General features: G+C 53.3%; 110 protein-coding genes and 1 pseudogene (1 of these 111 running past the window's edge). 56 read left to right on the top strand and 55 right to left on the bottom strand.

Annotated features, from left to right (window positions below; genetic code table 11):
• The 3 genes in view from rph to hemW are tightly spaced (each overlapping or abutting the next) and all read left to right on the top strand, a layout consistent with a single transcriptional unit that may run on beyond the window.
• A protein-coding gene (gene rph / locus ABJF76_RS07015; RefSeq protein WP_413818960.1) for a ribonuclease PH crosses the window boundary here: on the top strand, nt 1-220 show its final stretch. The gene continues 494 nt to the left of window position 1, outside the view; the window shows 220 of its 714 coding nt (coding positions 495-714); its start codon lies beyond the left edge, outside the window; its stop codon occupies nt 218-220.
• Entirely contained in the window at nt 217-828 is a 612-nt protein-coding gene (gene rdgB, locus ABJF76_RS07010) for an RdgB/HAM1 family non-canonical purine NTP pyrophosphatase (protein ID WP_413818961.1), read from the top strand. The genes rph and rdgB overlap by 4 nt, the downstream gene beginning before the upstream one ends.
• Nucleotides 821-1,966 carry a radical SAM family heme chaperone HemW gene (hemW, locus tag ABJF76_RS07005; RefSeq protein WP_413818962.1) on the top strand — a complete coding sequence of 382 codons (1,146 nt, stop codon included), beginning with the start codon at nt 821-823 and terminating at the stop codon, nt 1,964-1,966. Before rdgB ends, hemW begins: the two co-directional genes overlap by 8 nt.
• Here the strand turns inward: hemW and ABJF76_RS07000 are convergent.
• The 7 genes from ABJF76_RS07000 to ABJF76_RS06970 form a co-directional block, all read right to left on the bottom strand.
• Nucleotides 1,963-2,850 (bottom strand): ParB/RepB/Spo0J family partition protein, encoded by an 888-nt coding sequence (locus tag ABJF76_RS07000; protein ID WP_413818963.1) that lies wholly within the window; start codon nt 2,848-2,850, stop codon nt 1,963-1,965. The genes hemW and ABJF76_RS07000 overlap by 4 nt on opposite strands.
• Before the next feature lie 3 nt (nt 2,851-2,853).
• Nucleotides 2,854-3,663 (bottom strand): ParA family protein, encoded by an 810-nt coding sequence (locus ABJF76_RS06995; RefSeq protein ID WP_413818964.1) that lies wholly within the window; start codon nt 3,661-3,663, stop codon nt 2,854-2,856.
• Nucleotides 3,656-4,264 (bottom strand): 16S rRNA (guanine(527)-N(7))-methyltransferase RsmG, encoded by a 609-nt coding sequence (gene rsmG / locus ABJF76_RS06990; RefSeq protein ID WP_413818965.1) that lies wholly within the window; start codon nt 4,262-4,264, stop codon nt 3,656-3,658. The genes ABJF76_RS06995 and rsmG overlap by 8 nt, the downstream gene beginning before the upstream one ends.
• Complete coding sequence (mnmG, locus tag ABJF76_RS06985; protein ID WP_413818966.1) at nt 4,264-6,132, bottom strand: tRNA uridine-5-carboxymethylaminomethyl(34) synthesis enzyme MnmG; 1,869 nt, start codon at nt 6,130-6,132, stop codon at nt 4,264-4,266. Before mnmG ends, rsmG begins: the two co-directional genes overlap by 1 nt.
• 4 nt (nt 6,133-6,136) lie before the next feature.
• The gene (gene mnmE, locus ABJF76_RS06980) at nt 6,137-7,420 is read right to left on the bottom strand and encodes a tRNA uridine-5-carboxymethylaminomethyl(34) synthesis GTPase MnmE (protein WP_413818967.1); all 1,284 of its coding nucleotides are present in this window, start codon (nt 7,418-7,420) and stop codon (nt 6,137-6,139) included.
• Nucleotides 7,421-7,441: 21 nt separating this feature from the next.
• On the bottom strand, nt 7,442-8,758 hold the full coding sequence (rho, locus tag ABJF76_RS06975; RefSeq protein WP_413818968.1) for a transcription termination factor Rho: 1,317 nt from the start codon (nt 8,756-8,758) through the stop codon (nt 7,442-7,444).
• Between the two features lie 126 nt (nt 8,759-8,884).
• On the bottom strand, nt 8,885-9,334 hold the full coding sequence (locus ABJF76_RS06970) for a CopD family protein (protein WP_413818969.1): 450 nt from the start codon (nt 9,332-9,334) through the stop codon (nt 8,885-8,887).
• 396 nt (nt 9,335-9,730) lie between these two features.
• Here ABJF76_RS06970 and ABJF76_RS06965 point away from each other — a divergent pair, with 396 nt between their 5' ends.
• From ABJF76_RS06965 to dnaQ, 4 genes are read left to right on the top strand one after another with little or no spacing between them, the layout of a single operon-like run.
• Nucleotides 9,731-10,330 (top strand): Maf family protein, encoded by a 600-nt coding sequence (locus tag ABJF76_RS06965; protein ID WP_413818970.1) that lies wholly within the window; start codon nt 9,731-9,733, stop codon nt 10,328-10,330.
• A gap of 14 nt (nt 10,331-10,344) precedes the next feature.
• A complete protein-coding gene (locus ABJF76_RS06960) occupies nt 10,345-11,175 on the top strand; it encodes a shikimate dehydrogenase (protein ID WP_413818971.1) in 831 nt (276 codons plus the stop codon).
• Nucleotides 11,172-11,765, top strand: a complete 594-nt coding sequence (gene coaE, locus ABJF76_RS06955; protein ID WP_413818972.1) for a dephospho-CoA kinase — start codon at nt 11,172-11,174, stop codon at nt 11,763-11,765. Before ABJF76_RS06960 ends, coaE begins: the two co-directional genes overlap by 4 nt.
• Complete coding sequence (dnaQ, locus tag ABJF76_RS06950; RefSeq protein ID WP_413818973.1) at nt 11,758-12,444, top strand: DNA polymerase III subunit epsilon; 687 nt, start codon at nt 11,758-11,760, stop codon at nt 12,442-12,444. The genes coaE and dnaQ overlap by 8 nt, the downstream gene beginning before the upstream one ends.
• Nucleotides 12,445-12,491: 47 nt before the next feature.
• Here dnaQ and secB read toward each other — a convergent pair whose 3' ends face one another.
• Both secB and ABJF76_RS06940 read right to left on the bottom strand, forming a co-directional pair.
• Nucleotides 12,492-12,983, bottom strand: a complete 492-nt coding sequence (gene secB / locus ABJF76_RS06945) for a protein-export chaperone SecB (protein WP_413818974.1) — start codon at nt 12,981-12,983, stop codon at nt 12,492-12,494.
• Between the two features lie 58 nt (nt 12,984-13,041).
• Nucleotides 13,042-13,509, bottom strand: a complete 468-nt coding sequence (locus ABJF76_RS06940; protein WP_413818975.1) for an FxsA family protein — start codon at nt 13,507-13,509, stop codon at nt 13,042-13,044.
• Between the two features lie 114 nt (nt 13,510-13,623).
• Here ABJF76_RS06940 and ABJF76_RS06935 point away from each other — a divergent pair, with 114 nt between their 5' ends.
• Genes ABJF76_RS06935 through ABJF76_RS06925 form a run of 3 tightly spaced genes read left to right on the top strand, consistent with a single transcriptional unit; the run spans nt 13,624 to nt 15,907 of the window.
• On the top strand, nt 13,624-14,283 hold the full coding sequence (locus ABJF76_RS06935) for a Tim44/TimA family putative adaptor protein (RefSeq protein WP_413818976.1): 660 nt from the start codon (nt 13,624-13,626) through the stop codon (nt 14,281-14,283).
• Nucleotides 14,284-14,324: 41 nt separating this feature from the next.
• Nucleotides 14,325-15,314, top strand: a complete 990-nt coding sequence (locus ABJF76_RS06930) for a murein transglycosylase A (RefSeq protein ID WP_413818977.1) — start codon at nt 14,325-14,327, stop codon at nt 15,312-15,314.
• Nucleotides 15,311-15,907 carry a Smr/MutS family protein gene (locus ABJF76_RS06925; protein ID WP_413818978.1) on the top strand — a complete coding sequence of 199 codons (597 nt, stop codon included), beginning with the start codon at nt 15,311-15,313 and terminating at the stop codon, nt 15,905-15,907. Before ABJF76_RS06930 ends, ABJF76_RS06925 begins: the two co-directional genes overlap by 4 nt.
• Here ABJF76_RS06925 and ABJF76_RS06920 read toward each other — a convergent pair.
• The 3 genes from ABJF76_RS06920 to hslU are packed head-to-tail and all read right to left on the bottom strand — an operon-like array spanning nt 15,890 to nt 19,595.
• Nucleotides 15,890-17,134 carry an MFS transporter gene (locus tag ABJF76_RS06920; RefSeq protein WP_413818979.1) on the bottom strand — a complete coding sequence of 415 codons (1,245 nt, stop codon included), beginning with the start codon at nt 17,132-17,134 and terminating at the stop codon, nt 15,890-15,892. The two genes, ABJF76_RS06925 and ABJF76_RS06920, sit on opposite strands and share 18 nt — an antisense overlap.
• Nucleotides 17,134-18,234: an alpha/beta hydrolase gene (locus ABJF76_RS06915; protein ID WP_413818980.1), complete on the bottom strand. Its 1,101-nt coding sequence runs from the start codon at nt 18,232-18,234 to the stop codon at nt 17,134-17,136. Before ABJF76_RS06915 ends, ABJF76_RS06920 begins: the two co-directional genes overlap by 1 nt.
• 53 nt (nt 18,235-18,287) lie before the next feature.
• Nucleotides 18,288-19,595, bottom strand: a complete 1,308-nt coding sequence (hslU, locus tag ABJF76_RS06910) for an ATP-dependent protease ATPase subunit HslU (protein ID WP_413818981.1) — start codon at nt 19,593-19,595, stop codon at nt 18,288-18,290.
• Between the two features lie 134 nt (nt 19,596-19,729).
• Here hslU and ABJF76_RS06905 point away from each other — a divergent pair, with 134 nt between their 5' ends.
• Nucleotides 19,730-20,104, top strand: a complete 375-nt coding sequence (locus ABJF76_RS06905; protein ID WP_413818982.1) for a DM13 domain-containing protein — start codon at nt 19,730-19,732, stop codon at nt 20,102-20,104.
• A gap of 68 nt (nt 20,105-20,172) precedes the next feature.
• Here the strand turns inward: ABJF76_RS06905 and hslV are convergent, their stop codons facing one another.
• Nucleotides 20,173-20,730, bottom strand: coding sequence for an ATP-dependent protease subunit HslV (gene hslV, locus ABJF76_RS06900; protein WP_413818983.1), 558 nt, complete (start codon nt 20,728-20,730; stop codon nt 20,173-20,175).
• 92 nt (nt 20,731-20,822) lie between these two features.
• Here hslV and ABJF76_RS06895 point away from each other — a divergent pair, with 92 nt between their 5' ends.
• The gene (locus ABJF76_RS06895) at nt 20,823-21,797 is read left to right on the top strand and encodes a phosphotransferase (protein ID WP_413818984.1); all 975 of its coding nucleotides are present in this window, start codon (nt 20,823-20,825) and stop codon (nt 21,795-21,797) included.
• Nucleotides 21,798-21,848: 51 nt separating this feature from the next.
• Here the strand turns inward: ABJF76_RS06895 and trxA are convergent, their stop codons facing one another.
• The 8 genes from trxA to regB form a co-directional block, all read right to left on the bottom strand.
• Nucleotides 21,849-22,169, bottom strand: coding sequence for a thioredoxin (gene trxA, locus ABJF76_RS06890; RefSeq protein ID WP_413818985.1), 321 nt, complete (start codon nt 22,167-22,169; stop codon nt 21,849-21,851).
• A gap of 39 nt (nt 22,170-22,208) precedes the next feature.
• Nucleotides 22,209-25,526 (bottom strand): double-strand break repair helicase AddA, encoded by a 3,318-nt coding sequence (gene addA / locus ABJF76_RS06885; protein ID WP_413818986.1) that lies wholly within the window; start codon nt 25,524-25,526, stop codon nt 22,209-22,211.
• Nucleotides 25,523-28,471 (bottom strand): double-strand break repair protein AddB, encoded by a 2,949-nt coding sequence (addB, locus tag ABJF76_RS06880; protein WP_413818987.1) that lies wholly within the window; start codon nt 28,469-28,471, stop codon nt 25,523-25,525. Before addB ends, addA begins: the two co-directional genes overlap by 4 nt.
• Entirely contained in the window at nt 28,464-29,156 is a 693-nt protein-coding gene (locus tag ABJF76_RS06875) for a nucleotidyltransferase family protein (protein WP_413818988.1), read from the bottom strand. Before ABJF76_RS06875 ends, addB begins: the two co-directional genes overlap by 8 nt.
• Nucleotides 29,132-30,154, bottom strand: a complete 1,023-nt coding sequence (locus ABJF76_RS06870) for an aminoglycoside phosphotransferase family protein (protein ID WP_413818989.1) — start codon at nt 30,152-30,154, stop codon at nt 29,132-29,134. The genes ABJF76_RS06875 and ABJF76_RS06870 overlap by 25 nt, the downstream gene beginning before the upstream one ends.
• Nucleotides 30,147-30,620, bottom strand: coding sequence for a tRNA (adenosine(37)-N6)-threonylcarbamoyltransferase complex ATPase subunit type 1 TsaE (gene tsaE, locus ABJF76_RS06865; RefSeq protein ID WP_413818990.1), 474 nt, complete (start codon nt 30,618-30,620; stop codon nt 30,147-30,149). Before tsaE ends, ABJF76_RS06870 begins: the two co-directional genes overlap by 8 nt.
• Nucleotides 30,621-30,692: 72 nt before the next feature.
• Complete coding sequence (locus ABJF76_RS06860) at nt 30,693-32,207, bottom strand: PAS-domain containing protein (protein WP_413818991.1); 1,515 nt, start codon at nt 32,205-32,207, stop codon at nt 30,693-30,695.
• An 82-nt stretch (nt 32,208-32,289) separates the two neighbouring features.
• Entirely contained in the window at nt 32,290-33,687 is a 1,398-nt protein-coding gene (gene regB / locus ABJF76_RS06855) for a sensor histidine kinase RegB (protein WP_413819244.1), read from the bottom strand.
• 78 nt (nt 33,688-33,765) lie between these two features.
• Here regB and ABJF76_RS06850 point away from each other — a divergent pair, with 78 nt between their 5' ends.
• The gene (locus tag ABJF76_RS06850; protein WP_413818992.1) at nt 33,766-34,383 is read left to right on the top strand and encodes an SCO family protein; all 618 of its coding nucleotides are present in this window, start codon (nt 33,766-33,768) and stop codon (nt 34,381-34,383) included.
• An 84-nt stretch (nt 34,384-34,467) separates the two neighbouring features.
• Nucleotides 34,468-35,022, top strand: a complete 555-nt coding sequence (locus ABJF76_RS06845) for an ActR/PrrA/RegA family redox response regulator transcription factor (protein WP_413818993.1) — start codon at nt 34,468-34,470, stop codon at nt 35,020-35,022.
• Nucleotides 35,023-35,072: 50 nt separating this feature from the next.
• On the opposite strand, the gene ABJF76_RS06840 is transcribed toward ABJF76_RS06845, so the two are convergent.
• Together ABJF76_RS06840 and ABJF76_RS06835 are read right to left on the bottom strand one after the other, a co-directional pair.
• Entirely contained in the window at nt 35,073-35,561 is a 489-nt protein-coding gene (locus ABJF76_RS06840) for an N-acetyltransferase family protein (protein ID WP_413818994.1), read from the bottom strand.
• Entirely contained in the window at nt 35,558-36,154 is a 597-nt protein-coding gene (locus tag ABJF76_RS06835) for an HD domain-containing protein (protein WP_413818995.1), read from the bottom strand. Before ABJF76_RS06835 ends, ABJF76_RS06840 begins: the two co-directional genes overlap by 4 nt.
• A gap of 173 nt (nt 36,155-36,327) precedes the next feature.
• On the opposite strand from ABJF76_RS06835, the gene ahcY reads away from it, so the two are divergent.
• Nucleotides 36,328-37,716, top strand: coding sequence for an adenosylhomocysteinase (ahcY, locus tag ABJF76_RS06830; RefSeq protein ID WP_413818996.1), 1,389 nt, complete (start codon nt 36,328-36,330; stop codon nt 37,714-37,716).
• Between the two features lie 267 nt (nt 37,717-37,983).
• Here ahcY and ABJF76_RS06825 read toward each other — a convergent pair whose 3' ends face one another.
• The 4 genes from ABJF76_RS06825 to ABJF76_RS06810 all read right to left on the bottom strand — a co-directional run bounded on the left by ABJF76_RS06825 (nt 37,984) and on the right by ABJF76_RS06810 (nt 42,633).
• Nucleotides 37,984-39,096, bottom strand: a complete 1,113-nt coding sequence (locus tag ABJF76_RS06825) for a polysaccharide biosynthesis/export family protein (protein WP_413818997.1) — start codon at nt 39,094-39,096, stop codon at nt 37,984-37,986.
• A 145-nt stretch (nt 39,097-39,241) separates the two neighbouring features.
• Nucleotides 39,242-40,708 (bottom strand): heme biosynthesis protein HemY, encoded by a 1,467-nt coding sequence (locus ABJF76_RS06820; protein ID WP_413818998.1) that lies wholly within the window; start codon nt 40,706-40,708, stop codon nt 39,242-39,244.
• A 13-nt stretch (nt 40,709-40,721) separates the two neighbouring features.
• Nucleotides 40,722-41,930 (bottom strand): COG4223 family protein, encoded by a 1,209-nt coding sequence (locus tag ABJF76_RS06815; RefSeq protein WP_413818999.1) that lies wholly within the window; start codon nt 41,928-41,930, stop codon nt 40,722-40,724.
• Nucleotides 41,931-42,021: 91 nt separating this feature from the next.
• A complete protein-coding gene (locus tag ABJF76_RS06810; protein WP_413822544.1) occupies nt 42,022-42,633 on the bottom strand; it encodes a uroporphyrinogen-III synthase in 612 nt (203 codons plus the stop codon).
• A gap of 152 nt (nt 42,634-42,785) precedes the next feature.
• Between ABJF76_RS06810 and tsaD the strand changes: the two genes are divergently transcribed.
• The 5 genes from tsaD to ABJF76_RS06785 are packed head-to-tail and all read left to right on the top strand — an operon-like array spanning nt 42,786 to nt 45,964.
• Nucleotides 42,786-43,880, top strand: coding sequence for a tRNA (adenosine(37)-N6)-threonylcarbamoyltransferase complex transferase subunit TsaD (gene tsaD, locus ABJF76_RS06805; protein ID WP_413819001.1), 1,095 nt, complete (start codon nt 42,786-42,788; stop codon nt 43,878-43,880).
• Nucleotides 43,877-44,815: an NAD(P)H-dependent glycerol-3-phosphate dehydrogenase gene (locus tag ABJF76_RS06800; RefSeq protein ID WP_413819002.1), complete on the top strand. Its 939-nt coding sequence runs from the start codon at nt 43,877-43,879 to the stop codon at nt 44,813-44,815. The genes tsaD and ABJF76_RS06800 overlap by 4 nt, the downstream gene beginning before the upstream one ends.
• A 1-nt stretch (nt 44,816) precedes the next feature.
• Complete coding sequence (locus ABJF76_RS06795) at nt 44,817-45,092, top strand: YciI family protein (protein WP_413819003.1); 276 nt, start codon at nt 44,817-44,819, stop codon at nt 45,090-45,092.
• A complete protein-coding gene (locus tag ABJF76_RS06790; RefSeq protein WP_413819004.1) occupies nt 45,089-45,508 on the top strand; it encodes an EVE domain-containing protein in 420 nt (139 codons plus the stop codon). The genes ABJF76_RS06795 and ABJF76_RS06790 overlap by 4 nt, the downstream gene beginning before the upstream one ends.
• Before the next feature lie 60 nt (nt 45,509-45,568).
• The gene (locus tag ABJF76_RS06785) at nt 45,569-45,964 is read left to right on the top strand and encodes a DUF1761 domain-containing protein (RefSeq protein WP_413819005.1); all 396 of its coding nucleotides are present in this window, start codon (nt 45,569-45,571) and stop codon (nt 45,962-45,964) included.
• A gap of 230 nt (nt 45,965-46,194) precedes the next feature.
• On the opposite strand, the gene ABJF76_RS06780 is transcribed toward ABJF76_RS06785, so the two are convergent.
• Both ABJF76_RS06780 and ABJF76_RS06775 read right to left on the bottom strand, forming a co-directional pair.
• Nucleotides 46,195-46,536, bottom strand: coding sequence for a DUF2853 family protein (locus ABJF76_RS06780; RefSeq protein ID WP_413819006.1), 342 nt, complete (start codon nt 46,534-46,536; stop codon nt 46,195-46,197).
• A gap of 177 nt (nt 46,537-46,713) precedes the next feature.
• Nucleotides 46,714-47,214: a hypothetical protein gene (locus tag ABJF76_RS06775; RefSeq protein WP_413819007.1), complete on the bottom strand. Its 501-nt coding sequence runs from the start codon at nt 47,212-47,214 to the stop codon at nt 46,714-46,716.
• Between the two features lie 277 nt (nt 47,215-47,491).
• Between ABJF76_RS06775 and ABJF76_RS06770 the strand changes: the two genes are divergently transcribed.
• Complete coding sequence (locus ABJF76_RS06770) at nt 47,492-48,061, top strand: hypothetical protein (RefSeq protein WP_413819008.1); 570 nt, start codon at nt 47,492-47,494, stop codon at nt 48,059-48,061.
• A gap of 63 nt (nt 48,062-48,124) precedes the next feature.
• On the opposite strand, the gene ABJF76_RS06765 is transcribed toward ABJF76_RS06770, so the two are convergent.
• From ABJF76_RS06765 to dnaN, 6 genes are all read right to left on the bottom strand, one after another.
• The gene (locus tag ABJF76_RS06765; protein WP_413819009.1) at nt 48,125-48,841 is read right to left on the bottom strand and encodes an extensin family protein; all 717 of its coding nucleotides are present in this window, start codon (nt 48,839-48,841) and stop codon (nt 48,125-48,127) included.
• A 4-nt stretch (nt 48,842-48,845) separates the two neighbouring features.
• Complete coding sequence (locus ABJF76_RS06760) at nt 48,846-49,520, bottom strand: nitroreductase family protein (protein ID WP_413819010.1); 675 nt, start codon at nt 49,518-49,520, stop codon at nt 48,846-48,848.
• Between the two features lie 3 nt (nt 49,521-49,523).
• Nucleotides 49,524-51,941 carry a DNA topoisomerase (ATP-hydrolyzing) subunit B gene (gene gyrB / locus ABJF76_RS06755; protein ID WP_413819011.1) on the bottom strand — a complete coding sequence of 806 codons (2,418 nt, stop codon included), beginning with the start codon at nt 51,939-51,941 and terminating at the stop codon, nt 49,524-49,526.
• Between the two features lie 80 nt (nt 51,942-52,021).
• Nucleotides 52,022-52,642: a LysE family translocator gene (locus tag ABJF76_RS06750; protein WP_413819012.1), complete on the bottom strand. Its 621-nt coding sequence runs from the start codon at nt 52,640-52,642 to the stop codon at nt 52,022-52,024.
• Nucleotides 52,639-53,739, bottom strand: a complete 1,101-nt coding sequence (recF, locus tag ABJF76_RS06745) for a DNA replication/repair protein RecF (RefSeq protein WP_413819013.1) — start codon at nt 53,737-53,739, stop codon at nt 52,639-52,641. The genes ABJF76_RS06750 and recF overlap by 4 nt, the downstream gene beginning before the upstream one ends.
• Before the next feature lie 47 nt (nt 53,740-53,786).
• On the bottom strand, nt 53,787-54,905 hold the full coding sequence (gene dnaN, locus ABJF76_RS06740; RefSeq protein ID WP_413819014.1) for a DNA polymerase III subunit beta: 1,119 nt from the start codon (nt 54,903-54,905) through the stop codon (nt 53,787-53,789).
• A gap of 318 nt (nt 54,906-55,223) precedes the next feature.
• Here dnaN and ABJF76_RS06735 point away from each other — a divergent pair, with 318 nt between their 5' ends.
• Nucleotides 55,224-55,916 (top strand): 1-acyl-sn-glycerol-3-phosphate acyltransferase, encoded by a 693-nt coding sequence (locus ABJF76_RS06735; protein ID WP_413819015.1) that lies wholly within the window; start codon nt 55,224-55,226, stop codon nt 55,914-55,916.
• A gap of 51 nt (nt 55,917-55,967) precedes the next feature.
• Here the strand turns inward: ABJF76_RS06735 and dnaA are convergent, their stop codons facing one another.
• From dnaA to mutM, 4 genes are all read right to left on the bottom strand, one after another.
• The gene (gene dnaA / locus ABJF76_RS06730) at nt 55,968-57,335 is read right to left on the bottom strand and encodes a chromosomal replication initiator protein DnaA (RefSeq protein WP_413819016.1); all 1,368 of its coding nucleotides are present in this window, start codon (nt 57,333-57,335) and stop codon (nt 55,968-55,970) included.
• Between the two features lie 495 nt (nt 57,336-57,830).
• A complete protein-coding gene (gene rpsT / locus ABJF76_RS06725) occupies nt 57,831-58,094 on the bottom strand; it encodes a 30S ribosomal protein S20 (protein WP_413819017.1) in 264 nt (87 codons plus the stop codon).
• Nucleotides 58,095-58,237: 143 nt separating this feature from the next.
• A complete protein-coding gene (locus ABJF76_RS06720; RefSeq protein ID WP_413819018.1) occupies nt 58,238-59,014 on the bottom strand; it encodes an enoyl-CoA hydratase in 777 nt (258 codons plus the stop codon).
• Nucleotides 59,015-59,077: 63 nt separating this feature from the next.
• A complete protein-coding gene (gene mutM / locus ABJF76_RS06715) occupies nt 59,078-59,929 on the bottom strand; it encodes a bifunctional DNA-formamidopyrimidine glycosylase/DNA-(apurinic or apyrimidinic site) lyase (RefSeq protein WP_413819019.1) in 852 nt (283 codons plus the stop codon).
• 87 nt (nt 59,930-60,016) lie between these two features.
• On the opposite strand from mutM, the gene ubiE reads away from it, so the two are divergent.
• On the top strand, nt 60,017-60,763 hold the full coding sequence (gene ubiE, locus ABJF76_RS06710) for a bifunctional demethylmenaquinone methyltransferase/2-methoxy-6-polyprenyl-1,4-benzoquinol methylase UbiE (RefSeq protein ID WP_413819020.1): 747 nt from the start codon (nt 60,017-60,019) through the stop codon (nt 60,761-60,763).
• A 1-nt stretch (nt 60,764) separates the two neighbouring features.
• The gene (ubiB, locus tag ABJF76_RS06705; protein WP_413819021.1) at nt 60,765-62,297 is read left to right on the top strand and encodes a 2-polyprenylphenol 6-hydroxylase; all 1,533 of its coding nucleotides are present in this window, start codon (nt 60,765-60,767) and stop codon (nt 62,295-62,297) included.
• A gap of 75 nt (nt 62,298-62,372) precedes the next feature.
• Here ubiB and ABJF76_RS06700 read toward each other — a convergent pair whose 3' ends face one another.
• Nucleotides 62,373-63,548, bottom strand: a complete 1,176-nt coding sequence (locus ABJF76_RS06700; protein ID WP_413819022.1) for an acetyl-CoA C-acyltransferase family protein — start codon at nt 63,546-63,548, stop codon at nt 62,373-62,375.
• Between the two features lie 97 nt (nt 63,549-63,645).
• Between ABJF76_RS06700 and ABJF76_RS06695 the strand changes: the two genes are divergently transcribed.
• The 3 genes from ABJF76_RS06695 (at nt 63,646) to tdh (ending at nt 66,521) form a co-directional block, all read left to right on the top strand.
• Nucleotides 63,646-64,206, top strand: coding sequence for a helix-turn-helix domain-containing protein (locus ABJF76_RS06695; RefSeq protein ID WP_413819023.1), 561 nt, complete (start codon nt 63,646-63,648; stop codon nt 64,204-64,206).
• 93 nt (nt 64,207-64,299) lie between these two features.
• Complete coding sequence (locus ABJF76_RS06690) at nt 64,300-65,487, top strand: glycine C-acetyltransferase (protein WP_413819024.1); 1,188 nt, start codon at nt 64,300-64,302, stop codon at nt 65,485-65,487.
• The gene (gene tdh, locus ABJF76_RS06685; protein ID WP_413819025.1) at nt 65,484-66,521 is read left to right on the top strand and encodes an L-threonine 3-dehydrogenase; all 1,038 of its coding nucleotides are present in this window, start codon (nt 65,484-65,486) and stop codon (nt 66,519-66,521) included. The genes ABJF76_RS06690 and tdh overlap by 4 nt, the downstream gene beginning before the upstream one ends.
• On the opposite strand, the gene ABJF76_RS06680 is transcribed toward tdh, so the two are convergent.
• The 5 genes from ABJF76_RS06680 to ABJF76_RS06660 all read right to left on the bottom strand — a co-directional run bounded on the left by ABJF76_RS06680 (nt 66,518) and on the right by ABJF76_RS06660 (nt 74,075).
• Nucleotides 66,518-67,246: a metallophosphoesterase family protein gene (locus ABJF76_RS06680; RefSeq protein WP_413819026.1), complete on the bottom strand. Its 729-nt coding sequence runs from the start codon at nt 67,244-67,246 to the stop codon at nt 66,518-66,520. The genes tdh and ABJF76_RS06680 overlap by 4 nt on opposite strands.
• 432 nt (nt 67,247-67,678) lie before the next feature.
• A complete protein-coding gene (gene serA, locus ABJF76_RS06675) occupies nt 67,679-69,274 on the bottom strand; it encodes a phosphoglycerate dehydrogenase (RefSeq protein WP_413819027.1) in 1,596 nt (531 codons plus the stop codon).
• Nucleotides 69,275-69,365: 91 nt separating this feature from the next.
• On the bottom strand, nt 69,366-70,505 hold the full coding sequence (locus tag ABJF76_RS06670; protein ID WP_413819028.1) for a phosphoserine transaminase: 1,140 nt from the start codon (nt 70,503-70,505) through the stop codon (nt 69,366-69,368).
• A 509-nt stretch (nt 70,506-71,014) separates the two neighbouring features.
• The gene (locus tag ABJF76_RS06665; protein WP_413819029.1) at nt 71,015-73,399 is read right to left on the bottom strand and encodes an ATP-binding protein; all 2,385 of its coding nucleotides are present in this window, start codon (nt 73,397-73,399) and stop codon (nt 71,015-71,017) included.
• Nucleotides 73,400-73,559: 160 nt separating this feature from the next.
• A complete protein-coding gene (locus ABJF76_RS06660; RefSeq protein WP_413819030.1) occupies nt 73,560-74,075 on the bottom strand; it encodes a molybdopterin-dependent oxidoreductase in 516 nt (171 codons plus the stop codon).
• A gap of 245 nt (nt 74,076-74,320) precedes the next feature.
• On the opposite strand from ABJF76_RS06660, the gene ABJF76_RS06655 reads away from it, so the two are divergent.
• The 11 genes from ABJF76_RS06655 (at nt 74,321) to serB (ending at nt 87,658) form a co-directional block, all read left to right on the top strand.
• Complete coding sequence (locus tag ABJF76_RS06655) at nt 74,321-74,935, top strand: response regulator transcription factor (RefSeq protein WP_413819031.1); 615 nt, start codon at nt 74,321-74,323, stop codon at nt 74,933-74,935.
• A gap of 278 nt (nt 74,936-75,213) precedes the next feature.
• Nucleotides 75,214-76,473 (top strand): PP2C family protein-serine/threonine phosphatase, encoded by a 1,260-nt coding sequence (locus ABJF76_RS06650; RefSeq protein WP_413819032.1) that lies wholly within the window; start codon nt 75,214-75,216, stop codon nt 76,471-76,473.
• A complete protein-coding gene (locus tag ABJF76_RS06645) occupies nt 76,470-76,814 on the top strand; it encodes an STAS domain-containing protein (protein WP_413819033.1) in 345 nt (114 codons plus the stop codon). Before ABJF76_RS06650 ends, ABJF76_RS06645 begins: the two co-directional genes overlap by 4 nt.
• The gene (locus tag ABJF76_RS06640) at nt 76,811-77,236 is read left to right on the top strand and encodes an ATP-binding protein (protein WP_413819034.1); all 426 of its coding nucleotides are present in this window, start codon (nt 76,811-76,813) and stop codon (nt 77,234-77,236) included. The genes ABJF76_RS06645 and ABJF76_RS06640 overlap by 4 nt, the downstream gene beginning before the upstream one ends.
• Nucleotides 77,237-77,270: 34 nt before the next feature.
• Nucleotides 77,271-78,995 carry a DUF3131 domain-containing protein gene (locus ABJF76_RS06635; protein WP_413819035.1) on the top strand — a complete coding sequence of 575 codons (1,725 nt, stop codon included), beginning with the start codon at nt 77,271-77,273 and terminating at the stop codon, nt 78,993-78,995.
• Nucleotides 78,992-80,140 (top strand): acyltransferase, encoded by a 1,149-nt coding sequence (locus ABJF76_RS06630; RefSeq protein ID WP_413819036.1) that lies wholly within the window; start codon nt 78,992-78,994, stop codon nt 80,138-80,140. Before ABJF76_RS06635 ends, ABJF76_RS06630 begins: the two co-directional genes overlap by 4 nt.
• Before the next feature lie 2 nt (nt 80,141-80,142).
• Entirely contained in the window at nt 80,143-81,975 is a 1,833-nt protein-coding gene (locus ABJF76_RS06625; RefSeq protein ID WP_413819037.1) for a glycosyltransferase, read from the top strand.
• Nucleotides 81,965-83,290, top strand: coding sequence for a DUF3131 domain-containing protein (locus ABJF76_RS06620; RefSeq protein WP_413819038.1), 1,326 nt, complete (start codon nt 81,965-81,967; stop codon nt 83,288-83,290). The genes ABJF76_RS06625 and ABJF76_RS06620 overlap by 11 nt, the downstream gene beginning before the upstream one ends.
• A complete protein-coding gene (locus ABJF76_RS06615; protein ID WP_413819039.1) occupies nt 83,287-83,976 on the top strand; it encodes a peptidoglycan-binding domain-containing protein in 690 nt (229 codons plus the stop codon). The genes ABJF76_RS06620 and ABJF76_RS06615 overlap by 4 nt, the downstream gene beginning before the upstream one ends.
• Before the next feature lie 240 nt (nt 83,977-84,216).
• On the top strand, nt 84,217-86,622 hold the full coding sequence (locus ABJF76_RS06610; protein WP_413819040.1) for a calcium-binding protein: 2,406 nt from the start codon (nt 84,217-84,219) through the stop codon (nt 86,620-86,622).
• A 157-nt stretch (nt 86,623-86,779) separates the two neighbouring features.
• The gene (gene serB, locus ABJF76_RS06605; protein ID WP_413819041.1) at nt 86,780-87,658 is read left to right on the top strand and encodes a phosphoserine phosphatase SerB; all 879 of its coding nucleotides are present in this window, start codon (nt 86,780-86,782) and stop codon (nt 87,656-87,658) included.
• A 63-nt stretch (nt 87,659-87,721) separates the two neighbouring features.
• Here the strand turns inward: serB and ABJF76_RS06600 are convergent, their stop codons facing one another.
• Complete coding sequence (locus ABJF76_RS06600; protein WP_413819042.1) at nt 87,722-88,714, bottom strand: asparaginase; 993 nt, start codon at nt 88,712-88,714, stop codon at nt 87,722-87,724.
• A 175-nt stretch (nt 88,715-88,889) separates the two neighbouring features.
• Between ABJF76_RS06600 and ABJF76_RS06595 the strand changes: the two genes are divergently transcribed.
• The 3 genes from ABJF76_RS06595 to rlmN all read left to right on the top strand — a co-directional run bounded on the left by ABJF76_RS06595 (nt 88,890) and on the right by rlmN (nt 91,465).
• Nucleotides 88,890-89,420: an invasion associated locus B family protein gene (locus tag ABJF76_RS06595; protein ID WP_413819043.1), complete on the top strand. Its 531-nt coding sequence runs from the start codon at nt 88,890-88,892 to the stop codon at nt 89,418-89,420.
• Between the two features lie 133 nt (nt 89,421-89,553).
• Nucleotides 89,554-90,120, top strand: coding sequence for a carboxymuconolactone decarboxylase family protein (locus ABJF76_RS06590; protein ID WP_413819044.1), 567 nt, complete (start codon nt 89,554-89,556; stop codon nt 90,118-90,120).
• A gap of 172 nt (nt 90,121-90,292) precedes the next feature.
• Entirely contained in the window at nt 90,293-91,465 is a 1,173-nt protein-coding gene (gene rlmN, locus ABJF76_RS06585) for a 23S rRNA (adenine(2503)-C(2))-methyltransferase RlmN (RefSeq protein WP_413819045.1), read from the top strand.
• A gap of 50 nt (nt 91,466-91,515) precedes the next feature.
• Here the strand turns inward: rlmN and ABJF76_RS06580 are convergent, their stop codons facing one another.
• Nucleotides 91,516-93,165, bottom strand: a complete 1,650-nt coding sequence (locus ABJF76_RS06580) for a type I secretion protein (protein WP_413819046.1) — start codon at nt 93,163-93,165, stop codon at nt 91,516-91,518.
• Between the two features lie 299 nt (nt 93,166-93,464).
• Here ABJF76_RS06580 and ABJF76_RS06575 point away from each other — a divergent pair, with 299 nt between their 5' ends.
• Complete coding sequence (locus ABJF76_RS06575; RefSeq protein ID WP_413819047.1) at nt 93,465-93,677, top strand: hypothetical protein; 213 nt, start codon at nt 93,465-93,467, stop codon at nt 93,675-93,677.
• Nucleotides 93,678-93,738: 61 nt separating this feature from the next.
• Here the strand turns inward: ABJF76_RS06575 and ABJF76_RS06570 are convergent, their stop codons facing one another.
• Complete coding sequence (locus tag ABJF76_RS06570) at nt 93,739-94,581, bottom strand: TIGR00730 family Rossman fold protein (RefSeq protein WP_413819048.1); 843 nt, start codon at nt 94,579-94,581, stop codon at nt 93,739-93,741.
• A gap of 119 nt (nt 94,582-94,700) precedes the next feature.
• On the opposite strand from ABJF76_RS06570, the gene dapD reads away from it, so the two are divergent.
• Nucleotides 94,701-95,528: a 2,3,4,5-tetrahydropyridine-2,6-dicarboxylate N-succinyltransferase gene (gene dapD, locus ABJF76_RS06565; RefSeq protein WP_413819049.1), complete on the top strand. Its 828-nt coding sequence runs from the start codon at nt 94,701-94,703 to the stop codon at nt 95,526-95,528.
• Nucleotides 95,521-95,886, top strand: coding sequence for a hypothetical protein (locus tag ABJF76_RS06560; protein WP_413819050.1), 366 nt, complete (start codon nt 95,521-95,523; stop codon nt 95,884-95,886). The genes dapD and ABJF76_RS06560 overlap by 8 nt, the downstream gene beginning before the upstream one ends.
• An 11-nt stretch (nt 95,887-95,897) precedes the next feature.
• Here the strand turns inward: ABJF76_RS06560 and ABJF76_RS06555 are convergent, their stop codons facing one another.
• Nucleotides 95,898-96,974, bottom strand: coding sequence for a Hint domain-containing protein (locus tag ABJF76_RS06555; RefSeq protein WP_413819051.1), 1,077 nt, complete (start codon nt 96,972-96,974; stop codon nt 95,898-95,900).
• A 319-nt stretch (nt 96,975-97,293) separates the two neighbouring features.
• Here ABJF76_RS06555 and dapE point away from each other — a divergent pair, with 319 nt between their 5' ends.
• From dapE to ABJF76_RS06525, 6 genes are read left to right on the top strand one after another with little or no spacing between them, the layout of a single operon-like run.
• On the top strand, nt 97,294-98,439 hold the full coding sequence (gene dapE, locus ABJF76_RS06550; protein ID WP_413819052.1) for a succinyl-diaminopimelate desuccinylase: 1,146 nt from the start codon (nt 97,294-97,296) through the stop codon (nt 98,437-98,439).
• A complete protein-coding gene (locus tag ABJF76_RS06545; RefSeq protein ID WP_413819053.1) occupies nt 98,436-98,858 on the top strand; it encodes a GNAT family N-acetyltransferase in 423 nt (140 codons plus the stop codon). Before dapE ends, ABJF76_RS06545 begins: the two co-directional genes overlap by 4 nt.
• Nucleotides 98,855-99,424, top strand: coding sequence for a TIGR04282 family arsenosugar biosynthesis glycosyltransferase (locus ABJF76_RS06540; protein ID WP_413819054.1), 570 nt, complete (start codon nt 98,855-98,857; stop codon nt 99,422-99,424). Before ABJF76_RS06545 ends, ABJF76_RS06540 begins: the two co-directional genes overlap by 4 nt.
• A gap of 32 nt (nt 99,425-99,456) precedes the next feature.
• The gene (gene rnr, locus ABJF76_RS06535) at nt 99,457-101,709 is read left to right on the top strand and encodes a ribonuclease R (protein WP_413819055.1); all 2,253 of its coding nucleotides are present in this window, start codon (nt 99,457-99,459) and stop codon (nt 101,707-101,709) included.
• A gap of 45 nt (nt 101,710-101,754) precedes the next feature.
• The gene (locus ABJF76_RS06530; protein ID WP_413819056.1) at nt 101,755-102,474 is read left to right on the top strand and encodes a helix-turn-helix transcriptional regulator; all 720 of its coding nucleotides are present in this window, start codon (nt 101,755-101,757) and stop codon (nt 102,472-102,474) included.
• Nucleotides 102,475-102,531: 57 nt separating this feature from the next.
• Nucleotides 102,532-103,887, top strand: a complete 1,356-nt coding sequence (locus ABJF76_RS06525) for a lytic murein transglycosylase (protein WP_413819057.1) — start codon at nt 102,532-102,534, stop codon at nt 103,885-103,887.
• A 47-nt stretch (nt 103,888-103,934) separates the two neighbouring features.
• On the opposite strand, the pseudogene ABJF76_RS06520 reads toward ABJF76_RS06525, so the two are convergent.
• The 6 genes and pseudogenes from ABJF76_RS06520 to ABJF76_RS06495 form a co-directional block, all read right to left on the bottom strand.
• A pseudogene (locus ABJF76_RS06520) lies at nt 103,935-104,813 on the bottom strand (ABC transporter permease); the annotation flags it as partial.
• 12 nt (nt 104,814-104,825) lie between these two features.
• Nucleotides 104,826-106,472: an ABC transporter permease gene (locus ABJF76_RS06515; protein WP_413819058.1), complete on the bottom strand. Its 1,647-nt coding sequence runs from the start codon at nt 106,470-106,472 to the stop codon at nt 104,826-104,828.
• 5 nt (nt 106,473-106,477) lie between these two features.
• The gene (locus ABJF76_RS06510) at nt 106,478-106,765 is read right to left on the bottom strand and encodes a DUF1330 domain-containing protein (protein ID WP_413819059.1); all 288 of its coding nucleotides are present in this window, start codon (nt 106,763-106,765) and stop codon (nt 106,478-106,480) included.
• Between the two features lie 95 nt (nt 106,766-106,860).
• Nucleotides 106,861-107,970: an extracellular solute-binding protein gene (locus tag ABJF76_RS06505; RefSeq protein ID WP_413819060.1), complete on the bottom strand. Its 1,110-nt coding sequence runs from the start codon at nt 107,968-107,970 to the stop codon at nt 106,861-106,863.
• An 80-nt stretch (nt 107,971-108,050) separates the two neighbouring features.
• Nucleotides 108,051-109,151 (bottom strand): ABC transporter ATP-binding protein, encoded by a 1,101-nt coding sequence (locus ABJF76_RS06500; protein WP_413819061.1) that lies wholly within the window; start codon nt 109,149-109,151, stop codon nt 108,051-108,053.
• Between the two features lie 237 nt (nt 109,152-109,388).
• Entirely contained in the window at nt 109,389-110,774 is a 1,386-nt protein-coding gene (locus ABJF76_RS06495) for an aspartate aminotransferase family protein (protein ID WP_413819062.1), read from the bottom strand.
• On the opposite strand from ABJF76_RS06495, the gene ABJF76_RS06490 reads away from it, so the two are divergent.
• From ABJF76_RS06490 to ABJF76_RS06465, 6 genes are all read left to right on the top strand, one after another.
• The gene (locus ABJF76_RS06490) at nt 110,712-110,873 is read left to right on the top strand and encodes a hypothetical protein (protein ID WP_413819252.1); all 162 of its coding nucleotides are present in this window, start codon (nt 110,712-110,714) and stop codon (nt 110,871-110,873) included. The genes ABJF76_RS06495 and ABJF76_RS06490 overlap by 63 nt on opposite strands.
• Before the next feature lie 47 nt (nt 110,874-110,920).
• Complete coding sequence (locus ABJF76_RS06485) at nt 110,921-112,003, top strand: polyamine ABC transporter substrate-binding protein (RefSeq protein ID WP_413819063.1); 1,083 nt, start codon at nt 110,921-110,923, stop codon at nt 112,001-112,003.
• A gap of 61 nt (nt 112,004-112,064) precedes the next feature.
• Complete coding sequence (locus ABJF76_RS06480) at nt 112,065-113,378, top strand: ABC transporter ATP-binding protein (RefSeq protein WP_413819064.1); 1,314 nt, start codon at nt 112,065-112,067, stop codon at nt 113,376-113,378.
• The gene (locus tag ABJF76_RS06475) at nt 113,375-114,250 is read left to right on the top strand and encodes an ABC transporter permease subunit (protein ID WP_413819065.1); all 876 of its coding nucleotides are present in this window, start codon (nt 113,375-113,377) and stop codon (nt 114,248-114,250) included. The genes ABJF76_RS06480 and ABJF76_RS06475 overlap by 4 nt, the downstream gene beginning before the upstream one ends.
• Nucleotides 114,247-115,065, top strand: coding sequence for an ABC transporter permease (locus ABJF76_RS06470; protein WP_413819066.1), 819 nt, complete (start codon nt 114,247-114,249; stop codon nt 115,063-115,065). Before ABJF76_RS06475 ends, ABJF76_RS06470 begins: the two co-directional genes overlap by 4 nt.
• On the top strand, nt 115,062-115,343 hold a 282-nt coding region (locus ABJF76_RS06465), incomplete at its 3' end, for an FAD-binding oxidoreductase (RefSeq protein ID WP_413822543.1). The genes ABJF76_RS06470 and ABJF76_RS06465, both read left to right, overlap by 4 nt.

Raw genomic sequence — 115,343 nt, 5'->3', positions numbered from 1 at the left:
TATTTATGCGGGTCAGCCTGTTCTTGATCTCGATTACCCCGAAGACAGCGAAGCAGGCGTCGATGGCAATTTTATCATGATGGGCGATGGTCAGCTGATTGAAATTCAAATGAGCGCGGAAGGCTCTACCTTCTCCCGTGAGCAAATGAACAACCTGATGGACTTGGCCGAAAAAGGCGTTGGCGAACTTGCTGCCGCACAGTTGGCGGCCTGCGCATGACGCGGCGCTTTGACGGTAAGCGCATTTTGATCGCAACGCACAACGCCGGAAAGCTGGAAGAAATGGAGCAACTGTTCGCCCCTTTTGGTGTAGAGGTTGTTGGCGCCGCATCGCTGAACCTTCCGGAACCGGACGAAACTGAAACCACTTTTGTTGGCAATGCACGCATCAAGGCCCACGCTGCCGTGAAAGCCACCGGGCTGCCGGCATTGGCAGATGATTCAGGCGTCCAGGTTGATGGGCTTGATGGCGATCCCGGTGTCTACACCGCTGATTGGGCCGAAACACCCAATGGGCGCGATTTCATGATGGCGATGACGCGAACCCATTCGGAATTAATTAGCCGTAATGCCAACAAGCCTTGGACTGCTAGGTTTTGCTCAACCCTCGTGCTGGCTTGGCCCGATGGACATGACGAAGTGTTCGCAGGAACTGCGGAAGGCAGACTGGTCTGGCCAGTTCGCGGTGCGCTGGGGCACGGGTATGATCCAATGTTTCAACCCGACGGTCACAACCGTACGTTTGCCGAAATGTCGGCCGACGAAAAAAACGCGATTAGCCATCGTGCGGACAGCTTTGCTAAATTGATCGCAGGCTGTTTTGGCTGAGGATTGGGAAGCCGGCGGTTTTGGTCTGTATCTGCACTGGCCGTTCTGTGCTGCAAAGTGCCCCTATTGCGACTTTAACAGTCACGTCCCCAATTCCGTTGATCATGATGCTTGGCGCCATGCGTTTGTGTCCGAAATCGAACGCACCGGCCGGAATACGGAGGGGCGTGTCTTACATTCTGTTTTCTTTGGTGGCGGTACTCCTAGCTTGATGAAACCCTCAACCGTCGAGGCGATCATGGATGCGGTGCATCGCACTTGGCCAATCGCCAATGATCTGGAGGTCACATTAGAAGCAAACCCAACGTCAGTTGAGGCACAGAAATTCACTGATTTCCGTTCTGCTGGCATCAATCGCGTATCGATGGGCATTCAGGCTCTGAACGATCCAGACCTCGCCCGCCTTGGGCGGATGCATACGGCAGCCGAAGGTCTGTCTGCCTTTGAAACCGCGCGCAATACCTTTGAACGCGTAAGTTTCGACCTTATGTACGGACGACAGAACCAGTCTCTAACCGATTGGGAAAACGAGTTATCGCGTGCACTGGCGTTGGGGTTAGATCATGTTTCCCTGTACCAGCTAACGATCGAAGCTGGGACCGCTTTTGGTGATCGGTACAAGCGTGGAAAACTGGCAGGTCTGCCCAATGATGACTTGTCTGCAGACATGTATGCGTTGACGCAAGACATTTGCACAGATCACAATATGCCGCGGTATGAGGTCTCTAACCATGCAAAGGATGGCGCGCAATCGAGGCACAACCTAATTTACTGGCGATACGGCGATTACATCGGCATTGGCCCCGGAGCACATGGACGTGTCACAACAGGCGGCATACGCATGGCCACAGAGCAGTCGAAAATGCCAACAGCTTGGTTAGATGGCACAAACCGGGAAAAACAAGAAGCGCTGTCAGGTAAGGATCAAGCGGTTGAATTTCTGATGATGGGTCTTCGCGTCGCACAGGGTATCGATTTGCAACGTTTTGAAACCTTAGCAGGATATGCAATCCCACAATCACGCATTGTGGAACTGGTTGATATGGGTTTATTGCATGCCACTGAAAGCAATATTCGCGTTAGTAATCAGGGGTTTACCCTGTTAAACGGAGTGTTACGAACACTATTGTCCGACTAGTGTCCGCTAAGCTTCCGACAAAGATCGTCTAGCTGCTCCAGAGTTTTGTAATTCAGCATCAATTGACCAGATTCGCCGTCCGGTTTGTGATTTAATGATACTTTTACACCAGTTGCGGCAGATAAGTCCGCTTCAAGGGCACGTGTATCTGCGTCTTTCTCTGCCAGTTTCGAGGTTGGTTTCCGGTAAGAACCTTCATCGGATCCACTCGACGCCGCTTTCTTTGCCAACGCTTCCGTTGCACGCACAGACAATCCCCCAGAGATCACCTTTCTGGCTAACTCTTCTGGATTGTCCGCTGTAATCAAAGCACGGGCGTGACCAGCACTTAACGTTCCATCATTTACGTAGCTTTGTACTGAATCCGGCAACTGCAAAAGTCGTAACAAATTGGCAATATGGCTCCGACTTTTGCCAAGCGCTTCGGCCATCTTTTCTTGAGTATGCCCAAACCGGTCCATAAGCTGTTTATATCCGGCTGCTTCCTCAATCGGATTTAGGTCAGCGCGCTGAATATTTTCAATAATCGCAACTTCAAGAACCTCAGTATCAGTGAAGTCCCTAACGATAACTGGCAGCGAATGAAGCTGAGCTTGTTGGGCCGCGCGCCAACGACGTTCGCCAGCTACGATTTCAAACTCGTCACCGACAGGCCGTACGATCAACGGCTGCAAGACACCCTTTTCCTTGATGGACGCAACAAGGTCATCCAAAGGCGCGGATTCAAACCTTTTGCGAGGTTGGTCTGGGTTCGGCCGTATACGTTCAATCGGTATCTGTTGATCTGAAAGTCGATCAGTTGTGGTATCTGCATTGGTTTCCACTACATCTGCCATCAATGCGGACAACCCACGCCCCAATCCACGCTTTTTATCGCCTGCCATAACTTAGCCTCCCGCCTTATTGTTGTTACCCACCAGTTCCTTGGCCAGATCACGATAGGCCGCAGCGCCCTTTGATGCACTATCATAGGACAGCACAGGCATTGAAAATGACGGAGCCTCACTGACGCGAACATTGCGAGGAATGCGTGTTTTAAACACCAGATCCCCTAGATTATCACGTGCATCATTCTCGACTTGTTGTGACAGATTATTACGCGTGTCATGCATTGTTAGCACAACCCCCTCAATTCTAAGATCTTTGTTGCCTGTCAGGCGAACTTCGCGGATTGTAAGCATTAATTGCGAAAGCCCCTCTAGGGCGAAGAATTCGCTTTGAAGTGGTACCAGTACTGAGTGCGAGGCGATCATCGCGTTCACAGTCAAAAGGTTCAGCGATGGTGGACAATCAATGAGGATATAATCCAGTTCGTACTCATCCATCTGTGGCTGTCTCAACGCGTCGTGCAAGAGAAAGCTTCGTTTTTCGTTTGAAATAAGTTCAATATCCGCAGAGCTAAGGTCAACCGTCGCAGGAATCACCAATAGATCATCAATGTCAGAGGCAAGAATAACCTCTCTCAAGTTAACGTCTTCTAAGAGTAGCTCGTAGGTTGTGAATTCACGGTCTTCCATTTCGATACCCAAGCCAGTCGACGCATTCCCTTGCGGGTCTAAATCAACCACCAAAACTCTGTAGCCCAACTCAACCAAAGCAGCAGCCATGTTAATAGTGGTCGTTGTTTTACCAACTCCACCTTTTTGGTTTGCAACTGAAATAATCTTTGGGCCCTTGGGCCGACTGGGATCAGACACGCTCGATTTCCTTAATTTCCAAGATCACCGCTTCTGGGTGGGTTTTACTTGGCAAGGCATCATAGGAAAAGCGCCAGTTCCTTTGGGCCGCCAAAACTTCGTCGCGCCAGCGAGCGCCCTTCATGAATATACACGTTCCACCGGCACCAAGGTGTAATTCAGCCATTGCAAGCAATCCATCCAAATCAGCCAACGCCCTTGCAGATAAAACGTTAGCTTGAACGGGTCCAATATCTTCTATTCTGCTTGAATGCACGCGACAGGGAACATCTAATTCTCGCGCGCAAGTTCTTAGGAAAACTGCTTTTCTCTGATCACTCTCAACAAGAGATACGTTTAATTTCGCACCCTCTCCCTGAGCTAAAATCGCTACGACAATTCCCGGTAACCCACCACCACTGCCTAGGTCCAACCAGATACCTTCGGCCCACCGGTAGGTCTGCGCAGAATCCCATATATGACGGATTTCAAGGTCCTGTTCTGTGGATTTGGAAATTAAGTTAATTTTGACCGTCCACTTTCTGATCAATGCAGCGTACGCCCTTAGCTTATCGATTGTTTCACGTGAAACATCGCCTTCGTACCAAGCCGGAACTTTCATTAAGCGGACTTCTTTTCAAGATAACGGATTCGGCCCAAGACAAGCGCCAACGCCGCCGGAGTCATCCCATCGATCCGAGCAGCCTGAGAGAGATCTGCCGGGCATACTCTGTATAGTTTGGATTTTAATTCGTTTGAAAGTCCCGTAATGTCTTCGTAAACAAAGTCCTTAGGAATAGCATGGGCTTCATCTTTACGGAGCTTTTCAACATCTTGCTTTTGGCGCTGAATGTAATTTGCGTACAGAGCATCCCTTGATATCTGTTCTTGTATCTCCGGCTCAAAATCCTTCAAAACCGGCGCAAGCTTTACCACATCTGAAAAGGCAACATCAGGAAAAGACAAAAGTTGAAACGGCGTTCTTTTCGTTCCATCTTGACCGATTTTTATACCTACCGCTGCGATTTGTTTCGGCGTAAAAGTAGCGCCCTCCATCAATTCTCGACCGGATTCCAGTTTTTCGCGTTTGTCTGAAAAAATCTTTTGACGATCGCGACCTACGCAACCCAATTCGATGCCCCACCCCGTCAATCGCTGATCAGCATTGTCAGCACGCAATGAGAGACGAAACTCTGCACGGGAAGTGAACATTCGATACGGCTCGATTACACCGCGGGTTGTAAGGTCATCAATCATAACCCCGATGTAGCTTTCATCCCGTCTAAAATACACAGGTTCCTGACTCTGCGCCGCACGACCAGCATTAAGGCCTGCAACTAAACCCTGAGCAGCGGCCTCCTCATAACCGGTTGTGCCATTGATCTGTCCCGCAAGGTACAGCCCAACGACAGAACGAAGAGATAAGTCGTTGTCCAATGCGCGCGGATCAATATAGTCATACTCGATCGCGTAGCCCGGTTGGACGATTTTAGCCTCTTCCAGGCCAAAGATCGACCGGACATAGTTAACCTGAACGTCCTCCGGCAAAGACGTTGAAATACCGTTTGGATACACTGTGTTGTCGTGGAGCCCTTCTGGTTCCAAGAATATCTGATGGGAATCTTTGTCAGAAAATCTGACGATCTTATCCTCAATGGACGGACAATACCTCGGCCCAACCCCTTCGATATGACCGCCATACATCGCTGATCGATCTAGGTTCTTTCGAATAATATCATGTGTTTGAGAATTTGTATGTGTAATTCCGCAGGCCATTTGGCGTAAGGGCGGTCGTTTAGACATAAACGAGAACAGCGACGGATCACTGTCGCCGTTTTGTTGTTCTAGCTTGCTCCAAGCAATGCTATTGCTGTCAAGCCGGGGAGGCGTCCCAGTTTTTAGGCGACCCAGTGGAACGTCAAAACTATCAATTCGCTCCGCAAGCTTAGACGACGCTTTGTCACCCATACGCCCTCCAGAATAGGAGGAGTCACCGATGTGGATCATTCCGCGCAGGAATGTTCCTGTTGTTAGAATTACGGTTTTAGCCCCGATTTCTGACCCATCCGATAGCTGGACGCCACACACCACATTTTTCTTTAAAATAAAGTCCGTAACTTCGCCTTCAACGATGGATAGGTTTTCAACCTTCTGCATCTCGCTTAGCATCACATGACGGTACATTTGGCGATCTGACTGTGCTCTGGGTCCTTGAACTGCAGGCCCCTTACGCCGGTTCAAAAGTCGAAACTGGATCCCCGATGCGTCAGCGACCCGACCCATAACGCCATCCAGAGCATCGATTTCGCGAACTAGATGGCCTTTACCCAATCCTCCGATAGCTGGGTTACATGACATGACGCCTATACCGGACAATTTCATTGTCACCAGCGCAGTATTAGCACCGACCCGAGTCGCAGCATGAGCCGCTTCACAACCGGCGTGACCGCCGCCTATGACAACAACATCGAATTGTTTCACGTGAAACACTCCATCACTTACCTAAACAGAAACTCGCAAAAATCTCATCGAGCAGGTTTTCAACACCGACACGACCGACCAATACTTCAAGAGAGCGAATCGCAACACGAATTTCTTCCGCAGCGATATCATAGTGATCACTTCCAGCGTTAACGAAACCTATAGCGTCTTCTAACTTCGCCAAAGAGTTTTGCATCGCATCACGATGGCGCGCGTGTGACGCAAGGCCAGCACCTTGCGTCTTAATCTTCAATACCTCAGAAATTTCAGCGATTAGTTCGGGTACACCTTGTCCCGTCAAGCCTGATACGGCACGCACACCATCTGTCCGAGTATCTGCTTTCGGAGCAATAGCCACATCGTCCTTACATGGTAAAATCGACAAGACATCAGTGGGTTCGACCAAGAAGATGCGTAAGTCAGCCGATTTACCCCGAGCAATAGCCCGCGCGACACCTTCTGTTTCGATATCATCCGTGCTGTCACGCAAACCAGCCGTATCCAACAATGTCACTGGTAAGCCGTTCAAATCCATACGAACTTCGATAACATCCCGCGTCGTTCCAGCGCGCTCCGAAGTGATTGCTGCCTCTCTTTTTGCCAAAGCATTCAAAAGAGTAGATTTCCCAGCATTCGGAGGACCGATAATTGCGACCTCAAACCCAGTTCGAATGCGTTCGGCAGCTATAAATCCTACCAGTTCATCCGATACATCTGTCTTGATGGAGTCCAAAAGCGATAAAACTTCGGGCGTGACATCAACAGGAACGTCTTCGTCGGCGAAATCGATCGTAACTTCGATAAGCGCGGCCGCTCTAATCAATTTCGAGCGCCATACTTCAATTTTCTGACCAAATGCGCCTTGAACCATACGCAAGGCTTGTTGGCGTTGAGCCTCGGTTTCAGCTTCGATAAGATCTCCTAAGCCTTCGACTTGAGACAAATCCATACGATCATTTTCCAAGGCACGGCGTGTAAATTCACCTGGTTCCGCAACACGTCCGACACCTTGACCCAAGACACGCAGAACAGCCGAAACCACTGCGACGCTACCGTGCAGATGCAATTCAACTACATCTTCGCCTGTAAAACTATTTGGCCCGTCAAATGACAAAACCAGCGCTTGATCTAAAACACTACCGTCCAGATCGACAAGATTACGCAGCGCAAACTGCCGGTTTGGTGGCAAAGACGAACAAAGCGCAGCACCGCATGCGTGCGCTTGCGGCCCAGAAATCCGAATAACGGCAACACCAGCGCGTCCTTGCGCCGTAGCAAGGGCAAAAATCGTATCCATCCGAGGCCCTCCGCGACAGCGTTAGGTATTCATGGAATCAAAGAACTCTTCGTTGGTCTTGGTCTGTTTCAGCTTTGAAATCAGGAACTCAATAGCATCCGTTGTACCCATAGGATTGAGAATTCGACGCAAAACAAAGGTTTTTGCCAAGTCTACCTTATCAACCAGCAACTCTTCTTTTCTGGTCCCAGATTTAAGGATATCCATTGCTGGGAACACGCGTTTGTCCGCAATCTTGCGATCCAGCACAATTTCAGAGTTACCTGTGCCTTTGAATTCTTCGAAAATCACTTCGTCCATGCGGCTACCTGTGTCGATCAAAGCCGTCGCAATGATAGTCAACGAACCACCTTCTTCGATGTTACGCGCAGCGCCAAAGAAGCGTTTAGGTCGTTGTAGGGCATTTGCATCAACACCACCTGTCAGAACCTTACCTGACGAAGGCACAACAGTGTTAAACGCTCTACCAAGTCTTGTGATTGAATCCAAAAGAATAACAACATCTCGTTTATGTTCGACAAGACGTTTGGCTTTTTCGATAACCATTTCGGAAACTGCCACGTGACGCGTGGCAGGTTCATCAAAGGTCGAACTTACAACCTCACCCTTAACCGAGCGCTGCATATCAGTAACTTCTTCAGGGCGTTCGTCGATCAACAATACGATCAAATAGCACTCAGGGTGGTTCTTTTCGATGCTCGACGCGATGTTTTGCAACAGTACTGTTTTACCCGTACGCGGCGGCGCAACAATCAGGCTTCGCTGTCCCTTACCCACAGGTGACACCAAATCGATGATCCGCGCCGAACGATCCTTGGTCGCGGGATCACTAGTTTCCATCTTCAACCGCTCATCTGGGTACAAAGGAGTCAGGTTATCAAAAGCGATCTTGTGGCGTGCTTTTTCTGGCTCTTCAAAGTTAATCCGTGTGGCGCTGGTCAAAGCAAAGTAGCGTTCAGTATCATCAGGTGCTTTCATCAATCCGTCGATCGTATCACCGGTACGCAGTGAATATTTGCGGATCATGTCTGGTGACACATAAATATCGTCTGGCCCCGGCAAATAGTTTGCCTCTGGTGAACGCAAGAAACCAAAACCGTCTTGCAAAACTTCTAGAACACCATCGCCATAGATTTCCCATCCTTCATCTGCACGCTCGCGCAGAATCTGGAACATCATTTCGCCTTTACGCATCGTAGACGCGTTTTCAATCTCTAGCTCTTCCGCCATCGACAAAAGATCTTTGGGACTTTTTGCCTTAAGATCAGCAAGGGCAAGAACTTCGGTTGTTCCTTCAGAAACTTGAACAGGAAGTTCGGTGGTAACGTCAGATGTCATGGCAAAATACTCTTGGCTCGCTTGAAACAAAGCGATGCGCGTCCAGTCAGATTTAAAAGCTGTGTGCGGTCCCCGGATGGGGTGCGTTTTAGCTGATAAGCGCGACAGCCCTGCGAGTCAACGTTTTCAGAACTTCACCACAACTGACAACACGATAAGAACCATTAACAACGTAGGTACTTCGTTCATCAATCGATAATGCCGACCCGTTTTGACCGGACCTCCAGCTTCAAAAGCTTTGCGCTGACCGCCCAACCAACCGTGAAATCCAGTCATGGCTAAAATACCTAATAGTTTTGTCCAAGGCCACACAGCACTCCAGTCAACGACGCCTGGGATTAAGGCAAGGGATAGGCCAAAGATCCATGTGGCTATCATTGCAGGGGTCATGATAACCTTGAGCAACTTGTATTCCATGGTTGTGAACAAGGTATGAGTGTCGCCCGACAGTCCAACTTGTTCAGAGTGATACACATACAGCCTTGGCAGATAGAACAACGCTGCCATCCATGAGATCACTGACATGATGTGGAACGCTTTGATCCAAGGGTAAAATCCTGCGAATAAATCTGTCATTCATAGTCCCCTTTGTACCGGCCCTATCTAATAATAAATATAATATTAAGAAAAGGATGATGATGCAGTAGGGACGCTAATTTCTGTGGATTAACGAGTTGTGTTGAGGGTTATTCATGTTGTTGAGGTTTTATCATGGTCACGGTTTAATCTGACTGAAAACCATATTTTCTCTTTTAAAAACAAATAATTACCAAAAATTTCAAAAATATAAAGCTGTGGATAAATATGTATGATTTACCTTACCCACATGCCATTACTTATCCTTACCCCGTGAGTATGAAATGTCAGCAACACGGGTGAAACTGGCTTACTTGTTCACTTGTGCTGGGTCTGGATCATATGCACACAGTTCATCCAGTATGTTCAGGCCCTTTCGCTCACAAGGTTATACACATGACGATCCCGCTAATCTTGGCTTCAGGCTCTCAGATACGTGCGCAACTGCTACGCAATGCAGGCGTTGCCTTTGATGCTCAGATAGCGCGCGTTGATGAAGAATCGATTAAAGAGTCGATGATTGCAGAGGCAGCTTTGCCACGCGATATCGCAGACGCTTTGGCTGAAATGAAAGCACGCAAGGTTGCTGACAAGCATCCCGAAGCAATGGTCATTGGCTGCGATCAAGTGCTTGCCTTTGACAAGTCTATCTTGTCCAAGCCAAACAGCCTTGAAGAAGCCGCCGAACAGCTACGAATGATGCGGGGCCAACGTCATATGCTGTTGTCCGCCGCAGTGATCTATCACGAAGGTAAACCAATTTGGCGCCATATTGGTCAAGTGCGACTGCGTATGCGGGATGTGTCTGATGCGTATCTTGACGGTTATATTTCAAGAAATTGGGATGACATCCGCCACTCGGTTGGCGCATATCAGTTAGAGAACGAAGGCGTTCGCCTGTTTCGTAGTATTGAAGGCGACTACTTTCATGTTCTGGGGATGCCGCTTTTGGAACTTTTGGCGTTTTTGACGCTGCGCGGTGTGATCGAAGGGTAACCAACGGAAAGACCATGACAGGCAAAATACCACTAGCCGGAGTGATCGGCTCTCCTATCTCGCATTCGAAGTCGCCGCAGATTCATCAGCATTGGCTGAAGACCTATGGATTGCCGGGGCATTACATCCCAATGGATGTTGCTCCGCAAAACTTGAAAGCGGTGCTTAAAACATTGCCACAGGCAGGATTTGTCGGCGCGAACATCACCCTTCCGCACAAAGAGGCGGTTTTAGAGTTAGCAGACCTCGTTACTGACCGTGCCACCTTGATCGGAGCTGCAAATACGTTGATTTTTCGCAAAGACGGTAAAATCCATGCGGACAACACAGATGGCTACGGGTTTCTTGAAAATTTAAAAGCAGGCGCTCCGAATTGGCGGCCTGAGGCAGGGCCTGCAACTGTATTGGGCGCAGGGGGTTCTGCACGCGCTGTCATTACATCGCTTTTAGATGCAGGCGTGCCAGAAATTCTATTGAGCAACCGTACTCGCGTACGTGCGGAAAAATTAGCGGATGATTTTGGTCAACGTATCACCGTCATCGATTGGGTACAGGCTGGCAATATTCTCGAGGAATCTGCCTTGGTCGTGAACACAACCTCTTTGGGCATGATCGGCAAATCTGCAATGCGTATCCCGTTGGATGGTCTTAGGGCTGGTACGGTTGTGACAGATTTGGTCTATGCCCCTTTGAAAACTGATCTATTGGCCGCAGCGGATGCAGCTGGTTGCCTGACAGTCGATGGGTTGGGTATGTTATTGCACCAGGCCGTTCCTGGATTTGAGCGTTGGTTTGGTAAACGCCCCACTGTGGACAGCGCCACGCGGACAGCAGCCTTAAGATGACGTTCAAATTAGGCCTGACCGGATCAATTGGGATGGGCAAGTCGACGACCGGGCAAATGTTTGTTGATGCCGGCTGCGCCCTTTGGGACGCAGATGCAGCTGTGCACCGCCTCTATGATGCGGGTGGCGCAGCGGTTGAGCCGATGCGGACAGCCTTTCCCGATGCTATTCAGAACGATGCAGTGTCTCGGGACATTTTGCGTGCGAAAATTTCATCGCAACCAACCGCATTAAGCCTTATTGAACAAATCGTGCATCCGCTGGTCGCACAAGACCGCGCCCGGTTTGTCGTGCAGACAACGGCAGACATTGCGGTCTTCGACATCCCGCTTCTTTTCGAAACGGGGGGCGACGTGGCGATGGATGCAATCGCAGTCGTGCACGCGCCAGATGACATCCAACAAGCCCGCGTCATGGCGCGCGGCACTATGGATTTGGCCCAGTTTCTGGCGATTAAGGCAAAGCAAATACCAAATGCTGAAAAATGCGACCGTGCGGATTTCGTCATCTTAACGGACACGCTTGAACACGCTCGTGCGCAGGTCCATCATGTGATTGATCAGATCAGAAAGCGGACCAAAGATGCGTGAAATCGTTCTTGATACAGAAACCACAGGTTTCGATGCATATAACGGAGATCGCATCGTCGAAATCGGTGCGATTGAACTGATCGGACACATGCCCACGACCAATGTGTTTCACGAATACATTGATCCCGAACGTTCTATGCCGGATGAAGCGTTCCAAGTGCACGGTCTTGGCGATGATTTTCTGCGAGGCAAGCCAAAGTTCGCTGAAATCGGCCAGAAGTTCCTAGATTTTGTTGGGGATGCGAAACTTGTGATTCACAACGCGGCTTTCGACATGAAGTTCCTGAATGCTGAACTAAAGCGGATGAATCTGCGCGAACTTCCCTTTTCGCAGGCGCTTGATACGTTGGACATTGCACGGCGCAAATTCCCGGGTTCCCCTGCTTCCTTGGATGCGCTGTGCCGTCGCTTCGGTATCGACAATTCATCAAGAACGTTGCACGGCGCGTTGCTTGATAGTGAGATTTTGGCCGAAGTGTATCTGGAGCTGATTGGCGGCCGTCAGCCTGATTTTGCGCTATCAAGCACGACTGCGCAAAATACTAAATCGGGCGATACAAGCGCTTGGACTCCATCGTCGCGACCCAACGCATTGCCCAGCCGTTTGTCCGACACCGAAAAACAGGCACACGATAGTTTTGTTGCTGGTTTGGGCGAAAAAACACTGTGGTCAAACTAAAATACCCGGCGCGATCTGCACCGGGCACTTTCAAAATTTCATAGATCTTAAGCGTCAGCAGGTGCTGCTTGATTTTGGCGACGCACGATTTCATTCCGATAAAGGGAAATGAAGTCGATGTTTTCCAAATTCAGCGGCGGGAAGCCACCGTCGCGCGTGATGTCGCTTACGACACGGCGCAGGAATGGGAAAACCATCCGCGGGCATTCGATCAAAAGGAACGGATGCATCTGGTCTTCGGGTACGTTTTCGATATGGAAAATGCCGACATAGTCGATTTCCAAAACGAACAGGACGGTATCGCCCTCTTTTGCCTTCGACGTGATTTTCAGCTTGATGGCGGACTCGTACTGATTGTCACCACCGCGCTTTTTCGCATCAAGATTTACTTGAACTTGAACATCGGGCTGGATGTCAGGTGATGCACCTTTTTGAGCGACAATGTTCTCAAACGACATATCACGGATAAACTGGCCCAAAACTTTCATTTGGGGCTGTACCGGTGTCGGCGCTGGTGCTTTTTCTTCTTCGTCGGCCATCAAAATTCTCCCGAGTTCAATTGGATTTCGCATCTGGTATCAGGTTGCTGCCGTGGCCTCAATCCTTGGTCCACCCAGATGGTTTACCTTTGTCATTTGGGTTGATCTCCACCTCGGTAAAATCGCCATCAATGATGTCGGATTGGCCGTGATGTTGGGGGTGTGAAGAAAAAGTTGCGACGTTCACTTTCGACCGGGCCCATCTAAAAACAGCCAACCGAATGCCGGGCACAAGCAATGCAAATCCAACTGCGTCAGTGAAAAACCCAGGTGTTAGCAGTAAAGCACCAGAAAACAGGATCATTGCGCCATTGGCTAACGCTTCGCTTGGATCTTTCAGCTCGTTGAAAGAGGATTTGACCTGTCCAAGGGCATGCATGCCTTGTGCGCGCACAAGATGTGTCCCGATAATGGCTGTCACAACGACAATAAGCAATGTCATCCATAGCCCAAGAAGCCCGCCAATTTGGATAAACAAAGCGATTTCAATCAAGGGAACCATCACAAACGCTAAAAACAGCCACATATGCGACATCCTTTCCCAAAGCCGTGCGTGTCATGCAGTGGACTTGCCACCAATGACAACCTACATAGTGATCAGACGTGGCACTTGCCACCTGATCCGATGAACGAGGTATGAATGAACTCTCCGTTGATCCAGTTGCTTGTTTTGGCAGGCATCGCAATTTTTTTGATTTTGCGGTTGAAGAATGTTTTGGGAACTCGTGACGGTTTCGAAGAACCGCCAACGCCTAGACCAATGGCTGATCGTCCTGATCGCGCCCAGTTCGAAGTCATCGAGGGCGGACCCGACCTTGATATCACCGATCATGTCGAAGAAGACAGTGACGCTGCCAAAGCGCTTGCCAAAATGAAGCGGATTGAGCCGTCGTTTAACGTCGCTGATTTTCTTCAGGGTGCCCGCGGCGCTTACGAGATGATCGTGATGGGGTATGAAAACGGTGATTTGGCCGACATCCAGCCTTTCCTGTCCGAAGAAATCTACGACACCTTTGTAGACGGCGTCGCTGCCCGCGAAGATCAAGGGCTGACCATTGAATCCGAATTTATCGGCGTGCGCGAATTGAAGTTGGTTAACGCCACCTTCGATGATGACACCAAAGAGGCTGAGTTGAACATTCGCTTTGTCGCAGAACTGACATCAGCGGTGCGCGATCAAGGCGGTGATATCGTTGAGGGCAGCTTGAGCGAAGTGAAACGGCAAAAAGACTCTTGGTCTTTTGCCAGAACCATGGGGGCTGACGACCCGAATTGGCTTTTGGTTTCTACAGACGGTTAATTCGGCATGTCGCCGGAGCACTTTGCGTGGTTGCCTTCTCGATGAGTGGGGCAGCCGCCGATGTGCAATACAAAGTCTTGAACTACAGCGACCTTGATGGCTGGGCCAATGATGACCACGCTGCGGCTTTGGACGTCTTTCGCAGCACGTGCCAAGATATCAAAGCATCGGACTGGCAGTCTTTATGTGCGGTGGCCGGGCAAATCCCTGATGCCAAGGCGTTTTTTGAACTATTCTTTCGCCCGGTTTTGATCGACGATGGTCAGCCCGCCTTGTTTACCGGTTACTTTGAACCCGAACTTGATGGGTCAACACGTCGTACTTCGCGGTATCGCTATCCGGTTTACGCCATGCCACCCGAAGCCCGCGTTTCGCGCCCTTGGCACACTCGCCGCGAGATTCTGCAAGGTGGGGTGATGAATGACCGGGGTTTGGAAATCGCTTGGGTCGATGACCCGGTCGAACTATTTTTCCTTCAGATTCAGGGGTCGGGGCGGATCAATTTGTCGAACGGTGGCACCATCCGCGTGGGGTATTCTGGATCAAACGGGCACAACTATCGGTCTGTCGGGGCCGAACTGGTGCGACGCGGAACATATTTAGCGCATCAAGTCAGCGCGGATGTCATCAAAAACTGGGTGAGGCGAAACCCGCTTGATGGTCAGGAATTGCTTTATCACAACCCGTCTTATGTGTTCTTTCGTGAAGTCAGCGAAGTACCCGCAGATCGTGGCCCTTTGGGCGCGATGAACAGATCCATCACAACAATGCGTACTGTCGCTGTTGATCCGTCATTTGTGACGTTGGGTGCGCCTGTCTGGATTGAGAAAGACGGCAAGGAACCATTACGTCGTTTAATGGTGGCGCAAGACACGGGGTCGGCCATCAAAGGCGCGCAACGGGCGGATGTTTTTTTTGGAACAGGCGATCGCGCTGGGCGGGAAGCCGGGCGTTTGCGTGATCCGGGCCGCTTGATGGTGTTGATGCCAATCCAGCGCGCATATGCCTTATTGCCGGAAAGCGCGATATGAAACGCCGCAAGTTACGTCCGGATGAAGAAGAATTGTGGCGCAAAGTCGTATCAGGTGCAGATCGATTGCACCCGGAAAAGCCACTAGATCCGCAGGACTTGGTGGCGACGTCGCCATCACTGCAAGCCCCTCGTAAAAAGGCGACGTTTCATACGTTGCCCAAATCTGTATCTCAGCCCGCGTCCCGTCCTTCGTCGACAGCTGACATGTTGCCAGCCATCGCGGATCAAATACGTGGGCAAGCTCTTAAAATGGACAGCAAAGCCTTTGGTCAAATGACACGTGGCAAACTGCGTCCAGAAGGTAAAATCGATTTACATGGAATGACGTTGGATCGCGCCCACCCGGCCCTGACGCGCTTTGTTCTTGGCGCACAAGCGCAAGGCAAGCGCCTTATTCTTGTGGTTACTGGAAAAGGCAAACAACGCGATGATGGGGGGCCAATTCCGGTCCGTTTTGGTGTGTTGCGCCATCAGGTGCCACAGTGGCTGTCGCTGCCACCGCTATCCTCTGCTGTCTTGCAGGTCACACAAGCCCATTTGCGCCATGGCGGCGGGGGCGCGTATTATGTCTATCTACGTCGAACGCGGTAAAGCATTACGATACCGATGGATGCCGACCCAAGTACAAAGGCATGCCAGCAGGAAGTAGACGGAAACGCCGATGTATTGCGTGTTCAAATCAACACCAGTGTCAATCAAAACCCCCGTAATCCCCGGACCGATTGCAGAACCCAAAACCATGACAGCCGTGGCCATCGCCTTGATCGATCCGATATGTCGCGTGCCATAGAATTCGGCCCAAAACGCATTGGGTAGCGTTGAATTTGCCCCCGTCGTCATCGCCAGAAATACAAAACCGAAAGCGGCCTGCACAAGCGATCCTGAAAGGGCAAAAATGGTAAACGCAATCACCATCGGCAATTGATAAATAGGGATCATACGGGCCGTGCCAAATCGGTCTAGCGCAATCCCTGAGGCAACCATCGCAGCGATCGCCATCAAGGTGTACAGCGGGAACAACGTCACAAGGGAAAGGTGGCTCCACCCTTTGATGTCAGCGAAATAGACCTGATTGAAAAAGAAGGCGGTGTTAAAGGCGGAAGGTCCCAAAAGCGCCGGGATCATAAACCAGAAAAGCGGGTGCCGCAGCGCCTTTTTGCGTGTCCAGTGTTCGCCCTGCATCCCCACACTTTGGTTTTCATCAGCCATGGATTGTGGTGCGCGTTCGGTTTTCAACAGCGTTAGCAATAGTGGAATGCCCGCCAACGCGACGATGGCTGCAACCACCCAAAGCGAACGCCAATGGAACAGGCCAAGGAGGGCAACAAACACGATCGGCAACAGCGCCTCTCCCATGGCAAAGCCAAGGGATGCCATCGAAAGTGCGCGACCCCGTGTCGCCACAAACCAGCGCGCCATCGACACGACCGCAATATGGCTGCACATGCCCTGCCCCGTCAGTCGCAATGCGAAGATCACGATTGGCAAAAGTGAAAGATAGGGATTCACAGCCATGGCAAGGCAAGAGGCCGCCAACATGCCGAAAATCAGAACCCCTAAGGTGCGTGCACGAAAGATATCCGTCAGGCTGCCTGCCCAAACCATGGTGGCCGCAGATGCCATTGTTCCAAGGGCATAGATGCTGCCCCAGCCTCCGTGGCTTAGGCCGAAGTCAGCCTGAATTTCTGCCGCAAAGATTGAGATGAAAAAGGTCTGTCCGAATGACGACAGCAACGACAACAACGCCCCAGCTGTCAGCCAATTTCTGTTTTGTTTCAGAAAGGAAAATAGGTCTGCGCGTATCGAGAGTGAGATCACTATCGATCGCCTCCGGACACAACCACTGATGTGTCGCCATTGGTTTGTGTGACGATGCGCCTTTGCCAAGGCAGCAAGACAACAGACCCATTTCGCCCACGCAAAAATTCTCGATCAAGTTCGGATGACCGGCGCAGCAATTGGATCAATGCAGGTGATCCCGCAGCGACAAAATGGTTGCCAGATCTTAGGTCAGAAAATTCGCTGACATCTAAAATCGTGATCGGCAGATCCGCCACGTCTTCCGCATTTGAGATATTTCCAAGCTGCGTCTTTTGTCCCCGCAAGCGTGACGAAACGCGCAACACAGCATCTTTGCGCGACACGACAACGACAAACGGATCGGGGACGTTTTTTATGCGGCTGAACTGGTTGCGAAACACGTCGATATTGATGTCAGGCGACATAAGGATGACACCACGCACATTTTCCCCAACCCAACCGGGCTGCGCAATTTCGAGCTGGCGAAATGTCTCCATGACAAGTGCGCTGCCCATGGAATGCGCAACAACAATTAAATTGGGTCGCCCAGCTGACCGGACAGATTCCAACAATTCGGCCAGACCATCACGGGCAAACAAAGCACTGTCGCGATCGTATTCGTAACCCAAAGGATTGCCACGACTGGGCCACGCATAACTGACGTGCGCGCCAGGTAGTTCCAGGTCATGGGCCAGTTGCGCCATACGAAAGGCAGAGTCAGCAAAACTGTTGTTAAAACCATGAACAAAAACCGTCACCTCCCGGTTATTCACGGCACGATTGTCAATTTCAGATCGCAAACTGTTGGCAAAAGCGTTGGTGGTTTCAAACTGCGTCAGTTCAGCGATGGCAAAGTCACGCTTGGGGTTTGGGCTGTCGAAACCATCGGACACGCTGCCCAAATCGCGGTTCGGAGGGATCGACACAGTGGCTTGCAACAGATGCAAGTGGGTAGATCTTTCAATCCCAAATTCGCCAGCCTCATTGCGGTCGCGCGTTGTCCCAATAAAGACGGTTTTGTTTAGTCCGAAATTCAACGCGTCAGGCACAATGGGCGCCGCTGTGCGATCGCTGCATCCGGCGGCGGCCAGTACCAAAATGAACGCAAACCACCGCATGATGAAACCCCAGCTTTTGTTGCGTTCGCTTTAGCCGAGTTTATTGACGACGACTACAGAACATAACGACTAAGGTCCGTTGACCGCGATAACTCGCCCAAATGTTCTTCGACAAAGGCGGCGTTCACAAGGATATTTTCGCCGCCACGGTCCGGCGCGGTAAAGGAAAGCTCCTCAAATACCCGTTCCATCACAGTATAAAGGCGACGCGCACCAATGTTTTCGACGCTTTGGTTTACCTCGGCGGCGATCCGGGCCAGGGCGCGGATGCCATCCGGTTCAAAGCTGACGGTCACTTGTTCGGTCGCCATCAAAGCCGAATATTGCAATGTCAGCGCATTGTCGGTTTCTTCAAGAATGCGGACAAAATCGTTTTCTGTAAGGGGACGCAATTCGACCCGGATGGGTAGCCGACCTTGCAGTTCAGGTAACAGGTCGGACGGTTTGGCAATGTGGAACGCGCCTGATGCAATAAACAGAATATGGTCAGTTTTGACCGATCCATGTTTGGTGCTGACAGTGGTGCCTTCGATCAAGGGCAACAAATCACGCTGCACGCCCTCGCGACTGACGTCTCCGCCTCGTGCATCCGAACGGGCACAGACCTTGTCGATTTCGTCTAGAAACACGATTCCATTTTCTTGAACCGCTTCAAGCGCGGCCTTGTTTACCGTTTCATCATCAAGCAATTTGTCTGCTTCTTCGCCAATGAGCACATCGTAACTTTGGGATACCGTCAGCTTTTTTCGCGCTGTGCGTCCGCCCATCGCTTTGCCGAACAGATCACCAAGATTCATCATGCCCGCACTGCCCCCGGGTTGGCCGGGGATGTCCATCATTGGAAATGGGCTGGACGTGTCAGCAACGTCTAGTTCAATGACAGTGTCGTCCAGTTCGCCTGAGCGCAGCTTTTTGCGAAACATATCACGTGTGCCATCGCGCGCGTCAGTGCCAGCAATGGCTGTGATAACTCGATCTTCGGCAGCTTGTTTGGCCTTGGTGTGCACGTCTTCGCGCATGTTTTCGCGGGTCTGTGCGATGGCGGAATCCACAAGATCCCGAATGATTTGTTCAACGTCACGCCCGACATAGCCAACTTCGGTAAACTTGGTCGCTTCAACCTTTAAAAAGGGAGCACGGGCCAGTTTCGCCAACCGACGGCTGATTTCCGTTTTGCCGACACCGGTTGGTCCGATCATTAAAATGTTTTTAGGGTACACCTCATCCCGAAGATCATCCCCCAGATGCTTACGCCGCCAGCGATTGCGAAGCGCAACTGCAACGGCCCGTTTGGCGTCGGCTTGTCCGATTATGAAACGATCAAGCTCTGAAACAATTTCGCGCGGGGTAAGATCAGTCATTGGCGTCTCCTTTGCCCGACTACGTAACCACTCATCACGGAAACGCAACCAGGCTCACATCTCCGTGGGGGAGCATGTAATATGCGACGTCTTCTGCCATCTTGTCCGGGTAAGCATTTCACTTGGAGTTTCCGATGAACCGTCGTTCTTTCTTTTCTGTCGCCGCTGGTGCCGTTGCAGCAGTTTCCGCCTCTAGCGTATTCGCGGGCGGCCATGGTCGCACAGGAAAATTCAAAGGCACCAATAACCATGTAACAACGGGCACAGCCGAAATTGCAGGCAATCAGGTTAACCTGTTGGGTGACTTCACGTTTGATGGCGCACCTGACCCCAAAGTAGCGCTGGGCAAAAACGGGTACGATTCTAAAACGTTGATGGGCTTGCTCAAGTCGAACAACGGCGCATCCAGCTACGAAATTCCTGCGGGCATCGACGCAAGCGAATATAACGAAGTTTGGATCTGGTGCGAAAAGTTCAACGTATCGCTGGGCGTTGCCAAGCTGAACTAATTCCAAAACGATATCAATCTGACGGGCCGCTTTCTTTTGGCGGCCCGTTTGTGTTTGGGCCCTACGAATTAGGCTTTGATCGACTCGACCGTCAAATTTCCATTGGTGTAAACGCAAATATCAGATGCTATTGCCATAGCATCGCGGGCAACGGCTTCGGCATTGCGATCGCTGTCCATCATCCCGCGCGCTGCGGCCAACGCATAATTACCACCTGATCCAATGGCCGCGACGTTGTGTTCAGGTTCTAGAACATCGCCCGCACCAGTGATGACAAGCAAATCTTTGCCGTCGGTCACAATCAACATGGCTTCTAGCTTTTGCAGATACTTGTCGGTGCGCCAGTCCTTGGCCAGTTCGACGCTTGCCCGCGCCAATTGACCAGGTGTCGCCTCAAGTTTGGTTTCCAGCCGCTCTAGCAGGGTAAATGCATCAGCTGTTGACCCAGCAAAGCCCGCCACCACGTCAAAGCCACCGGGGCTTAAACGGCGTACTTTGCGCGCAGTGCCCTTGATAACAGTTTGCCCTAAAGACACCTGCCCATCACCTGCGATCACAACCTCGCCGTCTTTCTTCACGCCGACGATTGTGGTCCCATGCCAGCCGGGAAAATCGGATTTGGCCATGTCGCGTCTCCTCTTTTTCTAATCATCTATATGCGTCCTATTGCATGCGGCTTCAATCCGCAGGGGCAATGTGGTTGTGTGAGGGCATGAGAATGTTGGGCAAAGATCCTCGATTAAAACTGGCGTTGGCAGAGTGGGCAGAAATTGCGCCACAACTGGGGCTGGTTGGGGCCGATTTTAAATCCAAGGTCATCTGGCAGAAAGATGAACCTGAACGCAGCCATATCGTTGTGCGTCTTAAGGGTAAGCGCAAATTGATCCTGAAGCGGATTTTCAAAGCGCCGGATGATTCGGATCACCTAGGGACAGTGCAGGCGCAGCAAGGCGTCTTTGAACGGTTAGCTGAACAGCAAAAGGCGCATGCGCCAGAAGTGTTGTATTGCAATGACGATGGCACTTTGGTCATTATGGTCGAGGCATCTGGAAAAACGCTGAATGATCATCTGGCCGCAGGTCGGCCGCATGCGCAGATGTTACGCCGTAGCGGAACATGGCTGGCTGCATTTCACAAGACGATGCCAACAGAAAAACGAACCTATCAACCCAAGTACATGGTGGCGCACGTATCGCGTATGGGTGATGCGGTGCTTGAAGGGGCGTTAAACGTTCCCTTGCCAGATTTGTTCATCGCGTCGTGTGCTAAAATACCGCAAATTGCAGAAACTGTATCTGATCAACAGACGACGTCTGCTGTCAAACACGGTGATTTCAATCTACGTAATATTTTGCTGGGCCCGGATGGCGAAACTGGGCTTGATTTTAAAACTACGTCAACCGCGCCCGTTGGTTTTGACATCGCTCGTCTTCTTTTGGATTACGCCGAAATGTTTCAGTCTAAGACCGACCTGCAACCGGGAGCAGTGCTGTCTGATGCCACACGAGATTCGTTTTTTGATGGCTATGATCTGGTCGGGCGCGACGATCCGTCGGTGCGGTTTGTGCCTTTTGTTCAGCTGTTGAACGATTGGCGGTTGATCCCGACAAATCCTATGCTGCGCAGTTGGCGTCAAGTGGCGCGCATGGAAGCAATCGAAGCGTTGGCTCGAAACGCTTTTGGGTTCACATAAAAAAACGGCCCCCAAAGTTTGGAGGCCGTTAAATTTTAAGGAAGTGTGGGCTTAGATCGATTCTTCGATCCAGCTTTGCAGCGCGGCTTTTGGCTTGGCGCCGGCCATGTTTGCCACGACCTCACCACCTTTAAAGATGAACAGCGCAGGAATACCGCGTACACCCATCTGAGCAGGCGAATTGGGGTTTGTGTCCACGTCAACTTTGACGATTTTCACTTTGCCTTCCATTTCGGCAGACAGCTCTTCAAGAGCGGGGCCGATCTGTTTGCATGGGCCACACCATTCGGCCCAAAAGTCCACAACAACGGGGACATCGGAATTTTTGACTTCGGCGTCAAAGGTTGCGTCGGTAACGGCCATAGTTGCCATGTCATTTTCTCCTGACGGGATCCAGCATTGATGGGCAACCTATGTAGCCGTGTCCCTATCGTCAAGATATGGCGTGCGACCCAAGGCATTCGTCACGATTTCGTGCGGCAGAGTCATCATTTGCCCGGTGCGCGTCCACAATATGCCAAGCTTCTGCGTGTGGTCGGGAAAAATTTGCGCAACGGCATGTGCATAGGCCCCCATTTGGCGCAAAACGCCTTCTGGACAATTTTGCGGTGTACTTGGAACCGTTCGGTTGCTTTTGAAATCTATGATTTGAATAGTGTCGGGGGTTACAATCAAACGGTCGACCGTGCCGTGAATGCGATGGTGCCCCAACTGCGCCGTGACAGGAACCTCGGCCAATGTTTCTGTATCAAATATATACTCTAACTCAGGCTTATTCAGAACGGCCTGTGCCTCATCAAAGGCAGCTTTTTTCTGCTCGTCAGATAGATCACCCGGTAATGTTGCTGGCTGATCTGTCGTTTGCGTTTCAAGTACGTAATGCACCAATGTGCCAAATGCTTTGGCAGTTTCTTCGTCCAGACCATCGCCGGGCAGCGCCTTGGCCCCACCTAAATCGGAGGGCGATAAGGTCGCAATCGTTTGCGGTAAATCTGGCGCGGGCTTTTGGAAATGCGCAGGCAGCTCAGGTGGCGATGGCGCGACAATCGGTGTCTGAACCGTGTTGCTGAAATCCCATGACCCGTGATCCATACGCAGGCCGGACCCCACTGGCGTTTCGTGCTCAAAGGCACCTCCGGCACGCATAGCAGCGTCTACACGTTGATGCCAATCGTCGCCGTTTTTGTCCAATTCCCCAGAGGCACCGACGATTAACCACTTTTCCGCCCGTGTCAGAGCAACATAAAGCAGCCGCAACGATTCCTCGCGCTGGGCAGCTTTCATTTCTTCCAATCGGGCGGCCATTGTTTCGGGCTGTGCCGCGCTTGGCATTTTCCAAGCCGGGACGCCGTCGATGGTTATGAATTCATTTCTGATTTGAAAGTCACGTTTGCCACATTCAGGTAGGACCACGATGGGGGATTCCAACCCTTTTGATCCATGAACGGTCATCACACGAATTTGGTTCGAAGCACTATCGATCTGCCGCTTCACCTCAAGATCGTCGGTTTCCATCCAGGTCAAAAACCCGGTCAAGCTTGGGACAGACGCACGTTCGAACGCCAATGCTTGAGACAAAAGCGCATTGATCCCATCCTCGGCTTCGGCGCCAAGACGGGCAAGTAGACGATTACGACCTCCGTGACGTGTTAAGATCCGTTCGATCAGATCGTAAGGGCGTAAGAAATCAATATGGTCGCGTAAATCCGTCAGGATCGAGACTGTCTCAGGATAAACCGCACCTTTCGTGCGGAGCTCAGCCCACAAAAATGGATCTTTGCGATGATATGCGAGGGTGAATAAATCTTGCTCTGACCACCCAAAAAGGGGCGATCGCAATGCCGTTGCCAGTGACAGATTGTCATCCGGCGTGGCCAAAAAGGACAGCAACGCGCCTAGGTCGCGTACTGCAATTTCCGCCCCGACTTTCAGGCGGTCAGCACCGGCGATGGGCAGTTCAGCCTCTTTGCATGCGCGGATAATATCTGGAAAAATGCCGCCTCGCCGTTGCACTAGGATCAGAATATCACGGGGTTGAACAGGACGTGCCCCGTCTTTGTCAGGGATTAAAACTTTGTTGTCGATCATCTGTTTGATCTGACCTGCGATGGCTTGTGCAAGCACGCGATATTGATGGGCGGCGTTGCGTCGATCAAGCGGGTCAAACCACTCTTGTTCGGCTTCTTTTTCCGGCTTGGGAACAAGGGGCCAAAGATCAACACGCCCGGGCAGGTCGGTGTTGAAAGCGATATGTTCGCCTTTGTCGAACCCGGCTGAGGCAGCGCCGCCAAACACAGAATCCACCAAACTTAAGATCGCAGGTGACGAACGGAAAGAATAATCCAGCGTCATTGATCGCAGGTTTTTATCGGTTTGCGCCAATTTAGAGCCGAATTCGTGCTGCATCCGGTCAAATTCTCTGGGGTCAGCACCTTGGAAAGAATAAATCGACTGCTTTTTGTCACCCACGACAAAAATCGTGCGCGTTACATCTGCGCGCGCCCCGTCTCCACTGGAAAATTCTTCGGCCAGTCGGCGGATCACGTCCCATTGCGTTGGACTGGTGTCTTGCGCTTCATCCACCAGAATATGATCGATGCCACCGTCTAAACGATAAAGCACCCATGCGGCGACACGATCATCGCTTAGCAATTGGCGGGCCTTTTGAATGAGGTCGTCAAAATCAAGCCATCCCCGGCGTTGTTTGGCTGTCGCGTAACTTTGCGCAAAACGACGCGCAAATTGGTGCAGCACGACGGTTCGTTCTGCTGCCTCAAGTGCAAGTCGGGCCTGCCGCGCATTTTCAACGCGATCTACCAACGCTTCTAGGTCTGGTATAAGATGTGCAGCTTGCGCTTGCGTGCCCTTGGTCGGAAACTTTTTCTTGCGTGTGCCCGCTTTCGTCAGAAACGCGCCTTCGGCGATTGTCAGGCTTTGTGTATCCAGAGCGATCATTGTCTTTAGCGTTTTACCAACCGCACTGTCGGTGACCCCTTGGGATTCAAGAATTGGGATCAATGCCTGCAGCATGTCCCAATCGCCGGGGGAGAAGGCATCTTGCGCAATCTTTTCCCGTGTTAAGCCAGCAGGCTGTTGAAAGAGCGCCAAAGCGGCATCAAGCGTGAGGTCTGAAAACTGTTCTGCGCTGCCGACAATAGCTTTGGTGAGTTTCAAAAAATCATCACCGGAATACTGCCGGGCCAGAGCGGCCAATATTGGCGCATCTGCCCCATCGGCCATCTTATCGACCAATTCGGCACGAAGAAGATCAGCGGCGCGATCTTCGATTTCGGTAAACTGTGGGCTAACGCCAGCCTCAAGTGGGAAGCGTCGCAAGAGAGATGCGCAAAACGAGTGGATCGTCTGAATTTTCAACCCACCGGGGGTTTCGATCGCACGGGCAAACAAAGTTCGTGCGCGCAGTAAATCCTTATCAGTTGGTGTGCGTTCTAACCCCAAATCAGCCAACGCTGCACGCAAGTCATCATCGCCCAACATCGCCCAAGCGCCAAGGCGTTGGAACAAGCGGTTCTGCATTTCTGACGCGGCGGCTTTTGTATAGGTCAGGCAAAGGATGTGCTGTGGCTCGACCTCTTCCAGCAGCAACCTTGCAACGCGATCAGTCAGAACCCGGGTTTTCCCGGACCCTGCATTTGCGGACAACCAAGTCGAAGCCATAGGCTCGGCCGCGCTGTGCTGACGACGGGTTGCATCGTTCATTTGCGTCATTCCAGCACCTCGGGTACGGCGGTGGCTGTCACATCCCATTCGCCAAATCTAGCAAGTTGATCATAATCCCGCGCATCTGTGTCCTTTTCCATTGCGCGGCGCGAGGTATAGCCTTTGTCACCTTCAAGATACGCAGACAAAAGACTAACAAGCTCAGCTAGAATTTTGATCGCAGGTTCATCTTGGATGGGGGCATCCACGGTGGCAGGATTCGATCCTAACCCAATGAATTGAGCTGCGTTCACTGTGCGGACGCCTAGTTTTTCAAAGGCACCTTCTTCGACCATTGCGGCCTCGATCAACAGTTGTTTGTCAAAATGCTTTTGTTTGTCTTTGGCAGGTGGCGCACCGGTTTTGTAATCATAAATGATTGCGTTGCCGACTTCATCCACGTCTATGCGGTCGGCACGCCCTTCAAGCGTTGTCGCTATGGACGGCAAAGTGAGCCGCCCAACGGCGTCGTCCTCAAACAGTGTCGGCGTCGCAATGGATTGGCGAAGCGCTTCGGTTTCCACAATCCATGCAGCAGCCCGTTCAAAACGCGCCAACCACAAGGCACGGGCGGCCGGCCAAGGTACGTCGCCATCTAAAACGCGGGTGGCGTGATCCATCAATTCACCCACATTCAGCAGGTTCGGATCGTCAAGCGTGGCCTTAACAAACCGTTCCATGACGTCATGGGACAAGATCCCGCGCAGTAATGCATCAGGTGTTTGCACCAAAGGTCTTAGGGCGCGCAATCGCAGACAGTGCTTTGCGTAAATTGCATAAGGATCCCTTATTAGGGTCTGTATTTCAGTCACAGTAAAGCGCCGCGGCCGGGCTGAAACAGGCGGGCATGGTGCGGGACGATGGGCTTTGGCCACGTCAGAAGTCGCTTCAAGCTGTTTGGCGCGATTCAGCCACAAATTCCCTCTGTTTTGCATATCTTGCCAGACGTCTGGCGCGTCCTGCGCTGAAAGCCCCAACAGCAAGTTCTTTAAGCGGTTGATCCAGCGCGACGGTACTGTCTCTGCGTCCTCAGATCGGATGGAGCGTGTTAACCATACTTCAGGCGCGGCGAAGGCTTGCTGGAAATCATGCGCCGACAATCCGATCCTCCGTTCGGGCAGCAGCAACCCGGCATCAAACCGCATTTTGCGGTTTAACCACGGATCAGGTTTGGGCGCTTCGGGCCACGTACCGTCGTTCAATCCAGCAAGAATAACAAGGTCCGCACCCTGCACACGGGCTTCGAGTGTACCCCAAATCATGATGTTGGGGTGTGGGGCGTCGCGGTCGCGGACTTCACCTTGGCTAAGAACCGCTCCGACCAATGCGGCATAATCTGATGCGCTCATTTCAGCGCCATAATGCGCCTCGTCTGCCAATGCAGCCATTGTCCGGTGTGCGACTTGCCCCGCCTTTTTCTGCCACAGCTCTCCGCCATCGTTGCCAGTTGGGCCATTCCCGATTGCTTCCGCCAAAGCGACGTGCCGAGTTACCCAATCCGTCAAAGTCAAAGGCCCAGACACGGTTTGCCCACAGATAAGATCAGCGACCCAAGTCGCCCATTCTACCATTTCTTCGGCGTTGTTCTTGTCGGCATGTGCGGCGCAATCCAACAGGCCTGCACGCTCAGGATAAGGCAGGCCTTGACGGCGTATCCTCAATTCCAGCTTTTGCGTTTTCAGTTGGTGGAAATTGCGGTCCTGTCCGGAATGCGTCAGCGGATGTTTTAATAGCGTTAGCAAAGCCTCTGCATCTAAAGGCCGCTCAAATAAACTGGCAACATGACGTAGAAACCGACCAGGCGGCGATAGGTGCAAAGGCGTGCCTGCGCTATCATCAGGTAGAATATTCCAGCGATCCAACGCTGCGGTGACTTGACGGGTCAGCATACGATCAGGCGTGATTAAAGCGGCGCGTTGACCTGTTTCGGCAGCCTCTCGTAGTCGCATAGCGATTGCCAATGCCTCAGCGCGGGGCGTGTCCGCTTCGACCAAAGTGAGCGGTGCACATGCGGTGTCGAGATCGGTTAAGTTCGGCCCTTCGCTGCGCCATGCATCGGTCACAGGGGCCGGGCGCAATGCCAGTGACACAAGCCTGTTGCGGGCAGCGGATGGGGCCGCATTATCTGACCATTCGGCTATCGTGGACGGATGTAGGCCAAGCGCGTCAGCAAGCTTCAAAAAACGGAACTGCGGGTGGTCTTCACCTGCTTTATCTTGTGCCATCACATCCCAAACATGCGGCATATCAAAGTCGAAACCGGGCAGGATCACCGCCCCCTGCGGCAATGAAGCTACCGCTTGCATCAACAATTGCGTGGTCCCGCGAGAACCAGTTGAACCGACAATGATCATTGGGTCTTGAATCGGATTTTCGGTCCAATGCGCGGCCAGCCGCAACACCGTATCACGCTGTCGTTTTTCGGGATCAGGTGCATTGGCAGAGGCGCTGATATAGGTTTGTGCGATGGCGATGAATTGCTGCGCTCTGGCCCAGTGCCCGGATTGGTCGGACACATCCAATTTGGCGATGTCGTCGGCGTCTACCCCTTCGCCCTGCATTTCGTCCATCAACCCGGCCAAGCTGTCCGCCAGATCAAACCCAGCGGTGTCTGGGGCAAGGTCCGGCTGTTGTTCAATCAACTTGTTGATCAAGGCCACAAGTTGCAAACGCCGCCTTAATGGTGTCGCTGGGTCTGGCAAAGGCCCGTCAGGCAGCAAATCGTCAAGCTGTGAAATCATGCGGATACGTGGCAATAACCGGGGCGGTCCTGCATCAAACAGTTCGCGCAAACGGCGGGCCATACGCTTGGTGTTCACAAAAAGAGTGACGCGTGCCCAAGCTTCAGGAGAAGAGCCATTTAACCGCTGCTCCAGCCCTCGAATGACGGCGGCGGGGAAATCGACGCCCATGGCGCAGCCGAATACCCGGGGTTCTTGTGAAGGGTCAAACATTGTGTTGCGCAAGCATCATTTCGGCCTCGGCTATGCCTGCGGGGTGCCCAACATCGCACCAATGCCCGGGGTAAGGCAGCCCAAAAAGGCTGTTTTTCTTGGCCATCATGTTCCAAACGACGTTAAGAGAGAACGCCGCATCTGGGACTTTTTCCAACAATTCAGTCTTCAAAATTTGCGCCCCTCCATAGACCATGTCGCCACCGCGGTGCAGCCGACCAGCGTTGTCGATATGGAAATCCCCAGCGCCGTCCCGGCCATGCACTTGCGCCAGCGGAATGCATGTTAGTAGGGCGTCCATACGCGTAGGATCCCACGCGTCCATCAGCAACTGCAAAGGGTTTGGCCCAGCCCAAACAGCATCTGAATTCAATGTGGCCACGGGCGACGGTCCAAGAATAGGCAGCGCATTCCGCAGACCTCCGCCCGTTTCTAAAATGTCGGGCAGTTCACGCAAGGTCTGCACTTCGGACCCGGCTAGGTGGTCTTCCAGCATGTCCGGCAGGTAGTGCAGGTTTGCGACGATTGGTTCCGCTTTAACTTCCTGGCCAAGCATTATGGCGTGGTCAATCAGGGCACGTCCGGCCACTTGGATCAGTGGTTTGGGTTGGTGCGCAGTTAGGTGCTGCATCCGCGTGCCAAAGCCGGCAGCAAAGATCATTAAGGCAGGGGGATTGTGGCGCATTGGTCTTTGAGCTTTTGCAAAAGGGCAGGGGTGGGGTTTGGCAAGTCCGCATCGATCAGCGGTTTGATATCAGCCAGTGCTGGATGGGACAGGTTGGTTTGGATGTGGTCCCAAACGCGCGGAATTAGATCAACGTAGTGTGGCTTTCCATAAGCAAGTGAAAGGCGGGCAAAGACGCCCAAAATGCGTAAATTGCGTTGCGCCCCAAGCAGGGCATAGGCGCGGGTGAAACTGTTAGCGTCCATATCCGTCGCAGCCAGATAGCGTTCAATCATCATGGTTTCGATTGGTGCCGCCACATCGCGCCGCGCGTCCTGTGCAATGGACACTAAATCATAAGCTGGATGGCCCAGCATTGCGTCCTGATAATCCAAAAGCCCAACGCGGGCGGGGCCGTTGCGATCGGGTAGCCACAAAAGGTTCTCTGCATGGTAATCGCGCTGGATTAGCACTTGAGGTTCTGCATCCAACAAAGAGAGGGCCGCGCTAAATTCAGTCGCGAATTGATTTTTTGCCGCTTTATCCACGTCTCCGGCCACGCCGAATTGATACCAGTCATAGGCAAGGGCGGCGCGTTCGGTCATGACGTTCGCATCATAGCAAGGCAGGTCGGGCGCGGATGCGCGGTGCAGGTGCACCAAAACATCAACCGAGGCTTGGTAAAGCGGTTCTTCCAACGCCGGATTTTCGACCATCACCCGTGCAAAAAGATCATCGCCAAGGTCTTCAATTAACAAAAAACCGTTAACCTCATCCTGTGCGAAAACTTGCGGGGCGGATAGGCCAGCGCCGCGTAGATAGGTCGTGATCGCCACGAATGGTCGGACATCTTCGCCTTTTTGTGGCGGGGCATCCATCAGGATTGCCGTATCACCCGGCCCACGTTGCAGGCGTTCGTAACGCCTGTTTGATGCATCACCTGCAACCAGTTTACGTGGCAAGTTGGCCCAATCAGAACGCTCAAGAAACGCATCGATCAAAGCAGAACGATCAGGCATGTTGGACCCCTTTGGATAGTCGGTTTTCCCATTTTTTGTCGGACCAAGACAGGTGCGCGCGGCGCCCATTACCGTCTTGTGCAATGTCGATGTTCAGCGCGTCATCTGGCAACAACGGCCCAAGGCGGTCCGGCCATTCGATAAGGCATATCGCATTGTCAAAGGCCTCAGTCAGGCCAAGTTCATCGATTTCTGTGTCGGTTGTGATGCGATAAAGATCAGCGTGCCATACATCACCAGATTGCGTGTCGTAGGTTTGAACCAGAGTGAAGGTAGGCGAAGGCACGTCTTCGGGTACGCTCAGCAATGATTGGATCAAAGCGCGCGCGAAATGTGTTTTTCCAGCGCCGACGGTGCCGTTTAACAATACAACATCGCCGGGTTGCAAATTCTGCCCTAATGCAATGGCACAGCGGGCGGTCGTATCAGCATCAGGCCAATCGAGGATCAGGGGGTTCGCGTTCATGACGCCAAACTATCGGCATCCCCCGTCGCTGCAAGTGGAATGACTTGTGCATGCCTTCCAAAATTCAATCCGTTACGAGTGGATGCGTGCCCGCGCTGCCGGGATGTTCTCGACAAACCTAATCACTGTTGCGCCCGAGGCGATGGGTGCCAAGCGCACGACATAGGGGCCTTGGCTGAGGTGTTTTATGTCAGCTTCCCAAGGGGCGCGTTCGCCCACTTTCATGACGAAATCCCGCATATCGGCCCAAGCAGGGTCTGGGGCGGTTTGGTTTTGCCATTCCTTTAGAGAATCCACAATTGTCACATCAGCAAAGCTGCAATCGGGGTCCATTTTCCACATCATCCGATAGGCAGAATTGCAAAATGTCAGAACGCCAGCCGAAGAAAAAACCGCCAACGCATCTTCAAATGTGTCCATCAATGATTGGCCCAACTCAAGTTCGGCCCTGAAATTGCGGGTCAGCGAAATTTCTGCTGTGATATCTTCGATTAAAAAGGCGACTGCGCCATCGGGGTGTGGGCGCCCACTTACGCGATGGGTGTGGCCCGTATCAAGGTTCCAGGTCTCTTGGTAACTGGCTTGGGTCGCAGCGGCGATCATGTCGGAAATCTCTTGCCGCCAAGAACCGTAATTCTTTGGTTCGGGCATCACGCGATTATCGCGAAGGCGGTCAAAGAATGACAAAAGACTAGGTCGACCGCTCAGGAATTCGATGGGCAGAGACGTTAAATCAACCATTGCTGGGTTGAACAATGCAAGCTGACCGTTGCGGTCAAAAATTGCCAAACCGATAGACAGATGAGCGAAAGTTTTGGCAAGCGTCTGGACGAAATTGCGCTGGGCAACTTCGGCATGAATGACAGCGTTTATGTCAATGGCGTGATAGATCACGTTGCTGCCCGCATGGGTCGCCGTGACGTTGTACCATTCGGTGGTGGCATTGTGCTCGACTTTGATTGGCACGCGAACGGTACGTTTGTCGCGTAGATCGTTGGGCTCAAAGCAGAACAAGGGCTGATCGACGGCGATGTGTTTTGGCCGCGCGATATCTGCCAATGCGGCATACGCGGTATTGTGCCATTTTACGTGACCATCTGCATCCGCAAGCCAGATTGGGTAAGGCGCGTCGATCGCTGCAAGGCGCAAGGTGTCTAGTTCAGCTTCAAGCGATTTGATTTCGTGAACCGCGCTGGCATCAGTTAGAAAATCGTCCTCGATGACAACGCGAGTCATCTCTTGTTCTCGGTCCAAATGCAGGATCGCTGGGTCGTCAAACGCAGCGGCTTGCAGGGTCAAAGACTTCATCTCGCGCAGGGCATCCGGGTCAGGCAGGCCAGGAAATCGCGACGTCAATGCCGCGCGCAAAGCATGCCAATCTGTTTCAGCTTTTTCCCGGCTTAGGACTGTGCGGGCCTGTTCGGAGGCGTGTTCTAGATCCAGATCACAGAATAGGAAATGCAAGCCTTGTGGGCTAGGTTGCGCCATCTTCTGCGTAGGTACAGATGACGCATTAAGAAAGACAAGACCTGCCACAACTGCAGTTCCGGCACTCAAGAAAATTACGATGATTTCGACAAAAGGCACACTGTCACCTCTCTGACGCGAGGCTTTACCTATGCTTCATCAAAGTTAACAGTTGGTTAAGTTACTTGGAAGTAACGGTCTTTCAAACTGTGAGTTTTTCATTTTTTCCCCGTTTGACCGAATTTTCACCGTTCAAAGCATCAACTTTGCCTCGCGGCCAAGTGACTTTGACGATTGCGCCAGTGTGAAGACCTTCTTGTTGTTGTTCCCCGTAAGGGTCTGCGCCATTGGCAAAAGTCAATTCGGCACCGGAACGTTCAAGCAGTGTTTTCGCGATGAAAAGACCTAAGCCCATGCCATTGTATTCAGGTCGTTGTGCCCGGTCAGTGTTTGTTTTTCGATGACCTACAAATGGATCACCAATGCGGCCCAAAACTTGCGGAGGAAAACCGCGACCGTCGTCTATAATGCGCAATGTTATGTGATCGTCAGTCCAATGTGCTTCGACCCAAACAGTAGAACGTGCGAAATCCACGGCGTTCTGAACAAGGTTGCGCAGGCCGTGAATGATCTCGGGTTTGCGCAAAATGGCGGGCTGATCCATTTCTTCTCCGGCGTCAGGATCATGGGTGTACAGCACTGATTTACCGCGATTTGCATGTGGCTCGGCGGCTTCTTGTACCACGGTCATAAGCGGAGCCTGACGCATATGCAGATCGTCTTTGCCTGTACGACCCATGTCACGCAAAATATCCCGACAACGATCGGCTTGTTGGCTGATCAATGCGGCGTCTTCTTGAAGATCGGGCTGATCGGTAAGTTCTCCTATCAATTCACTACTGGCCAATTTGATTGTTGCCAGCGGTGTGCCCAATTCGTGCGCTGCGGCAGCGACAACACCACCCAAGTCGGTTAGCTTTTGTTCGCGAGACAGGGCAAGTTGCGTGGCAGATAAGGCATCTGACATGGAATGGATTTCTGACGTTACACGACGTGAGTAGAGACTGATAAAGCAAATCGCGATGACCATTGCGATCCAGTTTCCAAACACAAACAGCGCAGGAATGCTAAGCACGTCACCATCTTTCGCGCGCAAAGGCATGTGAATTTCAGACAGAACTGTCACGATGACAATAGCAGTTGCGCCAACCAATATGGTCGATCGCGTGGTCAAGACAGCGGCTGAAATGGTCACGGGCCCGAGCATTAGCATCGCAAACGGGTTGTTCAATCCGCCCGTCAGCGCTAGCAAAAACCCAAGTTGTAAAAGGTCGAACAAAACCATCAACAAGTTCTCGGATTCGGTAAGGCGCTTGTTTTCAGGGAAAACAAAGATCGCGATCAGGTTTCCGATGGCCGAAATACCGACGGCCAGATAGCAAAGGCCCAGTTCAATCTGCAAACCAAGCAGGTGTTGTGCTACAGTCAGCGCGATCAATTGACCGACAATAGCGACCCAGCGCAAAACGATCATCGTGCGCAATCGAATCCAATTGGAACGTTGCTGTCCATCAAGCAGGCCAAATTCGGGTTGCGCCATCATGTCACTTCTTCGTTGGTTGCACTGCGGTATAAGATTGGTAGCTAGAACATTATAGTCAAAGCACTAAGGACAATCATGACCCGTATCATTGCACCCGTTGCCGCCCTTGTCGCTGCCCTTTTTATCGGTGGCCTGCTGTGGGTTACGCAAGGCGGAGAAGACTCTGCCTTTGCACAATGTTCCGCCACCAAGATTGCAGGAGAAGGTGGCCAGATCGGCGGACCCTTTGAACTGCTCAACGCCGATGGGCAAACGGTTACCGATGCAGACGTCATCACTGAACCGACCTTGGTTTATTTTGGGTATACATTCTGCCCGGATGTTTGTCCCTTGGATACGGCACGCAATGCCGAAGCTGTTGATGTCTTGGCGCAACGCGGTATGTCCGTGACGCCGGTGTTTATAAGCGTTGATCCCGGGCGCGACACACCGGATGTCGTTGGGGATTTTGCCTTTAACCTACATGAAAAGATGATTGGCCTTACAGGGTCACCTGAACAGGTCGATGCAGCGTCCAAGGCGTATCGAACTTATTACAACGTGCACGACACGTCCGATGAATTCTATCTGGTGGATCATTCGACCTTTACGTACCTGATGTTACCCGAAGTCGGTTTTGTTGAATTTTTCCGCCGTGATGTGACCGCAGATGCGATGGCTGAACGGGTTGGATGCTTTGTTGAAAATGCGTGAAAAGACGGAAAAATTTGACCCGACCCCTGACGCGCGCCATATTCAGTTCTAACCGCAAAAAAGATACGGGAACTGGAGTACGTGATGGCAGACGCCGCACAATACGAACTGGGCGAAGATAAGACTCTTTTACTGGTTGATGATGATGAACCGTTTTTGCGCCGTCTTGCCAAAGCGATGGAAAAACGTGGTTTTGAGATCGAGACAGCTGATAGCGTCGCAGGCGGAAAAGCGATCGCAACGGCGCGCCCGCCTGCCTATGCGGTGATCGATCTTAGGCTTGAGGATGGCAATGGCCTAGATGTGGTCGAGGTGTTGCGCGAAAAACGTCCCGACGCGCGGGTGGTTGTGCTGACCGGGTATGGCGCGATTGCCACTGCCGTTGCAGCGGTCAAGATCGGCGCGACAGATTATCTATCCAAACCTGCGGATGCGAACGACATCACCAATGCGCTGTTGGCGTCCGGTGATGATTTGCCGCCACCGCCTGAAAACCCGATGAGCGCGGATCGCGTCCGCTGGGAACACATTCAACGTGTCTATGAACTGTGCGATCGTAATGTGTCTGAAACGGCGCGACGGTTGAACATGCACCGCCGGACCTTGCAACGGATTTTAGCGAAACGTTCGCCGCGTTGATGGCATTGATCGAAAAAGCTACGGCGCAAAACGGGTGCGCCGTAGCTGTGTTATAAGTCGAACCGCTTTAGCACCTTGTCCACAATTTGACCGTTGGACATTTCATATCCTTCGATCCGTCCGTAATCCTGAAAACCGCGGGATTGATAATAGATAAGACCACCTTCGTTATCGGCGCGGATGTTGGCGTTGATCCATTTGTAACCGATGGCTTTTGCCGCATTGCGGGTTGCGTTGAACAGCTTTGACCCGATGCCCAATCCGGTTTGACCGACTTGCACAAACGTGGCGATGTCGGCTGCTTCAGCGGGAAGGTAATCGGTGCCGGGGGCGACCCATTGAAACCCGACCACGTCTTCGCCTGCATTAACAGCCACATGCCAGGCGGCTTGGCCGTCATTTGATGCCATCCAATCGGACAAGTCAGTGCCCGTAACCGGTTTTGCAATGGCCGTGGTTCCGCCCTCAGCAATAATTTCGTTAAGTAAACGCGCCATCGAGGACGCATCCAGCGCAATAGCCGGGCGTACATTGATCATGTGCATTGCTCCAACAAAGTGACGTGACGCGCTGTGAAAGCATGACGCGTTTCTATTGGCGGGCGCAGTACGATCTGCAAATCGCCGATCAACGCAGTGTCAGGTTTGCCAAAAAGCTTGTCAGCCTCGGCCACTGTAAAACCCGCGATTTGCGTGGCTTCCATCCATGCGCTGATCTTGTCGGCCTTCTTGATTTGTTTTTTGATTGCGACCGGCACCTTGGCAGGCAGTCCAAAGCGGATGTGAATTGCGGCCTCTAACCGTTCATCGAGCGCACCATAACCGGGACCGACAGCTGCTTTCACGGGCGAAATCATATCGCCGATCACATATTCCGGCGCGTCATGCAAAAGTGCGGCAAGGCGCCATTTGGTCGGTGCTTTTGGCGCAACACGTCCGAACAAGGTTTCCACCAACAGTGAATGTTCCGCAACGGAATAGGCATAGTCACCCACCGTTTGCCCATTCCAGCGCGCGACAAAAGCAAGGCCGTGGGCAATATCCTCGATTTCGATGTCCATGGGCGTGGGATCAAGCAGATCCAGTCGACGGCCAGACAGCATACGCTGCCATGCACGGATTTGTTTTGCCATTGATCACGCTCGCGTTGTTATCACGCTTTATTTTTTCACGGCACAAGCTGTGAGGAAAGAGGTAATGCGCGGCCATTCGTGTTGGTGGACCTGCGGATAGTCTTGCCGCATTGTCTCGACCCATTTTGGCTGATATGCGCTGCCGCAACTCCAATCATTCGAAAGATGGAATCATGGCAAACGACTATATCGTTAAAGACATCGCGCTGGCTGCCTTTGGCCGCAAGGAACTGGACATCGCCGAAACAGAAATGCCTGGTCTGATGGCGTGCCGCGAAGAATACGGCACAACCAAACCATTGTCCGGCGCACGCATCGTTGGGTCGCTGCACATGACCATTCAAACGGCTGTTTTGATCGAAACGTTGGTCGAACTGGGCGCAGATGTGCGCTGGGCGTCGTGTAACATTTTCTCGACGCAAGACCATGCTGCTGCGGTAATCGCGGAAGGCGGGACGCCTGTTTTCGCGATCAAAGGTCAATCGTTGGAAGAACATTGGGATTATCTGGATAAATCATTCCAGTTTGCCGATGGCCCCAACATGATTTTGGATGATGGCGGTGACGCGACGCTGTACATTTTGCTGGGTGCACGCGCCGAAGCTGGCGAAGACATCATTCCTGTTCCAAGCTCGGAAGAGGAAGAGGCGATTAAAAAGCAGATCGCCAAGCGTATGGCGGAAACACCTGGCTGGTTCACCAAAGTGCGTGACCAGATCAAGGGCGTGTCCGAAGAAACAACGACAGGCGTGCACCGTCTTTATGAACTGGTGCGCGATGGGCAACTGCCTTTCCCTGCGATCAACGTGAACGATTCCGTTACCAAGTCGAAGTTCGACAACAAGTATGGTTGTAAGGAATCTCTGGTCGACGGTATTCGCCGCGCGACGGATACGATGATGGCCGGTAAAGTTGCGGTCGTTATGGGTTACGGCGATGTCGGCAAAGGGTCTGCCGCTTCACTTAGCGGTGCAGGTGCGCGTGTGAAGGTGACAGAAGTTGATCCTATCTGCGCGCTTCAGGCGGCGATGGACGGGTTCGAAGTTGTGTTGCTTGAGGACGTCGTTGGATCGGCTGACATCTTCATTACAACAACTGGCAACAAAGACGTCATTCGCATCGAGCACATGCGCGAGATGAAAGACATGGCGATTGTTGGCAACATCGGCCACTTCGACAATGAAATTCAGGTTGCGTCGCTGAAGAACCACAAGTGGACCAGCATCAAGGAACAGGTAGACATGATTGAGATGCCCAACGGGCACCGCTTGATCTTGCTGTCCGAAGGGCGTTTGTTGAACCTTGGCAATGCCACAGGCCACCCATCATTTGTGATGTCAGCCAGCTTCACGAACCAAGTGCTGGCCCAGATTGAGCTGTGGGAGAACACAGGCACTTATAAGAACGACGTTTACATCTTACCTAAGCATTTGGATGAAAAAGTCGCGCGCCTGCATCTGGATCGTATCGGTGTAAAACTGACCAAACTAGACAGCGACCAAGCGGCTTATATTGGTGTTACACCTGAAGGTCCGTTCAAACCCGAACACTATCGTTATTAAAATAGGGTGGCGGGGTACAACCCCGCCTTACCAGTGGAAAAACAAGGCCCCGAGCGTGAATCGCCGGGGCCTTTTTTCTAGAGGGTGTCGCGCTTCAACGGAAGGTTCTGAAGCGAAATTGCTGACGTGCCTGTTTTAAAAACATCCGTTTGACGAACTACATTCGATCGACCTGGCTGAAGTTGCCTCCGCCCATAAGGTGTCTGCCAAGTTAACGAATAACACACGAAACAATCCTGGTTCCTCGTGTTAGATTAAATTGTTAGATCAATTTCCGGAAACCGCATTCCCAACGCCAACCACAGATCCGATCAACCCAAATACGGTACGTATCGAGTTAATTGGGCTTTCAGTGGCCATAACAAGGTCCTGTGGATTAATTTGGAACTTACGCGCAGCAAAGATATCTTCGGCCGAGGTCAGGTCGATGCTAAATACGACCTGTGTTTTTACAGGTCCGGTGCCATCGCTGCGTAAGTCCTTGCGAGAGTAATCGCGTAGGATCAGGATGCCTTTTGGATTGGCGCGCGTGTCGCTAATGCCACCCAACAGCGCAAGTGCTTCGATTGCTGTGATATGTTCCTGATCGAATGGCACGATGGTTTCAGAACCGGTTGCGCCAAGAGCAACAAAATAACGGCTGTCTTCTTCGACACTGACCTGATCCCCACCGCGCAGAACAACATTTGCAGACGCACGCTGTAGTAAAGTGTCGGCCCGAATTTCGTAGTTTGATCCAGAGCGGGAAATACGGACCAATGGATTTGCGAGGTCAGGCGATATACCACCGGCTTGCGAAATCAGGCTGAGAACTGAAAAGTCGCGGCTTGGCAACGGATAGGTTCCGGGCGATGCAAAGCCGCGGACGGCGTTTACAGAATTGTCCGCCCCGGCGGTGTGCGACAATTGCACCTGTGCGTCAGGAACAACAATTTCCAGGCGTTCTTCGATGAGTGCGCGCGCCCGATCAGGTGTTCGGCCACCGATGGCTACTTCGTTTATGTAAGGTACAAAGATTGTACCATTCGGCGAAACACGCAATCCGTTCATCTGAACACTTTTCTCGGATTCAGACGTCAAAAGTGATGATGGTTGGTTGTCCCAGATGACCAGATCAATCAGATCGCCGGGTCGAATGACGTTTGATTTTGGCCCGCTTGTTCCACTGAACCAATGGTAATGACCGGCCCAACCGGTTGCAGGCCACTGGCTTACCTGAGCGATGCTGCCCGCTGTGACAGGCACGACTGAGAATGCCGCGTTTTCATCATCTTGATTTCGGACTACTTCGTTTTCAATTGCGGCACCACGCGGCAAAGAGCAGGCGCTGACTGTGAACAAGACCACGAAAGTGGCGAGCAATTTCAAAAATTTTTGCACGTTATGCCTCTGGGGCCGCTTAAGCAGCATTAGTTTTGCAACAGTATTACTGGGAAAAACACCTATAGGTCAAAAAAATCGTGTGAACACGGCAATTCATCGCCGAAAGCGTTGCCGAATCACAATAGAAGGTGCCCGGAGCCTTCTATTTGCTGGGGCTGTCTAGGGTTTCTGCCTCGATGACATCAGCAGTAGGTTCTTCGACAACCACCACAACATCTTCTGGCTCATCGTTTGGTTTAGCCCCCAAAAGCGGCAGCATTTCGGTGCCGCCCGGCATAGCTAGATCAGCGCTAGGAGGGCGTTTCCAAGACAACGTGTCAAAAGATGCGCAGTTCGTGCAGGTCGGTGTCCATTCAGCCTGGATGTTTTGACAATTGTCACATACCCATTGCGGTCCACGCGGCGCGGACAAGGCACGCGCCAGCCAGCCTTGCACCACGGCGTCGCTGGCACCTTGCCCTCGTTCGATGGCAGCCATCAGCGCGGCTGACCGTGTTGTCGGGTCCGTCTCGAACAAGTCCCCGAGTGCACGTCGCGCGGCGGGAAAATCCTCTGCTGCGATATTCAGTTCGGACATCAACATACGCGACTCTGGATCGTTTGGCTGCGTGCGCGTCAGTTGGGCAAAGCGTTTTAGGCGCTCTGCGGGCGTTTCAGCCGGTTCGATCGCAGCATAGGCGGCTGCAAGATCAGGATGCGGCTGAACTTGCCATGCTTTTTTCAGGACCCGCACTGCGTATTTCTTTTGTCCTTGGTCGATATAACTATGTGCGGCCATGACAGCCGCAGGGATCAAATCGGGCGACTGTTTGTTTGCAGCGATTGCAGTTTCGCGTGCTTCAATGGTTTGATCCGCTTCAAAGATTTTTTTGGCCTCACTCAATGCAAGAACCGCATCGCGGCGTTTGTGCAGATCACGCGGCATGTGGCCATGCTTCAACTTGGCTGACAGAGTTTGGCGTGCACCAGACCAGTCTTCATTGTCGGCTTGCAGTTGCAGCAAAACGTCTTGGGTGTCTTCGTGCTTGGGCTTTAGAGCAAAGGCCTTTTGCGCCAATTGCAAAGCCGTGTCTGTGTCACCGTCCGCCAGCTTCTGCTTTAGAATACCGCGTACCCCGACAAAGCGCGTGGCGTCGTTTTGAACCAGCTTGCGGTATGTTTCTTCTGCTTTTTTGTGGTCCCCGGCCAATTCAGCCGCTTGGGCTGTCAACAAGTTGGTCAACTCGGGGCGGTTTAGATATTTGTCGGCTTTTTCAGCTTTGGCCAAAGCAAGACGGCCTTCGCCTGACGCCAGCGCCATCATGCCTTCGGCTAACGCATCAAACCCTTTGGAAGCTTTGTTCCGGGCGAAATAGCGTGATATCGCCGTTTCGTCGCCGTTGAGGAATTTCCAGAAGGCGACCAGCAGACCCAACACCTTGAGGCCGATCCAAATGGCCAGCACAAGCAGGATCAGAGCGATCACCGACAGAAGGGGATCAAGTGTTCTTTCGACACCTCCGACGATGATACGAATACCACCCTCTGCTTCGAGCAGCCAGCCAGCGCCAAGTGCGAGTGCGGCAACAGCCACAACAAAAATGATGATTTTAACCAATGACCAGATCATTAAATAGGCCCCTTCAGAGTGCCGACAGGCGGTCAGCCAGTGCATTTGCCGCAGATACGGCGTCATAGCGCGATTGCGCCTGTTCTAACCACGTCGCCAAAGCGTCGCGTGCGGGTTCGGGCAGTTGGTCCACCTCAGCCAAAGCGTCCCCAAGATGACCGGCGCGCATGGCGGCCTCCATCCGTGACAATACGGCATCAGGGTCCGAACCTTCGCGCGGTTCAACGGACCGGGTGCCAAGTTGGCGTTGCAGAAACCCGCTTAACCCACTGCTTTCTTCGCTGTTGTTGCGTGCAGCAGCAAGGCCATTTCGCGCAGCATCAGGGAATGACTCTTGCAGGGTGGCAAGAGGAATCACACCCTCATCCGCCGCAGATTTCAACGCATCGGGAACGTCACTTTCGCTGACCTGTTCAAGATCACCAAGAGCGGCCGCAAAGGGCGAACCCGTATCAACGGCGGACATGATGCGCGAAAGAGCGGCACGTTGTAAGGTCGCATTTGCTTCGGCTTGGGTATCGCTGCGGATTAGGCGCGCGTCGGCAAGCAGTTTGTCAATTTCTGCTTGTTGACTGTCAGCGGTAACGCGCAAATCAGCCAAAGCTGCGTTCAAAGCATCCTCGGGGACGTTAACGTCGACCACCTGCGGGCGCTCGGCCAAAGCGTCGACTTGGGCTTTTAGTGTTGCTGTTCGTTCGGACAGATCACCAATTTCCGTGGCGAGCGGGTCAAGATCAGCACTTTTTGCGACGGTTGTTTCCAGCGCTGCAAGGCGATCGGTGACATCGGCCAAACCTTCGGCAATGGCCGGGTCAATTTGCGGTGTTGGTATGGGCGGGCTTTCAGAAAGAAAATCGCTGCGTGCTGCTATGAAACCCAGCGCGGCGGTAAGAATGCCCGCAAAAATCAACGGCAAAACCGAAGCTTGTTTGGGTTCCGGTTGGATCGGCGCTGCAACGACAATGTCGGCGTCCTCAGGCGCGAGCGATTCGTCAGAGACTTCCAAAACTTCAACCACGTCGGCTTCGACTTCCGCCAACGTTTCTGAAGGTTCTTCATTCACGGCTGTTTCGCTGACCGACACGTCGATTGCTTCACCTTCAGGCTCTGGAACAAGCGTTTCGTTGACATCAACGGCCACTACTTCAACTGCGTCTGGCTCCGCGGAGACCGGGGTTGAAACATCCTTGGTCGCTTTCTTTGGACTTTTGCGTTTTGCCAAGGCCTTCTCTCCCTTCCGATTCTGCAACGTGTATCACGCCGTCGCATAGTTTACTCTGGCCCCCGCGTACCCTCAACCCACTGCGGTGCAATCAGGTCTTCTTGGTTAGTTCGTTTAGCGCGGTGCTCATTGCTTGCGCATCTGGTCGCGCTGCGACGGCAAGACTTGCAAGTTGTGCTGTTCCAAGTGCGTTTGCCACAGCGCGGCTTATGGCCACAACGTGGACTGATGCGGTCTGTGGTGCAACTGCGACAAACTGCGCCGCTGTTCGCGGCGAGAAAAGGGGAACGATTATCCGCTTTTCCCGTCGAAGGGTGTTTATGGCCATTTCGGTCAGATCACAAAGACGCTGATCATAAAGAACGACTCGTTTCACGTTCAGCCCTGCTTGCGTCAATTGCCCGGCGACTTCGCCGCGCGCGTGCTGACCAGATAAGTGAAACAATCGCTGCATGGGGCGTTTATCCTTCAACGCCTCAAGCAGGCTTTTCGCATCTGTTCCCGCCTGTTCCGGCGACCAACCGCGCGATTTTGCAGCTGCTGTCGTGGCTGGCCCAACGCAATAGGCGCGGCGGCCTTGTCCGTTTGGTGCGGCTAAAACGCCATTTGCAGAGGTAAAAATCGCCGCATCTTCAAGCGCCATTCGAACAGTGACATCGAGATTTACGATTTCGATTAAAGGACTGAAAACTGGGGTGCACACATCGCGCAAATTCGCAGGCAAGTTCGCGAAAAAAAACTCTGACGCCAGTCGGGGTCGCGTTAGGATCAGGGAGATGGGTTCGGAGGATGCATTGTTTGCCACAGTGCAAAGTGTTACCTCGCGCAGGACTGACGTGCAACGGATCTTGCCTCATGACTTCTGTCAAAACTCTACTGGGATTAGAAAGTAGCTGCGACGATACCGCCGCTGCCGTCGTGCGCGGTGTACCGGGGGATATGAAAGTGCTGTCCTCCGTTGTGTTTGGCCAGTCTGACCTGCACGCAGATTTTGGTGGCGTCGTGCCAGAAATTGCGGCCCGCGCCCACGCTGAGCGGTTAGATGTTAGCGTAGCGGCAGCTTTGGAACAGGCCGGTGTTACTCTTAGTGACATGGATGCAATCGCTGTGACGTGTGGGCCGGGGCTGATTGGCGGCGTGGTGTCCGGCGTTATGATGGCCAAGGGGTTGTCGGCAGCGACGGGCTTACCGATGTATGGCGTCAACCATTTGGCCGGGCACGCACTGACGCCGCGCTTGTCGGATGGCGTGACCTTTCCTTATTTGATGCTTTTGGTATCCGGCGGGCACTGTCAGTTTTTGATCGCTCACAGTGCAGATCGCTTTGAACGGTTGGGTGGTACGATTGACGACGCACCGGGCGAGGCGTTCGACAAAGTCGCTCGGTTGTTGGCTTTGGGCCAACCCGGTGGTCCGGCGATTGAAGCGGCAGCCAAGAACGGTGACCCAAGGCGCTTTGCCTTTCCGCGCCCGCTTTCGAACAAACCGGGATGTGATCTGAGCTTTTCTGGCTTGAAGACTGCGGTGTTGCGGGTGCGCGATGATTTGGTGACAACGCATGGCGGTTTGCTTACGCAGGATCAGATGGATTTGGCGGCATCATTCCAAGCAGCGGTTAGCGATAGTTTATCGGGAAAAGCAGCGCGCGCATTGGACATCTATTTGGCGCTGTCGCCGGCGGTCCCTTCGTTTTGCGTGGCAGGTGGTGTGGCTGCAAATATGACCATTCGATCTGGGTTAGAAACTGTTTCAGCGCAGGCCGGAACACAATTTTTAGCGCCTCCCTTGGCTTTATGTACTGACAATGCGGCTATGATCGCAGCAGCTGGGATTGAACAGATGGCATTGCGTGCGCCGGATGGCATGGACCTGTCGGCACGACCTCGGATGCCTTTGGACACCAACAGTGCTGCAATGTTGGGGTCAGGCAAAAAAGGTGCAAAAGCATGAGCATTGCAGTGATCGGAGCAGGGGCTTTTGGCACGGCGCTTGCTGTGACATTGGCCCGTGAAACGTCCGTGACGTTATGGGCGCGCAATGTCGGCGGGATGGCCGTGAAGCGGGAAAATGTGGCGCGCCTTCCAGGTGTTACATTTCCGGATAACTTGATCGTGTCCGACCAGTTAGAGACCGCTTTAAAGGCGGACATCGTGTTGATCGCCGTGCCCATGCAGGCGCTTTCAAACTTTGCGGCCTCGGTTGATCTGAGCAGAAAAACTGTGGTTGCTTGCTGCAAAGGGATCGATTTGAGCACAATCCGCGGCCCCTCGGCTGTTTTAAACAAGGCAAACCGCGTGGCGGTGCTGACGGGGCCAAGTTTTGCGGCCGATATTGCGCGTGGATTGCCGACGGCGCTGACGCTTGCTTGTTCGAATGATGACACTGGACGCATGGTGCAATCTCGGGTGTCGACGCCCACTTTGCGGCTTTATCGCAGCACAGATGTGGTCGGCGCAGAATTGGGTGGAGCGTTGAAGAACGTCATTGCGATAGGCTGCGGCGCGGTGATCGGCGCAGGTTTGGGTGACAGTGCACGGGCGGCTGTGATGACGCGCGGTTTTGCGGAAATGCAGAAAGTTGCGGCGGCGTTTGGTGCCGAGGCCGAGACGTTGATGGGCCTGAGCGGACTTGGGGATTTGACGCTTACATGTACAAGCGATCAATCGCGTAACTATCGACTGGGCCTTGCCCTTGGGGCTGGAACAGAATTTGATGCAAGGATCACCGTTGAAGGGGCTGCGACAGCGCGTGCTTTGCGCCATGTTGCCGCCGCGCATAAGCTGGAATTGCCCCTTTGCGCCACAGTCGCGGATCTGGTGGACGGGCAGTTAGACATGAAGGGCGCAATGGAACAATTGCTGGCGCGCCCCCTTAAGGAGGAATGAGATGACGTTTGCATTGATGGCTTGGGACAAAGACGGCGCATTGGACGTTCGCATGGAAAACCGGCCCGATCACTTGGCCTATCTAGAAAGCACTGGCGTGGTACAAAAAGCCGGGCCATTTTTGGATGCAAAAGGGCAACCTTGCGGGTCGCTGATTGTACTGGATGTGCCGGACATGGCTGCTGCGCAGGCATGGGCTGACAATGACCCATATGCAAAGGCTGGGCTGTTTCGCGATGTGCAGATCACCGCATGGAAACAGGTCATGGGTGCGTGAAATACTGGTTGTTTAAATCTGAACCCTCGACATGGGGCTGGGATGACCAAGTCGCAAAGGGCGATGCGGGCGAAGAATGGGACGGCGTGCGCAACTATCAAGCACGCAATTTCATGCGAGAGATGGCCATAGGCGATCGCGGTTTTTTCTACCACTCGCAGTCCGAAAAGGCTGTGGTTGGCATCGTCGAAGTCATAGCCGAAGCTCACCCAGACAGCACGACAGATGACGAACGTTGGGATTGCGTGGATATCAAAGCAATTGGCCCGGTTGAAACCCCCGTCACATTAGAGATGGTGAAAGCAGACGAACGGTTGGCCGACATGGCGCTAATCCGAAATTCGCGTTTGTCGGTGCAGCCCGTGACAGCGGAAGAATGGCAGGTTGTTTGCGCGTTGGCAGGTGTCACTTTATGAATTTCTGGGTGCTTTGTCGTACCTCTGGTAGATTTGCATAAAAGTGTAACGGAGGAACGCATGGGATTTTTGTCAGTTATTGTCGCAGGGATTGCCGGATTCATATTTGGGGCAGTTTGGTACACAGCAATGTCAAAGCCCTGGATTGCGGCATCGGGTGTAACCCTTGATGACGGTGGTAAGCCTGCAAACCGGTCCAATCCAGTTCCATATATTATTAGTTTGGTTGGTGCCATTGTTGTCGCGGGCATGATGCGTCATGTCTTTGTGCTAAGCGGAATTGACGCAGTCGGAAGCGGTATTGTGGCCGGCTTTGGCATCGGCTTGTTCTTGATATGCCCGTGGATTGCGACGTTTTACGCATTCGGCGGTCGGCCATTTCGGTTGACCTTGATCGACGGCGGTTATGCGACGGGTGGATGTACCATCATCGCTGCTGTTTTGACGCTGCTGTAAAATGGAAAAAGGGTTCTAACCCGTATTGATCAGAACCCTTTTACCCCCGGCACGCACTCCCAAGAGCCACCGCACGTGTGCAAAAATATCGGGTCTGACCATTCTGGTCTGACACCTTAGGTTTAGGCCGAATAGGCGAAAATTGCAATTTGATTGTCTGTTGCATTGGACTCAAAACAGAAACACCCGCTTAACCAGCGGGTGTTTCAAGATCGCAATAAGGTGGTGCCTTAACCGTAGACGGATTCTTTGCCAAAGTGCTTGGTCAGCATATAATAGACCACAGCACGGTATTTGTTGCGCTCGGATTTGCCATAGACTTCGATAACTTTGTTAATGGCTTCCATCAGCTCGGGGCCATCACTGAGGCCAAGCTTTTTCATCAAGAAGTTGTTCTTGACGGTTTCAAGTTCGGATTTTTGACTGCCTGCAACAGTCGAAGCGTCGGCGTTATAGATTGAGGGACCGCAGCCGATCGTCACTTTGGTCAGCAAAGCCATGTCTGGTGCCATGCCGCATTTGTTTTTCAGATCGTCCGCATATTGCGCGATAAGTTCGTCGCGTTTACCCATTTTAGGTCTCCCACCTGTTGAATTTCAGCCAAACCTCGGCCTGTAGCGCGAGGTTAAGCCAGTAACAGGGCTAAAACCAAGGATATTTTGCACATCCTTTTCCCCTTAACGGTTAATGCTTCCGAGAAAGGGAGAGTAGCGCGATCAAAGGACGCGCTGCTTTTGACAAAATCCGCGTTATGGAAAGCCTGTACCGAACAAAAAGATCGTTCCGGGTTCAGTCGTGGAGACCATGACTTTAACCCATTCTGTGGAAAAGGCTTGCGCCCAGAGATTGGGTTGCGCATGCACAAAATTATGCATTGTTGTCAGGGCAAGCCAGATGCCGGCAACCTGAGAAAACATATGCGCTTTGGACGACGCAACAAGCATCATGCGAACCAGAAAGAATGCGATGCAAAATGCAAATATTCCATCGGTCGCCATGACCAAATGAGGGTTATCAACAGGGTTGCCCAACCCGCGACTTTGAAACATCGCAAATCTGGAAAGCGGCACGGCGACAAATCCGATCAGGCCGGCCCCAAGTACCGAAAGTGCCCGACCAAGGTCTAGCGTCCAACGTGGAACTGCGCCGCGTGTCCATAGGCCTCTGTGCATGCGTAACTTGTCCATCCGCGAATAGTTTTGATCCAAACGGACCAGTCTTTCGACAAAAATTTCATCTTGCCAGGTCATAATGCTCTGCCCTTTTTAACTACAATAACAGCTACAGTTTTGTGCTGAAGCGAGGCAGAATAAGGGCAGGGATGTGGAATTGTTACGAATTTGACGACAATTGGTATCAAAACTTCTGAATAATTTTTCTATTTGAGATTTGAAGCGTTCCGCAGGAATCTTTTGTCGGGCATTTCACGTATTGTAAAAGACATTGAATTTTACCAGTTGTGACTGAATTTCGCCGGATTTTTCTTGTGACATTCAGGTACAAGAGCACAAAGAAAAGAGGCCCAACATGTCCCAGGACGTTTTTGCAGCACGGTTGGCACGCCTAAACAGCGCGCATGACCAGTTAAAAGAAGAACAGGTTATTGCCGCGCAAGCTGAACGGGGTTTCTTTCCGGAATGGGTGCACAACCTTGGCTATCCCGGTTCGATGTTGTTGGCTGGTGTGCTTGGCTTCTTGACCGTTTTGATGTCGCGCTACGTGGTGTTCCACTTAAATGGTGTGCCGGGCGCGGATGCGGATGCTGACCTGACTATGCTGATCGACGGGGCCCTCGCCGCAGCTATCGCATTTGTATTGCGAACCGCACTAAAAATGACATCCAAAGAACATTTGGCCTGCAAAGCAGCGGGTATTTGGATAGGATTAACAGGTATGCATAACCTTGTGCACGCCTACCCCACAATTTGGGAAAACGCCTTTTCCCCCGAATGGGTTGAGTACACCACTGAATTGACAGAACCCAAGTCGTTCTATGTTGCGGGTATGAGCTTTGTTATCGGTGACTCATCGGGCAATAACGAAGACGTGGATGATCTGGCAGGTCAGCCTCAAGAGATCAAAATTAACCGGCCTTGAAATGTGCAGTTGAGACTTGTGCGGGTTGCTTTGCGTATTCCACTTTTCCTAAATTAGGTATCTTTAACGACAAAGGCCCCACCCGGTGTGCTGCAAGTGAAAGTGGTCTGCATGCAGGCTGTTGTAGTCGGGGCCAAGTGTGACGCGAAACCATTTACAGGCACTGTTGCGCAATTCGCGAAAGAATGGCGCACGGGCGTCTCCTGAAAGCCAACCACTGAGCAGGGTCAGCTTACGCCCATCCGAAAGAGTGACGCCTGATACATCGATGGAGTCCGCTGTGGCATGTGTGCTCATGCGTCCGGTGCTGCCGTTCGTGGAACGGATTTGACGGCAGCTGTAGCTAGAACTGTGTTGGATTTGCGAGATGGATTGACCGAAGTGTTGTTTGGCCGCTGGTTCAATCCCATGTTCAAACCACATGGCCAAACGTAATGCGGTTTGACACCGGGTTTCCACGGGGCGCAGGCTGGCACTCCCAATTCTATTCAACGACACCCGGTCTGCAATGCCACATTGGGGCGATGTGATCAGATCGTTAAGGCTGTCGAAACGTGCGCCCGTGGCGAGGGCTGTGTAACAACTTGGGCCGTCGGCCAGCGCGCGTTGCAGTTTGAATTGCGTGACGGGTGTGATGGGGTCTGTGACGTTGAGTGATTTCGTCGGGTTCCATTCTGCGGGCAACGGAGAGTTGGGGGCAAAGGCCAACAGCACCGCCCCAATACCAGCCATCAAGATCAATGTCAGCAGTGAATAGGCGATGGATGCGATCAGTCGCACTGTTCTAGCGTACCGTCAAAATGCCATCGAGGGGTTTTTTGATCTTGGCCATTTCCGGGACCGTTGCGTCAGAGGACGGGTGGCCGACAGCGATAATCATCGTCGCTTTTTCATTGTCGGGCCGTTCTAAAAGTTCGCGCAGAAATCCCATCGGATTGGGCGTATGCGTTAGGGTTGCCAAGCCGGAAACATGCAGCGCCGTAATCAACATGCCTGTCGCAATTCCAACGCTTTCGGGTACGTAGTAATGTTTGACGCGACCGCCGTCACTGTCCAACCCATAGCGTTGGGCAAAGACGACGATCAACCAAGGCGCGTCTTCAAGGTGCGGTTTGTCAGCGTCAGTGCCAATAGGGGCAAGCGCATCAAGCCATTCTTGACTAGCGCCACCAGCATAGAATTTGCGTTCTTCTTCCTCGGCGGCGGCGCGGATTTGCTTTTTCACACCTGGGTCACGCACGGCCACAAAATGCCATGGCTGTTGATTGGCACCCGAAGGCGCCGTGCCAGCCGCGGCAACGCAGGCATCAATGACCGATTGGGGCACGGGTTTTGTATCGAATTCGCGGATGGTGCGCCGCGTGGCCATATCCGCGTAATAGTTTTGAGCCCGACTTAACATCTCTTCGTCGGTCACATGGGCGCGCATTTGCAAGGGTGTGTGTGTCGGTCCAGCCATGGCTTAGAAATCCAGGTTCTCAACGCTTAATGCGTTTTGTTGGATGAATTCGCGGCGCGGTTCGACCACATCGCCCATCAGCTTGGTGAACAGATCGTCGGCCTCGGCCATGTCTTCGACACGGACTTGCAGCAGGGTGCGCGCATCTGGGTCTAGGGTGGTTTCCCACAGCTGGTCGGGGTTCATTTCACCCAAACCTTTGTAACGTTGCAGCGACAGACCCTTTTCGCCTTCGGCCAAAACGGCATCCAGCAAGTCCATCGGCCCCATGATATTCACGCTTTTGTCTTTGCGTTGCAGCGTCGCAGGCGTGCCATAGACGTCTTGCAGGGATTGCGTGAACGTGCCGGTTTTGCGCGCCTCGCCTGAGCGTAGCATGCGCCCATCAAGTGTGCGAACTTCTTCGACGCCGCGCAAGATGCGGGCCAGCCGCACGCCTTTGTCCTGCGTGATCCGGCCTGCCCAACCACGTTCCCATTCCAGCGCGATCAAGTTCAGGCGTTCTGCGACCTTGTCGGCCACGCCTTGCAAATCGCCATCAACCGCGCCGGGTACAAAAGCACCTGCAATCGCGGCTTGTTCCAGAATGTGTCGCGGATAATGCGTGGGAAAGGCTTGCAATACGCGACGCATTTGCCGGGCTTCATCGACCACACGCACCAGGTCTTGGCCCGCGATTTCTTCGCCATTGCCTTGACGCAGCATGGCGCCTTCGATGCCTTGTTGGATCAGGTAATCCTGCATCTCGGCCTCGTCCTTGAGGTACACCTCGGATTTGCCACGTGCCACTTTGTACAGCGGCGGTTGCGCGATATAGAGATATCCGCCTTCGATCAGTTCGGGCATCTGGCGATAAAAGAAGGTCAACAAAAGCGTGCGGATGTGCGCGCCGTCGACGTCCGCATCGGTCATGATGACGATCTTGTGGTAGCGCAGTTTTTTGATGTTGAATTCGTCACGGCCAATCCCGGTACCTAGCGCCATGACCATGTTGCCGATTTCCTGACTGCCCAGCATCCGGTCAAACCGCGCACGTTCCACGTTCAGAATTTTACCCTTTAAGGGCAGGATCGCTTGGGTTTTACGGTCGCGTCCTGTTTGGGCAGAACCGCCAGCGCTGTCGCCCTCCACCAGAAAAATTTCGGTGTTGGCGGGGTTCTTGTCAGAACAGTCTTTCAGCTTTGAGGACAGGAAATTCATGTCCATCGGGTTCTTGCGCCGCGTCAAATCACGCGCCTTGCGGGCAGCTTCACGGGCCATTGCGGCCTCGATGATCTTGCCAACGATGATCTTAGCCTCGTTCGGGTTTTCCTCGAACCATTCGGACAGCTTTTCGTTCACCAACCCTTCGACGGCGGGGCGCACTTCGGAACTAACCAACTTGTCCTTGGTCTGAGACGAGAATTTCGGATCAGGTACTTTGACAGACAGCACGCAGGTCAGCCCCTCGCGGGCATCGTCGCCCGTAAAGCTGACTTTCTCGCGTTTGGCGATGCCAGTGGCTTGGGCGTAGTTGTTGATGGTCCGCGTCAGCGCACCCCGGAAACCGGCCATGTGCGTGCCGCCATCGCGCTGCGGGATGTTGTTGGTAAAGGGCAGGACGTTTTCGTGGTAACTGTCATTCCACCACATCGCGACTTCGACGCCGATGTCGTCTTTTTCACCATTGATAAAGATCGGCTCGGGCATGACCGACGCCTTAGAGCGATCAAGGTATTTGACAAATTCCCGCACACCGCCGTCGTAAAACAGTTCAGAGCGCAGATGTTCGACGGGCCGTTCATCGACCAGAATGATACGCACGCCCGAGTTCAGAAACGCCAATTCGCGCAGACGCTTTTCTAAGATTTCGAAAGAGTATTCGAGATTGGAAAACGTGTCGGTCGACGCCAGAAAGCGAACCTCGGTTCCGGTTCTGTCGCCACATTCGCCAACAACCTTTAGATGTTCAACGGTGTCACCGTGCGAAAATTTGGCGACATGTTCTTTGCCGTCTCGCCAGATACGCAGATCAAGTTCGACAGACAGGGCGTTTACAACCGACACACCCACGCCGTGCAGACCGCCAGATACTTTATATGAATTGCTGTCAAACTTACCGCCCGCGTGCAGTTGGGTCATGATGACTTCGGCGGCAGATACGCCTTCTTCTTCGTGGATGCCGACCGGAATACCGCGACCGTTGTCGCTGACGGATACGCTGGAATCTGCGTGAATTGTGACGGTCACTGCGTCCGCATGACCCGCTAACGCTTCGTCGATGCCGTTGTCGACGACTTCATAAACCATGTGGTGCAGACCACTGCCATCGTCGGTGTCGCCGATGTACATGCCGGGCCGCTTGCGCACGGCTTCCAACCCCTTGAGAACCTTGATAGAATCCGCGCCGTATTCTTCGGGGGTTTGCTCGTTATCTGCCATGTTTTGGGCCCTTGTTTGATTGCCCTAAATATAAGGTTTTTTGCAGGCAATGTCACGCCGCTGGCACAAGATTTTGCGTTTCAGGTCAGAGGGATGACAAGGCCCACGCCAATTAGCAAAATGCCCGCTGTGATGTTCATGCGGCGCAGGGCGGCGGGACGTTGCAAAAGGCGTCGCGCGCGGTCGATGGATAGCGCCATCGCAAGGTTGCCAAATAGGGGGATGACCATCGACAGGCTGACGATGATGGCGATGTCGAGTGTCGTCAAAACAGTTAAATCAAAAAATCCCGGCAGCATCCCAGCATAGAATAGGATCGCCTTGGGGTTCCCAAGTATCACAACTAAACCCGCGACAAACCCGGCCCACATGCCGGGCCGGGTCAGGCGCCCATCGGTATTGATTTGTGCATCCGCGCCGCGGATCACCAGCACACCCATTACAATGAACATCAACGCGGCGGCCCATTTAAGCGCCTCAAGGAAACCGCCATAAACAGACAGCACCCATGTAATGCCAAAGATCGCCAGTAACGACCACAGCACGTCGCCGACCACAACGCCCAATGCCAATGGCCAAGCGGCGTGAAAACCACCGGACAGGCTGCGCGCGATCAATCCGACCCAGACAGGTCCGGGCGTTAGAAACAGCACCGTCAGTGCACCTGCATAAAGTGCAATATCCCAAGGTGATAACGTCACGGAGCAGACACCGCGCTGATGCCGTCTGTATCCGTCACATGCAGGTATTGCGCGCGCTCCCCCAAACTGTCGAACAGTTCCGGGCCAGTGCCGGTCATCCACGCTTGCGCGCCAAGCGCACAAATCTCGTCATAAAGCGCCGCACGTCGGTTCGCATCGAGATGAGCAGCAACCTCGTCCAATAGCAGTAAGGGCGACGCGCCAAAATCCTGCGCAAGTGCACGCGCGTTGGCGAGTATCAAAGACACAAGCAGTGCTTTCTGTTCTCCTGTTGAACAGTCTTTGGCGGGGACATCCTTGGCCGCATAAACGCCATATAAGTCCGCGCGGTGCGGCCCGATCAGTGTACGCCCCGCAGCCAAATCGCGTTTACGACCATCGGCCAGCGCATCACGTAGCTCCCCTGCTGTGTCCGGCATGCCCAACTCACCCGGCTGTAGTGTTAGGGTTGCAGTAGGAAAGGCCGTCCGCGCCCCTGCCTGAGCATCAGAAAGCTGTTTCAGCGCAGACAAACGGTTGGCATGAATGGCTGCGCCGGTTTCGGCCATACGCAGTTCAAGCGCGGCATACCAATGTGGATCACGGACCATATCCTTGAGCAAGCGATTGCGTTCCCGCATAGCTTTTTCGTACTCAAGCGACACTTGCGCATGATCAGGTATGAAACTTAGGGTCATGCGATCTAGAAATCTACGCCGCCCTTCGGCCCCTTCGATCCACAGTCGGTCCATCGATGGCACCAACCACAACACGCGCGAAATGCGCCCCAAGGCAGTCTGTGCCGCGGTCTTACCATCAATCTTGACCTGCCGCGCAGCGCCGTTCTCGGACCACGTCTCGATCTCGTGGGTCAGATGCTGCGATTGCAACACGCCTGTTAATTTCCAACCCACAGCCTCCGGGCGACGGGTCATGTCCTCAGCCGAAGACCGACGCAAACCACGACCGGGGGAAAACAGGGAAACCGCTTCTAGGATATTGGTTTTGCCCGCACCATTAGGGCCATGGATCGCCACAGGTCGCGCATCAGTCGAAACGCGCGCCAGCTTGTGGGATCGAAAATGCGACAAGGTCAGCGACGTCAAATGCAGCGCCATGACCAGCCCTTCATTGTTCTAAAAATATGCCTGCCGGAGGCGATAATTTAAACGCGCATCGGCATGACGACATAGACCGCGCTTAGATCATTGCCCTCGCGCATCAACGTCGGATCGCCGGAAGAATTGAACAGAAACACCGCATTCTCGCGATCAACCTGAGACGCAATTTCCAGCAGATATTTGGCGTTAAACCCGATTTCGAGGCGCTCATCGTTATAAGCGACAACCAGTTCTTCTTCGGCAGCGCCAGAATCCGGGGCGTTTACCGACAAGATCAGGCGATCTTCGTCAAGTTGCAGTTTTACGGCACGCGAACGTTCCGAAGACACGGTGGCAACGCGGTCCACTGCTTTGGCAAAATCAGATGCATCCACTTCCATCTTGCGCGTGTTTCCCGAAGGAATAACGCGGGTATAATCAGGAAACGTGCCGTCGATAACCTTGGATGTCAGCGTGATATCAGGTGTGGCAAAGCGGATCTTGGTTTCCGACACAGACACAGCGATTTGCATGTCGTCATCATCCAGCAACTTGCGCAGTTCGCCCACGGTTTTGCGCGGCACAATTACACCGGGCATGTCAGCTGAACCTTCGGGCATATCGCTGTCGATGCGCGCAAGACGGTGGCCATCAGTTGCCACACAGCGCAGGGCCTTGCCTTCGTCGCCATCAGCGATGTGCATGTAGACGCCGTTCAAATAGTAACGCGTTTCCTCGGTCGAGATCGCGAATTTAGATTTGTCGAACAAGCGCCGCAATTTGGGTGCCGCGATCGAAAAGTTCGACGCGTACTCAGAGGTCGCCATCACAGGAAAGTCTTCTTTCGGGAGCGTCGCGAGCGAAAAGTTCGAACGCCCCGCTTCGACCGTTAAACGGCCAGCCGCGCTATCGGCCGTCAACGCAACCAAAGCACCATCGGGCAGTTTACGAACAATTTCATGCAAGGTCGTTGCGGCAACGGTGGTCGATCCGGCGCGTTCAACTTGCGCCAGTGCTTTGTCCACAACTTCGATATCTAGATCTGTGGCGCGAAAAGATACGTGTTCGCCTTCGGCTTCGATCAGCACGTTGGCAAGGATCGGAATGGTGTTGCGACGCTCAACGACAGATTGCGCCTGACTGACTGCTTTCAAAAGCACGCTGCGTTCGACACTGATTTTCATTGTCCGTCTCCCATCGACCCTGATTGCAGTGCAGGGATGGGCACCCTAGCCGACCCACGCTGCATCACAAGTATTTTGTTTGGTTTGTCTGTCGGATCGACGGGGGCGTCAAGTCGGCGCGGCACATGCATTGCCGAAACATGCGATCTGTATGCGTGTCTGCCGCACACTGAACCACTTTTGGGGAAAAAATGCGACTAAATCGCCATTGATCACAAGATGAACCAGCCAAAGATTGAACAATGACAAAGCAGGTCACACATTCTAGCCTAGGTTAACGCGATTGATGTTTCACAAGTTAATAAGGTGCCGGTCGGTATGATGCGATTGTTTGATAGGACGCTGGGCAAATGGATCCGGCACTTTTTGTTTATTCTAGTCCGCACCTATTATGCCTTGTTTTACAATATCAGCAGTTCTGGAAAACATCTGTTGCAGAACCAATCGGGCGCGTTGATCCTTGCCACACATGTCAGCCGCCATGATGGGCCGATGATTGCCGCGGTGCTTTATCCGACCATGCGTATCCGGCCCACGGTACACTATGACGAATATTACAATTGGGCGCAGTTCTTGGCCATGTATGTCATTAGTGCGATTCCAATGAGCTCGCCTAAATCCTGGCCCGATGAAAAACGCAAAGCACGCAAAGCCAAAGTGATGGGCATCATCCACAAAGTGATGAGCAAAGAGAACGCCGTGCTTTTGTTTCCTGCCGGCAAGGTGCGCCGCCAAAAGGAAGAATTGGTTCCAGCCTACCTATCTGGCGTGCATGAAATTCTAAGCGCTGAGCCCAACACCCCCGTTTTGCTTTTACGCTTGGACGGATTGGGCCAGTTTCAGGCTGCCAACTATGATCGGTTTTGGAGCTTCATCGGCATTAAAAAAGGACGACGTCATGTGACCATAGACTTACGGTCGCTTACCGATTTGGACCCCTCTGTTGGGGTTGAGGCATTCAATGCTCGGCTTGAGGAGTTACTGAATACCCCCGTGTCCAACGATATTTGAACCGGCCACAAAAAAGGCGCCCGAAGGCGCCGTCTTTTGGGTTCTGATCAATTACGCTTCGAGAGCGCGACGCAGCAATTCCAGATCCTCGGCAATCTGCCCATCCTGCTGGCGCAACTCATCGATGCGTTTTACGCCGTGCATGACTGTCGTGTGATCGCGGCCTCCAAAGCGGCGGCCGATTTCAGGCAAGGATCGCGACGTCATATGCTTGCACAGATACATCGCCACTTGGCGGGGTCGTGCATAGCTGCGCAGACGTTTGGGGCCGATCATATCGGACAGACGGATGTTGTAGTGATCCGACACCTTGCGCTGGATTTCCTCGACGGTGATTTTACGCTCAGAGGCACGCAGCACGTCGGCAAGGCAGTCTTGGGTCAGGTCCAGATCGATCTTACGGCCCACAAGCGAAGCAAAGGCAAAAAGCCGGGTCAATGCGCCTTCAAGCACGCGGACATTGTTGGAAATGCGCAAAGCAAGGAATTCCAAAACGCCCGACTCAAGGCTGAGGTCAGGATAGAAAACTTGTTGCTGTTCGACTTTGGATTGCAGAATGCCAAGGCGCAGTTCGTAATCTGTCGGGTGCAAATCAACGACCAGACCGCATTGCAAACGCGATTTCACGCGCTCTTCAAGGTCTTTAATCTCGCCCGGGGCGCGGTCAGCTGAAATGATGATCTGTTTGTTTTGATCTACCAAAGCGTTGAACGTATGAAAGAACTCGTCTTGGGTGCTGTCTTTGCCGGCGATGAATTGGACATCGTCCACCATCAACACGTCGACAGAGCGAAAGATTTCTTTGAAATCCATCATCTTGCGATCACGCAAAGCTTGTACAAAGCGATACATGAATTGTTCGGCAGACAAGTACAGAACATTGATGTCAGGGCGGCGATTGCGCAATTCCCAACCGATGGCGTGCATCAGGTGCGTTTTACCAAGACCAACGCCGCCATACAGGAACAACGGGTTAAAAGTTACAGGCCCGCCTTCGGCCACACGGCGCGCGGCAGCATGGGCCAATTCATTGGGTTTGCCGACGACAAAGCTGTCGAAAGTAAAGCGCTTATCAAGTGCTGCAGCCGTCAGGTTTGACGCAGTCGATTGCCGCTTGGGTGCGGGTGCTTGCACAGGTGCGGTTGTTGTGTCCGAAGTCGTAGGGCGCGGCTGAGTATTGGCAGGGACGGAAAAAGCCAGACGGCGCACGGTATCGTCTTCAGTCTTCAACTCGCGCAATATCAGATCGGAGAAGTTCTGGCTAACATAGTTGCCCATAAAGTTGGTCGGGACATCAAACGTGACAATCCCATCATCCAGGGCACGAAATTCCAGTGGTTCGATCCATGTGGTGTAATTGTTCTGACCTACTGTCTTGAGCAGCCGTTGTCTCAGCTGTCCCCACTCATTCTGTGTCATGCGCGCCCTGACGTCCCTATTACAAACTTTAGTTCGGCGATCGCAGGTTCGCCGATATCACCCATCTTTTGTTCTTGGGATGAACCGACCAAGCCTCCTACAGATTGTAGGGGTCGGTTACGTGTTGGCCTTACAAAGCGGACACATTTGAACGCCCACAAATGGGATGTTCTCACGCGCGGTCCGCACACCAAACTATGTCCACAGGTCCGGTCAAAGCATACATGCCTGATCCAGAATATAAGTCATGCTAATGAAAGCACTCCCCAAACTCGTTATCGATGCACCGTCCTGTGCACCCATTCTGAGCCCGTTCCCCCAAGGCGATTCCTGATCGCTGTTCGGTGGTAACAATTTCGTTCGCGGGCCGTCTACTGATCTTGCGACTTGACTCATAGTTTTTGAAAAAAGAATCTCTGCGGCCTTTGTTTTCACGGCAGAAACGAAAAAAGCGCCGCATTTCTGCGACGCTTCACAACACAATTTAAAATTGTGTTAACCGATTGCTTTCACGCGTGCCGATAGGCGCGACATTTTGCGTGAGATGGTATTTTTGTGGAAAATACCCTTCGTCACGCCGCGCATCAATTCAGGCTGCGCAGCTTTAAGGGCGGCACTTGCTGCATCCTTGTCACCCGATTCGATCGCTTCTTCGACGCGACGCAGGAAGGTGCGGATGCGCGAACGACGCGCTTTGTTTACTTGAAAGCGTTTTTCGTTTTGACGGGCCCGCTTTTTGGCCTGAGGCGTGTTTGCCATATTATCTCGTCCCAATATTGGTGCGGTAGTTACAGAAGACGCGTCTTTAGGCGCGACTCGGTCGTCTGTCAACCTGATCCACCCAAAGAAGGGGCGCCGCAGCCGCTTACGCCACTCTTGGATGATTATTCAAATGCGCTTTGTTATTTGTCGCGGAACTGTGCCTGCCGTTTTTCGAGGAAGGCGGTCATGCCTTCTTTCTGATCTTCGGTGGCGAAAAGCGAGTGAAAGACGCGCCGTTCAAAAAGCAGCCCTTCGCTAAGGGGCACCTCAAAGGATTTATTCACCGCTTCTTTGATCGCCATGGTCGAGATCATGGATTTTTCCGCGATCTTGTGGGCGGCATTCATGGTTTCTTCCATGAACTTTTTGGGTGACACGACCCGGCTGACCAATCCGGCACGCTCGGCCTCGGCGGCGTCCATAAAACGACCCGTTAAGTTCATATCCATTGCCTTGGCCTTGCCAACGGCGCGGGTCAGGCGTTGTGTGCCACCGATTCCTGCCATTACACCAAGGTTCACTTCGGGCTGACCGAACTTGGCGGTTTCCGACGCAATGATAAAATCACACATCATCGCCAGTTCGCACCCACCGCCCAGCGCATAGCCAGACACAGCGGCGATGATCGGCTTACGGATTCGTCCGATCGCTTCGGTTTCTGGACCAAAGAGGTCTTCGGTAAAGACCTCAACATAGGTTTTATCTTTCATCATCGCGATGTCGGCCCCGGCGGCAAAGGCCTTTTCCGATCCGGTCAACACGATGCACCGCACTTTGTGATCTGCCTGCGCCGCCGCCATAGCATCGGCAAGCTCGCTAAGCAGTTGGTCGTTCAGCGCATTCAGCGCGTCCGGGCGGTTTAGGGTGATCTTTGCGATGTGGTCTTCGACTTCGACGATGATCGTCTCATAGGCCATATGATGCAGTCCAGCTGTTGTCGTTGAGGCCGGAGCATTAACATGCGCGGCGTGCGTTTCAAGTTAAGTTTGGCATGTCGTACAATAGAAAGAAGACCGCCCCGACTGAACGATGCGGCTGATCGTTGCACCGCAATTTGGTGTGCGACAGGGCAGCCCTTCGCGCCCGTATACATCAAAGCTGTGCTGAAAATATCCAAGCTCTCCATCGGCTTGCCGGAAATCCTTGAGCGATGAACCACCGGCCTCAATCGCCTCACTCAGCACATCCCTAATGATTGGAACAAGGGCCGCGACGCGCGGTTTGGAAACCTTCATTGCCTTGCGGGCAGGAGAGATGCCACCACGGAACAATGCCTCACAAACATAGATATTGCCTAATCCCGCGACGATTCTTTGATCAAGAAGGGCGGACTTTATTGGAGAATTTTTTGCTTTGAAGGCCTCAATCAAGTGCGCCTCGTGAAAATCATTGCCCAAAGGTTCGGGGCCTAAAACGCTGAGCAGCTTATGCTGGTCTGCCGATTCTGTATCCAACAGTTCCATCGCCCCGAATCGACGCGGGTCATTGAACGTAATGCGCGCTCCGTTTTCCAAATGCAGCACGACGTGGTCATGTTTTTCCTTTTGCGGGTGTTCATGGGCAAATTGCCCAAGCGGATCACCAGACACCAACATGCGCCCGGACATGCCAAGATGAATCAACAACGTCTCTCCGCTGCTGAGATCAGCAAGGATGTATTTGGACCGCCTGCGCAGGCGCAGCACCTGTTGCCCGGTCAGGCGTTCCGCCATGCCCGCAGGAAATGGCCAGCGCAAGTCTGGGCGATTCACGTCGGCCTGTGCAATCACGGCGCCTTCCATGGCGGGCGCAAGCCCACGACGTACGGTTTCAACTTCGGGCAATTCAGGCATGAGATCGGTCCTGCGTCAAAAGGGCTACGTTGTGTATGCCCGCTTGCGCTCTATAACAACGTTGAAGCGATCAGAAAGACCAGAGCCATGAGCGACGATAAAACCACGCATTTCGGATTTGAAACTGTACCCGAGGACGAAAAGGCCGGGCGCGTGCAGGGTGTGTTCAATTCGGTGGCTTCAAAATACGACATTATGAATGACGTGATGAGCGCGGGAATCCACCGCATCTGGAAAGAGGCGATGATGGATTGGCTGGCGCCACGTGCGGGTCAAAAGTTGCTGGATGTCGCTGGGGGCACTGGGGATGTGTCGTTCAAGTTCCTTAATCGCGCAGGTCACGGCCATGCTACTGTTTTGGATCTGACCGAACCCATGTTGGTGGAGGGGCGCAAGCGGGCCGAGGCGGAAAAGATGGTCGACAGCCTTGATTGGGTTGTTGGCGACGCGATGGCGTTGCCGTTCGAGGACAACACATTTGATGTTTACACTATCAGTTTTGGCATACGAAATGTCACCCGCCCTCAGGATGGGCTGGCCGAAGCCTACCGCGTTCTTAAACCCGGTGGCCGTTTGATGGTGCTAGAATTCAGCCAACTGCCAAACGAGGGCATGCAAAAACTGTATGACCTTTACAGCTTTAACGTGATCCCACGCATGGGGCAGATGATTGCCGGTGACCGCGACAGCTATCAGTACCTCGTGGAATCAATTCGCAACTTCCCCGATCAGGATACGTTTTTGGGCATGATCCGCGATGCAGGTTTTGAACAAGCCAAGTATCGCAACCTAACTATGGGCATTGCAGCTTTGCATTCAGGTTGGAAAATATAACATGCGCGGCCCGCACAATATCATACGGTTAATCCGCACAGGCGCGACGCTTGAACGCACAGGCGCAATGAACCTTGTGTTAGACGCATTCGAGGCCCCGCCTGCATTGCGATTTGTCGCCAAAGCGCTGGGCAAACCGTTTCAATGGTTGGGGTACAAGGGTGACCCGTCTATGCCGCCTGCAACCCGCGCACTGACAGCACTGGGCCCGGCATATATCAAATTTGGGCAGGTGCTTTCGACCCGCCCTGATGTGGTGGGAAATGAACTGGCCGTACAGCTGCGCGTGTTGCAAGACAAACTGCCACCCTTCACAATCGAAGAAGCCAAAGCCGAAGTGGAACGCGCACTTGGCGAGCCGGCGGACACCATCTTTTCCGAATTCAGCGAACCGGTTGCCGCGGCATCGATTGCTCAGGTGCACAAGGCGCGCTTGGCTGATGGGGGCGACACGGTTGCCGTCAAAGTCCTGCGCCCCGGCATAGAAAAGGCGTTCCGAAAGGACGTTGATGCGTTTTACTTTGCCGCGCGGATCGCTGCAATTTTTGCCCCCGGCGCGCGCCGTTTGCGCCCGCTAGAAGTCATCGAACATTTCGACGGCGTGGTGCAGGGCGAATTAGATTTGCGATTGGAATCCTCTGCTGCTGGGGAATTTGCGGCCAATACCAAGGATGACGCGGGCTTTTCCCTGCCGCAAATCCGTTGGGAATATTCCGCGCGGCGCGTCATGACACTTGAATGGGCCGATGGCGTTCCAATGGGTGACAACGATGCGATTGATGCAGCGGGGCACAACCGCGTTGATCTGTCCGAACGGGTGCTGAAATTATTCCTTATGCACGCGCTGCGCGATGGTTATTTCCACGCCGACATGCACCAAGGCAACCTGAAGGTGGCCGGGAATGGGGACATTATCGCCTATGACTTCGGGATCATGGGCCACATCGATGAATACACGCGTCGCGTCTATGCCGAGATTCTGTTTGGCTTTATCCGCAAAGATTACAAACGCGTGGCCGAGGTGCATTTTGAGGCCGGATATGTCCCCGCCGACAAAGATGTCGATGAATTTGCCCGCGCCCTGCGCGCCGTCGGTGAACCGATCTTTGGCATGGACGCGTCCAAGATTTCGATGGGGCGGCTACTGAATTACTTGTTCGAAGTGACCGAACGCTTTGGCATGGAAACACGCACTGAACTTATCCTACTGCAACGCACGATGGTGGTCGTCGAAGGGGTCGCACGCAGCCTCAATCCCAACATGAATATCTGGCAAGTCGCCTCACCGGTGGTGACGGACTACATTCAAAAATCCATCGGCCCCAAAGCTGTTGTAAGTGATCTGTATAAAACCGCGCGGGTGCTGACCCGCTTTGGTCCACGCCTGCCTGCATTGGTCGAACAAGCCCTGATTGCGCAGTCCAATCCACACCCTCCCAAACGGCAGGGGTTCTGGCGTTGGATCGTTGTGACTGGGTTGATCGGTCTATGTGCAGGCGGTGGGCTGACTCTTTTGGTGAGCGGACTAACCTAGCTCGACCCGCCCTTCATTGTTCTTAAAATATGCCGGGGTCTGGGGCAGCGCCCCAGTTCGCCGATCGATCTAAGCTCACCGCTCAATCGCAAGCGCAATTCCCTGACCGCCACCAATACACATGGTAATCAGCGCTTTTGACCCGCCGATCCGCTCAAGCTCATAAAGCGCTTTGACGGTGATGATCGCACCCGTCGCCCCGACGGGATGACCCAAAGCAATTGCGCCACCATTGGGATTTACAATGGCTGGATCAAAACCAAGATCATTGGAAACAGCGAGTGCTTGGGCGGCAAAAGCTTCGTTGCTTTCCACGACATCAAAGTCGCTGGCTGACAACCCTGTTCGTTCAAGCAGGTTACGCACTGCGGGGATCGGACCAATGCCCATAACCTCGGGGCGCACGCCGGCATGCGCATACCCAAGCACGCGCGCGCGCGGCTTCAGGCCTGCTTTTTCTGCTGCTTCTGCCGTGGCCAAAACGACAGCTCCGGCACCGTCATTGATGCCCGAAGCATTACCTGCTGTGACGGTTCCATCTTTCTGGAACACCGGACGCAGACCGCCCAAAGCATCAAGGCTGGTTGCCTTGGGATGTTCGTCAACTTCAAACGCGACTGTATCGCGTTTTACGCGTACCTCGACTGGGGTGATCTGGCTGGTAAACCGCCCGTCCGCGATCGCGGTCGCCGCGCGCTGCTGACTTTGCATAGCGAAAGCATCCTGAGCCTCGCGCGTGATTGAATGTTCCGCGGCAACGTTTTCAGCCGTCACTCCCATGTGTCCTGTTCCAAATGGGCAATTCAACGCGCCAAGCATCATATCAAGCGTGCGCACGTCGCCTATTTTTGCACCCCAGCGTTGATCGGGAATGATAAACGGGGACCGCGACATGTTTTCGGCACCACCAGCAAGGCCAAACGAGGCATCCCCCAGCATCAAAGACTGAATAACTGACACAATCGCCTGCACACCAGACCCGCACAAACGGTTCACATTCATTGCAGGCACAGTGTCTGGCACCCCGGCTTGCAACGCCGCGACACGAGATAAATACATATCGCGCGGCTCAGTGTTGATCACATGGCCAAAGGCGACATGCCCAATTTGACCACCTTCAACGCCGGACCGTTCAAGGGCCGCTTTGGCGACCGTTGTACCAAGATCGATAGGTGTCGTGCCTGCAAGCGATCCGCCGAATGTGCCGATGGCGGTGCGCGCGCCGCCTAAGATGACGATGTCATTGGTCATAATGATCCTTTCAATTTGCGTCATGATGACGCCGCAGTGTCTGCAATGAAAGCCCCACACCTTGACAGAGACGCAACGGCACGGGCATCTCTCCGTCATGACGGATGAAACAGACGCTATCTTATCCCTTCTGCCTGCTCGCTTGAAAGAAGCGCGGCGGGTGCAAGGCCTGTCGCTTGAGGCAGTCGCAAAACTGTCGGGTGTCAGCCGATCCATGGTTAGCCAGATCGAACGCGGCGAATCCTCGCCCACCATTGCGACGTTATGGAATCTGACGCGCGCACTTCAGGTGGATTTTGCAGGCTTGCTTGAAGATGGGCCTGAATCCAACATTGAGGTGCTGCGCGCTGCTGATGTGCCAAGCATCGAAAACCGTGGTGCAGGATGCACCATTCGCATTCTTAGCCCACCCGAAGATGCCGGGCGGCACGAGGTGTATGAACTGCGTTTTAACGAAGGTGGCGTGCTCGATAGCCAACCGCATCGGCGAGGCGCGCGTGAACATCTGACTGTCATCGACGGTAAGCTGACCGTGACAAGCAACGGTACCAGTCAAAAAATGGGGCAAGGCGATACAGCGCGTTATGCCGCAGACGTGGCGCATAGCATCGAGGCGTCGCGACCAAGTCGTGCGTTTTTGGTGGTGCAGGACGCATAGTTTCCAACTTCACGGATTATTGTCCGGTATTTTGACTTCCTCCATTCAGGAATCAAATCCGTTATGTTAGACATCCTTTAAAGGAGACCTGACATGACGACGAATTTCCTATCGCACATCACGGATACGCTGGCGCAAATTGATGCGGATGGGATGACCAAACGCGAACGCATGATCACTTCGCCTCAGGCTGGTCGAATTGATGTAGGCGGGCGCGAAGTGCTGAATTTGTGCGCCAACAATTATCTAGGGCTGGCGGATCACCCAGATCTGATTGCGGCTGCCAAAGGTGCGATGGACAGTCATGGTTTTGGCATGGCCTCTGTTCGTTTTATCTGCGGAACACAGGATTTGCACCGCGAACTTGAACACCGATTGGCAGCATTCTTAGGGAAGGACGACGCCATTCTGTTTGCCGCATGTTTTGATGCCAATGGTGGTCTGTTCGAACCCCTTTTGGGCCCGGAGGACGCCATCATTTCAGATGCGCTAAACCATGCATCGATCATCGACGGCATTCGGTTGTGCAAGGCGCAACGCTTTCGTTACGCAAACAACGATATGGCACAATTAGAGACACAATTGCAGGCCGCCCGCGCTGCCGGTGCGCGCCACATCATGATCGCAACAGACGGCGTGTTTTCAATGGATGGGTATCTGGCAAAGTTAACCGAGATCACGGCGCTGGCCGCGCAATATGATGCTTTGGTTATGGTTGATGATTGTCACGCCACGGGCTTTATGGGCCCCAAAGGTGCTGGAACGCCCGCGCATGCAGGGGTCGAGGTCGATATCTTGACGGGAACACTTGGCAAGGCAATGGGTGGCTCGATTGGGGGGTACATCGCCGGGCCGCAACCCGTGATCGACTTGTTGCGGCAACGGGCGCGCCCCTATCTGTTTTCGAATTCTTTGCCGCCCGCGATTGTCGCCGCTGGTATCGAAGCGATCCGGCTGGTGGAAGAAGGTGACGCCTTGCGTGCGCAATTGTTCGACAACGCAGCTTATTGGCGGGCCGGTTTGACGCGGTTGGGTTTTGATGTGCTGCCGGGTGAACACCCCATCATTCCTGTGATGCTTGGTGATGCGCAAATCGCGCAGGACATGGCGGCAGGTTTGTTTGACGAAGGCGTCTATGTTTCGGGGTTTTTCTTTCCGGTGGTGCCACGTGGGCAGGCACGTATTCGCACGCAGATGAATGCTGCGTTGACGCGGGATGATCTGGATCGTGGGCTTAAGGCCTTCGAAGTCGCAGGCAAAGCCATAGGAGTTTTGTCATGACCAATGAAATGATCGCGCTGGAAAAAACGCACCCTCGCGAAGGGTTGTGGCAAGTGACAGCACCGGTGCCCGAGATTGGCCCTGATGATGTCTTGATCCGCATCACCAAGACCGGGATTTGCGGCACCGATATTCACATATGGAATTGGGATGATTGGGCTGCGGGCACAGTGCCGACGCCCATGATTACAGGCCATGAATTCGCGGGCGAGATCGTCGAATTAGGCTCTAACGTGCAGGATTTCACGCTTGGTCAACGATGTTCCGGAGAGGGTCATCTGATTGGCAAGTCGTCGCGTCAGTCACGTGCCGGCAAGTTTCATCTAGATCCTGCCACGCGTGGGATTGGCGTAAATGAACAAGGCGCCTTTGCCGAATACCTTCGATTGCCGGCCTTTAACGTGGTCCCGTTGCCGGATGAAATCAGTGACGATATCGGGGCGATCCTCGATCCGCTTGGCAACGCTGTTCATACCGCGCTTAGCTTTGATCTGATCGGAGAAGATGTGTTGGTCACAGGCGCTGGGCCTATCGGGATTATGGCAGCCGCAGTGGCCCGGCACGTGGGCGCGCGCAACGTCGTGATCACCGACGTGAACCCAGATCGTTTGGCGTTGGCTGCGCAGGTTGCAGATGTGGTGCCCGTCAATGTTGCGCAAGACGATTTGCGGGACGTTATGCCAAGGCTGAAGATGACGCAGGGTTTTGACGTGGGTCTTGAGATGTCCGGCAATCAAGCGGCTTTGGATCAGATGGTCGAGGCAATGACCATGGGCGGACGCATTGCAATGCTCGGGATTCCGCCCGGTAAGTCACCCGTAGATTGGAGCCGCATCGTCTTTAAGGCCATCACCATCAAAGGTGTCTACGGCCGCGAGATTTTCGAGACGTGGTACAAGATGATCGCCATGTTGCAGAACGGTTTGGATGTATCCCAAGTTATCACACATCGTTTTCATGCACGCGACTTTGCCGATGGCTTTGCTGCGATGAAATCTGGTTCGTCCGGTAAGGTGGTGCTTGACTGGACTTAAGCGCCCAGCGGCACCCGGCTCTTGTCGGTCAACAACCAACTTTGGGTGCCTTCAAACACGGCGACTGTCAGCGGCTTGCCATATCCAGCCCCTGTGTCGAGGTTAACCCGATTGCCATAATGCGTTGGGGTGTCCACGGGTGTGTGGCCATGTACGATCAGTTTTGGGAATGCCTCGGTGAAACTATGGAATTCTTGTCGAATCCATAGCAGGTCTTCTTCGGTTTGATCCTCAATTGCGACACCGGGGCGAATGCCGGCGTGTGCAAACATCAGATCGCCAACGACGTGACTTAGCTGCAAGCCTTGAAGGAAAGCGATATGCGACGCGGGCACGGCTGCATGAGCCTCCGCCTGGACATCCTTTTCGCGTCGTCTGCCGCTGGCATCCACGCCATAAGAGGCCAGCGTTGTGTCGCCACCGAGACGCGGGTGCAACCAATAAAGCTCGACCATCAAGTACGGATCATGTTGCAGCGGTTTTTGCATGAACCATTCAAACATGCGATCGTGGTTGCCCTTAAGGAACGTCCAGTTGCGTTTGTCTTGTTGCCCGTCGACCAATGTGTCCAGAACCGCGCGACTGTCCGGGCCACGATCGGTGTAATCGCCCAGAAACACGACATCAGCGTCTTGCCCGCCATCCGCTTCGATCAGCGCCAATACGCGGTCAAGTTCGGCTTTCTGGCCGTGAATATCGCCAATGGCATAAATGGGATGTGACATAGAAAACCAATTCCGAAATGAGAGACGCTTGCCGCTTAACTGAATTCAGGACTGGATGTAAGATGCATGGCCTGATTGAACTTAACGCATTCCTGTATCCGTTAAAAATTGGGCAATCCTAGTTGCATCCGCAGATTTCGAGTTCAACAGCGCTTTGATTGTGGAAATTGGGGCATGCGCGATTTGGCATCATGACGCGGTGCGTGGCAGTGTGGTGTATTACACTACAGCCAGGCGATGAAAGTCGGGCGTCGACGTCCCCGCGGACCTATTAGCTTAGGCAGCTTTGGGTCAAAATACCTTGCCGCAGCGGGGCGGGATGCGGTTCCCACAGTTTTGGACGTCAGACATACATAACCCATTTGAGGTTTAGCATGGCGATTTCCGTAAAGAGGTAAGGCGCACATGATGTGCGCCTTACTTTCATGAACCTTAGACGACTTCGAAGGCCAATGGTTTCACTTGCTTGAACATACCGGTGCCCTCAAGTGCTTGTAACACATCAGGGGTTACCGCGTTGTCGACGTAAAGCAAGGCAATTGCCTCGCCGCCGACAGTATCCCGGCCAAGAGTAAAGTTGGCGATGTTTACGCCGTTCTTGCCCATGGTGTTACCCAGCAGGCCGATGATGCCCGGCACGTCTTCGTTCGTGGTGTACAGCATATTCGCGCCAACTTCGGCGTCGATGTTGATACCCTTGATTTGGATGAACCGTGGCTTGCCGTCGGAAAACACAGTGCCAGCCACCGAACGTTCGCGCTTGGATGTCACGACGGTCACTTTGACGTAACCATCAAACGTGCCGGATTTATCCTGATTGGTGGTCGAAATTTTGATGCCGCGTTCTTTAGCGACAACAGGGGCGCTGACCATATTCACATCGGGGTTCACACGCTTCATGATACCAGCGACAACACCGCAATTCAGCGCCTCGAGGTTCATTTCGGATACGACACCGTCATAAAGGATGTTGATCGCTTTGATAGGTTCGTCCGTCATCTGACCAATGAAGCTGCCCAAGTGACCCGCAAGCTTGACCCACGGACCCATGACCTTGGCCTCTTCTGCCGTTACCGACGGCATGTTCAACGCGTTTTCAACCGCACCGGTCAGCAAGTAATTCGCCATTTGGTCCGCGACTTGAAGTGCGACGTTTTCTTGCGCTTCGGTGGTGGCTGCGCCCAAGTGTGGGGTGCAAACGACGTTGGGTAAGTTGAACAGCGGGTTTTCCTTGGCCGGTTCTTCGGCAAAGACGTCAAAAGCAGCACCAGCGACATGACCAGATTTCAAGGCTTCGGCCAGTGCGACCTCATCCACAAGACCGCCACGGGCGCAGTTGATGATCCGCACGCCGGGCTTCATCATTGCGATCTTTTCGGCGTTGATCATGTTGGCGGTCGTTTCGGTTTTGGGCACGTGCAGGGTGATAAAGTCGGCACGTTTGACCAGGTCGTCGAGTTCAACTTTCTCTACGCCCATCTTCTCGGCTTTTTCGGTGCTCAGGAAGGGATCGAATGCGATGACTTTCATCTTGAGGCCGCGCGCGCGATCACAGACGATGCCACCAATGTTGCCGGCACCAATCACGCCAAGGGTCTTGCCAGTCAGCTCGACGCCCATGAACTTGGATTTTTCCCATTTGCCCGCATGCGTAGAAGCGGAGGCCTCTGGGATTTGACGGGCGACTGCGAACATCATTGCAATCGCGTGTTCAGCCGTTGTGATCATGTTGCCGAAAGGCGTGTTCATGACGATCACGCCGTTCTTGGAGGCGGCCTCTTTGTCGATGTTGTCCGTGCCGATGCCGGCGCGGCCGATCACTTTCAAGTTCTTGGCGTTTTCGAGGATCGTGGGCGTGACGCGTGTGGCAGACCGGATGGCAAGACCGTCGTAGTCGCCGATGATTTGAGCCAGCTTTTCCTTGTCTTTGCCAAGGTCGGGTTGGAAATCGACTTCGATGCCGCGGTCTTTGAAAATTTGAACTGCGGCGGGGCTGAGCTTGTCAGAAATGAGTACTTTGGGGGCCATTATATTGGTCCTTTTGGATGTCGGATGGCGGAGAAAACTCCGCCTTACGGGAATGAAAGGAAGGGTAAGGCGGAGTTTTCTCCGCCTTAAGTCAGCTGCTTATTTCGGCTTCGAAAGCCCAAGCGAGCCAAGGCAACATGGCCTTGATGTCTGACGTTTCAACCGTGCCACCGCACCAGATGCGCAAGCCTGGAGGGGCATCGCGATATGCACCAATGTCGAGTGCCACGTTTTCGTCCGCCAGACGTTTTGCCACGGCTTTGGCAAATGCCGCGCCATCCGTGATGCGATCGTCACTGAACTTGAGGCAGACAGACGTCGTCGATTCCGTCGCCGGGTCAGCCGCAAGGTTGTCGATCCAATCATGCGTCGCGACGAAATCCGCAATTGCCTTTGCATTGGAATCCGCACGTGCAATCAAACCTTTGAGCCCGCCGACCGAACGCGCCCAATCGAGTGCAAAAAGATAGTCTTCGACGGCAAGCATCGAGGGTGTGTTAATCGTTTCACCGACAAAGATGCCTTCAATCAACTTGCCACCTTTGGTTAGGCGGAAGATTTTTGGCATCGGCCAAGCAGGCGTGTAGTTTTCCAACCGCTCAACTGCGCGTGGCGATAGGATCAACATACCGTGTGCGGCCTCGCCGCCCAGTACTTTTTGCCAGCTGAACGTGGTCACATCCAACTTGTCCCAAGGCAAATCCATCGCAAATGCAGCCGAAGTCGCATCGCAAAGCGTCAGCCCTTTGCGATCTGCTGGGATCGCGTCACCATTTGGCATTCGCACGCCGGATGTCGTGCCGTTCCAAGTAAAGCAAACATCGTTGTCGTAGTTCAGGGCGGCCATATCGACAATTTCGCCATAAGCGGCGGTGTGGACCGTATGTTCAATCTTTAGCTGTTTGGCCACGTCGGTGACCCAGCCTGCGCCGAAACTTTCCCAAGCAACCATTTCAGCGGGACGTTCACCCAGCAAGGACCACATCGCCATTTCATAAGCGCCCGTGTCCGAGGCAGGTACGATACCGATGCGGTAATTGTCAGGCACACCCAGGATGTCGCGGGTTTCTTCGATTGCCTGTTTCAGCTTCGCCTTGCCGACGGCTGCACGATGCGAACGGCCCAAAGGCGCGTCGGACAATGCGGTTAGGTTGTGTGTGGGGGGTTTGGCACATGGGCCAGAAGAAAAGCGCGGGTTTGCCGGGCGCGCGCCCGGTTGATTCATAGTCATTTCTGCTATCCTTACAGATAATCGCCCTTCGTTGGGGAAGGGTGTCCCACCGCCGGACATACGGAACCCTTGAAAAAACAGCAACAGACAAAGGGACGCAGCTTGCCGATAAATGCTGCCTTTTGTAGAATTCCCTAGGAACGCATGTTTCCTATTGGCACAAACCTAGTCGTGCATAGTCTTGGTCTTGACCCAGCCGGGGGTCAGTTTCGGCAACTAGACAACTTACCCCCGCATCCCTGAGAAGACTTCACGGCTTTTGCGGTAAAATTCGGAATTGTAAGCAACGACCCTACCAGTTCACATACAACGCCGCCGTTGACTTGCCAGCGAACGAACTTCAATGCTGCGCGAATGATCCCTGTCTCACATTCCATCCTTCGTAAAAGGTGCCTGTTCTGTTTCGTTAAACAGATCGTTAGGCCTTTTTGAGTGTATTCAAGAACAGCGCCACGAAGGTTACCGGAAGGTAAGTCATCGGAGCATGGGAATATAAAATGAACTTTCTATTAGTTTGAAAGCTGCGACTTTGTTTGTTTCCAAATGTTGTCCAAGTGCGAAATTCCGTCCTTGATCGCCTCGGCGTCTCCGACCTTTGCGGCATTCTCAACGGCTTTGAGTGAACTGCGCAATGGATCTGCCCCGAATACTGCCGCGCTGCCAGCGACCTTGTGGGCGCGTGCGGCGATTTCAAGGTAATCCTGAGTGGTTTGTGTCCTCAACCAATCCTGAAAGTCATCTGTCTCACTTACAAATCGGGACCTGAGTTTGGCAAAGGTCACTTCGCCTAAAGCCTCACGGGTTTCAGCAATATGGTTTATGTTGAACATGGGCGTATCAGAAGTTCCTTCTGTTTCACCATTTTGACGTAGGACCTCGCGCAATGCGTCACGGGATAGGGGTTTAGTGAGAATTCCGTTCATCCCATCGGCTAGGAATTCTTTCTGTTCTTCGACCATAGCGTTCGCTGTGAGGGCAACAATGGTCGTCTCTTTCGAGGCGCCCTCTTGGCTGCGGATCGTACGTGTTGCAGTGCGCCCGTCCATGACGGGCATGCTGATATCCATCAAGATCAAGTCGAATGTGGTCGCCTTTGATGTCTCGACACCTTGTTGCCCGTTGTGGGCCACAACAACAGTGTGGCCATCGGATTGAAGCATTTCGCTGGCGACGATGCGGTTGATTTCGTTGTCTTCGACAAGAAGAATGTTCAATCGTCGGCTTGGCGGTGTTGAAAGGACCTCGGTTTCGACCTCTTTTGGCGCGGCCGCTTGGGTTACCGGCATTTTAACCCAAAACGTGCTTCCCTCGCCGACGACACTTTCAACACCGATAACCCCGCCCAAAGCGTTCACAAACCGCTTGGCGATGCTCAAGCCTAGTCCAGTCCCACCAACATCGCGATCATAGGCAGTGTTGCCCGTCACGAAGTCGTCGAAAACGCGCTTGGTCAGGTTTTCAGACATACCCGGGCCTGTGTCGGTAATCTTGATGAGCAATTCGGCGGCATCTTGTTCGCCAACGTTTTCAATGGTCACTACGACCTTACCCCGTCGCGTGAATTTAACCGCATTGCCGACTAAGTTCATGATGACATGTTGCAACTTGTCATGATCGGACATGACCCAGTCCATACGGGGGCCATGCCATAGCCAAGTCAAAGATGTCTCGTTCTTTGAGGCTGTGCTGTTTTGATTGTCTACAATGTCTTGCAACAACGCAGAAATGTTCACAGGTTCAGACCGCGTATTGAGCTTGCCAGCATCGTAGCGCGTGATGTCCAAGACGTCGGAAATATGGTTCATGAGAAGGCGGCCTGAGGTTTCCATGTGTCCGACGTAACGGTCTTGTTTGCTGTTAAGTTCAGTGTCTTGCAGAAGGTTTAAGTTACCTAACAAACCGTTCAGTGGCGTGCGAATTTCGTGGCTCATCGTTGACAAGAAATCAGTCTTTAACTTTTCTCCGGCAAGGGCCGCGTCGCGGGCAGCCACCAATTCTGCTTCGGCAGCGACGCGTTGGGAAATGTCACGCAAGAACGCGATGAAGATTTCGCCTTGGTCTGTTGTCGCTGATTGAATGGCCAATTCGACAGGAAAAATACGGCCTTCGCGATGCTTGGCTTCCAATTGAACTCGGCCTTTACCAACGACATGTTTTTCGCCCTGGTCACGCATGCGCTTCATCCCTGCGTCATGCGCATCACGCAAGTGGTCAGGAACGATTACGGATCCAATATCTTTGCCAAGTACGTCGCGTTCCGAATACCCAAATATCCCCTCGGCAGCGGGGCTAAATTCTAAAATGAGCCCGTTGGAATCGCACACAACCACCCCATCCAAAGAAGTGCTCATGACCGTGGTCATCCGGGCCGACGTTTGTTTATTCTCTTGCTCGCGCCGATAAATTTGCATGTTCAGACGATTTAGAAACAGGATGGCCATCAACAGCACAGTAATCAGGGCAGTGAGCGCAATCGCCAGCTGCGTCATTGTGCGCGCAACGTTTTGGCGTTGTGCGTCAGCGGTTTCGGCAAAAACGTTTAACCCTGAATTGCTGAGAGCGCGAACCGTTGGTGCGATATCGTGTGTCATTTGAGACAACTGGGAAAGCTGCTCTATTAATTCCGCGTCTTGCGCATCAATCAATGGGACAGTTTCGTCAAAAAAGGCGGCCAATGTGTTTATGTGTTCGCGGGCCGTGGAATCGGCACGCAGAGCTTCAAAAATTGTTGCTTCTTGCACCGTCTTGACGCGACTGAAAAACACATCGAATTCTTGTCGAAGCTTGGCCGGTTCAACTGGGACGTTGTCCACCTGCTGAACAAATTCCAGAAACTCGACTTGGGTCTGAACCAAAGTCCATTGTACATTGTCGGACCGCGCAGAGCCAAGCAATCTGATCTCGCACGAGACATTGTACGCAAGAAGAGCAATGGCGCATATCGCGACAAGGCCCGCGAAGATTGCGAACTTGCGGCCCTTTCTCTTGGGTAATGATTGAGAGTTTAGCACCCTAAAACCTCTTAAGCTTGCATTGGCCGACGGACCTATAGGGCTACTTAACCACATCCAGCCTGTCGAGTTGCCAGATGCTTCGAGAATAAATCACTTCTGTGCGGTAATTGGCATTGCTGTCGTAAGGGTAGACGACCCACAGTGGTCCCTTGTCTCGTACAGACATCTCTTTGCCATCCATCAGATAAGCAATGATCGGGCCGTTTTCCACGGCGTCTGTGCTAGGGATTTTGACGGTATAGTCATTGATGGCTATTGCTAGAAACTGTCCTTCTTCAACCCCTATTTCGGCGGCAAGATCCACGAGCGAGACGCCAGTGAAGGTGTGAACGCCATTTGTCCAGATCGTCGATGTCTCGAACGAGGTTGCGGGCAACCCTGTCAGCATGTCGCGATCCAGAACAAACTTGTCCTCAATGTTTGTTTTGGTGATGTCGCCAGAAATGGACAACAAAACGTCCCCCGCTGGAACATCGGCACTGTGCGCGATGGTTGGGACTGAAAGACCGACGGCCAACACAAAGCCAAGAGACCTTTTAGCGGTGCAAATCAACATATCACTATCCTTTAAGACGATGCCGATCTTATGCCGTCGATCGAAAGTTCCGGCATCTGGGCATACGGATACGGTCCTATCCGTTCGGATAAGTCACCTATTCTGTTGGACGTGGGTCATCCAATCGAACAAAGGGCTAAGCTATCCCAATGGGTGACGGAACGCCCCATTCCCCCTATCGCCTGCGCCATTGATTGGTCATAGTCCTGTCTCATAATGTGCCTGCAGGTAACGAGGAAAGTGTGATGAGAATTCTAATTGCCGATGACCATGACCTGCTCAGAGACACGCTGGTCATGTTTCTAGAAAACGAAGGCAGTATGGTAATTGCCGCCGTAGGAACATTTTCGCAAGCGGCGGAACGCATTGAGACCGACGCGCCTTATGATCTCATTTTGCTTGATTACAATATGCCCGGGATGAATGGTCTGGATGGGCTTAAGTCCGCGATCGCCATGGGCGACGGTCAGAAGGTCGCTCTTATTTCGGGTGAAGCAACCAAACAAATTGCCGAAGCCGCGCTTGAGGCCGGGGCGTCTGGTTTTGTTCCGAAATCGTTGCCAGCAAAGTCGTTTGTCAACGCTGTAAAGTTCATGGCAATGGGAGAGCAATATGCACCCATCGACTTTATGACAGCGCCGGACGAAGCAGAAACCAACCCCTTGGCCGAGAATTTGACCGACCGAGAGTTACAGGTTCTCAAGGGATTGACGCAAGGCAAGGCCAACAAGGAAATCGCCCGCGATTTGGATGTTTCTGAACCGACAGTCAAACTCCACATGAAAACGCTTTACCGCAAAGTGGGGGCTGCCAATCGAACGCAAGCAGCGCTGATCGCCCGCGAAGCAGGGTTGTTTTAGAACCTATCCATTTGGATGGGGTCGCGACACCAATACCCTTAAGGTGACCCGTCCGCGTAGATGCAAAGTGTCCTGGGTCTCTGTATTTCCACTTTAAGGAGATACAAGATGACCCCGCAGAGTTCACAAACTATACGATCGATCAGATTGACGCATTCGCCTATGCGCTCGGGGATTTCTTTTCGCGGCATGGGTGATGCGGTTGCGCCAGAGCTCCCCGCAGTTTTCAGTGCTCAATCAAATAGGCTTGTCGAGCATACCGGCCAAGAACGTTTCCAATGACAAATTTAATGGTCGTCAAAAAAACTGCATGTCAGCAGAATCCGCAACCGCAATCAAGCCACGTGCATGCACCGGAAACCTCGCCGCTTCGGATCATTGTTGCTGAGGACAGCGAGGTCCAGAGATTGTATTTGTGCAGCATGATCAATGGCCTTGGCTACGACGCCATTGAAGCCGAAGATGGGCAGGCGGCCTTGGATCTTGTGACAAGCTCTCAAACGTCAATTGTGATTAGCGATCTGGCCATGCCCAGATTGAACGGCATTGGTCTAACCCGAGAAATCCGAGCCCTTGATCTGGAGTACTACGTCCATGTGATCATGTTGACGGGTGCAGATGAAACCGAAATTCGTGACAAGGCGCTACTTGCAGGTGTGGATGATTTCATCACCAAAGGGTCCAGCACGCAAATGCTTAAGGCGCGCATTCGAACTGCAACGCGCCTGATCAATCATGCGGCGGAGTTGGCCGAACGCACACGCATAATCAAAGAAGCGAACGACCGCATTCAGGAAGATCTGCGCGCTGCGGCAACGGCGCAACGCCAGCTTTTGCCAAATTTGCAAAACGATATTCTTGGTTTCGGAGTCGCATCCGCGTTTGTGCCTTCCGCTATTGTGTCGGGCGACATGTTTGGTTGTTTTCCCTTAAGTGAAAGCCAACTTGGTTTTTACGCGGTCGATGTGTCGGGTCACGGCGTGCATGCATCGCTTTTGTCCGTTGCGATCGGTCATTTGGTGACGCCAGATTACTTTCACAGACATGCATTCAACGAGGCCGGTCGACCTGATCCTGCCGCCATGGTTGCAACCTTGAACGCGCGTTTCAGTGCTTCTGAAAACGATGATTACTTTACTATGTTCTGCTGCATCATCGACACAACGAACGGTCAGATGGACTTCTGTCAGGCTGGTTATCCTTCAGCGTACTATGTCGATCAGGCGGGCCAAACGATGACGATCGGTGATGGCGGATTTCCCGTGGGTATGATCGATACCGCTCATTACGAAAACAACGATCATCAGTTTGAAGTCGGCGCCGCGTTGATCATCTGTTCTGACGCCGCTGCCGAAGCCGACAACTTAAATGGTGCACCTTTTGGAACAACGCGTGTCCGAGAATTTGCACAGTCTTTCCCTGCGGTCGCCATCAAAGATATCCCAGCAAAACTTGTCCATGCCCTGAAGACGTGGCGTGACGGCGCACCATTAGAAGACGATTTGACGGTTGTCGCGTTAGAAAGGAAGTTCCAATGATCCACACAAAAATAGTTGAGACAAACATTACCGTCATTGGGCCCGGCGTCGAACGCTTAACAGCCCTAAATGCAAAGACGTTTAAGGACGAGGTTGCGGCCCTGATTAATGGTGGTGCGACGCAAATTGTCATTGATTTCCAAGAGGTGAATTTTCTGGATTCATCTGGTCTTGGTGCATTGGTCGGGGTCTTAAAAAAGATAGGCCATCGCGGAGACCTTGTTGTGGCGGGGCTTAACAGCGATGTGCAGCAGATGTTCCGCATTTGCCGGATGGATCGCGTGTTCACCGTGTACAGCAACGCGGAAGAAGCTCTCCGGATGATGGTGGAAGCGCGGTGATCGAGCACCGTTATCATATGAAAAACGCGCTTGAGGACGTCGATCCGATGGTGATGTCTTTGAAGGATTGCGTTTGCGGAGCCCTAGAACCTTCAGTGGCTTTCCGGTTTGAGGTTTGCGCCTCGGAGACGCTGAAGAACATCGTTAAACACGCAAAGCCCGTTACTTTGGACGGGCAAATTGAAGTCACCTTAACCGAAACAACAGATACTCTTTTGATGACGGTGTTTGATCCTGTTGGTGCCGCGTATTTCGATCTTCGTGATCACGCGCCCGATTTGGAAACGGTCGATCCCCTTGCTGAAAGTGGACGGGGTCTTGGCCTGATCATGCACTGCGCCGACACCGTTGATTACGGAATGTCTAAGGGCCGAAACCGTTTGGTTCTTAGCTTTAAAAAGGGCCTCAAGTGCCCCACTTAACCACCCCAATTGATAAGCAGTTTGGAGAACAAGAATGAAGACCAACACCGTATCTAACTGGTTGCTTGCAACCATGGTCGCAACGTTCGGGTTGTCGGCGACAGGAACAGCTATGGCTCAGGATGTTGACGGATCAACGGCGGTGACCATCGATGGTGTGACCTTGAATGGTGAAGATTACCGTCGTGTCACTATTTCATCTCAAACGCCCCTGACCATTACTGGGTCGGAACCGGTTATGGCGGAATGCATCCGCGGTGAAAGAACGCAATCTTCTGCACATTTCGGCAGGAATGGAGTGTTGAATGAACGCGAATTCGCGATGGCAAAAACGGCGTGGTCGTATTTCGAAGAATTCTATCAATCCGATACCGGTTTAGTAAATGCGGTCGGGAATTTTCCTTCGACGACCCTTTGGGACACCGCATCTTATATCAGTGCTTTGGTTGCCGCATATGAGCTTTGCGTGATCGATAAGCGCGAGCTCGATCGTCGCGCGTCTCAACTTATCAAAACACTGCGGAACTTGCCGTTGTACCGGGGCGAAGCACCGAACAAGGTCTATAATTCAGCCACAGGTGCCATGGTTGACTATGCCAACAAACCAGGCGAAATCGGTATGTCTGCCAATGATATTGGGCGTCTATTGGTCTGGTTGAAAATCCTCAAAGAACGTCACCCGCACCTTGCAAACAGTGTGGACAACGTGCCGATGCGTTGGAATTTTTGCAATCTGGTTGGCGAAGAAGGGCGCATGTTCGGATCCTTTGCGAAAAGCAACGGCGAAACGCGTTACGTTCAAGAAGGCCGCCTAGGCTATGAAGAATATGCCGCCAAAGGTTTTGCGCTTTGGGGCTTTGATATGGGTCGTGCGATGGCGCCCCAACCACTGGAATATGCGACAATCTACGACGTTCGAGTGCCTTATGATGGGCGGGACCCGCGTGTATTCCGCAGCCAGAATTACGTGCTGACCGAAGGTTACATTCTAGATGGCTTGGAAATGGGTTGGGATTTGCCGGACGATGGCAGCAATGACGGTATGGTCGCAAGCAACGGATGGCGCGCTGAATTTGCTCAACGCATCTATCTTGTCCAGCAACGACGGTTTGAACAGACAGGCATCATCACTGCACGGTCTGAACATCAGGTCGAAGGCAGCCCATACTTTGTTTACGACAGCATCTTTGCGGGAGGATATGCATGGAATACGCTGGACCCGACGGGCGAATACCAGCCCGATCGTGCGGCGGTATCTGCGAAGGCTGCCGTCGGCCTTTGGGCCCTTTGGGACACGGATTATACCGATTTGTTGTTTGAAACTGTCGCTGACCTTTCTCAACCGGATCGCGGGTTTTATGAAGGTCTGTACGAAAACGGCAATGGTTTCATCCCGTTGCAAACGGCAAACAACAATGGGGTGATCCTTGCCGCACTTTTGTACAAAGTGCAGGGACCCATTTTGCAACATGTGAACCAGAACACCCAAGTGTGGGACACTGCATTCATCGGCACAGACATTCGTGACAATAAATGCCATCCCAATCGCATGGTCGAAGAAGTTCCTTGCTGCGCCTGCGCCAACCGGAACACCATTCCCCCCGTCATTCCAGTGGAAGAGTTCCTGTATTGTCGTCCACTTGTTGGCTCAACAGAAGTCGCAGCGACCGAGTGCAGCACTAAAGAACATAACCTAGATCTGCCGAAGGTGCGTCAGGTTTTGCCATCCAGCTGTTCAATTTCGGCGTCCAAGCCATGACGTCGTCGTCCAAACCTCGCCTGATCTGGTTTGACGCAAACCGAACGTTCGCCGCGATGGGAGTTGTCTTGATTCATTCGACAACGGATTTCAGTGGCAAGGTGTTCCCCGAAGCTTCGCAAGGGGAACGCTTTGTTCCGGTGTTCCTACGCTCAATCGGGGAATTTTCAGGTTCTGAAATGTTCTTCATGTTTTCGTTGTTTTTGATGGCCATGCGCGTGGATAAAAAAATGCCAACCTACGGCAGCGCAATCGCCACACAAGCCCATCGCCTGCTTGTACCATTCTTGTTTTGGGCAGTGTTTTATGCGTTTTTCAGATTGATCAAAGCAGACGCGTTTAACTATGCGCCATACATCTGGGATCAGCTTGGTCAGGTGCAAAGTTGGCTTGGTTATCTGATCTTAGGTAAATCCCAGTATCACATGCATTTTCTGCCGACTTTGTTTGTTTTACTTCTGTTTTATCCAGTTATGCGATCGGCGACGCGGTATCCCATCCTTGGCCTTACGGTCGTCATCACCATCGGAGTGATGAACAATCTTCATGGGTTCATTTGGGGCTTGGACATTGATGCCACCTTGCGCGACTACATCCTGCGCATGGTTAAGATATTTGGCTATGTTGGGTATGGTATGGCGGCCTTTGCGATTTACGGGCTCTGGAACGATGGAATCCCTCGCGGCGAGTCCCGCTTGATACGTCGCGTAGCGCTGTACTTTGCCGTTCTTGCCTATTTGGCGACACTTCCATTTTTCCACATTGCGTTCGAAACTGGTGCGTGGGGCATAAGATCTGGATGGGACTTTTACGGGCATTTCCTTTTGCCGGTGCTTGTGTTTTTTATCTTTATGGGGGGGCAATATCTGTACTGGTCTGAACGGTGGACCTTGCTCGCTAAGTATTCGTTTGGTGTTTACCTTGTGCATCCGTTGATCATCGACTTGTTTGACGTGGCGATTTTCACAACGGGCTTGTCGGATCATATGACGCCGTCGCTTGTCGTGATTAGTCGATTTGCATTCGCCTTGCCGATGTCGTTCGGATTGGCAGTGGGTTTGTCCAAACTCAGATCGCTCGCATGGACTATCGGGCTTGGACCAACGCCGTGGGATGTCGCACGATTACAGCAGGAAAGCGCATAACCGTGGATAATTATTTTCGCAAATACGAAGACCGCACACCGGAACCGCCGTTAGGTTATTCGGCGACGCGTGAATTGCTGTGGCAATTTTTGGCGGTCTTCGCGCTTGTTGTAGGTGCGTGGTATATTTGGTGGCGCTGGACTGGGTCGTTGAACACCGAAGCCTTGTGGTTTGCGATCCCCTTAGCCGTGGCAGAAACCTGTGCTTTCTTTGGATTGATTTTGTTCGTTTTCAACCTTTGGAAAGACGACCCCATCGCAATGCCAGAGCCACCTGTGACCCTGCGCGACATTGCAACTGACAACCCTGACGGTGATCGTGTTTTGATCGTCGACATCATGTTTGCGACGTACAATGAAGACCCCGAATTGGTGCGCCTTGGTATTAAAGATGCAAAGAAAATTACCTATCCGCACCCGATCGATATCCGCATTCATGTGCTGGATGACGGACGTCGGAACGAGATGCGCAAAGTGGCTGAGGATGAGGGTGTAAGTTATATTTCACGCGCCACAAATGAAGGTTTCAAAGCGGGAAATTTGCGCCATGCAATGGAACAAACTTCGGGTGATTTATTGATCATTTGCGACGCAGATACGCGACCATTTCCTACAATTCTTCGCAACACTTTGGGTTATTTCACGGACCCAAAAATCGCATGGGTGCAGACCCCACAGTGGTTCTATGACCTTCCTGAGGGCGAAAGCCTTGACGCGTCCATGGGTCAACGGTTTGGCAAAGTCGGGGCCACGATTGGGCGCGGCATTCAAAACGTTATTGGCCCTGTGCAAGTGGGTAATGATCCGTTCGTGAGTGATCCCAAGATGTTCTATGACATCATTCAACGGCGTCGAAATTGGGCTAACGGTTCGTTTTGTTGTGGGGCCGGATCCATCCACCGACGCGAGGCTGTCATGGAGACCGCGCTTCGCAGCTTTGGCACCAAGGTTGAGACGCGCACACATGCGACTGAAGAAATAATTACGGTTACAAACAAAGAACGCGATATTGCACCGGATTTGATGGACGCTATTCGAACCGAGGCAGCGACAACCGAAATTTTGACGCCTTACAAGTTCCATGTCTCTGAAGATATTTATACCTCTATCTTGATGCATTCGGACCGCGAACGCGGTTGGAAGTCCAAGATGCATCCCATTGTGGAAAGCAAGATGTTGTCGCCCCAAGACCTGCTGACTTGGACTGTCCAACGCTACAAATATGCGGGTGGCAGCCTTGATATTTTGGTCAATGACAACCCGTTGTTTCGGCGTGGTCTGACGTTCTCCCAACGCGTAATGTATGCGACAACATTTTATTCCTATCTTGCGCCAATCTGGAATGTGATCTTTCTTGTTGCGCCGATCATTTATCTGTTCACAGGTGTATCGCCCGTGTCGGCCTATTCGGCGGACTTCTTTTGGCATCTGATCCCATTTCTTGTGACGCTTGAGTTGGCCATGATGGTCGGAACATGGGGTGTTTCCGGCTTTGCCGCCAAATCAAGTTATTTGTCTTTCTTCCCTTTGGGGCTTCGCGCCATCTGGGCTGTGATCACGGGACAAAAGATATCTTTCAAAGTCACTCCGAAAGCACGTCAATCGGGCAACTTTCTAGCACTTGTTCGGCCCCAAATGGCAATTGTCGGGCTGACCGCCTTGGCGTCGGTTTGGGGCATCAGTGTACTTTTGCTAGGGCCAACAACACATTCGGCGACGGGCATAATTTCAAACATCCTTTGGGGATTCAACAATTGCTTGGCCATGTTTGGCATAATCGCTGCCGCACTCTGGGTGCCGAAATTAGACGAAGGGACCGACGGATATGGGCTTTAAAAACAACCTCATTAACGCACGTAGCCACATCATCTTTCTGGTCGCTTTAGGGTGTGGTCTGGCTTTGGTGACTTCTATTGATCGCCGTCTTGAAACGGACCCGATTGCATCAAATACAGGCACGCAAATGGCACAGTTCGAAGACATTACTCCGTTGCCTTTGGCGGTCACTGGCGCATCGTCTGAGACAGACCTTGAATACGCCCGCGTCGCTTGGCGATATTTTCAGAACAACACAAATCCCAACACGGGCCTTGTGAATTCGACCGACAACTACCCCTCTACGACGATGTGGGAAACGGGGTCTTATTTCGTCGCGACGATTTCGGCGGAAAGACTGGATATCATTGAACGCACAGAAGCAACGGCGCGGATTGGGCAGGCACTGGAAACGCTTCAAGAGATGCGTCTGTTTGATGAGATTTTACCGAACAAAGCCTATGATGTGCGCACGGGCGATTTGGTCAACTATGCGAACGAACCGGTCGAAAGGGGTTTGGGATGGTCAGCTTTAGATATTGCTCGCATGGTTGGTGCGCTCGGCCACGTCGAAGCAAATTACCCGGAACTGGCCCTCGACACGTCATCCCTGATGGAACGCTGGAGCCTTTCTAGCATGGTGGAAGATGGCCAACTTATTGGGGGCAACATGATCGACGGAAATCTGCGTCGCGATCAAGAAGGTCGCGTTGGATATGAACAATACGCCGCTAAGGCGATGATGCTGTTTGGGTTTGATATGTATCGCGCCTATGACGCGGAAAACCATCTGATGGTGCGTGACGTCAAAGGGCATGCGATTCCAGTCGATACGCGCCTGCACCGTAATATTACCCCCGCATTCACCGTCAGCGAACCATACTTGTTTGATGGGTTAGAGTTTGGGTTCGACGCACGTTCGCACCGGTTCGCCACATCGATATACGCGGCTCAAGAGGCGCGGTTTCGCGAGACTGGTATTTTAACGGCCGTTAGCGAGTCACACATCAATGTCGCCCCCTATTTTATCTATTCTTCCGTTTGGGGCGGCGGTGCGCCTTGGGCGGTGATGACCTTTAGCGGTGATCGTATGGATAGCCGTCGCACGGTAACGACAAAAGTTGCCTTTGCTTGGGATGCATTATTCGGCACGCAGTATACACGTGAACTTTTGACCGCGATCGCCCCTTTGGGTGATGCGGAACGTGGTTGGCCGGAAGGCATCTATGAGATTGACGGCACGACCAACACGTCGGTCACCGTCAACACCAACGCAGTGGTCTTGGCCGCACTGGCATTTCGCGCCCATGGCCCCTTAATCCGGAAACAACCATGAAGTATTTTACATATCCCTGTGTTGTGGCGTTAAGCTTCTTGGGCACTGCAGCTATCGCGGACCCTTGTGTTTCAGCCACCTTTGATCGTCCGCTCGAAGGGGCGACGGATGTCGTTTCATATGTGTCAGATGTGCCGTCGGCTTATTTTCCCGCTTTTTGGCAGGAAGGCAATTTTGACGGGTTCAAGTACAAGATGTTTGCAACCGCTGAGGCAACGGTGCGCCCGATGAATCCAAATCAGTATTGGGCCATCGCACTTACTTGCGATACTTCTGAACAAGCGTGCGCATCAGTTAACACAGGGTTACCACCCGCAGATGCCATTGCTGTGGCGCAAGACATTGGCCAGTGCTTACTTGGCATAGAAAACGAGACGGTCGCGCCAACCCTTCCTGTGCCCCCACAGCAAGATTTAGCTAATGCCAACGAAACAGCAGAGACACAGGCGTTGGTCATCCAGGACGACATAACTTGTGGCAGCGCAGCGTTAAACGAGGCCACCGATGTCGCCACAATGCAGCGCCTTTTAGTGATGGCAGGACAAGATCCGGGGCCCGTAGACGGATTCCTTGGGCCACGGACCTTTTTAGCGATGGAAACTTTCGTCACGGGTGCCAATTGGGGTACTTCTATTGCCAAGGTCATCGCCTTGCTTGATGCGCGCCTTTGCGAGGGTGCAACCTAAACCATCCGAAACCGGCTAGCGATCTCGACGCGAAGTTCGCGATAAATTTGTACACCTATTGCCTTCAGTCATAGCCAGCAGTGTTCAGGGCCTATCCGTTTGGGGCATCGTTTGTCTCTTTGACCTTTAGCATTTTATTCCAAGTCCTGCGAAACAAAGTCTATCTCAACACCCGGTGCGTTCAGGGTCGCCTCCCCCTCCAATGGCCTCCCTGAACGCACGAAAATGAATGGACGTAGCATGGCAACCGATTTCACTCAGACGACCAACGATATCTTTGGAACAGTCGAAGACGACGTGATCACAACGACCGATGTGTCCAAGGTAAACGGTTTGGAAGGCGATGATTTGCTCGTCAGCACCGATGCCAATGACCTTGGCGCAGGTGATATGGTTGGTGATGAATGGACGTTTGTGAACGGGGAGTGGATTTACAATTACGGCGTAGTCATCGTGTCCGATTATGGATTGAATCGATCGTTCGACGACACGATCACGACTGGTGCAGGGAACGACGTTCTGCTGGGCAACGGCGGCAACGACAGCCTTGATGCTGGCGACGGCAATGACCGTGTGAATGGCGGCAGAGGCGACGATATCGCGTTCGGTGGAAACGGCGATGATATTCTGAACCTAGAAAATGGCGATGATTATGCCGAAGGCGGTGTTGGTCACGACATCATCAACGGCGGAATAGGCGATGACGTGATCTTTGGCGATGTCAAAGGCGACAACCTGCTTTCTGATTTCAATGGGTCCGCGACAACGTTCGACGCTCTTGCTCAAACGGGCACTTGGACGATGAATGACTCTTTTGGTACATCCGTTATCTCTCAATCCGCACAAACGGTAATTGGAGAAAGCTACACGATTTCCTTCAGTCTTGCGGCAAACTTGGCGGGTGGTCATTCATCAGGTGCGGTTGAAGTAATCTGGAACGGTGAAGTCATCGACACGGTTCAAGCCACCTCGGGTGCTTACGAGACCTTTGAAGTCGAAGTCATCAGTGACGGCAGCCAAGGTGAGTTAAGTTTCTGTTCTGTCGAAGCTGATTCAAGTGTTGATTACAACTTTGACGGCCCGATCGTGACCTATGAAACCGAAATGGTTATCGGTGGCGAAGACGTGTCCGTTCAGGCATTTGCGCCCGGCCAGGCACAACTATACCAAGTCATTGACGGGCAACTGAATATCTTTGATGTCGACGCTAAAGAATATGTTGCGATCGGTGATCAACCTGATTTCAAAATCAATTCCGTAGGGTTTAACATTGAGGATGATCTGATTTACGGGGTCGCCAAATCCAATGGCACGGATTCATTGGGCAACGCAGTAAGCGTTTCTGATATTGTTATGATTGACGCCTCAGGTTCGACCTTTCGCATCGGAGAAGGGTTCTACGCGGATTACGTGGGTGATTTCGACGACAATGGGAACTTGTGGACATTCCATTCGAGCCTGAACCGTCTGAGCGTGGTGGATGTTGATCGGTTAGACGCTGATGGTAATCCAGAAATCTCTCATTTTAAATTCCCGACGAACCTGTTTTCCGACAGGACGTTCGACATGGCCTTCAATGCTGAAGATGGAAAATTCTATGCAATTGTGGCCCCAAGCACCAATGGAGGAGACGGCAAGGTCGTGGCGATCGATGTCAGCACAGTTGCTGATGGCGGGATGCCAGTTTTCTCAGAGATTGCTATCACCGGAACGCTTTACGGCGACACCATGGAAGCCGGCCTTGCCAAAGGTGCCTATGGCGCTGTCTTCCTTGACGGTGAAGGCAACCTTTATTTTGGTCTGAACGAAGGTGATCATGATTTGGATTCTTCAACCGACGTTGAAGGTGCGATTTTCAAGGTCAACATGGATTGGGAAACGGGTCAGGCATATGCTGAATTTATGTCCGAGGCCCCTTCAACTGGATCCAATGATGGCGCAGTTGATCCCAGGTCTTCTGACGTGTTTTCTGAAATTGACGCAGATGCCGCAGTTCTTATTCAGGAAGTCACGCTTGTGGCGACAAACGGTGGCAATGACAAACTACGTGGCGGCGCCGGTGTTGATGAAATCCACGGAAACGGCGGCGATGATACCCTTCACGGAGGATCGGGTGGCGACGAATTATTCGGCGACGATGGCGATGATCGATTGAACGGTGGCACTGGCAATGATTGGATGTCAGGCGGCGTCGGGAATGACAGGATCCTTGGTCAAAGTGGTGATGATGTATTAAACGGTGACGAAGGTGACGATTATCTTCATGGTGGAGCCGGCGACGATGTTTTGTCTGGCGGCGAAGGTGTCGACAAGATTGTTGGTGGGACTGGATCCGATACCATCGAAGGTGGCAAAGGGGACGACAACCTTTGGGGCGGAAATTGGGTGGATGACGTAACCACGGACACCTTTGTGTTTTCGGCAGGCGCTGGCAAAGATTACATCCATGATTTCGAAACTGAGTTTGACCTTATTGATCTGTCGCACTTTGGCACGACGTTTAGCGCGGTGAGTGACGTGACAATTGATCATGGATGGGCGACTGTGATCGATCTTCAAATGCTGACCGGGGCCCAAGACGGTGACCGGATTGTTTTGATGGCAGTTAATGCGGATGAACTTAGCGCTGACAGTTTTGTCTTTTAAAACGGCAAATCTGGGCGGCGGATGATGGAGCGACGAAATCTGCCGCGCCACAATTGTCTGCACTGCGGTCAGGGTGGTGTCGTAGGCGAAGGGTCGTTATAGCGCCGTCTAGAGCTTTACGCGCGGTGCGCCCGCCCCTTTTCGGAACTTTTGCCTGATGTTTGTTTGCACTTTGTTAACGTCCCCATCGAAACCTTCGTTGGACCCGGCTTTGGTTGAGTCTTTGCGCAATGCGTGGGGTGGAGGGGATGCACAGTGGTTGGCTGTAGATGAGGCGGTCGCGTTTTCCTTGAATGTCATGCCAGACAATCGGTGGGAGGTTTGGGCCGACGTGCAAAAGTTGGGCGTCGATCTAGTGATCACTCCGTTGGCAGGACGGCGCAAGGCGATGCTTCTGGCGGACATGGACAGCACCATGATCCAGCAGGAATGCATTGACGAGCTTGCAGATGTTGCTGGCGTCGGTGACCGAGTCAAAAGCATCACAGCGCGCGCCATGAACGGTGAACTGAATTTTGAGGCCGCTTTGCGTGAACGGGTCGGATTGCTTAAAGATCTTCCTGAAAGCGTCATTTCCGAAGTTCTGGCAACGCGGATCACGTACATGCCTGGTGGCGCGGTTTTGCTTGCGACGATGAAGCGAGACGGTGCCTATGCGGCATTGGTTTCCGGTGGGTTTACCGCCTTTACTTCGGCCGTCGCGGGCCATCTTGGGTTTGACGAAAATCGCGCGAATACCTTTATTGTTGAAGACGGTGTTTTGACCGGAGACGTCGGCATGCCGATCCTTGGGCAACAGGCAAAAGTTGATGCGCTGGAAGAAATCACTACGCGTCTTGGTTTGGAACCTTCGCAGGTTTTGGCTGTGGGTGACGGTGCCAACGATCTTGGGATGTTAGGGCGTGCGGGCATGGGGGTGGCTTTACATGCCAAGCCCAGTGTCGCGGCGCAGTGTGATGTGCGGGTGAACTTTGGTGATCTGACAGCGCTGTTGTACCTGCAAGGTTACGCGAAGTCCGAATTCGCCGGCGCATAGGGGGCCAGCCCCCCAGCCTGCGGCTTCCCCCCGGAGTTTTTCTGGCAAGATGAAGTTGATACCTTAAAGAAGAACGGGCGCTGCGCGAAGATATCCGGTTTCTAGGCCATCCCAGTTTTTGATCGGAGCGTTGGTATAGGCAAGCGCTTCGGGGTGATTGGGGTCGAGTGCGCCCAACCGGACAAGAATTTGGGCCATAGCACATTCGCTGGCTCGCGTGGCACCGTCTGTAATCTTAAGCGCGACGCCCATTTTTTGTTCCGGCAGTATCGCGACGAAATATCCTTCGGCCCCGGTTTTTATTGCAACGTTGTTGCCCGCGGCCCGCATGAGGCGCGTGCAGCCGCGGCCTTCACCTGCGACTAGATCAGGATGTTTGGCCATTGCGTTGCGCAGCTGCCCTTGGGGGCTGTCGTTATCTGCCGCAGCATATGCGGCCATTGCGCGGGCCATACCGTGCAACGTGCACGCGTGGTTCGGGGCGGAGCAGCCGTCGATCCCAAAACCGGGTGATGTTTCTTGGGTCATCCGCTCAAAAGCGTCCAAGCAAGCGGTTTGCACGGGGTGGTCGCTGGCGACATAGTTGGGACCGCCGTTCAAGTGGGCAGAAAGCGTTAGAAAGCCAGCATGTTTGCCTGAACAGTTGTTGTGAATGCGGCAAGGAGATTCATGCGCGCGGATCATCGCATCGCGGATGTCTTGATCGCGGGATACTTGTGTGCCGCAGCAAAAATCATCGTCTGTTTTGCCGATGTGGGCCATCCATGCACCGATCTTGTCCGTGTGGATCGCGGCACCTTGATGCGATGCGCAAGCGAGTGCGAGGTGTTCGGACGTGAGGTTGTGCGCGGCAGCGGCTCCACTTTCGATCAACGGCAGGGCTTGTAGCATCTTTGAAGACGACCGAGGCAGCACAACGGCTGTCGGTTCCCCCCACGATTCCACGATCTGACCGGTGTCATCACAGACCACTGCATGGCCCGAATGCGCGCTTTCCAAGAAGGGTCCACGCCAGATTTCAGCTAAAGTCACGGCGTTATGGGCTGGATGCGTCATATTTCCCCTCACTTCTGCGCGAAAAACTGCCAATTCAGCTTTCCTGCGTCGCGAATTTCGCGCTAATGTGCCACTTGTCGAGAAGAATTGCCGTCCTTGCAAGAGAATGCGCCAAAAACGGTGTGCCAGAGGTACGGTTTGCGATTGAGGTTTGGACAGCTTGGAGGCTGTAAGAATGGGAATAACGTCGAAATTCATGCTTGGTTTGGGGCTCGTGTCGTTGATGGCAGGGTCTTCGCTGGCGCAAGAGCAAAGCACAAACCGCGTTGCGGCCAACACAGACTGGAGTGTTTTTGTTGAAGACAATCCGACTGAGTGTTGGGGTGTCGCCACTCCTAAGGAGACGGTGAACACGCGAGAAGGCCGCGTTGTTGCGGCGACGCGGGGCCAAATCCTGTTGATGGTATTTTATCGTCCAAGTGCCGGTGCTCAAGGTCAGGTGGCGTTTACCGGTGGGTATCCGTTTCGGTCTGGGTCGACCGTTAACTTGAATATCAGTGGCAACGAATTTGAACTGTTCACGGACGGCGAATGGGCGTGGCCTGCGACAACTGCGGATGACAGCAAGATCGTGACCGCTATGAAACGCGGGGCTGACGCGGTTGTGACTGGCGTTTCGGGTCGCGGCACGACGACCAAGGACACGTTTTCGTTGCTTGGGTTTACAGCAGCCGTCGATGATGCGGCGGCACGCTGCGGCGGTTAAAGCGCTGTATCTTTTTTCAAACTAACGAGAGTGGCTGTGCAGAGATGCACGGCCGCTTTTACATTTGCGAAGATTGGGACCTGAAAGATCAGGCACTAAATGCGTATTCAATGAAACCCGAAAGGATACTGCCATGGTTACCACCACTGTACACACGCTTGAGTCTGCCCCTGAAGGGTCCAAGCCGTTGCTTGAAGGATCAATTAAAGCATTTGGTCGGCTGCCCAGTTTGCATGCCGTTATGGCGACCAGCCCTGCTTTGTTGGAAGCTTATCAGCAGGTGCACCGTCTTGTGATGAGCGGTACAGAATTCACTCCGGAAGAACGCACAGTTGTATGGATGACTGTTAATGTTGCAAATGCATGCCACTATTGTGTGCCCGCCCACACTGCGATCGCCAAGATGGAAAAGATTGACGACGATGTTGTGAATGCATTGCGCAATGAGACGCCTTTGCCAGAAAAGCTGGAAGCGCTGCGTGCCTTTACTTTGGCCATCCGCGACACCCATGGGCATCCCAGCTCGGATGCTGTCGCAGCCTTTGAGGCGGCAGGTTATGGCGAACGGGCCATTCTGGATGTTATTCTGATTGTTTCTCAGAAAATTATGTCGAACTACACGAATGCGATCTTTGACACACCGACGGATGAAGCATTTGCTGCTTTTGCTTGGAAACCCAAAGCAGTTGCCGCCGAGTAATCGAGCGTTGGGCACTGGGGGCCAACCCCCAGACCCCCGGAGTTTATTTGGCAAGATGAAGAAGGGCGGCCGTTGTGATGGCTGCCCTTTTTATCATTTTGCGCGAATCCTTTTGATCGGCCGCGATTTCCCTATATAGGGGCGCATCACCTTACCATTTGGATTTTATGCCATGGCTAACGCGCCAATCACGCAGGACGTAATGACGATCCCCCGGAAATTGCCGGAGGGGCCTATGAACCTTGTCGGCCTGACACGCGATGCGATGCGGGACGCGTTGATCGCCCAAGGGACGCCGGAAAAACAGGCCAAAATGCGCGTGGGCCAGATTTGGCAATGGATTTACCAATGGGGCGTGCGTGACTTTGCCCTCATGACGAACCTGTCAAAAACATATCGCGCCGAGTTGGCCGAGACTTTTGTCATTGAAATTCCCGAGGTCGTTTCCAAGCAGGTGAGCACTGATGGCACGCGCAAATGGCTGGTGCGTATTGCAGGTGGTCACGAGGTCGAGGTTGTTTACATTCCCGAGGACTCGCGAGGGACGCTGTGTATTTCTTCTCAGGTTGGATGCACGTTGACGTGTTCATTTTGCCATACGGGCACCCAAAAGCTGGTGCGCAATCTGACCGCGGGTGAAATTGTCGGTCAGGTGATGATGGCCCGCGACGATCTTGAGGAGTGGCCCACACCTGGTGATCGCAATGTTGAGACGCGCCTATTGTCCAATATCGTGCTGATGGGCATGGGCGAGCCATTGTACAACTTTGTAAACGTGCGTGACGCGATGAAAATCGCGATGGATGCCGAAGGTATTCAACTGTCGCGCCGTCGCATTACCCTAAGCACCAGCGGTGTGGTGCCAGAGATTGCCCGCACAGCTGAAGAGATCGGATGCCAGTTGGCTGTGTCCTTTCACGCCACCACAGATGAGGTGCGCGATACATTGGTGCCCATCAACAAGCGTTGGAACATCGAGACGCTTTTAGATGCGCTGCGCGCGTATCCTAAAGTTTCCAACTCAGAACGGATCACGTTTGAATATGTGATGTTGCATGGGGTGAACGACAGCGACGAAGATGCACATCGCTTGGTGAGACTGATCGAAGGCATTCCAGCAAAGATTAACTTGATCCCATTTAACGAATGGCCCGGCGCTCCTTACACCCGCAGTTCGAACAACCGCATTCGTGCCTTTTCCGAAATCGTCTATCAGGCCGGCTATGCCAGCCCTGTGCGCAAACCACGTGGCGAAGACATTATGGCAGCTTGCGGCCAGCTAAAGTCCGCAACGGAACGTGCGCGCAAGTCGCGCAAGCAGATCGAAGCCGACGCAGGGTTGTAACCCCACATCGACTGGGGCGTGCCGACCTTGCGTATGACTTGTGGCGGTCGTCAAGCGAAGATGAAATCGGAGTCCGTCAGGGTACCGGAAAAATTTGCCAATTCGATTTCGAACCAATTGCTGTAGGACAGCGTCGTGTCGTTGCCCGTGGTGCTGAGTGAGAATTGATTGAGGGTCGAAAACCCAAAATCCGACACGTCAATGATGTCCAAGCCACTCGTAAAGTCCAGGATTCTGTTGGTTTCGAAAGCGTCTAAACTACCAAACAGGAAAACGTCCGCGCCGCCGCCGCCAGTCATGACGTCGGCCCCATCGCTGCCAAACAACGTGTCGTTTCCGTTACCGCCTGTAAGAACGTCTTCGCCGTAACCTCCGTTCAGTACATCATTGCCCTGACTACCGTACAGGCTGTCATTGCCGTTTCCGCCAAACAAAGAATCGCGTCCGTTCCCACCATAGATACGATCGTTGTCGGTGGAACTGCCGGAATAGTCATCAGCCGTCGAATCCCCGACCAGATAATCTCTGCCTTTTCCGCCGTAGAGTGTGTCACTGCCGCGACCACCGATTAAGCTGTCCTGATCGGTGCCGCCCCCAAGTCGGTCGTCGCCATCGCCGCCATACAGTTCATCTTCATCCCGTTGTCCAAACAGGCTGTCATTTCCATCACCACCGAACAAAGTATCGATGCCGTTGCCACCAAAGATACGGTCGTTGTCGGTCGCATCACCGGAATAATCATCAGCGGTGAGGTCCCCGACCAGATAATCCCTGCCGGAACCGCCATAAATGGTATCACTGCCGTTGGCCCCAATTACGCTATCCAAACCAGCACCACCGGACAGTAGGTCGTTACCCTCGCGCCCGAAAACTTGATCGTCACCCCCGAGTGCGAACACTTCGCTGTTTTGGCCTGTCGCCAATACGGTGTTTGCATCGTCTGTTGCGGTGATCGTTACAACATCGTTTGCGTCCGCAGTGACGGTCCAACCGTCGACACTGTCTGTTGTCCCGTAAATATCTTGAAGGGCCTGCACGTCGAACGTACCCAGCTCGGTTACATAGGGGCGTCCAATATTATAGGTCATCACAGTGTTTGTTTGGTTGTCGACGCTGTCTGCCAGCACAACATTCCCATCATGAGGATGTTGAAGGCCCATGGCGTGACCCAGTTCATGCAAGTTGACCTGATAGCCGTAATCGCCTTCATCCATGCTCATGTAATTGTTGGTGAGGTCCCCACTTCCTGTGTAGGACGATGTCGCCTGAGATATGTTTGCCCAGCCGCCCGCATTGCCACCGGAAGATCCATAGACGTTGATCATCGCGTCGCCTTCGACCTCAACAAAGATCACACCGCTGACGGCTTCGAATTGTTCGGTGACCTGACGAAACAAGTCACGTTGCGCGGCATTATAAGCCCAATAGTCAGTTGCCCCATGTGGATCGACAACGCTTGCGTCGCCCAGTTCATTTGTTTCTGTGAAGGAATATGTGACAACGACCGGCGTTCCAACGTTGGTTAGGCCGTTCCAGCGCAATGAGTCATGGTCCGGATAATACAGAAGAGCAGTGTAGTCTGTCACTTCGGCAGCGGCACCGGGTGTGGGCGAGTCTCCGTCGGTTGCGTCAATACAAGCTGCGCATCCGCATCCTGCTGCGTGGGTGTCGTCGAATGTTCCGTCAGTGTTTGCAGCCATGATGCCCTCGAAAGTTCTGTTCAGCGCACTTTTAATGAGGCAATGCGTCAAAGTTTGGTCAGATTGTGCTGGGTTTAGGAAACTAACTGTTCGCTCGGTAGAAACAAATATTGGACCAGTTTGTGAGCAGATCAGTGAAAATATCAACAGCGGAAAGTGATTTGCGGATCGGGTTCGGTAAATTTGACGGAACTCTGTTCGTCACAATTGATCCCAATAATTTCCAATTCGTGCGCGAATCTCGCCACAGTGGTCCGCAATGGTGAACTCATTAAGCAATTTCAATTCGGAGAGACACCATGTCCATAATCGTTAAACAAGACAGCTTCATCGAAGCGCAGATCATTGACCTAGTCACACGCGAGCGCGGTAAAGCTCTTTCGCGTCGCGAATGGATGCACCGCCTTGCAGGCTACGGCTACAGCATTCGCGAAACGTCTGCGGGTGATATTGTGGAAACACTGCCACACCACGTCGAAGTTTGCGTTTTGCCTGCAGCAATGTCGGCCTGATCCGACACTGCTGCATTGGTGGACGACCGCAGTGCGTTTCTGCTCGCGCCGTGTAACGGATTTACCGTCCTGGAACTTCGCCGCGCTTTTCGGTTGAGCCCCATGTATCAATGATGTCAATCGCCTCTTGGGCGGTATCGACAAAGCGGAACAGGTCAAGATCGTCCTGTGAAATCGTGCCGGCATCTGCCAGCGCATCCCAATTGATGATTTTTTCCCAAAACGCGCGGCCGAATAGCAGGAACGGGACACGCTCCATTCGGCCTGTTTGGATCAGCGTTAGTGCTTCGAACAATTCGTCCAATGTTCCGAACCCACCGGGAAAAACGGTGATGGCCCGCGCTCGCATCAAGAAATGCATTTTGCGGATCGCGAAATAATGGAAGTTAAACGCCAGATCTGGCGTCACATAGGAATTGGGTGCCTGCTCAAACGGCAGCACGATGTTCAGCCCAATTGAGCGTCCGCCGGCCTCATAAGCGCCGCGGTTACCGGCCTCCATCACGCCCGGACCGCCGCCCGTCACAACAACATTTTCTGTGCCACCGCTTTCCATCGACTTCTGGGTCATAAGCTTGGCGAAAATTTGCGCCTCGGTATAGAAATGCGACAGATCAGACAGTGTCTGAGTGCGTGCCTTTTCTTTGTGTTCTGGATCGGGAATGCGCGCGCCGCCGAACATGACAATGGTCGATGCCACATTGGCTTCGTTCATCATCATTTCAGGTTTGAGCAATTCCAGTTGCAGTCGAACGGGGCGCAATTCGTCGCGGCACATAAATTCATCGTCTGCAAAGGCCAGCGCATAGGCGGGCGAACGGGTTTGCGGTGTGTCTGGCGCGCCTTCTACCGCTTTTCGGTCGGTATGGGCGTTTCGGAACGGGCTGTGGCGGTCGTCTTTCATTTCGGTAGCTCCTTCGCTTTGCACAAAGAGGTATCGCGAAGGGCGCCACTTGCCCAGATATGATTGCATGGCGCTACGGATTGTTGTCTAAGCGCGGCGACAAATCAGGGGAGACAACCATGTCTAACGCACAGCTTGAAACTGCCATCGAAGCCGCATGGGACGCCCGTGACACAATCACGTCCGCGACCACTGGCGAAACCCGGGACGCTATCGAAGAAACACTTGCCGCGCTGGATAGCGGCACGCTGCGTGTGGCGGAAAAGCAAGCAAGCGGTGATTGGCATGTGAACCAGTGGGCCAAAAAGGCCGTGCTTTTGGGTTTCCGCATCAAAGACATGGAACAGCAAGATGGCGGCCCGCAAGGCAGTGGCTGGTGGGACAAAGTCGACAGCAAGTTTAAAGGCTGGGGCGATAATCAGTGGAAGGCCGCGGGCTTTCGCGCTGTACCTAACTGTATCGTTCGTAAATCTGCGTTCATCGCGCCCGGCGTGGTCCTGATGCCGTCCTTTGTGAACCTTGGCGCCTACGTGGACGAAGGTACGATGGTCGACACTTGGGCCACTGTTGGGTCCTGCGCACAAATCGGTAAAAACGTGCACCTGTCGGGCGGCGTTGGCATCGGCGGCGTGCTTGAACCTATGCAAGCAGGCCCAACCATCATCGAGGACAACTGCTTTATCGGTGCGCGTTCCGAAGTGGTCGAAGGTTGCATCGTCCGCGAAGGTTCGGTTCTGGGAATGGGTGTTTTCATCGGCCAATCGACCAAGATTGTGGATCGTGAGACAGGTGAATTCACCTATGGCGAAGTCCCTGCCGGCTCTGTCGTTGTTGCAGGGTCGATGCCATCCAAGAACGGCGTGAACCTGTATTGCGCGGTTATTGTGAAAAAGGTCGATGCACAGACTCGTTCCAAAACGTCCATCAACGAGTTGCTGCGTGACTGATAAGGGCAAAAAGCCAAAGAAACCGTCGCGTCAGCAGGTCTTTACCCTTGTGGTGCAGATCGGGCGCAAGGCGGGTGATGGCCTGCCGAAAGACGCCACAGGTGCTGCACTGATGTGCTTTGCCAGTGGTGTGGACGAGGCAGAAGCGGTGCGTGAAACGGTTGCGTTACTTAAGCAGGCCGACACCGCGCCGTTGGATGTTACCGGTTATGGCACCTTGGCAGATCGTGAAGCTGAGGGCCATGAGATCGGCGATGACGAACGTGGTTTGATGCAGCGGGCACTGGATGAGAATTCAGTGATCGTTGCGCAGATGACGCCATTTTTTGGTGACGAACCCGACATTGATGGCGCTTAAGGTCCTGGTCCCTAAGCCGCGCGCTGATCCAGCAACGTGATAGCCTCGAAGGGGCGTAACACTTGATGGTAAGGCTGGGCATGTTCCGGCAGCAATCGGCTTGGTACATCGGCCAAAACACTGGCAGCCAGTTTTTCTTTGTTGCGGCGTAGGCGCCCGACAAAGAGGCTTTCCAATGGGCATCCCGCCGCAATAAGCACCTCGTGACCGGGCAGGACGATCTGCACATACTCAGCGATAGCGCCGGGTGCGACCCACGTGGCTGCATGCCCATTGACCATGTGGCGGGCGGAGACCAGCACAGCCTCTTGTCCGAAAGTGTATTCGACTTCTGATCCTTGCATAACCAACCGTTGTTCTGTCCCGACTATGATGTCCTGCGTCAATCCAAAGTAAGGGGCATGCAGACGGATTGGGGCAAAGCTGCCGCGCGCGGGCAGGCGGTTGAGTACAACATGAAGGACAGGCACGATGTCGCCTGAACCAGTCAGAACAGTATCGCCGCGCCGTAGGTCGCGTGCGGAACGATAACCATCCGGAGTCGCAATTGGGGTCTCTGGGTGCAGCGTGGGCATGGTTCCAATCGGCACAATTTCAGTCGAAAGAGCCGCAAACAGCACGTCTTTGGACAATGTGCGATTGCTATACCCCAGCATTAGATCTCTTAGATCTTTGGTTTTGTGCGGGTACGGGGCGTGCATCACAGTGGTGATGGGACGTGGGCTTTCGGGCTGTTCCAATGCAAGCCGCGCCCACCCTGACGCAACATCCCACGCATACGTCACCCGCACGGTTTGTGCACGCCCTTCGTTAACCAACCTGATTGCCGCGTGGGAGACGTCGCTTTGATGACGTTGTTCCATGGTTATGCCAATGTCGGATGCGCCACGAAACATTATTGAACGGCCACTTCCTTCCTTACCCCCACCGAACAAATCATGTTGGTGCGTGTGCTCAGGAAGATGGGTTTCAAACATCAGTGTTCCGCGATCAAGAACGTCTGGCAAAGTTGAGGGGCTATAATCGCCTGCTAACCCTGAAGGGGCGAACCGTCCATCCGTGTGATCCGTGAGGCCAATCCAGCTCATGCCACGGCCCGCGCTATTGGCAAACAGCCTTTGCCCTTGCGTTTTGCCCCAATAGGGAAATCCGAATTTGAAAACATCGCCTGCTCAACACTTATTCTGAGACAGCGAAGGTGCAGCGCACGCAGATCAAATGCGTGTCAGGTCGTGCAAATTCCCGCACGCCACAGGCCGTACGTTGACGGCGATACTGCTGATGCCCTGCCTCGGGTCATATTATTGCGTTGAGCCTAGCATAGAAATTGACCTGCTGTTAACTAGCTTGATGTGCTAACGCGATGTGATCGCGCCCTTTTCGCCACAACCCAAGAATGGAGATGTCATGGCCTTAGTTGACCCTGTCGCATTGACTGCCGCGCTGGTGCGCTGCGAATCCGTGACGCCTGCGGATGGAGGCGCGTTGGACATCTTGCATGATCTGTTGTCCGAGGCCGGGTTTGACTGTGCATGGGCGGATCGTGGTGGCATCCGAAACCTTTATGCACGTTGGGGTGCCAAAGGGCACGCGCGCAGCTTTGGCTTTAATGGACACACAGATGTGGTGCCTGTGGGCGACGTTGCTGCATGGTCGATGCCGCCCTTCGGGGCTGAAGTCAAAGACGGTGTGATGTACGGGCGCGGCACGACGGATATGAAATCCGGTGTCGCTGCCTTTGCTGCTGCGGCCATCGATTTCGTGCGCGACACGCCCCCCGACGGGGCTGTCATTTTGGCTATCACCGGTGACGAGGAAGGCGACGCAACCGACGGCACCACCGCGTTGCTTGAATACATGGATAAGACGGGCGAAGCGATGAGCGTTTGCCTTGTTGGTGAACCAACCTGTCCTGAAACAATGGGCGAGATGATCAAGATCGGGCGCCGTGGGTCGATGACGGCATGGCTCACGGTGACAGGGGTTCAGGGGCATTCGGCCTATCCGCACCGGGCCAACAATCCGCTGCCGCCGCTGATGCGTTTGATGAACCAACTGGCGGGGCATGAGTTGGATCAGGGCAACGATCATTTTGATGCCTCGACTCTTGCGATCGTCACTGTCGATACAGGCAATCCGGCCACCAATGTGATCCCCGCGCAGGCCCGCGCCACCGTCAACATCCGCTTTAACGACATCCACAGCGGCGAAGGCCTGACGGCGTGGCTCACTGCGCAGGCTGATGCGGTTGCTTCCGAATATGGCGTGAAAATTGATATGAAGATCAAAGTGTCGGGCGAGAGTTTTCTGACCCCTCCGGGTGCTTTGTCTGACCTTGTGGCACGCGCCGTTCGCGATGAAACAGGGATCGACCCTGTGCTTAGCACGAGCGGTGGCACCTCTGATGCGCGCTTTGTTAAAAACCACTGTCCTGTGGTCGAATTCGGTCTCGTAGGCCAATCGATGCACAAGGTGGATGAACATGTGCGTGTCGATCATATCGGACAGCTAAAGGCGGTCTATAGCCGTATTTTGCGAGACTATTTCGCATGAATTGGTTGATTTCACAGACGGATGACCTTGCCACGTGTCATGCGTTGCGGCGTATCGTTTTTATTGAAGAACAAAACGTAAGCGAGGCCGAAGAGGTAGATGGCCGTGATGGCGAAGCGTTTCATGTTCTGGCGACTGTGGATGGCAAGGCGTTGGGGTGCGCTCGTATCCTGATCGCAGAAGGTGTCGCCAAGATTGGCCGCGTTTGTGTGTTGAAACAGGCGCGTGGCACTGGATTGGGAGCGGCGATTATTGAATCCTGTTTAGATGTCGCAAGGGAGCAACCCGGCGTCACCAAGGCCAAGTTGGGTGCACAGACCCATGCGCTCGCTTTCTATGAAAAACTGGGATTTACCGCGTTTGGTCCTGTCTACGACGACGCTGGCATCCCGCATCGCGACATGGAACGCACTTTGTGAAGCCAACCCTTGTTATCATGGTAAAAGTACCGCGCCCTGGACGTGTTAAAACCCGGTTGGGCCGCGATGTCGGAATGACAACCGCTGCGTGGTGGTTCCGCCATCAAGTCGCGCGGCTTTTGCGTCGGATCGAAGACCCGCGATGGCATGTTGTGTTGGCTGTCGCCCCCGACATTGAGGGGATGACGACTCGTTGTTTTCCACAGCATTTCATGCGCTGGCCGCAAGGGGGTGGTGATTTGGGTGACCGGATGATCCGCGCAATGCGTCGCGCTGGGGGGCCGGTTTGCGTCATCGGCGCTGATATACCGGGCATCACGCGCCGCCATATTGCCAAAGGGTTTGCTGCCCTCGGGGATCATGACGCCGTGTTTGGGCCGGCCCCTGATGGGGGTTTTTGGTTGATAGGAACCAAGTTAGGCTCTGTTTTGCGACCCAAAATGTTGAAGGATGCCCGTTGGTCGACCGAACACGCACTTGCGGACACTCGCGCGGCATTTACCGGGAAAAAGATCGCGTTGGTCGCGACTTTGGCTGATGTGGATACAATCGACGATTTGCCATGACGCCATTAGGCGCGCGTGTTACCTGATGGTGCATGAACCGTATTCCGACCAAGCCCGAAATCCTCGATTGGATTGCCAACAATCCGACCCTTACGGCGAAACGTGACATCGCCAAAGCCTTTGGCATCAAGGGGGCTGCGCGGATTGATCTGAAGCGCATCCTTAAGGAATTGGCCGAAGAAGGGCACCTTGAGAAGCGCAAGAAAACCTATCAAGACCCTGATCGCCTGCCGCCTGTCAGTGTGCTTATGGTCTCTGGCCCGGATGATGATGGTGATCTGTTTGCGCGTCCGATGGAGTGGCATGGCACGGGCGTCGAACCGCGTGTTTTTGTGATCCCGCGGGCTGCTGATCCGGCGCTGGGCGCAGGGGATCGCATCCTTGCGCGACTTACTTTGGTCAAGGCTGACGATCACCATTACGAGGCGCGGTTGATCCGTCGTATCGGCACCAATCCGGCGCGGGTGCTGGGTGTTTTCCGTAAATCTGCCGAAGGCGGTCGTATCTTGCCGGTGAACAAAGGCAATCACAACGAATGGTCCGTCGCGTCCGATGCCACAGGTGGCGCCAAGGATGGCGAATTGGTCGAGGCCGAACAGGCCGGGCCCAAAACGCGCATCGGATTGCAGCGCGCACGCGTGGTCGAACGCCTTGGTAATCCCGGCGCACCCAAGGCCGTTTCGCTGATCGCAATTCACGAACATAACATCCCTGACACTTTCCCCGATGCCGTCGTGGCAGAAGCCGACGCGCAAAAGCCGATGGGTTTAAAAGGGCGCACCGACCTGCGCGACATGCCGTTGATCACCATCGACCCGTGGGATGCGCGCGACCATGATGATGCATGCTATGCCCATGCTGACGATGATCCAAAGAACAAAGGCGGGCACGTCATTTGGGTCGCGATTGCTGATGTTGCCGCGGCTGTGACACCCGGATCAGAGCTGGATCGCGAGGCGAAAAAACGGGGTAACTCGACCTACTTCCCAGATCGTGTGGTGCCTATGCTGCCGGATCGGCTGTCGGGCGATTTATGTTCTTTGCACGAAGGTGTGCCGCGCGCTTGCATTGCGGTACGCATGCAAATCGATGCTCAGGGTCAAAAAATCGCGCATGACTTTCATCGCGGTTTGATGCAATCGCCCGCGTCCTTGAATTACGAGGAAGTTCAAGCAGCCATTGACGGCACACCAAATGATCGCACTGCGCCCTTGTTAGAGCCTGTTTTGCGCCCGCTTTATGCTGCCTATGCGGCGCTACTTGAGGCGCGCAATCTGCGCCAACCGCTTGAGTTGGACCTGCCCGAAAGACAGATCGTTCTAAGTGAAGATGGCGTCGTATCGTCGGTGAATTTCAAGGATCGCCTTGATGCGCACAAATTGATCGAAGAATTCATGGTTCTGGCCAACGTGGCTGCCGCCGAGACACTTGTGGCGAAAAAGTCAGCTTTGCTGTTTCGTAATCACGAAGAACCCGCACCTGAAAAACTGGAAAGCTTGCGAGAGGTCGCACAGGCCGCCGGGTTGAATTTGGCCAAAGGGCAAGTCCTGAAAACGGCGCATTTGAACCGCCTGCTCTCACAGGCCCAAGACAGCGACGATGCCGAATTGATCAACCTTTCGACGTTGCGGTCGATGACTCAAGCCTATTACGGACCCGTCAACTTTGGGCACTTTGGACTTGCCTTGAAAAACTATGCACACTTCACTTCGCCCATTCGACGGTATGCCGACCTGATCGTGCACCGCGCCCTGATTGCGGCTCATGGATGGGGCAAAGATGGCCTGCGCGCCGACGACGCCGAGGCGCTGGAAAAAACGGGCACGCATATCTCGGATACTGAGCGGCGGTCGATGGCTGCGGAGCGCGATACAACAGATCGCTATCTGGCAGCCTATCTGAGCGAGCGCGTCGGTGACGAGATGGAGGGACGCATTGCGGGAATCGCCAAGTTCGGGATCTTTGTCAAACTGGATGATAGCGGCGCGGATGGTCTGGTGCCAATGCGCGCGATTGGGGCGGAATATTTCCATTTCGATCGCGAGACAAACACCCTTTTAGGGTCTGATACTGGGTTGACCATCAGCATTGGACAACGCGCAACCGTCCGATTGGCCGAAGCGACACCCGTCACTGGGGGCATCACGTTGGATCTGTTGTCACTGGATGGCAAATCACTGCCCAAAGGGCGCGGCGGTCCGGCAGGGCGCAGTCCTCGGCGTAAAGCCGTCAAATCCAAGCGGCGCAATGATAAGACAAAGCGCAAGGTGAGCCGCACACGTTGAGTTAACTGCTGACGGAATCTGTCAGCACTCGTGCTATGATGCTTTATGACCCGCACACACCGCCTGTTCCAACTTATGCAAACTTTTCGCCGCATGACACCGCCCATCACGGCGCAGTCTTTGGCTTACGAGATGGATGTGTCGTTACGGACGATTTACCGCGATGTGGATGAATTGCGCGGCCTTGGGGCGATTATCGACGGCGAGGCCGGATTTGGCTTTACCCTAATCGAAGACGCGACCTTACCTCCATTGGGATTCGAGAATGACGAGCTGGAGGCGCTGGTTCTTGGCTTGCGCGAGGTAGCTGCGATTGCAGACCCTGTGTTGGCCAAAGCGGCGACTACTGCGTTGTCCAAAATACAGGCGCGTGTTCCCCCAAAACAGGCACACCGTCTGAAACATGCCGTCCTAGATGCCCGCCGGTTTTGGAGCCCGGAACCGCCTCGTATTGATGCGGCGGTGTTGCGGCAAGCGACATGGGATGAACTTAGCGTGCGCTTTGCCTATGCGGATGGCAAAGGCAATCAAACCGAACGCACAGTGAAACCGTTGGGCATTGTTTACATGGACAACAGCAATGTGTTGCTGGCGTGGTGTCACTTGCGACAAGACTTTCGCATGTTCCGACTGGATCGTATGGATGATTTGAATGTGACCGATGATAGCTTTCGACCTCATCGCGTTTCGCTTTTGCGCGACTACATGGCACGCATACGTGCGGAAAAACATATTGTGGCAAAGGATCGCGCGACCGAACACTGACACCTTTCACGATAGGTCAATTGTTGCTAAGTTGGAAACAACGCGGGAACAGCGAACATGAGGCATACTATGCGGTGGGCAGTCACCTTGGGGGCCATTGGCGGCACTCTGATCCTAGGACAAATAGCGAGCGCGCAGACCATATCAGGGTCTACGCGGCCCGAATTGCGGCCAAGCCAAGACGAGGTTTCGCGGGCGGGTCCGGCACCCCTTTTGGGGTTAGACCTTGCCCCAGTTTTACGCCCACTTTTGCGCCCGACCACCGTGGCCGAACGTGCGCCGGTTTCAACCAATGAGGCTGGATTTAATGGTTGGATAGATCAGTTTCGCAGCCGTGCGCGTGCGCAAGGTATTGATGCGAACACATTCGATCGTGCCTTTCGCGGTGTGACATATGATGCGGAAGTGATCCGGTTGGATGGAAACCAATCAGAGTTTTCTAAAACGATTTGGCAATATCTGGACAGCGCGGTTTCTGACGGCCGTGTCACAAATGGTAGGGCTGCGGTGCGTGATCATGAACGTACTCTTGATGCGATTGAGGCCCAGTATGGCGTCGAAAAAGAAGTCGTTGTGGCGGTTTGGGGTCTTGAAACCAACTATGGGTCTTTTCGCGGTGGCAGTGATGTAGTGCGCAGCCTTGCGACGTTGGCCTATGATGGGCGACGCGGCGCATTCTTTGAAGAGCAGTTGGTTGCAGCCCTGCGGATCTTGCAAAATGGCGATACCAGCCCGCGCAATATGACAGGGTCTTGGGCCGGGGCGATGGGGCATACGCAGTTTATTCCGACATCCTATCTGGAATATGCGGTGGATTTCACCGGCGATGGCAAGCGTGATATCTGGTCCGATGATCCGACAGACGCGTTGGCGTCGACCGCTGCCTATTTGGCAAAGTTTGGGTGGACAAAGGGGCAGCCGTGGGGCGTTGAAGTGAAACTTCCAAGTGGTTTCGACTATGCCAGTGCCAGCCGCAAGGTCGAACGCACGCCAGCGCAATGGGCGCGATTGGGTGTTGTTGGTGTCAATGGGCAGACCATTGCGAACCATGGCCCTGCGTCGATTCTGTTGCCAGCGGGCAGTCAGGGTGCGGCATTTATGATCTTTAAGAACTTCAGTGTGATCGAACGATATAATGCAGCCGATGCCTATGTGATCGGTGTTGGTCACCTCAGTGGCCGGATCGCAGGCGGGCCGCCCATTGCCGCGAACTGGCCACGCAGTGACCGCGCGCTAAAATCATCCGAACGCAAAGAGCTGCAACAACGTCTGACGGCGGCTGGTTTTAATACCGAAGGTGTCGACGGGCGGATCGGCCCTAAGACCCAAGAGGCCGTCCGCGGGTATCAACGCGCGAACGGTTTGATTGCCGACGGGTATTCATCCCTTAGCTTGCTAAATCGTCTGCGCTAGGTTGAAGCTGCGCCTCGGACGTTGCTGCCATTCGGCACGACAAATGATTAGCCGGGTGACATTCCGCGCAATCGTTCGCTGCGACGACGCAGCAATTCGACCGTGGTTAGCAACCCAATAGAGATGACCACCAAAATTGTCGCGACGGCCAAAATCGTTGGGCTGATCTGTTCGCGCAAGCCGATGAACATTTGCCACGGAAGGGTCTTTTGACTGGCGGAGCCAACAAACAGCACCACAACCACTTCGTCAAAACTGGTGATAAAGGCGAATAACCCGCCTGAAATCACGCCGGGCAAGATCAGCGGCATTTGCACCCGAAAGAACGTGGTGACCGGGCCTGCACCCATGTTGGCAGCTGCCCGCGTTAACGAGCGATCAAAACCAACAAGCGTCGCAGTCACGGTGATGATCACAAACGGGATGCCAAGTACGGCGTGCGCAAGAATGACTTTAACATAGCCGACGAAATCTTTGCCCAGCCCAAGGGTGTTTTCCATCCAGTTGCCAAGAGACGAATAGAAAAAGAACATGCCTGTCGCTGATATGATCAACGGGACAATCATCGGCGAAATCAGAATGGCCATGATCGTACCCTTGAATGGTACGTGGCTTTGGCTGAGGCCAATGGCTGCAAGAGTGCCAAGGCTGACTGATATGATCGTGGCGATGGGTGCGATGATCAGCGAGTTCTTCATCGCCAGCTGCCATTGTGGGTTGGTAAAAAAGTCTTCGTAGTGTTTGAGCGAATAGCCCGCCGGGTCGAGCCGCAACATTTCAGGCGTGAAGGTAAAGAAATCCTGCGCATTAAAGGACAGTGGCATGACCACCACGATGGGCGCCACAAGGAAGAAAAAGATCAACCCGCAAATGACGCGAAAGCTGTAATACCAGATCCGTTGACCCAGCGTGGCATAAGGAGGAAGGCCCATAATTCGTTATCCCAGCTTCACGTTGTCGATGCCCACGATCTTGTCGTACGCCCAATATAGCACCAGCACAGCCGCCAGCAGGATCGTCCCCAATGCAGCCGCAAGACCCCAGTTGAGAGATGATGAAATGTGGTAGGCAATCCGGTTTGAGATGAACACGCCCTTGGTTCCGCCCATGATTTCAGGGGTGATATAGTACCCAATGGCAAGGATGAACACGAGGATCGAACCAGCCCCAATACCCGGAATGGACTGCGGAAAGTAGACGCGCCAAAATGCTGTCCAGTTTGTCGCGCCCAGTGATTTGGCCGCGCGCAGATAGGTCGGTTGGATCGTTTGCATCACCGAATACATCGGCAATATCATGAACGGTAGCAGGATATGCGTCATCGACACGATGGTGCCCGTTTCATTGTGCATCAGTTGCAGCCTGTTGTCGTCTGCGACCAGCCCGATCCAGACCAAAACTTCGTTGATAACCCCTTGTTGTTGCAACATCACTTTCCACGCCGATGTGCGCACCAAGAGCGAGGTCCAGAACGGCAAAAGCACAAGAATCAAAAGCAGGTTCGACGTACGCATTGGCAAGTTCGCCAGCAACCACGCGATGGGATATCCAAGCGCGATGCAAGAGAACATGATCAGGAGTGACATCCAGATCGTGCGTCCAAACAACGTGAGCAGGACCTGTTTGTTTTCCGGCTGCCAAGCCACGCCATCAGACGTTTTTTGTGCATCAATTGCATTCAGAAAATAGCCCTGTGTGAATTTGTTGGCATGGGTTTGCAAGGTTGTCCAAGGACCCATGGTCGCCCAGTCTTCGTCGATGTCTGCAAAAGCAGTTTTGAAATCCGGGTTTGGCAGATCAGCGGCTTGGGCCTCGCGTAAAAGATCAGCGCCGGGGCCGTCATAGCCAGACAGATCAGCCGTTTGCAGATCAGCGACAAGGGCGGTAGGGGCGTCTTCCCATGGGTCGCGTGTTGCTGGGTCACGCCCGTCTTGGGTCGCGACAAAGACTGCCCAAGCGGAATAGACCTGTGCTGTTTTAGGCAACAGCGTGACCATTTCAGCCCGTGGCATGAAGTTAACCGAACCATCGGTGTTGTTGCTGGTCAAACGTGCGATGCGTTCGCGTTGGGCAGCCAAAAGATCCGTGTCGGCCTGCACCGCATCGGTGCCCGCGTCGAAAATAGCATACCACGTCTCGCCGTCTTTCCAGGCCGGGTTCAGCGCTTCGAGAGGTTTTTGGATATCCTTACCTAAGTCATCCAGCTTGCGCCCGCTTTGACGAAAAAGCGATGACATGCCTGTGGTTTCATAGTTCAATCGCGAGCCAAGGCGCGTGTGACGCTTTGCTTCGGCAGCAAGGAACATGTCAAAATACATCGCCTCAAAGACGGCGTCATCAGGCAGTTCGCCTGTTGTGGCATCCCATGAGGCCAGTGCGACGATGGTGTTGGGCAGTGTATTTTGAACAATCTCGTTCTCGACAGAACGGAACAACATCGATGTGATGGGCACAATAAAGGTAATGACCACAAAGATCAGAAGCGGTGCGATCAACGCCAGCGCGCGCAGCTTTTGGCGGCGCAGGGCGCGGGCAAGACTGCGCTTGAGGGGGGTGCCATCGGCGGCAAGCATTGCTTCGGCCATGGTTCTTAGGTCCCTTCGACAACAATGATAGTGCTGGAGGCGGTGCGGTGCCGGATTTTGGCAACCTCTTGGTATTCGGGGTCGTTATAGGCAGCGAGGGCGGCCTTATAAGACGGAAATTCAAAAATGACGTGCCGGTTGTGTTGTTCGCCTTCCATCACTTGCGACTGGCCGCCGCGTACGATGGGAACGGCGCCCAAGCCCAACAGGATCGGCGTGTCCTTTTCGACGTACTCCTTGTACGCGTCAGGATCATTCACTGTGATGTGGCCGATGATGTAACCTTTGGGCATTCATCTCTCCGGGTCTTTGGGTGGCAAGGCGACAGGCGTATCGCCTTGCCAGTATTTTTTATGAGGTAAGGCGGAGTTAACTCCGCCTTACGATCTTATTGAGCCAACCACGCTTGGAATTTAGCGTCGATGTCGTCGCGGTAGTCCGCCCAGAACTCGTAGTTATAAAGGAACGTGTTCGCAGCGTTGTTCGGATCGGTCGGCATGTGTGGCGCCATGTCGATGCCAAGCGACGCGTGCTTACCGACCAGTGGGGCCGAAGATGCGCGCGCAGGACCATACGAGATGTATTTGGCCTGATCTGCAAGGCGTTGTGTGTCTGTCGCGAACTTGATGAAGTCCCGTGCGCGTGCTTCACGCTCGGGGCTCAGGCCGGCTGGGATGATCCAACCGTCAAGGTCAAACACTTGCGCGTCCCACAGCATGCCGATGGGTTGATCCTGCTCTTCGATGGCGGCGAACAAACGACCGTTGTAGGTCGAGCCCATGATGACTTCGCCATCTGCCAACAATTGGGGCGTGTCCGCACCAGCTGACCACCAGATTACGTCGTCTTTGATGGTGTCGAGTTTGGCCAGTGCCTGGTCTTGACCTTCTTCGGTCGCCAGAACGTCGTACACATCGCCTTTGGCAACGCCGTCACACAGCAAAGCCCATTCCATGTTGTTGATGGGGCGCTTTTCCAGCGAGCGTTTGCCGGGGTACGCATCTGTGTCGAACACGGCACAGACTTCGGTGGGTGCTGTGTCGCCAACCAGATCAGTGCGATAACCAAATGTGGTCGAATACACGATTTGTGGGATAAAGCAGTCGCTGACCAGCAGATCGCCAAAATCGTCTGCGGCGGATGTGCCATCAGGTGCAGCTGCCAGATCTTCCTCGGGGTCGATTTCCAGCGCGAGACCTTCGTCGCACAGGCGGATCGCGTCCGCAGCCACAACGTCAACGACGTCCCATGTGACATTGCCGGCTTCGTTCATGGCACGTAGTTTGGCCACGGCTTCGGCCGAGCTTTCGTCCCAAACAGCTGTAACGCCGCCGTTTGCTTCGAGGTATGGCGCAACATAAGCGTTTTGTTGGCTGGACTGGTATGCACCGCCCCAGCTGACAAGTGTCATGTCGCTGGCCAAGTGGCCGTCAGCAAATGCAGTTCCCGATGCGACGGTCAGTGCCGTTGTTGCGAGAAAGGTTTTTGCGAGTTTCATAGTAGTACTCCCATTGTTATAGCCCGTAACTTGAGTGTTGAAGGTCAGGCATCGGGCTTCGCCCAACCTTCTTGACATGCTCAGGCGTCCAGCGCCCTGCAATCATCTGCCATCCACCCGATTTCGATTTGTTCGCCCGGCTTCAGGCGCACTTGATCGGGTGCGTTGCGAGTTTTGATTACGAAGTCATCGCTTCCGGCAACGCGCAAACGCGTGCGGAAAATATCACCCATATAGATGAATTCGAGAACTTCGGCTTTTAGCGTGTGCGCATCAGGGTTAAGGCGCGTTTTGTCCATTTCGACCCGTTCGGGGCGGATTGATACACGGGTGCGTTGCCCTTTTTCCGTCACGTTGATCGGTTTGGCGTCGATCAAGCTGCCGTCTTCAAGACGGACGATGCAGGTGTCGCCTTTGATTTCTTCGACGACGCCCATCAATGTATTATTTTCGCCAATGAACTGAGCTACGAAACTGTTTTGCGGTTCTTCATACAGTGTATCCGGCGCGGCTAGTTGTTGGATGCGACCATCGTCAAAAACGGCAACACGATCGGACATGGTCAGCGCTTCGGTCTGGTCGTGAGTCACGTAGACTGTTGTGATGCCTAGATCATGGGCCAGTCGCGTGATCTCGAATTGCAACGTTTCGCGCAACTGTTTGTCGAGCGCGCCAAGCGGTTCATCCATCAACACCAACTCGGGTTCAAATACCAAGGCGCGCGACAGGGCGATGCGCTGTTGCTGGCCACCCGACAGTTGCGCAGGGCGTCGCCCGGCAAAGTCTTGCATCTGCACCATGCCCAGCGCGCGCATCACTTTTTCTTCGCGTTCAGATTTCCCGATCTTGCGGACTTCCAGCGGAAAGGACAGGTTTTCCGCAACGGTCATGTGCGGAAATAGGGCATAGTTCTGAAACACCATGCCGATGCCGCGCTTATGTGGCGGAATGTTGTTGATGGAGACACCTTTAAGGCGGATGTCGCCATGTGTGGCTGTTTCAAAGCCCGCCAGCATCATTAGGCAAGTCGTTTTGCCAGACCCCGAGGGGCCAAGCATCGTCAGAAACTCTCCCTTTGGCATGGAAAGGTTCAAGTCTTTGACGACAAGGTTTTCGCCATCGTAACTTTTCTGCACGCGCTCGAATTCGACGAACGCCTGATCAGTCGCATTATCGGCCAAAAGAGGCTCCCCATTGTGGTGCTTTTACGTCGGCACTCTGGAACGCAGTAGAACGCCCCTGCCGCTGCATTGCAACCATGTACTGGGTAACAGGTTCTTTTGTTGAAACAATCCGCACATTGTGACCAAGATCGTCGCGATTTTCATCTTCGTCGCAATGGTCTTGGTCGGAGGTATCGGGTTCGGCCTGATGCGCAGCGGGATCGAACGGACATGCCAGCAAGCGGCTGTGCGGTCTTAAATCAGGTTTTGATCTTTCATTTGTGCATAGCATTCGTCCAGCGCAGTGCGAGCGCGTTTGCCTAGCTCTTTGATGTCTTCCGGAGTGACGACCAAAGGTGGCGAGATGACCATGCGGTCGTAAACATGTCGCATCACCAGATTGTTGGCAAAGCAGCGTTCGCGGCACATGAATCCCGCGGTGCCCGGTTCCATGTCAAACTTGGCGCGACTTCCCTTGTTGGGTGTCAGGGCCAGCGACCCCATCATACCGACAATCGTCGTTTCGCCAACCAAAGGATGATCGGACAGCCCGTGCCACATTTCATGCAGGGCAGGTGCAGCAACGTTTTGCACATGCCCAATCACGTTTTCTTCCTCAAGAATACGCAGATTTTCCAGTGCGACGGCACAGGCCACGGGATGGCCCGAATAGGTGTAGCCGTGGTTAAATTCGCCCGAGCCGATCACCTCGGCCACTTCGTCACAAACGACTGATCCGCCGATGGGTTGGTAGCCCGAGGACAAACCCTTGGCGATGGTCATGATATGGGGCTTGATGTCCAGTGTTTGGCTTCCGAACCAATTGCCGGTGCGGCCAAAACCACAGATGACTTCATCTGCAATCAGCAGGATTTCGTATTTGTCGCAGATGCGTTGAATTTCTGGCCAGTAGGTATCGGGCGGAATGATCACGCCGCCTGCGCCTTGGATGGGTTCGGCGATAAAGGCCGCGACGCGGTCTTCGCCTTGTTCAAGAATCGCTTGTTCCAGTTCCTGAGCGCGGGCCAAGCCAAAGGCATCGCGGTCCATGTCACCACCTTCAGCCCACCAATTCGGTTCATTGATGTGAAGAATATCGGGAATTGGCAACCCGCCTTGGGCGTGCATCGGCGCCATGCCACCAAGCGACCCTGATCCTACGGACGATCCGTGATACGCGTTCTTTCGACTGATGATGATCGACTTGGTTGGTTTGCCCTTTGTCGCCCAATAGGTGCGCACCATGCGGATATTGGTGTCGTTCGCCTCGGACCCTGATCCAGCAAAAAACACATGGTTCAAATCACCCGGCGCAAGTTCTGCAATCTTGGCAGCCAAGGCGATGACTGGCGCATGAGAGGTCATAAAAAACGTATTATAATAGGGTAGTTCGCGCATTTGGCGGGCGGCTGCGTCGGCCAGTTCATCGCGACCGTAACCGATATTGACGCACCACAGCCCGGCCATGGCATCAAGGATTTTGTTTCCTTCACTGTCGTGCAGATACACGCCCTTGGCACGTGTGATAATGCGGGTGCCCTTTTCTGCCAATTCGGCATTGGCGGAAAAAGGGTGCATATGGTGCGCAGCATCCAGGGCTTGAAGCTCGGCGGTGGGCAAGTGGTTGGTGATGGCGGGCATGGAGACCTCGGTGTTGGAGAATATGCCGAGAATATGAGCAAAGCCCGCGCCGTCAATGATGCATATGCGATGATGCTGGACGGCTGGCATAAAACTTGATTTCATGCACTTCGACCCGGCAAACGGGCAACTTACGGGAGTACACCATGAAACAATTGATGCTGAGTACGACGGCTGTCGTTGCCCTCGCGGGTGCGGCGTTCGCCGAAGAAGTGCGCGTATATAACTGGTCCGACTATATCGACGAAGAGTTGCTGACCAAGTTCGAAGAAGAAACCGGGATCGAACTCATCTACGATGTGTTTGACAGCAATGAAGTGCTGGAAACCAAAATGCTGGCGGGGTCTTCGGGCTATGACGTTGTGGTGCCATCGGGCACTTTCCTGCAACGTCAAATTACGGCGGGCGCGTTTCAGAAGCTGGATAAGTCCAAGCTGCCAAACATAGAAAACATGTGGGACGTGATTTCTGATCGTGTGTCGAAATATGACCCCGGCAACGAATATGCGATCAACTACATGTGGGGCACCACTGGTATTGGCGTGAACGTCGATAAGGTCAAAGAAGCGCTGGGCGATGATGCCCCGCTAGATTCGTTGGCGCTGGTTTTTGATCCGGCCAACATGGAAAAGCTAAAATCTTGCGGTGTGCATATTTTGGACGCTCCGGCAGAACTGATCCCGGCGGCTTTGGCCTATGTGGGTGAAAATCCAGATGCGCAAGACGCCGAAACCATCGAAAAAGCCGAACCGGTTCTAGCGACCATTGCGCCATTTGTGCAGAAATTCCATAGTTCCGAATACATCAATGCATTGGCCAATGGCGATATCTGCGTGGCCATCGGCTGGTCCGGAGACGTCCTGCAAGCCCGCGATCGTGCGGCTGAAGCAGACAATGGTGTGAACATTGAATATTACGCACCCTCAGAGGGCGCATTGATGTGGTTTGATAACATGGCCATCCCGGTGGATGCACCAAATCCAGAAGCAGCGCACACGTTCCTGAACTTTATTATGGACGCGCAGAATATGGCGGCGGCATCGAACTACGTCTATTACGCCAACGGCAACCTCGCGAGCCAAGAATTTCTTGAGGAAGACGTGATTGACGACACTGCGATCTATCCTGACGCGGCGACGCTGGAAAACCTGTACACCACCACACCCTATGACGCCCGCACTCAGCGGACAGTCACGCGCATGTGGACGAAAGTGAAATCCGGCACCTAAGCTTGAACCCTGGGCGCGGGGGTTTCTCCTCGCGCCCGACCTATTTTGATCGGATACCTCTTTGGCAGAGACTGTTTTCGCCCCCTGGGATGACCCGGAACAGAAACCCTTGATCCGGTTTCGCAACGTGACCAAACGCTTTGGCGATTTTACGGCCATCGACGATCTGACGCTCGATATTTATGCTCAGGAGTTCTTCGCTCTTCTGGGCCCTTCGGGTTGCGGTAAGACCACAATGATGCGGATGCTGGCGGGTTTTGAAAATCCGACCTCTGGCACAATTGAATTGGCGGGCAGCGACATTGTGCACGTGCCGCCGAACAAGCGGGCCGTGAACATGATGTTCCAGTCTTATGCGCTGTTTCCGCATCTGTCCGTTTGGGATAACATTGCCTTTGGGTTGCGCCGCGAAAGCAATGATAAGGCCGCGATTTCTGCCCGCGTCGAAGAGATGTTGAAGCTGACTCGGTTGGAAAAATTCGCGCGCCGCAAACCGCATCAAATTTCGGGGGGTCAACGCCAGCGCGTTGCACTTGCCCGATCTTTGGCCAAAGCGCCCAAACTGTTGTTGCTGGACGAACCTTTGGGCGCGTTGGACGCCAAGCTGCGCGAGGCGACGCAGTTCGAACTGATGGACATTCAGGAAAAGACCGGCACGACCTTTGTGATTGTGACCCACGATCAAGAAGAAGCGATGACCGTCGCCAGCCGTGTTGCCGTCATGGACGAGGGGCAGATCATTCAAGTCGCAACACCTACGCAAATCTATGAAGCTCCGAATTCTGCCTATGTGGCTGACTTCATTGGTGATGTGACATTGATTGAAGGAACGGCGCGCATGCGCAGTCAACCTGCGCCTATTGAGCTGGATGTGAAAGATGAAAAACCAAAGCGCGGTCCGCAGCCGAACGCACTTGGTCTTTGGTTGCACGACAAGGTGCTGGCGCCTGTCATCGGGCCGCGTAAAGATATTGTGCGGCAATTGCCGCCCCCGACGCCGGAAGAAACAAGCGATGTTCCAACGCTAGACGTGCCATCCGGAGGCGTTGAAATCCTGTGGGCAGAAGGAGAACCGCCGTTGATTGTGGTCGACGCTGATCCAGCGCTGGACGGTCAACAGGTCAAACTGGCATTGCGCCCAGAGAAGATCGGAATATCGAAAACAAAGCCACAAGCGGTGAACGCGTTAAAAGGAAAGGTGATCGACATTGCCTATCTTGGGAACTTGTCGACCTATCATGTCGAGTTGGCGGGTGGCACGATGATCAAGGCGCAAACGGCAAACACGCGTCGCGTTGCGCGCCGGGACATCACGTGGGAGGACGACGTCTGGGTCAGTTGGTCGGGCACGGCTGGGGTGCTGTTGGACAAATGAGGCGCGCATTCCTCATAGCGGTTCCTTATGCATGGCTGTTCGCGCTGTTTTTGATCCCGTTCGCGGTCGTATTAAAGATTTCGCTGTCCGATATTGCTTTGGCAATTCCGCCTTATACGCCGACGTCCAAAGATGGCATTTGGACGATGCTGTCGCAGTTGGATTTCGAAAATTTCATCTTCCTGACTGAGGATGATTTGTATTGGAAAGCTTACCTAAGTTCGCTTCAAATCGCCCTTATCTCGACTGTTCTAACGCTCGCGGTTGGGTATCCTATGGCCTATGCTATGGCCCGCGCGCCGGATCAGTGGCGGCCGACGCTTTTGATGTTGGTGATCTTGCCATTCTGGACCTCATTCCTGATCCGCGTTTACGCATGGGTCGGGATACTTTCGGGCGAGGGGTTCTTGAACCAGTTTCTGATTTGGATCGGCTTGATCAACGAACCGCTGACAATTCTAAATACAGACACTGCTGTCTTTATCGGCATCGTATACACGTACTTGCCGTTTATGATTCTGCCGATCTTTTCCGCACTTGATCGGATGGACGGATCTTTGATCGAAGCGGCCGAGGATCTTGGCTGTTCTCGTATGAAAGCGTTTTGGTTGGTGACGGTTCCACTTTCGAAAAACGGTATTATCGCGGGTTGCTTTTTGGTTTTCATCCCGGCGCTGGGTGAATTTGTGATCCCGTCATTGCTGGGTGGATCCGGTACGCTGATGATCGGCAAGGTGCTGTTCGAAGAGTTCTTTTCCAATCGCGACTGGCCGGTGGCATCGGCCGTGGCCGTTATACTTCTGCTGATCCTGATCATCCCTATCGTACTGTTCCAGCGCAACGAACAACGTCAGGCGGAGGCAGAGAAATGAACCGTCTTAATCCCTTTAATGTGGTGTCGCTGACGCTAGGGTTCGCGTTTCTATACCTGCCCATGGTGATCCTTGTCATTTACAGCTTCAACGCGTCAAAGCTGGTGACGGTTTGGGCGGGATTTTCGACGAAGTGGTACGGTGAACTACTGTCAAACGAAGCGTTCTTGGACGCTGCGTGGGTGACTTTACGCGTTGCCGTCATTTCGTCCACGATCGCTACGGTGCTAGGCACTATGGCCGCCTATGTTTTGGTGCGGGGTGGGCGGTTTTACGGGCGAACGTTGTTTTCGGGCATGATCTATGCGCCGCTTGTTATGCCGGAAGTCATCACTGGCCTGTCTTTGTTGTTACTGTTTATCGGTCTGGGAATGGACCGTGGCGTGCTGACGATCGTGCTGGCGCATACTACTTTTTCTATGTGTTTCGTGTCTGTTGTCGTGTCGTCCCGCTTGATCAGCTTTGATCAATCTCTGGAAGAAGCAGCGCTTGATCTGGGGGCTTCCGCGTTCACAGCGTTTCGTCTGGTTACATTGCCGATTATCGCACCGGCTGTGTTTTCCGGCTGGCTGCTGGCGTTCACGCTTAGCTTGGACGATCTTGTGATTGCGTCTTTTACCTCAGGTCCTTCTGCGACGACGTTGCCGATGAAAATATGGTCTTCTGTACGGCTAGGGGTAAGCCCGGAGATCAACGCTTTGAGCACGATCTTGATCGGTTTGGTCACGATAGGTGTTATCGCGGCATCACTGGCCAGCAAACACGCGGCCTTGCGGACGAAACGAGATGAGCAAGCCGCCGCGCGCGCGCAATGATACGGATCTTTTCCGACTACGCTTATGGTCCCGGTCCTCGTGACGGATGTTGGTGGGATGAAACCGCCCAAATTGAATCGAACCCAGTTCTTTTGGGGGAAGAAATCTGCGACGTCGTGATCGTGGGGGGCGGGTTTACTGGGCTATCCGCAGCCTATCACCTTGGGCAAACTGGCGCTTCGGTTGTTGTGGTCGAGGCCAATTCGATAGGCTGGGGCGCTTCGGGGCGGAACGGTGGATTTTGTTGTCTGGGCGGTGGGATGGCGTCAGATGCCGCC

The sequence above is a fragment of the Tateyamaria sp. genome (assembly GCF_039940735.1).
Classification (GTDB): Bacteria; Pseudomonadota; Alphaproteobacteria; order Rhodobacterales; family Rhodobacteraceae; genus Tateyamaria.
Note: the sequence above shows the minus strand (reverse complement) of the source record. Positions and strands in the feature narration are given on the sequence as shown.

Excerpts from the sequence above, each read along its gene's own strand:
- regB (WP_413819244.1), bottom strand. The coding sequence starts at position 33,687 with ATGGCGCAACCCGAATTTGGCCTGCTTGATGGACAGCAACGTTCCAAT.
- ABJF76_RS06970 (WP_413818969.1), bottom strand. The coding sequence starts at position 9,334 with ATGACAGATTTATTCGCAGGATTTTACCCTTGGATCAAAGCGTTCCAC.
- ABJF76_RS06655 (WP_413819031.1), top strand. The coding sequence starts at position 74,321 with ATGAGAATTCTAATTGCCGATGACCATGACCTGCTCAGAGACACGCTG.
- ABJF76_RS06545 (WP_413819053.1), top strand. The coding sequence starts at position 98,436 with ATGAATTGGTTGATTTCACAGACGGATGACCTTGCCACGTGTCATGCG.
- ABJF76_RS06590 (WP_413819044.1), top strand. The coding sequence starts at position 89,554 with ATGGTTACCACCACTGTACACACGCTTGAGTCTGCCCCTGAAGGGTCC.
- ABJF76_RS06915 (WP_413818980.1), bottom strand. The coding sequence starts at position 18,234 with ATGCGGTGGTTTGCGTTCATTTTGGTACTGGCCGCCGCCGGATGCAGC.
- secB (WP_413818974.1), bottom strand. The coding sequence starts at position 12,983 with ATGGCCGACGAAGAAGAAAAAGCACCAGCGCCGACACCGGTACAGCCC.
- ABJF76_RS06770 (WP_413819008.1), top strand. The coding sequence starts at position 47,492 with ATGTCCCAGGACGTTTTTGCAGCACGGTTGGCACGCCTAAACAGCGCG.
- ABJF76_RS06570 (WP_413819048.1), bottom strand. The coding sequence starts at position 94,581 with ATGAAAGACGACCGCCACAGCCCGTTCCGAAACGCCCATACCGACCGA.
- ABJF76_RS06870 (WP_413818989.1), bottom strand. The coding sequence starts at position 30,154 with ATGCCTGATCGTTCTGCTTTGATCGATGCGTTTCTTGAGCGTTCTGAT.
- ABJF76_RS06780 (WP_413819006.1), bottom strand. The coding sequence starts at position 46,536 with ATGGGTAAACGCGACGAACTTATCGCGCAATATGCGGACGATCTGAAA.
- serA (WP_413819027.1), bottom strand. The coding sequence starts at position 69,274 with ATGGCCCCCAAAGTACTCATTTCTGACAAGCTCAGCCCCGCCGCAGTT.
- hslV (WP_413818983.1), bottom strand. The coding sequence starts at position 20,730 with ATGGCCAAATCCGATTTTCCCGGCTGGCATGGGACCACAATCGTCGGC.
- rho (WP_413818968.1), bottom strand. The coding sequence starts at position 8,758 with ATGACATCTGACGTTACCACCGAACTTCCTGTTCAAGTTTCTGAAGGA.
- ABJF76_RS06835 (WP_413818995.1), bottom strand. The coding sequence starts at position 36,154 with ATGGCAAAACAAATCCGTGCATGGCAGCGTATGCTGTCTGGCCGTCGA.
- ABJF76_RS06555 (WP_413819051.1), bottom strand. The coding sequence starts at position 96,974 with ATGAGCTGGATTGGCCTCACGGATCACACGGATGGACGGTTCGCCCCT.
- ubiB (WP_413819021.1), top strand. The coding sequence starts at position 60,765 with ATGCGCGGCCCGCACAATATCATACGGTTAATCCGCACAGGCGCGACG.
- ABJF76_RS06800 (WP_413819002.1), top strand. The coding sequence starts at position 43,877 with ATGAGCATTGCAGTGATCGGAGCAGGGGCTTTTGGCACGGCGCTTGCT.
- ABJF76_RS06840 (WP_413818994.1), bottom strand. The coding sequence starts at position 35,561 with ATGATCAATGTACGCCCGGCTATTGCGCTGGATGCGTCCTCGATGGCG.
- ABJF76_RS06820 (WP_413818998.1), bottom strand. The coding sequence starts at position 40,708 with ATGATCTGGTCATTGGTTAAAATCATCATTTTTGTTGTGGCTGTTGCC.
- ABJF76_RS06935 (WP_413818976.1), top strand. The coding sequence starts at position 13,624 with ATGAACTCTCCGTTGATCCAGTTGCTTGTTTTGGCAGGCATCGCAATT.
- ABJF76_RS06600 (WP_413819042.1), bottom strand. The coding sequence starts at position 88,714 with ATGACGCATCCAGCCCATAACGCCGTGACTTTAGCTGAAATCTGGCGT.
- ABJF76_RS06610 (WP_413819040.1), top strand. The coding sequence starts at position 84,217 with ATGGCAACCGATTTCACTCAGACGACCAACGATATCTTTGGAACAGTC.
- ABJF76_RS06905 (WP_413818982.1), top strand. The coding sequence starts at position 19,730 with ATGAACCGTCGTTCTTTCTTTTCTGTCGCCGCTGGTGCCGTTGCAGCA.
- dapE (WP_413819052.1), top strand. The coding sequence starts at position 97,294 with ATGGCCTTAGTTGACCCTGTCGCATTGACTGCCGCGCTGGTGCGCTGC.
- coaE (WP_413818972.1), top strand. The coding sequence starts at position 11,172 with ATGACGTTCAAATTAGGCCTGACCGGATCAATTGGGATGGGCAAGTCG.
- ABJF76_RS06965 (WP_413818970.1), top strand. The coding sequence starts at position 9,731 with ATGACGATCCCGCTAATCTTGGCTTCAGGCTCTCAGATACGTGCGCAA.
- ABJF76_RS06485 (WP_413819063.1), top strand. The coding sequence starts at position 110,921 with ATGAAACAATTGATGCTGAGTACGACGGCTGTCGTTGCCCTCGCGGGT.
- ABJF76_RS06785 (WP_413819005.1), top strand. The coding sequence starts at position 45,569 with ATGGGATTTTTGTCAGTTATTGTCGCAGGGATTGCCGGATTCATATTT.
- ABJF76_RS06720 (WP_413819018.1), bottom strand. The coding sequence starts at position 59,014 with ATGGCCTATGAGACGATCATCGTCGAAGTCGAAGACCACATCGCAAAG.
- ABJF76_RS06760 (WP_413819010.1), bottom strand. The coding sequence starts at position 49,520 with ATGGCTGGACCGACACACACACCCTTGCAAATGCGCGCCCATGTGACC.
- ABJF76_RS06525 (WP_413819057.1), top strand. The coding sequence starts at position 102,532 with ATGAGGCATACTATGCGGTGGGCAGTCACCTTGGGGGCCATTGGCGGC.
- rdgB (WP_413818961.1), top strand. The coding sequence starts at position 217 with ATGACGCGGCGCTTTGACGGTAAGCGCATTTTGATCGCAACGCACAAC.
- ABJF76_RS06515 (WP_413819058.1), bottom strand. The coding sequence starts at position 106,472 with ATGGCCGAAGCAATGCTTGCCGCCGATGGCACCCCCCTCAAGCGCAGT.
- ABJF76_RS06940 (WP_413818975.1), bottom strand. The coding sequence starts at position 13,509 with ATGTGGCTGTTTTTAGCGTTTGTGATGGTTCCCTTGATTGAAATCGCT.
- ABJF76_RS06775 (WP_413819007.1), bottom strand. The coding sequence starts at position 47,214 with ATGACCTGGCAAGATGAAATTTTTGTCGAAAGACTGGTCCGTTTGGAT.
- ABJF76_RS06695 (WP_413819023.1), top strand. The coding sequence starts at position 63,646 with ATGACGGATGAAACAGACGCTATCTTATCCCTTCTGCCTGCTCGCTTG.
- ABJF76_RS06595 (WP_413819043.1), top strand. The coding sequence starts at position 88,890 with ATGGGAATAACGTCGAAATTCATGCTTGGTTTGGGGCTCGTGTCGTTG.
- ABJF76_RS06580 (WP_413819046.1), bottom strand. The coding sequence starts at position 93,165 with ATGGCTGCAAACACTGACGGAACATTCGACGACACCCACGCAGCAGGA.
- ABJF76_RS06795 (WP_413819003.1), top strand. The coding sequence starts at position 44,817 with ATGACGTTTGCATTGATGGCTTGGGACAAAGACGGCGCATTGGACGTT.
- ABJF76_RS06510 (WP_413819059.1), bottom strand. The coding sequence starts at position 106,765 with ATGCCCAAAGGTTACATCATCGGCCACATCACAGTGAATGATCCTGAC.
- dapD (WP_413819049.1), top strand. The coding sequence starts at position 94,701 with ATGTCTAACGCACAGCTTGAAACTGCCATCGAAGCCGCATGGGACGCC.
- ABJF76_RS06690 (WP_413819024.1), top strand. The coding sequence starts at position 64,300 with ATGACGACGAATTTCCTATCGCACATCACGGATACGCTGGCGCAAATT.
- ABJF76_RS06645 (WP_413819033.1), top strand. The coding sequence starts at position 76,470 with ATGATCCACACAAAAATAGTTGAGACAAACATTACCGTCATTGGGCCC.
- dnaN (WP_413819014.1), bottom strand. The coding sequence starts at position 54,905 with ATGAAAATCAGTGTCGAACGCAGCGTGCTTTTGAAAGCAGTCAGTCAG.
- addA (WP_413818986.1), bottom strand. The coding sequence starts at position 25,526 with ATGACGCAAATGAACGATGCAACCCGTCGTCAGCACAGCGCGGCCGAG.
- ahcY (WP_413818996.1), top strand. The coding sequence starts at position 36,328 with ATGGCAAACGACTATATCGTTAAAGACATCGCGCTGGCTGCCTTTGGC.
- ABJF76_RS06505 (WP_413819060.1), bottom strand. The coding sequence starts at position 107,970 with ATGAAACTCGCAAAAACCTTTCTCGCAACAACGGCACTGACCGTCGCA.
- dnaQ (WP_413818973.1), top strand. The coding sequence starts at position 11,758 with ATGCGTGAAATCGTTCTTGATACAGAAACCACAGGTTTCGATGCATAT.
- ABJF76_RS06845 (WP_413818993.1), top strand. The coding sequence starts at position 34,468 with ATGGCAGACGCCGCACAATACGAACTGGGCGAAGATAAGACTCTTTTA.
- recF (WP_413819013.1), bottom strand. The coding sequence starts at position 53,739 with ATGGCGCTGCATTTGACGTCGCTGACCTTGTCGCATTTTCGATCCCAC.
- rnr (WP_413819055.1), top strand. The coding sequence starts at position 99,457 with ATGAACCGTATTCCGACCAAGCCCGAAATCCTCGATTGGATTGCCAAC.
- ABJF76_RS06650 (WP_413819032.1), top strand. The coding sequence starts at position 75,214 with ATGACAAATTTAATGGTCGTCAAAAAAACTGCATGTCAGCAGAATCCG.
- ABJF76_RS06630 (WP_413819036.1), top strand. The coding sequence starts at position 78,992 with ATGACGTCGTCGTCCAAACCTCGCCTGATCTGGTTTGACGCAAACCGA.
- ABJF76_RS06495 (WP_413819062.1), bottom strand. The coding sequence starts at position 110,774 with ATGCCCGCCATCACCAACCACTTGCCCACCGCCGAGCTTCAAGCCCTG.
- rlmN (WP_413819045.1), top strand. The coding sequence starts at position 90,293 with ATGGCTAACGCGCCAATCACGCAGGACGTAATGACGATCCCCCGGAAA.
- ABJF76_RS06735 (WP_413819015.1), top strand. The coding sequence starts at position 55,224 with ATGATGCGATTGTTTGATAGGACGCTGGGCAAATGGATCCGGCACTTT.
- ABJF76_RS06850 (WP_413818992.1), top strand. The coding sequence starts at position 33,766 with ATGACCCGTATCATTGCACCCGTTGCCGCCCTTGTCGCTGCCCTTTTT.
- ABJF76_RS06960 (WP_413818971.1), top strand. The coding sequence starts at position 10,345 with ATGACAGGCAAAATACCACTAGCCGGAGTGATCGGCTCTCCTATCTCG.
- ABJF76_RS06620 (WP_413819038.1), top strand. The coding sequence starts at position 81,965 with ATGGGCTTTAAAAACAACCTCATTAACGCACGTAGCCACATCATCTTT.
- tsaD (WP_413819001.1), top strand. The coding sequence starts at position 42,786 with ATGACTTCTGTCAAAACTCTACTGGGATTAGAAAGTAGCTGCGACGAT.
- mutM (WP_413819019.1), bottom strand. The coding sequence starts at position 59,929 with ATGCCTGAATTGCCCGAAGTTGAAACCGTACGTCGTGGGCTTGCGCCC.
- tdh (WP_413819025.1), top strand. The coding sequence starts at position 65,484 with ATGACCAATGAAATGATCGCGCTGGAAAAAACGCACCCTCGCGAAGGG.
- tsaE (WP_413818990.1), bottom strand. The coding sequence starts at position 30,620 with ATGAACGCGAACCCCCTGATCCTCGATTGGCCTGATGCTGATACGACC.
- rsmG (WP_413818965.1), bottom strand. The coding sequence starts at position 4,264 with ATGAAAGTTCCGGCTTGGTACGAAGGCGATGTTTCACGTGAAACAATC.
- ABJF76_RS06475 (WP_413819065.1), top strand. The coding sequence starts at position 113,375 with ATGAGGCGCGCATTCCTCATAGCGGTTCCTTATGCATGGCTGTTCGCG.
- ABJF76_RS06575 (WP_413819047.1), top strand. The coding sequence starts at position 93,465 with ATGTCCATAATCGTTAAACAAGACAGCTTCATCGAAGCGCAGATCATT.
- mnmE (WP_413818967.1), bottom strand. The coding sequence starts at position 7,420 with ATGGATACGATTTTTGCCCTTGCTACGGCGCAAGGACGCGCTGGTGTT.
- ABJF76_RS06635 (WP_413819035.1), top strand. The coding sequence starts at position 77,271 with ATGAAGACCAACACCGTATCTAACTGGTTGCTTGCAACCATGGTCGCA.
- ABJF76_RS07000 (WP_413818963.1), bottom strand. The coding sequence starts at position 2,850 with ATGGCAGGCGATAAAAAGCGTGGATTGGGGCGTGGGTTGTCCGCATTG.
- ABJF76_RS06530 (WP_413819056.1), top strand. The coding sequence starts at position 101,755 with ATGACCCGCACACACCGCCTGTTCCAACTTATGCAAACTTTTCGCCGC.
- serB (WP_413819041.1), top strand. The coding sequence starts at position 86,780 with ATGTTTGTTTGCACTTTGTTAACGTCCCCATCGAAACCTTCGTTGGAC.
- ABJF76_RS06670 (WP_413819028.1), bottom strand. The coding sequence starts at position 70,505 with ATGACTATGAATCAACCGGGCGCGCGCCCGGCAAACCCGCGCTTTTCT.
- ubiE (WP_413819020.1), top strand. The coding sequence starts at position 60,017 with ATGAGCGACGATAAAACCACGCATTTCGGATTTGAAACTGTACCCGAG.
- addB (WP_413818987.1), bottom strand. The coding sequence starts at position 28,471 with ATGTTTGACCCTTCACAAGAACCCCGGGTATTCGGCTGCGCCATGGGC.
- ABJF76_RS06930 (WP_413818977.1), top strand. The coding sequence starts at position 14,325 with ATGAGTGGGGCAGCCGCCGATGTGCAATACAAAGTCTTGAACTACAGC.
- ABJF76_RS06895 (WP_413818984.1), top strand. The coding sequence starts at position 20,823 with ATGTTGGGCAAAGATCCTCGATTAAAACTGGCGTTGGCAGAGTGGGCA.
- ABJF76_RS06660 (WP_413819030.1), bottom strand. The coding sequence starts at position 74,075 with ATGTTGATTTGCACCGCTAAAAGGTCTCTTGGCTTTGTGTTGGCCGTC.
- ABJF76_RS06470 (WP_413819066.1), top strand. The coding sequence starts at position 114,247 with ATGAACCGTCTTAATCCCTTTAATGTGGTGTCGCTGACGCTAGGGTTC.
- ABJF76_RS06700 (WP_413819022.1), bottom strand. The coding sequence starts at position 63,548 with ATGACCAATGACATCGTCATCTTAGGCGGCGCGCGCACCGCCATCGGC.
- ABJF76_RS06615 (WP_413819039.1), top strand. The coding sequence starts at position 83,287 with ATGAAGTATTTTACATATCCCTGTGTTGTGGCGTTAAGCTTCTTGGGC.
- dnaA (WP_413819016.1), bottom strand. The coding sequence starts at position 57,335 with ATGACACAGAATGAGTGGGGACAGCTGAGACAACGGCTGCTCAAGACA.
- rpsT (WP_413819017.1), bottom strand. The coding sequence starts at position 58,094 with ATGGCAAACACGCCTCAGGCCAAAAAGCGGGCCCGTCAAAACGAAAAA.
- hslU (WP_413818981.1), bottom strand. The coding sequence starts at position 19,595 with ATGACTGATCTTACCCCGCGCGAAATTGTTTCAGAGCTTGATCGTTTC.
- ABJF76_RS06490 (WP_413819252.1), top strand. The coding sequence starts at position 110,712 with ATGGTGCGCAGCATCCAGGGCTTGAAGCTCGGCGGTGGGCAAGTGGTT.
- gyrB (WP_413819011.1), bottom strand. The coding sequence starts at position 51,941 with ATGGCAGATAACGAGCAAACCCCCGAAGAATACGGCGCGGATTCTATC.
- trxA (WP_413818985.1), bottom strand. The coding sequence starts at position 22,169 with ATGGCAACTATGGCCGTTACCGACGCAACCTTTGACGCCGAAGTCAAA.
- ABJF76_RS06875 (WP_413818988.1), bottom strand. The coding sequence starts at position 29,156 with ATGCGCCACAATCCCCCTGCCTTAATGATCTTTGCTGCCGGCTTTGGC.
- ABJF76_RS06925 (WP_413818978.1), top strand. The coding sequence starts at position 15,311 with ATGAAACGCCGCAAGTTACGTCCGGATGAAGAAGAATTGTGGCGCAAA.
- ABJF76_RS06680 (WP_413819026.1), bottom strand. The coding sequence starts at position 67,246 with ATGTCACATCCCATTTATGCCATTGGCGATATTCACGGCCAGAAAGCC.